Origin of the sequence: Aliarcobacter vitoriensis (assembly GCF_048320235.1) — a bacterium.
Taxonomy (GTDB): Bacteria; Campylobacterota; Campylobacteria; order Campylobacterales; family Arcobacteraceae; genus Aliarcobacter; species Aliarcobacter vitoriensis.
Genome location: NZ_CP182882.1, coordinates 1,095,759 through 1,211,101 on the forward strand (window position 1 = coordinate 1,095,759; position 115,343 = coordinate 1,211,101).

Consider the following 115,343-nt stretch of genomic DNA (forward strand, 5'->3'; position numbering starts at 1 on the left):
AATTCTCTATTATCATTTGTTAAAATTTTAAAAGTACTTCCAGTTTGTATGATAGTTTCAACTTGAGCCATTTCATGTTTTAAACCAAATTTTTGGCATTGCTCTGGCCAAGATGCCATAAGATCCATACCTGTCATAACTTGACCTTGACCAGGATAATTTTCTATTTCTGAAGAGCCTGTTATTTGTCCTCCTGGCATTCCCATTTCAAACATAACAACATTTTTTAATCCACCTCTAGTAGAATATAATCCAGCAGTTAATCCAGCTGGTCCTCCACCAATAATTGCTAAATCCAACATCTTAACTCCTTATTTCGTTAATATAAATTTCATTACAATTTTATAAATGCAATGGTACTAAAATCTTTTGTAAGCTACTATAAAAGCAAACAAAATTTAAGGAAAAATTTTATCATTTAATATTTTATGTCTATCTTAAGTAAATTTACTAATTAAAAAAAGGAAGATGAAAATCACCTTCCTTTTTACTCTATATATAATTTATACAATTATAATAAAGAGTTTATTTTATCTGTTAATGCTTGTTTTGAAGTAGCACCAATTAATTGATCTACAACTTCTCCATTTTTTATAAATATAATTGTAGGAATAGATCTAATTCCATATTTTACTGCTAAATCTTGTTCTTCATCTGTATTTACTTTACAAATATTTGCTTTTCCTTCAAAATCACCAGCTAATTCATCAATAACTGGAGCGATCATTCTACAAGGTCCACACCAAGGAGCCCAGAAATCCACTAAAGATACACCATTATTTGTTACTTCTGAAAAATTTGAAGCCGTTAATTCAATATATTTTCCCATTTTGATTTCCTTTTATTAATTTTTAATAACATAAGTTCTAATTATAATCTGTATGATTAAAACAGAAAGATTATATCTTTACATAACTTAAATTTTGTTTTTTTAGTCTGTTATTTTAGAAATTTTATAAACAAAGCTAAATGATTTTTTAGATACCATAATCGAAAAATATTTAATATGGAAAAATTTTATGGATATTAGAAAAGAGTATTTAGAGTTTTTTAGAAGCAAAGGTCACGAAGTTATATCTTCAATGCCTTTAGTTCCAGATGACCCTACATTAATGTTTACAAATGCTGGAATGGTTCAGTTTAAAGATATTTTTACTGGAAATATCCCTGCCCCACAAAACAGAAGAGCAACATCATGCCAACTTTGTGTAAGAGCTGGTGGAAAACACAATGACTTAGAAAATGTTGGTTACACTGCACGTCATCACACACTTTTTGAAATGTTAGGAAACTTCTCTTTTGGAGATTATTTCAAAGAAGATGCAATATCTTATGCATGGGAATTTGTAACAAAGAATCTGGCTTTACCACCTGAAAAATTATGGGTTACAGTTCATGATAGTGATGACGAAGCTTTTGATATTTGGTCTAAATATATTAATCCTTCAAGAATTATGAGATTTGGAGATAAAGATAACTTTTGGTCTATGGGAGATACAGGAGCATGTGGACCTTGTAGCGAAATTTTTTATGATCAAGGTGAAGAACATTTTAATAGCCCTGAAGATAAAATGGGTGGAGATGGAGATAGATTTTTAGAAATTTGGAATTTAGTTTTTATGCAATATGAAAGAACTGCAAAAGGAGAATTAATTCCTCTTCCAAAACCATCTATTGACACAGGAATGGGACTTGAAAGAGTTATTGCGATAAAAGAAGGTGTTTTAAATAACTTTGATTCTTCAAACTTCAAACCAATTATAGAAAAAATTGAGAATTTAGCAAATAAAAAAGCAACAAAAGAAAATATTGGTTCATATAGAGTTATTGCCGACCATTTAAGAGCAACTTCATTTATGTTATCTCAAGGTATTTTATTTGGGAATGAGGGTCGTCCTTATGTTTTAAGAAGAATTCTTAGACGAGCTATAAGACATGGTTATTTAATAGGATTTAGAAAACCATTTATGGCAAAACTTGTAGATACTTTGATAGAAATTATGGGTGGACACTATATAGAGTTAGTAGAAAATCAAAATTTTATAAAAGAACAACTAACGCTAGAAGAAGAAAGATTTTTCAAAACTATTGATTTAGGAATGAGTCTATTTAGTGAAGAGTTAGCAAATACAAAAGATACATTCAGTGGAGAAGTGGCATTTAAACTATATGATACTTATGGTTTTCCATTAGATTTAACTGAAGACATGCTAAAAGACAAAGGGTTAAAAGTAGATTTAACAAAATTTGATGAGCTTATGGCAAATCAAAAATCTATGGCAAAAGCAGCTTGGAAAGGTAGTGGAGACTCTTCTAATGATGGTGATTTTAAAGAGTTACTGGAAAAATATGGTTTAAATGAGTTTGTAGGATATACAAATGTTACATATAAATCTAAAGTTATAGCTTTACTTGATGAAAATTTTAAAGAGGTTTCTTCTTTACAAAACCAAGATGGTTGGGCAATGTTAGATAAAACTCCATTTTATGCAACAAGTGGTGGGCAAAATGGGGATATTGGAGCATTGGAAGTTCAAAATGGAAATATTATAGTTGAAGATACTTCAAAATTCCATGGATTAAACCTTTCAAAGATAAGTGTAAAAGAAGCTAAAATATCTCAAAATGATATTGTTGATGCTGTTGTTATACACAGATATGAAGTTGCAAAACATCATAGTGCAACACACTTACTTCAAAGTGCTTTAAAAATGGTTTTAGGGGATAGTGTTTCTCAAGCTGGTTCTTATAATGACAATTTAAAACTTAGATTTGACTTTACATATCCAAAAGCTATGACTACTGAACAGATAAATGAAGTTGAAGATTTAGTAAACTCTATGGTAACAAGAGCATTATCTGGAGTTGTAGAAGAGTTACCATTAGAAGAAGCTAAAAATAAAGGTGCTATTGCTATGTTTGGAGAAAAATATGGTGATATGGTACGAGTTGTAAGCTTTGGGAAAGATGTTTCTATTGAATTTTGTGGAGGAACACACGTAAAAAATACAGCTGATATTGGAAGTTTTTATATCGTAAAAGAATCTGGTGTTAGTGCTGGAATAAGAAGAATTGAAGCAGTTGTTGGAGCTAGTGCTATCAAGTATGCAAAGGATATCATAAGTAAATTTGGTGAAGTTCAATCTGAACTTAAATCAAATGATATGATTGCAGGAATTAAAAAGCTTAAAAATGAGATAAAAGATCTTAAAAAAGAGCTACAAAATGTACAAAGTCAAACTTCAAGCCCTATTGAAGAAACAATGATAAATGATACAAAAGTTATAGTTTCAATAGTAGAAAATGGTGATTTGAAAAAAATAGTAGATGATTGTAAAAATGCAAATGAAAAAGTTGCTATTTTACTTCTTCAAGTAAAAGATGACAAAGTTTTATTGGCTGCTGGAAGTAAAAATACAAATATCAAAGCTGGTGATTGGGTAAAAAATATAGCTACAATTGTTGGTGGAAATGGTGGTGGAAGACCAGATTTTGCTACTGCTGGTGGAAAAGATAGTTCAAAAATACAAGAAGCTAAAGAAAAAGCTTTAGAATACGCAAAAGCAAATTTATAATCTAAGAGATAGTTTTAACTATCTCTTTTTTAATCATTCAAATAATATTCAACAGTTGATACAATCCTAACTTTTTTGATATGTTCACTATTTTTATCTCTACTATTTATTTCAAATTGACCTTGAGTAGCTCTTTTTATTTTTCCTAATTTACTTTTTGAATCTTGAGCAAATTTTTGTGCAACTTCTCTAGCATTTGCTGTTGCTTCTTCTATCATTGTTGGTTTTATATCATTTAATTTTGTATATAAATACTCGATTTTTGAATCCCAATCATCAACTCTAAATAAAATACCTTGTTGTGAAAGTTCAAAAAGTTTTCCACTTACTTCTCTTACTTTTTCAACATCTTGCGAATAAACATTGATAGTTCTATTTGCTAAATATCTTAATGTATAATCCTTAGTTGAATATTCATTTGCCATTTTATCAACAATAGATGGAGAATTTACAGTAATATCCTCTTTTTTGATTCCATATTTATTTAAAAATTCTAATATTTTATCTGTATCCCTTTCAACCTTTTTTGACAATTCATCTAAAGTTTCAGTTGTACTACTAAATCTTATAGGCCATAAAACAATATTGGCATTTACTTCTTTTTCAGATAATCCTTTTACAACAACAGTTCTTTCTAACTCTTTTGATTTTATAAAACTAGTTGATAAAAAGTAACCTAAACTTGTCAATCCAATAAATATGAAAAACCCTAAAACAAAGGCTGATTTAAAACTTATTTTTTCCATAATTTTTCCTTTTTATAATTTAAAATATTATATCAAAACAATCTTTTATTTAAAAACACTACTAAAACAACAATAAAAGATATAACTCCAAATAGATAAAGCATAATATCCCAACCAAAACTTTTATAAATAATAGCTGGTATAAAAGAGCCTAAAGCACCACCTAAATAGTAAAATGTTAGATACATTCCAGAAGTCAAGGATTTTTGTGATGATTTCATAGAATTTGCTAATTGTGTACTAACTGTATGAGCAGTAAACATTCCAATACAAAGTAAAAATAGTAGTAAAAATAGGTATATGATATTTTCATTTGTTAAAACAACTGTTACAAGTGTAAAAAAAGTAACTGCTACTAAAATAGTATTTACTTCACCTTTAAAAAATTTGATGATTTTTTTTGCAGTTAAAGATACCAAAATACCCATACCATATCCTAAATAAAGTAAAGATATCTGAAATTCAGAGAAGTTTTCTGATATATCTTTTACTCTAAATGGTAATACATTTAAAACTCCTGCAAAAACAAAAAATACACAAAACATAACAAAATAAACTACCACAAATCTTTTATCTTTTAAAATATTTAAAACATCATTTAATTTTGGTTTTATCATAGTTGCATCACCACTATAATCCAACTTTTTTATGAGAATAATAGACAATAAAATCGCCAAAGACAATGAATAAAATACATACTGATATGCAAAAGTTGTAGCTATAAATCCTGAAAATATACGTCCAACAAGTCCACCAAAAACGGTAGCTGCTACATATATTGACATATTGAATTTTACATTTTCTTTGTCAATATTTGCCAAAATACTCATCAAAGAAGTCAATATTGCAGGTATTACTAAAGCTTCGCAAATTCTAAAAAATAAAAACATCTCATAGCTTGTAGATAATCCCAAACATATGTTTGTTACAAGTAAAATAAAAGAAGCATTTATAAGCATTTTTTTAGCACACATTTTTTCTAAAATATATCCATATATTATTGGAGAAATGGCCATAAAAAGTAATATTACTGCTGTAAACCAAGAAGCTTGAATAACTGTAATATCAAACTCTCTTGCCAAAAGTGGTTGTAATGGTTGAGTAGCATACATAATAGACATCACAACTATAAGACAATAAATAATAATTAAAAGATTAATTTGCAAAAGATTGGCTCTCTTTTACAAAATAATAGTTGATAAAATTCATTCTTACTAAACTTTTAAAATAGTCTGCATCTAATCTAGGCTTATCCAAATATTTATTTACATAAGATGTATCAAATTGTTTAATAAGATTTGTAGAATAAATCCCTTTATAGTCAATGATTAATAAATCTTCATAAACTTTATATTTACTTATAATATTCACATAAGAAGTATCATCTACTAAATATGTACTTACTTCAACATTATCAAACTCTACTCTTTCTACAAGTTTAAAAGAGTTTGATTTTATAGTATCTTTAAACAAATCTACAAAATATCCTCTTGAAAGACCATTCCATCGACACGAACTATCAAGACTTATATATTCACTAAATATCTTTCCATAATTTATATCATCACTTAAACTAATATATGAAAAATTTGTACATCTATCAAAAGTATTTTGTTTTTTGATATTTGTAAATTCACTGTTTTGTAAGTTTAAATTTGTTGTTGAACAGGCTGTAAAAAAAAGAAAAATTAAAAAAATTATTATATTCTTTATATTCATTTCTATCCTTTTTATCTTAATTTGGTATGATAAAGCAATTTAGTTTAAAGAGAAGTTATGACTTATAAAAAGTGGTTTTTGCAACATGCTAAAAAACATCAAGATATTTTAAAAAAGCTAGAAGATAAAACTCCAAGTGATATTTTAGAGTACTTTAAATTTGAAAATATGGTAAAAAATGAACAAGATTTTTGTCTTTTATATAAAGAAAATAAAAAATGCCATAATATAGACGATTTGAATTGCTATTTATGTGCTTGTCCACATTTTAGATTTAATGATTTGGGAATAAAAGAAGAAAACAATAAAACTCTATATTCATTTTGTAGTATAAACTCAAAAAAAGGCTCAATTTTTGAAGCAGAAAATAATATCCATCAAGATTGTTCAAACTGTGTTATACCACATAAAAGAAATTTTATAAAAAAAAATTTTGATAGAGATTGGTTAAATATTATGAGAAATGTTGAAATATAATTTCAAAAAGTTATATATCAATACATTTAAGTATGAGTTCCAAAGTAAAAAGGAAAGTATATTTTTTGTATCGAAATTTTAATCTCAAAATTAAATAAATACTTTGAAACCCATGCCTAAAAGTACAAAGAGAGTTTTTCTCTTTGTATTTCTTAGAATTTATATTTCAAACTCAACATTCCATTAACTGGTTCACCATAAGCATAGGCATTAACTGAATATCCAGAGTAATATGTTTTATCAAACAGATTATTGATATTTAACTGTCCAGTCAAATTTCTAGAAAAATCATATGAAGCCATCAAATCAACAGTTGCATAAGAATCTTGTGATACTTTACGTGCTCCTGAACCTACATAAGTATCACTTTTCCAATTTACTCCTGCACCTACACTAAAATCATTCATACTATATTTTGTAAAAATATTTATATTACTTCTTGGTGCTCTTGTATTAAATTTGTTTCCATTTGCCTCTTCAGCTGAAAAATAAACATATCCTGCACTTAAATCCCAGTTATCAGTAAGCTTTCCAGATATTTCAAGTTCAACTCCTTTTGAAGTTACACCATCTTTTTTTTCAAAAATAGAATTTCCTGCTTGATTTATTAACCCCGTATCTTCAGCAACATTATCTTGTTCTATTCTAAATAAAGTTATTCCTGTATTTAGTTTTTTATCAAAATACTCTCCTTTTACTCCAACTTCATAGTTTTTTCCTAGAATTGGGTCTAGCAATTTATTATCTTTATCTCTTGCATTTTGTGGTTTAAAAATATCTGTATAACTTACATATGCTGAGTGATTTTCATCTATATCATAAACTAATCCAGCGAAAGGTGTAAATTCATTTTTAACATCATATTTTGTACGTTGATTAAATCTAGAACTAATTTCTTCAAAATCATAGCTAGTTAATCTTCCACCAAGAATAAGTTTTAAATCATCAACTATCTCAAATTTTCCATTAATATAAAAAGCTGTTTGTTTAGTTTCACCTATAAAACCTGGAACTGATGTTGAAGTTATTGGTTTAGCAAGTTCACTTCCATTGTGAGTAAATAGATTATCTATACTAAGATCTCCATCTCCTTTCCATGTTTGCTTTGAGTTTTGTTTATTATATTGAAATCCTGCGATGATTTCATGTTCTCTATTAAAAAGTTTAAAAGGAATTGAACTATAAATATCTACATTATCTTCATCAATATCTTGTGGTCCATACATCCAACTATAATCCAATCCAGAACCATCTTTATTTAATCCATTCCAAACAGTTAAATAACCATTAAATCTATCTTTAGTTTTTATATCATTATGAGTGTAAACTGCATTTATTAATATATCATTTGGTAAATACTGTTTAAAATCAACAAAGTATGAATATCTTTCTGTATCCCAAGAACTCCAATCAGGTGAATAGTTTTTTGATCTATCAAATTTTGTTTTTGTTCCATCACTATAAAAAGCTGGTAAATTATTTGAATCACCATTTAAATCTTCCAGCTCATAGCTTGCACCTGCTGAAATTGTAGTAGTATCTGTAATATCAGCATCAACTACTGCATAAACTAAATCATTTTCATTGTGTACTCTATCTTTAAAAGTATCTGTTTCTTTATAACTTGCTACTAATCTTGCTCTTACACTTCCATCACTATTCAATGGTGTAGATATATCGGCTTTTATTTTATATGTATCCCAAGTACCTGCACTTACTTCTATATCTCCTTTAAATACTTTACTATTTGCATGTTTTCGTACCATATTTATAGCACCACCTGGATTTCCTGCACCACTTGTTAGTCCATTTGCACCTTTTACTATTTCAACTCTATCAAACTTATCCATATTGTAGTTATACATAGCAAGATCATTTTTAGCCATTGGAATACCATCCATTTGATAATAATCGAGATTAAAACCTCTTAATGAATAAGATGACCTACTATCTAAAACACCTTTTTCAACTCTTACACCTGTAACATTTTTCATCAATGTATCAAAATCATCTATTTTTTTATCTTCAATCATTTGTTGTGTTATTACTGATACTGATTGTGGTGTTTCCCTAAGTGATAAATCAAGTTTTGTAGCTGTTCTCATACTTCCTGTTGTATATGAGTTAGTCCCTTCTGTTGTACTTCCTAAAGAACTTTTTACAGAAACATCATCCAATATATATGTTCCATTTATAATTTTATATGTTGATACTTCTTTTATAATAATAGTATTATTCTCAATAGTTGCACCAAGTCCACTCCCTTCCAATACTTTATCAAGAGCATTTTTTAGACCTTGTACATTATCTATATTTGGGGCTGTTTTTCCATCTACCAAACTTTCATCTACTATAAAAGAGTGATTTGATTCTTTTGAGATTTTTTCTAAAGCCTTTTTTAGACTCATATTTTTTATAGTATATGCTTCTTGTCCCAATAAAGCACTACAAAGTAAAATTGCACTAGCAGAAGTTATAAACTTTGCCTTTAACTGTTTCATCTTCCATCCTTTTGTTTAATTGTAAGAATAATTCTTAGTACATTAAAACGAAATAGAGTTTAAAAATCGGACACTTTTTTTTGTAAATTTTGAAATTTGTTGAAATTTATCAGAAAAGATAGTAAATTTTGTAAATAATTCTAATTTATAACTATTTTATTTTTATCTTTTAAGACTTTTATAGGATATATTTTTTGGATAGCAAAAATAAATCTATCCACTTCTAAAGTATTAAACTTTCCACTAAAAAGTTTATCTTCAAATTTTTTATTTTTAAAATTAATCTCCAAATCTTGATATCTTGAAAAAGTTTTAAATGCTTCTTTTAGAGTAATTTTGTTAAAAATTATTTCATCATTTTCCCAAGGAGCTATCTCTTCAATAGATGTTTTACCTATATATTCCAAAATTCCAACATCATTTATAACTACCTTATCACCTATTTTTAAAGTAGAAATTTCTTTGTTTGGTTTTATAGGACTTGTATCAAAACTCACTTTTACAATTCCATCTTTTACATTTACAGTAGTAATATTATCCAATTTTCTAACTTCAAATTTTGTTCCAACAACTTCAATTTTAGTTTTTCCAGAATTTATAATAAATGGTTTATTTTCATCTTTTGCAACTTCAAATAAAACTTGTCCATTTTCTAACAAAACTTTTCTTCTATTGTCAAAAAAGCTTATTTCCATTTTAGAATTTGTATCTACTGATATTTTTGTACCATCTGGAAGTAATTCATTTTTTACTGTATTAAATGCTGTATGGTAGCTTTGAGTATAGTTTGGTACAAAAAACTTGTATCCTATAAATAAACAGGATAAAACAGCTACAAAACCTATGAAAGGTTTTACAGTTTTTTCTATAAATTTAGTCCTTTTTGCACCTTTATGTGCTTGTTTACTTAAAATTTCAGATTGTTCTTTTGGAATATTTTTAAATATATTATAAATAAGATTTGCATCTTCAAAAGCTTTTTTATGTAAATCACTTTTTTGTAGCCATAATTCAAGCTCTTTTTCTTGATTTTGAGATAAGCCCTCTTTTTTTAAAGTTGCCCATTTTATAGCTTCATCTTTTATAATTTCTTTCAAAATTCTTCCTGAGTTGTGATTAATTTTTCTTGTAAATTTTTTATAGCTCTATTTATAAGCTTTTCAACCGCACTTTGGCTTATTCCCATTTTTTGTGCAATTTCTTTTCTTTCATAACCATCTATTGAGTGCATTAAAAATGCTTCTTTACATCTTTTTGGTAAAGTATCTACAATTTTCATAATATTTTCATAGTGATTATCTGACAATACAACTTCTTCTGGTTGTTCATCTTTTGGACTTGTAATAATTTCTTCTATAAACTCTACATGATTATCTTTATTTCTTTTTCTAATATAATCAATTACAATATTTTTAGCAGTTTTATACAAAAAAGATCTATTTATATCTTTTTCTTGTTCGGCAGAAATAGCTCTTAAGTATGTTTCTTGAGTAACATCTTTTGCCTTTTCAGTATCTCCAGTAAGTTTTGAAACGTAGTTTAATATCTCTTTATAATATTTTGTCATATCTTTTTTTATATAGTAATTTTGAGTTATGTTATTGAATAAATACTTAATACTTTCTTATTTAAATTATAAAAGATTAAAGGGGAAGCCTAAAAGCTTTCCCACTCATCATCTTTAGTATTCTCTTTTACAACTTCTACTTTTGATTTTATATTTGATGTTGTTTTTATAGTTTTTTCTTTTGAAGTATCTTCTATTTTTCTATTTACTTTATTACTCTCTAAATTTTTACTCTTTACTTCATTTTTCCCAACAAACTCTTTAGCATTTGCATCTTCTACTATTAATTTAGCTATCTCATCTGCTCCCAATGCTATTTCATTTGTTTGACTTGCCACCATTGCATTTTGTTGTGTTTGTCTATCTAGTTCATTTACTGCATCATTTATTTGTTCTATTCCTGATAGTTGCTCTTTACTTGACATCTCTATATCTGATATTAGGTTTATTGTTTGTGAGATACTCTCATTCAACTCTTTATATCCTTCTATCATTGTCGAAGCTATATTTTTACCTTCATTTGCTTTTAATGTTGCAAGTTCAACTATATCTTTTATCTCTTTAGCTGCTTCTGCACTTCTTGAAGCTAAATTTCTTACTTCTTGAGCTACAACAGCAAATCCTTTTCCTGCTTCACCTGCAGTTGCTGCTTCTACTGCTGCATTTAAAGATAATATATTTGTTTGGAACGCTATATTATCTATTACACTTATTGCATCATTTACAAGATTTACTTGTGTATTTATTTCATCCATTGCTATTGTTGTTTTATTTGCCAACACTTCACCATCTTTTGCGCTAGAAGTTACATTAGAAGATATTTTTGACATTTGTGCGATACTATTTGTATTATTTCTTATATTAGAAGTTATCTCTTCTAGTGCTGCTGCTGTTTCTTCTAAAGAAGCTGCTGCTTCATTTGAACTTAGGTTTAGTTTATCTACATTTTCAAGTAGTAATCGTGAACTATTCTCTAAAGTTAATCCATTTGACTTATTCTCTTTTAGCATATCATTTATAATTGTTGAAAGGTTATTTATACCAACTGCTACTTTTCCATTATCATTTTCTATTTTTACTCTAAAGTCTAATTTACTGAAGCTATCTAATACTTCTATTATTTTATTAATATCTACACAGATATTATTCATTGTATTTTCTAGCATTTCATTAAAGTTATTCTTTAATTCTTCTAATCCTTCATTTGCTGTTATTTTTTCTATTCTTTTATTTAATTTTCCTGCTTTTACTTCTTCTACTACTCTTTTTACATCATTTATCAATGCTTCATCTTGCACTATTAAATTTTGTGTCTTTTTTATGTTCTCATTGATTACTTTTGCCATTGTTCCAAATTCATTTTGGCTATCTATTTTTATCTCTGTTGTACTTTTTGATTCTTTATTTAAAAATGCAAAAAATCCCAACAATCCATTTGATATTATTGTTAAGTTCTTACTCAACGTTCGCATATTAAACACAACTATCGCTATAATAAGTCCTAAAACAACCAAAGCAAATATCAAAGAAAAGTTTCTAACTTCATTTGCACTAGCCATATATTCTGATTGAGGAGATGCACTAATCAATACAAAATAATCATTTGTATTTCCAAATTCAAAAGTATGTGTATAAAAGTATGATGTTTTACCAGTTGCTTTTGCAATAGAATAAAATTCATAAGATTTACCCTCTTTTTGATTTTCTAAAATTTTCATTCTATCTACATCACCATTCGTAGTTCCAGCATAGTTTTTACCAACTCTCTTACCATCTGCATGAGAGATTATCGTACCATGTGGTTCTATAAATATTAAGTAACCAGTATCAAATAAAGTTATTGATGATATTTTTTTATTAATAGATTCAAGAGTAAAATCAACTCCAACAACTCCAATAACTTTATCATCAACCATAATAGGTGCTGAAATTGTAGCCATTAAAACTTTTTTTCCATCACTCATTTCATATTCGTAAGGTTCAGTTATCCCTAGTTTTTTATTTTCCAAAGCAGATTTTATGTATACATCATCTTTGTTAAACTCTGGTAAAAACTCTACATCAAATTTTCCACCATTATTTGTAACTAAAGGTTGAAAAACACCTTTTGGAGTATAGTATGGATTTTTATCAGTTCCATCATTTCTACTAAATAAATATGAATCATCTTCAAAACCTATCCAAGTAGTAAATAAGAAATCATTATTTTTCAAAATATTTTTTTGAAATTCTACCATTCCACTTTTTGTGATAAGTTCATCTGTTTTTATAGCAGTTTCTATTCTATTTACCATAGATTCAACAGCAGTTATAGTATTATCAAAAATAGCTTTTTGTTCAGCTGCATGAGCTTCAACAGTAGCTTTTATATAATTTTTAGCTTGTTCTTCCGCACTAGTATACTGAATCTTAGTAGTAAAAAATATCATTGTCCCTAATGATAAAATAACTGTACTTAACAAAATTATCAATAATTTTGTACCAAAATTTAGATTCTTCATATTGTTTCCTTTAACTCTGAATATTCATAATTATACTATTTTTTTACAAAATTTTATTTTCAAAAATATAAGTAATTTCTATATTAAGTTATTTTATCTAATTAGTTAAATTTATATTAAAGTAATTTTTCCCATCTTTATGTTCATAAACAAGAGTAAATTTATGTAAGTTCACAATAGTATTTACAATATAAAGCCCCAAACCAAAACCATTACTTCGTTTTTCTTCTTGGTAAAAAGCATCTGTATAAAACGATAGTTCATTTTTAAGAGGTTCTCCAGTAGAACCAATTTTAATAGAATTTTTATCTGCTTGCACACTTGCTTTTTTATCTTTACTAAATTTTATTGCATTATCTATTAAGTTTTTTAAAGCTATTGACATCATATAAATATCAACATCAAAACTAAAATCTTCAATTCTTGATTCTACATTTTGATTATTTATCATCATCAAATCCATTGTTTTATCAAAAATAGTTGAAAAATCTACTTTTTCCTTATAAATCATCGTATTTTTTGAAGTTAGTTTTTCCACAGTTGCAAGTTCTTTGATAATATCATCCATTCTTTTAAATGCCCTTTGAAGATTATCTCTTGCTTTTTCATCTTCTAAAGTTTCAGCAATAAACATAGCTTTCGTAATGGGTGTTTTGAGTTCGTGCATCATATTTCTCATAAATAAATCTTTTGATTTTGACTGATTATTTATTATATTTATAGCTTCATTAAAATTTCTTGCTATTGTTCCTACCTCATCACGACTTTTATAGTTTAATTTTATATCTTTATTTCCATTTGAGAATTCTATAATCTGCCTATTTAAAATTTTTAGAGGTCTTAATTTACGATTTAAAATTTCATATAAAAGTAAAAAAGTTGATAATGCTACAATAAAACCAGCTACAATAAATGCCATATTATAATTGTGTGATTTTGTATCTCTTAGCATAATATTGTAGCCATATTGTTGTACATAAATATAATAAGATTCATCATATTTATAAACCCTATAAGTTCCTAAATAATTTTGTGTAATTGTAAGTTCTTGAGCATATTTTATAATTTCTAATCTTCTATCTCTATCATCTATTGGTTTTACACTAAATTTCTTATATAGTTCAACCAACCTAGTAGGAGTAGGATGATCTTGAAAAAGTATCAAAAAGTTTTCAGCAATAAGTTCATATCTATTTTGTATATTCAACTCATGTCTTTGCTTGTCATAGCTAATAAAAGTTGCAAATGTTAAAAAAATACCTAAAAAAGCAAAAAAGAATATAATATTTACAAAAGTAGATATAGAGATATTTTTTATCATATTAATTGATAACCAATACCTCTAACTGATTTTATATATTGTCTACTATCATCAATTTTTGTCAGCTTTGTTCTAATCCTAGAAATAATTACATCAATATTTTTAAGTGATGAATCATCTTCAATATTATCACTTGTATATATAAAATCTTCTCTTGAAACAACGCCATGATTTCTTTGAATTAGTAGTTTTAAAATATCATACTCTGCTAAAGTTAAAACAAGAGAAACACCTTTAAACAATATTTGAATATCACTCTCTCTTACTTCAAAAACATTTTCTGATTGATCTTTTTTAGCTTCATTTTGGTTATCAACTCTTTTTAGAATTGTTTTTATTCTTGCTTGAAGCTCTCTTGGATTGTATGGTTTTGGAAGATAATCATCAGCACCTCTTTCTAATCCCATAACTTTATCTAAAATATCATCTCTTGCAGAACTAATAATTATAGGAATTTGAGATTTTTCTCTAATTTTTGGAATTAACTCTAATCCATCTATTTCTGGTAAAGTTAAATCTAAAATAATTAGCTGATAATCTTTACTTAAATTCAACATAGATAGTCCATTATACGGACTATCTGTTGTCGTAACTTCTATATCAAATGATTTTAAATAATCACTGATGATTTGAGCTAACTCTAAATCATCTTCAATCATAAGTATCTTAATAATGGGATATCCTTTTTATTGAATTACAAACATTATAGTTTGTCCATATCTATTTACATATATTCTTTTATGTTCATTATTATACTTTTTTAAAGCTGTTTCAATATTTGAAAAACTTTTTATTTCAGTATCTTCTATTTGAATGATAACATCGCCTGGTTGGAATCCAGATTTTTCAGCTTTTGATTTTGGTTCAACAGAAGTTATTAAAATTCCTGTTGCATCTAATGGTAGTCTATATTGCGTTATAACTTCATTATTAATAGAACTTACTTTTAATCCACCTAAAATTGTTTGATTCTCTGCTTCTGCTCCTAGAATAGAACTTCTATCACCTAAAACTATCTCTAAAGTAATATCTTTTTTATCTCTTTCTAATTCTACTTTTATCTTATCATTTGGTTTAAATGAAGCAATAGCATTCATTAAAGCAGTTCTATCTTTTATATCTTTTCCATTGATTTTATAGATTAAATCCCCTCTTTTTAAACCATATTTAAAAGCTGGTGTATCAGTTGAAATATCTAATACTATTGCCCCATCTTTTCTTTTATAAACTTGTTTTGAATCTTTATCTAAATCAGCTATTACAACACCTAAATAACCTCTTACAACTTTTCCATCACTTACAAGTTTCCCTACAACATCTTTTACCATTTCAACTGGAATTGCAAATCCAATACCATCATTTCCTCCACTTCTTGACAATATTGCAGTATTTATTCCTATTAATGCTCCACGACTATCTACCAATGCTCCTCCTGAATTTCCAGGATTTATGGAAGCATCAGTTTGAATATAGTTTTCGTATTTATTTATACCAACTTTATTTTTATTTAGTGCAGAAACTATACCCATAGTCACAGTATTTCCAACCCCAAAAGGATTCCCTATTGCAAAAGTTACATCACCAATCAAAAGAGCATTTGAATCTCCAAGTTTTATTGGTGTAAGTGCTTTACTAGAATCTATTTTAATAACAGCAATATCACTATCGCTATCCTTTCCTATTAATTTCGCACTATACTCTGTTGGATCATCACCAATAGTCACAGTTATCTCTTCTGCATTTTCAATAACATGATTATTTGTAACTATATATCCATCTTTTGTAACAATCACTCCTGAGCCTAATGATCTTTGAACTCTACTTTGTTTAAACTGATTTGTAAGGTCCTCTCCAAAAAATCTTTTGAAAAATGGATCATCGAACATCTGCAAAGGAAGATTATTCATATTTGTATTTACATTTCTTTTTGCAGAAATATTTACAATCGAATTTATTGAAGATTTAAGACTATTGTTAAAAGACAACACTTGATTTGTAGAATTTGGAACAACTCTCTCTGGATTTTTATCCATTTCTTCAAAATCAATACTCTTAGCAAATATTAAATTTGCACTTAATACAAAAATCAATAAAAGTTTTTTATTCACTTTTAGTCCTTTTTTATGAGTTTTTTATTCCAAAACAATATCTATTTTATGTAAACTATTTTCCAATATAAGGTTAATACAAAGTTAATATTTGCTTAAATTAAAAGCCTTTCTTAATCAAGGCTTTTAATTTTAATATAAATCTGTTTTTAATACAGCTCCACTACTTGCATTTGTTACAAGGCTTCTATATTGACCAAGCCAAGATGATGTAATAGGTTTTTTAATAGGTTTAAAATTTGCTTTTCTATTCTCTATTTCATCATCACTTAAATTTACAGACAAAATATATTTATCAACATCTATATGTATTTCATCTCCATCTTTAAGTAATCCTATCATTCCACCTTCAGCAGCTTCTGGACTTACGTGTCCAATACTAGCTCCTCTTGTAGCTCCACTAAATCTTCCATCAGTTATAAGTGCAACCTTATCCCCAAGTCCCATTCCCATAATAAGTGAAGTAGGAGCAAGCATCTCTTGCATACCTGGACCACCTTTTGGTCCTTCATATCTTATTACAACAACATCTCCAGCTTTTACTTTTCCACCAACTATACCTTTTATAGCTTCAGCTTGTCCATTAAAACAAACAGCTTTTCCTGTTAATGCTCTAGCACCAGTAATACCAGCAGTTTTTATAACTGCTCCCTGCAGTGCTAAATTTCCATATAAAATTGCTAAACCACCAACTTCAGAATATGGATTATCAATAGTATGAATAATATTTGTATCTTTTATAGTAGCATCTTTTATTCTTTCAAGAAGAGTATCTCCAGTAACCGTAAGATTGTCTAACAATATGTCATCACCTCTTTTTGTCATCTCTTTCATAACAGCACTTACACCACCAGCTTTATTTATATCTTCCATATGTACAGTTGTTAAAGATGGAGAAATTTTTGCAATATGAGAAACTCTTTTTGAAATAGCATTTATATCTTTTAATTCAAAATTTACTCCGGCTTCTTTTGCAATTGCTAACATATGTAAAACTGTATTTGAACTTCCACCCATAGCCATATCAACTGCAAAAGCATTTCTTACAGCTTTTTCATTTAAAATATTTCGTAGTTTAAATTTTTCTATTGAAGATTTATCAAGTGCAATTTCACAAATTCTTTTTGCTGCTTTTCTATATAGTTCTTCTCTTTCTTTAGTTAATGCTAAAATTGTTCCATTTCCAGGCAATGCTATTCCCATAGCTTCCATGAGAGTATTCATAGAATTTGCAGTAAACATTCCAGAACATGAACCACCACTTGGACAGGCATTGCACTCAATATCTTTTAACTCTTCTTCAGTTATATCTCCTGTTTCAAACTTTCCTACAGCTTCAAAAGCAGTTGCTAAATCAATAGGTGTTCCATCTTTTGTATAGCCTTTTTGCATCGCTCCTCCACTTACAAAAACTGTTGGAACATTTACTCTTAAAGCTCCCATTATCATACCAGGAACTATTTTATCGCAATTTGGAATAGCTATCATAGCATCAAGTTTATGTGCATTCATAACTGTTTCTATAGAATTTGCAATTAATTCTCTTGATGGAAGAGAAAAAAGCATTCCGTCATGTCCCATCGCAATACCATCATCAACCCCAATAGTATTAAATTCAAAAGGAACACAACCATTTTTTCTAATTTCATCTTTTATAATAGCTGATACTTTATCTAAGAAAAAATGTCCAGGTATTAACTCTATAAATGAATTAGCAACACCAATGAATGGTTTATTAAAATCTTCATCTTTTAATCCTGTTGCTCTTAATAACGATCTATGTGGAGTTCTATCAAACCCCTTTTTTATCTCATCACTTCTCATATTTATCCTTATAAAAATATGCCTTGATTATACAAATATTCCTTTTCAAATTTCATTAAAAATGATATTTTTTTACAAATTATAAAATTTTTTCAAAAAACCCTTGACAAATAAAAAAAAACCTATTATAATTCCAGTCCATTTTAAGTAGAAGCTTAAAATTGAGTTCTAAAATTTTGTGCGAGTGTGGCGGAATAGGTAGACGCGCGGGACTTAAAATCCCGTTCCGGTTTCGGAGTGTGAGTTCGATTCTCACCATTCGCACCATTTTTATTTATAGAGAGTTGACAGAGTTGGTCGAATGTACCGGTTTTGAAAACCGGCGAGGTGCAAGCCTCCGAGGGTTCGAATCCCTCACTCTCTGTTGTTTTTAAATCTATCAACACAAATCATAATATATTTGTTTTTTTATGGAGCTATAGCAAAGTTGGTAATGCCTCGGATTGCAAATCCGACATGCGTTGGTTCGAGTCCGACTAGCTCCTCCACTTCTCAATTTCTTATATATTTCAAAAAAAATTCAAATAAATCTCTTTAATACACAATTATTTCACAGTAATTTTGGTAATATTCCGAAATTTATTAAAAAAAGGATTTAGAATGAAAAAAGTATTATTAGCAACAACTGTAGCATTAGCACTATTTACTGGGTGTAATGAAGATAAAAAACCTGAAACTCAAACAGAGGCTCCAAAAACTGAAGTTACAAAAACTGTTGATGCTGTAAAAGACGAAGTTAAAACAGCTACTGAAGAAACAAAAGATTCAATCAAAGAAACTGCTGAAGAACTACAAGATAAAGCTTCAGAAAAAATTGATGAAGCAAAAGATAGTATAAATGAAACTAAAGAAGAAGTAAAAGATACTATTGAAGATGCTAAAGAAGCAGTAAATAACCACTTAAACCACGAAAAAAAATAATCTTCAAAATGTAAATCCGTAAAATTACGGATTTTACATTTCTTACAAAGTATTCTAAATAAACTTTTAAGTTAATTAATTGTTAAAAATAGATATAATCTCCAATTTACATAAGGAGAGAATATGGCAAATAAAACTCAAATAGATGAATTAAAAATTACTCTTTTAAATAGAAAAGAGACTATTTTAAACAATGTTAGAAATAGCAGGGAAAATATAGACCAACTAAAAGATCAGGACTTGAATGATGAACTTGATTATGCTGATTTTGTAAGTGATTCTTTTACTGAAGGAATGATTGCGAATCATCAATTAGACGAATTAAATCAAATAGAAGAAGCATTAAAAAAAATAAATGCAGGGACATATGGAATTTGTGATATGTGTGGAATAAATATTCCCATTGGAAGACTAAAAGCAAAACCATTTGCAAAATTTTGTACAGAATGTAGAACTGTTTATGAACAAGAACAACTAAAAAGAGTAGCATATTGATAAAAAGAGTTTATCCACTAAATGATAAAACTCTAAATTTTAGATTTTTACAGAACGAAGAAGATTTTATAGTAGAAGAAGAACCTATAAAATTCTCAAATCATGGGAATTTTTTGGTTCTAAAAGTTAAAAAAAGAAATTGTGATACTTGGGAATTAATTGATAGATTATCTAAATTTTTGGGTATCTATTCAAATGAAATAGGTTATGCTGGATTAAAAGATAAACGAGCAACAACAACTCAATATATAACTATCCCAAAAAAATACTCAAAAGAAATTAGTAATTTTAAATCAAAAAAAATAGAAATCTTAAATACTTATTTACACAATAAAAGACTAAATATTGGTGATTTAGAAGCAAATAGATTTAAAATAAATCTACATGAAGTTGAGTTACAAGAACTATTTCATATAGAAAAAATTTTAAAACTTATATCAAGAGATGGTATGCCAAACTATTTTGGCTATCAAAGATTTGGAAAAGAGATAAAAGAAAATCTTTTAAAAGCAAAAGAGTTATTATTTGGTGAATCAAAAATAAAAGATAAAAAACTTACAAAAATGTTAATCTTAGCTTATCAAAGTTCATTTTTTAATGCTTGGTTAGTTGAAAGATTGAAACTCGATAAAAATGGCTTTAAATTATTAGATGGTGATATATTTTTTGAAATAAAAAATCAAAAATACTTTACTTCAAAAACAATAAATGAGAAAATTCTAAGCGATTTTAAACAACAAAACATAACTCCAACTGGTCTTTTACCTGGAAGAGATGTATTTAAAGCAAGAGATAAAGCTCTTAAAATAGAACAAAAATATGATGACAGCGAAATATATGAAAAAGGATATAGAAGAGAAGCTATTGTTTTTCCAAAAGATATTACTTGCAAATACAATAAAGAAACAAAAATTTGTAGCCTAGATTTTGTTTTACCAAAAGGCTCTTATGCTACAGTTTTGATAGAATTTTTAGCTAATAGAAATTTATCTTAATAGAAAGATTTTAATCTCTCTATTAATTACTAAGGTAAAGTTATATAATCTGAGTCAAAATATATTTTATTATCTATTGCGATAAGTCTTTTTTCATTATCAAAGCTAAATTCATATACAGTATCACTCATAAAATCATCAGATATATTTATTAAAAAGCCTTGAGATTCAACTGCATATAAAGAATCACTATATGCTAAAGCATGAAATTTTGCATATTTATATTTTCTTTTTGCAAGTTCTTCCAATTTTGTATTAAGTTTTATAATGTGTCCATCAACTGTTGCTACATACACATACCCATTTTTTACAATAACATCTCTTAACTCATAATCTTTACTTGAAATCTCTCTTGCTGAAACAGAAATCAACTTATTTGGACTAGCAATAATCAAGGTTTCACTATCTTTTTCTACTTCTAAATTTATAACATTATTAAATTCGTTATCTGGATCGACAGCTACATTTCTTACTGCTTCATTTGTAACTAAAGATACAATTATTACTTTTCCATTTAAAGTTGGAAATAAAACTAAACTACCCATAAAAACTGGATTTGCAATTCTTGTATCATTTGCTAATGATATTGTTGAATATTCTTTAAATAAAGTTTTAGAAGAACTTTCATCTATTAATTCAACTGAATTATTAGAATATAATAATGCTAATTTATCACCTTGCTTTGAAGCAGCAACAACAACATCACTAACCACTCTTTCATTTTCACCAATTAAAATTTTATCTATATAGTTTGTAGCAATTACTTCACCACTTTCAGTGAAATTTATAAATTCAAAACCTTCTGGAAGTTTAATTTGAGAAACTCCTTGTTTTGTAATGATTTCATTATCATTTAGTGTAGCACCAACTCTGTTCATAGATTTTATAGAAGATGACATTGATTTTTTATTCAACTCAATATTATTACTAGTTTCTTCTGGCTCATAATATTTTTTACCAGAACAAGCTGTAAAAAGAGCAACTGCAAAAATGGCAAATATAATAGACTTCATTTTTATTCCTTATTTTGTAACTAAATAGTGTTTTAAAAGATTTGCTAACTCAGATGCTCTTGAATCTTTAGATATTTGTTCTAATAGCTCTTTTGCTTCTATATATTTTTGATCATTTACTAAAATCAAGGCTCTATTAAAAATTGCATAATCTTTTAATAAAAAATCACTTTTTTTTGCTAATACATCTAATTCATTTGAATTAGAATTTATAACTGCAACTTGATAATCAAGTATATCTTTAAGATATTTTAATGATATATCACTGTTTTTTTGTTCTTTTTTAGCATCTAAATATAGAGCAATTTCATATAGATTTTTATTTTTATCTTTTAAAATTTCTAGAGCTTGTTTATCATTAGTCTCTAAATATTTATTTAAAGCAACATTTGCATCATATAAATTAGATTTATCAACACCATTTTTTATAAAATACCCAATAGTTCCAATAACAAGCACTAAAACTAAAACAAAAATAATATTTCTGTATTTTTTAAAAAATCTCTCAGTTTTTACAAAGCTCTCTAAAAACTTTTCTTCATTGCTTAATTCATTTTTGATGTAATTTACATCATCTTTTATACTCATATCTCTAACCTTTTTGAAAAGTAGTTGATATATTACAAAATTTTTAATAAAATATTACTTTTATAATCTTTTTTGTATAATTATGACCTATAAATTTTAAGGATTATTATAAGATGAATAAACTATTAATAGCTTCTACTATTGCATTTGTACTATCTCAAAATATATTTGCAAAAGATACAAAACCAAAAGAAAATGAACAAACAAGATTTGAATCTTTATCAAAATTAACAAAGGTAATAGGTACTGTTGAAAAATATTATGTTGATGATATAAAATTACAAGAAATTGTTGATAAAACATTAAAAGGATTGATGCAAGAGCTTGATGCACACTCTAGCTATTTAGATAAAAAAGCAAGTAAAGAGATGAGTATTCAAACTCAAGGAGAGTTTGGTGGACTTGGAATAACTGTAGGTATGAGAGATGGAGCTTTAACTGTTATATCTCCAATAGATGATACTCCAGCATATAAAGCAGGTATTAAATCTCTTGATATTATTTTAAAAATAAATGAAACTTCTACTATTGGAATGACTTTAGACGAAGCAGTAAATATGATGAGAGGTGAACCAAAAACAGACATAGAGATAACTGTTGTAAGGAAAGGTGAATTAAAACCATTAGAGTTTAAACTTCAAAGGGATATCATCAAAGTTCAATCTGTTTTTGCTAAAAAAATAGAAGATGAAGATGTTTTATACCTTAGAATCTCAAGTTTTGATACAAAAGTTTCAACAGAACTAGAAAAAGCTATAAAAGAAAATAAAAATGCAAAAGGAATTATTTTGGATTTAAGAAATAATCCTGGTGGATTATTAAATCAAGCTATCGGTGTTGTTGATATGTTTGTAAAAAGTGGTGTGATTGTTTCACAAAAAGGAAGAGATGCTTCAGATGAAGAGAAATTTGAAGCTACAAAATTTGGTACGAAAACAGATTTACCTTTGGTTGTTCTAGTAAATGAAGGTTCAGCTTCAGCTTCAGAAATTGTTAGTGGTTCTTTACAAGATCACAAAAGAGCAGTTGTTATTGGAGAAAAAACTTTTGGTAAAGGTTCAGTTCAAGCAGTATTACCAATAGATAACGAAAGAACAGAAAATATAAAATTAACTATTGCAAAGTATTACTTACCAAGTGGAAGAACTATTCAAGCGTTAGGAGTAACTCCTGATATTATAGTAAGTGCTGGAAAAGTTGTACAAAATGATGATAACTCTTTGAAAATAAAAGAGGCTGATTTGAAAAAGCATCTTGAAGGTGAACTAGAAAAAGTTGTTGATAAAAAAGATGAAGCACTAAAAAAAGAAGAAAAAGCTATAAAAGATGAAAGTAAAACAACAATATCAAAAGAAGATTTACTTGAAGATAATCAATTAAATACATCACTAGCGATATTAAAAAGTTTAATTATAATGAATAAATAGGAAGTTTTATGAAAATAGAAGAGATTAAAAAACTTGGTCTTTGGCCAGAATCAAAAAAAACTACAAATAAAAAAGGGATAGATGAGCTAGAAAGTATTGGTTACAATCTATTTTATATAGGTAAGAATGCTGATTTATATAGTTGCCCAGGTGATGAGGCAAAAACTCTACTTGTAAGAAGTGATAGAACTTCTGTTTTTGATATTCCTTTAAATTTAGAAATAGAAGGAAAAGGTATAATCCAAACTTCAATTTCAAATTTTGGAGCAGATTTTGCTAAAAAATCTGGGATAAGAACTGCTATATTATCACAAACTGTTGATAAAGCTTTAAAAGTTTATCCAAGATGTCAATTGATGGAACTTTGTAAACCATTGGAAGCAAACATTGATAATGAGGTTGTTCAGTTTGAATTAATTTTTAGGAATTATCTAACTGGCTCTTTATTCGATGCATGTCAAAATGGTATAGATCCTTATGGATTAAATCTTCCTTCAAATTTAAAACAATGGCATCAATTTGAAACTCCACTATTTACACCCACTACAAAAGGAGTTAAAGATATTCCTTTAAATTCACAAAAAGTAAAAGACACTTTTCCTGAAATAATCTCTAGCTTAGAAAAACTATTTAAAGATTTTACTACTTTTGCTTATGAAAGAGGTATTGTTGTAGTTGATACAAAATTTGAGATTTTTGTAAATAGTGATGGTGAATGGGTTTTAGGAGATGAAGTTTTAACTCCAGAAAGTTCAAGATTTATAGCAAGAGAAGATTTTGAAGAAGAAAATTTTACTTCTATGGATAAACAAATTTTAAGAGATTTTGGAAAAGAGAGTAATTGGAAAGAACAAGCTAAATCTTTAAAAACTGGTGAAAAACTTGAAGTTAATGTTCCAAAAGAGATAAAAGATAAAATTTTGAGTGGTTATAGCACAATTTTAGAAAGATTAAGCAAATAAAAAATTGGATATAATCCAAAAAAACAAGTTAAAGGTAATAATAAAATGAAAGCAATAGTGAATGTAGGTTTAAAAAAAGGTGTTTTAGATGATCAAGGGAAAGCAATAAATCATGCTTTAGGAACACTTGGATTTAAAGATTTAATCTCTGATGTTAGAGTTGGAAAACAAATAATAATTGAACTAAATTCAACTGACGAAAATAGTGCAAAAATCGAAGTTACAAAAATGTGTGAAAAACTTTTAGCAAATACTGTGATTGAAGATTACACAATAGAAATAGTAGGTTAATTATGAAAGTAGCAGTTCTACAATTTCCAGGGACAAACTGTGAATTTGATGCAAAATATGCTTTTGAAAAATTAGGTTGTGAAGTTAATGTAATTTGGCATAAAGAAACAAAACTTCCAGAAAATACTGATTTAGTTGTAGTTCCAGGTGGATTTTCTTATGGAGATTATTTAAGAAGTGGTGCTATTGCTAGATTTGCAAATATTATGGATGATGTAAAAAAATTTGCACAAAATGGTGGAAAAGTTTTAGGTATTTGTAATGGTTTTCAAATATTGTTAGAAGCTGGATTATTACCAGGAGCTATGAAAAGAAACGATACTTTACACTTTATTTCTAAACATCATAATTTAAAAGTAGTAAACAATGACAATACATTTTTACAGCTATTAAATGTAAATGATGTTGTAAATATACCTGTTGCTCATCATGATGGAAATTATTTTATAGATGAAAATGGGCTAAAAGATTTAGAAAAAAACAATCAAATACTATTAAAATATTGTGATTCAAATGGAAATTTATCAAATATGAATGGTTCAGTCTCAAATATTGCTGGAATTTGTAATAAAGAGAGAAATGTTTTTGGACTTATGCCTCATCCAGAACGAGCGATAGAAGATATTTTAGGTTCAACAGATGGTGTAAATATGTTGAAAGGTTTTTTAAAATAGGGAGAATCTCTATTTTAATTACTTATGAAAAAGATATTTTTAATTTTAACTTTTCTTTCTATATTTGCAATAAATTTATTTGGGGCAAAAAATCTATATCTATCATCTACTAAAGTCCCAACAAATATTCACAAAAATCAAAAATTTGAAATTAAAATCGAAGCATTAGTTACTACAAATAATTTTACTGACTTGAAAACAAGTTTTTCTAATTCTTCAAATATTGAGATTTTAAATCCTGATTCAAAGTGGAAAGCAATTTCAAATGATACATATACAAATAGCTACTATTTTAAAGTAAAATCGTCTAAATTTTCATTGCCTACATTTGATATAAGCCTAGTAAATGCAAATAATATTATAGATACTAGTACACTTGAAATTCCAAATATTAAATTTGCAAATATTGGTAAAAGTGATGAAAGATATGCAAATATAATTGCTGAAAATGTTATTGTGAAAGCATACAAGACAAGACAATACAATAATAATGACGCTCTTACAATAATAGATATTGATGCAATAAATTCAAACTTGTCTGATTTTTCTCTAAAAGAAATCGAAGAACAAGGAGTTTCGAGTTTAAAAGAGTGGGAAAATATTGAAAATCTTGTTTATTATTTTGTAACTCCTATTTATCAAAAGAACCTTGTTTTTACATATTTTAACTCAAATTCAAATAGTTTTAAAGAGATAAAAATACCTCTTATTCTACAAAATGAATTAGTAAGTACACAAACTGATTTAAATCCAAATGATTCAACTTTTGAGAAATATAAAAAAATAGCAGCAATTGTTGTTTTTGTTTTATTTTTAATTTTATTTATATGGAAAAGATGGAAAGTTTTATTAGTTTTAACACTTATTTCATTGATTGTTGCTGTTATTTATAATTTACCTCATCAAGAAGGAATAATAAAACAAGATTCTTTAGTATATATTTTGCCTACAAAAAATTCAACTGTTTTTTTTAAAGCAGAAAATGATATGAAAGTAGAAATTTTAGAAAAAAAAGAGCATTTTATAAAAGTTTTATGTACTGAAAATGGCTTTATTGGTTGGATAAAGGAGGAAAGTTTTGAGAAAAATTAGAGGCTTGATAGTATTTATTCAATTTTCAATAAGTGTTGCTATTGTTGTATTTTTTATGTATCTATTTAGAAATCATGCTCATAAAGTTATAAAAATATGGATGAGTGTTCAAATGTATTTCTTAGGAATAAAACTAGAACAAGAAGGAAAATTAGATGAAAGTTGTGATTTAATAATCATCAATCATCAATCGATGTTAGATATTATTGTAATGGAACATATTCATAGTAGGCATATTGCGTGGGTTGCAAAAAAAGAGATTACAGACCTTTTCTTTTTCGGACATATTATAAAAGCTCCAAAAATGATAAGTGTAGATAGAGAGAATAAAGCTGGGCTTATTAATCTTTTAAGTGAAGTAAAAGATAGATTGGATAAAGGTCGTCCTATTGCTATGTTTCCAGAAGGTACAAGAAGTGATGGAACTTTTATTGGAGAATTTAAAGCTGGAGCTAAAATGGTTGGAAATAAATACAATTTAAAAGTTCAACCAGTTGTGATGTTTAATACAAGAAATATTATAAATTCACAAAAAATGGAAGCTTCTCCTGGAGTTGTAAAAGTTGTATACCTAGAACCAGTTCAAGCATGTAAAGATACTTCTTGGTATGAAGATACTCAAAAACATATGAAAGAGGTATTTGAAAAAGAGTATAAAAACTATGTTTCCTAATTACCAAGTAATTCTTGCTGTTGGAGTTGGTGGAGCTTTAGGTTCAATTTTAAGATATTTTACAGTTTTTTTTCAGCAAAAATACTATCCAGTTGATTTTCCTTTAGGAATTCTAGTTGTGAATTTAATTGGTTCATTAATGATTGGTTTTTTGTATATATACTTTCAATCTTATATTATTTCAGATAATATAAGATTTCTTTTAATAACTGGCTTTTTAGGTGGATTAACTACATTTTCTACATTTGCTTTAGATAATTATTTACTATATCAGACTTCATTTAGCCTTACAATATTAAATATTTTAAGTAACTTATTTGGTTCAGTTTTTGCTGTTTTAATAGGTGTTAAATTAGCACAAATTATCTTCAAATAGAAAAAATTTTAAGCAATATCAAGTTATAATATTTGTTATATCAAAAAAAAGGATAATTTATGGGTATGCCAAGTGGAATGCAATTATTGGTAATTGTTTTAATCGTATTAATTTTATTTGGTGGTAAAAAAATACCAGAACTAGCTAAAGGTTTAGGTAGTGGAATAAAAAACTTTAAAAAAGCTGTAAAAGAAGATGAAGAAGAAGTTGCTACAGCTACAAAAGTAGAAGAAGTAGAAAAAAAGGCTGAAGCAAAAACAACTTCAACTCAATCTACAACAGAACCAAAAAAAGAAGCATAAGAGTAAAACATTGCAAAATTTAGTTAAAGAGTATATAGAAAATATTTTACAAACAAATATTGTTTTAGAAAAACCAAAAGATATTTCTTTGGGACACTATGCAACTCCTGTTGCATTTGGTTTAGCAAAAGAGTTAAAAAAATCTCCTATGCAAATTGCTGATGAATTAGTTGTAAAACTTGAAAACAAAGATTTATTTGAAAAAATTGAATCTATTAAAGGATTTATTAACTTTACTTTATCGAGAAAGTTTTTACAATCTTTAGTTGATACTGCACTAAAAAATGGTAATTCTTTTGCTAAAGAAGATAAAAAAAATGAAAAAATCTTACTTGAATATGTTTCAGCAAATCCAACAGGACCTTTACATATAGGACATGCAAGAGGAGCTATTTTTGGTGATAGTTTAGCTAGAGTTGGAAAATATTTAGGATATGATATAACAACAGAGTATTATATAAATGATGCTGGTGCACAGATGGACTTACTTGGAATTTCAGTAAGTTTAGCTGCAAGAGATTTTATATTTAATGAAGTTGTAGAATACCCTGAAAGCTACTATCGCGGAGAATATTTAATTGATATTGCACAACAAATTATTGAAAAATTTGGAAAAGATATCATCTATGATGAAAATAGATTTAAAGAATTAGCCCTATTTGCTAAAGATATTGTAATGCAAATCATTGTTAAAGATTTAAAAGATTTAGGTGTTGAATTTGAAAATTTTGTATCTGAAAAATCTTTATATAGTTCTTGGAATAGTACAAAAAATGTTTTAGAAAAAAATGGCTCACTTTATGCAAAAGATAAAAAAGTATATCTTCAATCAACAAAATATGGTGATGATAGTGATAGAGTTGTTGTAAGAGAAAATGGAATTCCTACATATCTTGCAGGAGATATAATCTACCATAAAAATAAATTTGATAGAAATTTTGATAAATATATCAATATTTGGGGTGCTGATCACCACGGATATATAACAAGAGTAAAAGCTGCTATTGAATTTTTAGGAAATGACTCTTCAAAACTAGAAGTTATTTTATCTCAAATGGTACAACTTTTAAAAAGTGGTGAACCTTATAAAATGAGTAAAAGAGCAGGAAATGTGATTCTTATGTCAGATGTACTTGAAGAAATTGGTAGTGACGCTTTAAGATTTGTATTTTTAACTAAAAAAAGTGATACTCACTTAGAGTTTGATATTGATATGTTAAAAAATCAAGACTCTTCAAATCCAATTTTTTATATAAACTATGCACATGCTAGAATAAATCAAGTTTTTGTAAAATCTGGTATCTCAAGTGATGATATAAAAAATATAAATTTTGAAAACTTAAACAATGACGCTTTAAATTTAGTATATGAAGCCCTACTTTTAAAATCAGTTTTAGTTGAAAGTTTTAATAAAAGAGATATGCAAAAAATCACTGAATATTTATACAACTTAGCTTCAAGTGTACATAAATTTTACAATGAACACAAAATCATAGGAAGTGATGATGAAAAAGCATACTTAAAAGTTTTAAGTATGGCAAAACTAAGCCTAAATGTAGGATTAGAACTACTTGGAATAAAAGCAAAAGAGATTATGTAATCTTAGGAAACAAAACTTTAGTATAATCATAAATTATGATTTGCTAAAGTCTAATTTCCAAAGCTTTTAGTTTTTAGGTCTTTGAAAATCTTTCAAAAAATCTTCTATGTTATATTTTTCTCTATATTTTTCACTCATTAGATGTATAAAAATATCACCTAAATCTATAACAGTCCAATTTTCATCTTCATCAACTCTTAAAAACTCTTCACCTTTTGGTTTTAGTTCTATTTTGAGATTGTCTAAAAGTGCAGCACCATGTCTTGGATTTAGCGTTGTTGCAATAACAACATAATCAACCAAATATTCTTTGTCAGTTAAATCAAAAACATCTATATCTACTGCTTTTTTATCATCTAAAATATTTTTAATATTTTCTACTCTACTACTCAATTTTTCTACCTTTTTGTAAATTTAATATATCTTTTTGTATTGCTTTTGGAACAAAATTTAAATCAATTTGCTCTCTTAAATTTGTTGAACTAATATCAATATTTATATCTAAGATTTTAAAATCTTCAATATTTTGATTAAATCCAACTCTTGTTGCAACAACAAACTCAACTTCTCTTTTTAACTCTTCTATTTTATACCATCTATGAAGATTTCTTACATTATCTTCACCAATTATAAAATATACTTTAGAAGGCTTATACAAAGATTTTATGTAGCTAACAGTTTTATACGTATAACTTACTTTATCATTTTTTATTTCATAATCACAAATTTCTACATTTGGATATGGTGAAAAAACTTTCTTTAATAGTTCAAATCTAAATTTAGGTTCTAAATAAAAACTATTTTTAAATGGATTTAAATACGTTGGAACAACTATTAATTTATCAATATCTAAATTTTTTAAAGCAACCTCAACGATAGTTTCATGTGCTATATGTACTGGGTCAAAACTACCACCAAAAATTGCAATTTTCAATTATTTAAAACCTTCTAATTTGTAATTAAATAATATTATAGCAATTTTTGGATAAAATATCTATCGTTTAGATTTTTAACAAAGGGTAAAAATGGCTATTAAAGTTGCAATAAATGGTTTTGGAAGAATAGGAAGATGTGTAGCTAGAATCATAGCTAACAGAAATGATATTGAATTAGTTGCTATAAACGACACAGCAACACCTGATATGCTAGAATATATTACAAAATATGATACAGTTCACGGAACTTTTGATGGTGATGTAAAAATTGAAAATGGTTACCTAAGAATGGGAAAAATCAATGCAAAGCTTTATTCAACAAGAGATGCAAGTGAATTAACTTTTACAAAAGAGTGCGGTGCAGAAGTTGTTTTAGAGTGTACTGGAGCTTATTTAACAAAAGAAAAATGCCAAGTGCATATAGATAATGGGGCTAAAAAAGTTGTTATGAGTGCTCCTGCTAAAGATGATACAAAAACTTATGTAATAGGTGTAAATGAATCAACTTATGATGGAGAGAAAATAGTATCAAATGCTTCTTGTACAACAAACTGCTTAGGTCCAATAGCTAAAATTATTGATGACGCTTTTGGAATAGAAAAAGGTTTGATGACAACTATTCACTCATATACAAACGATCAAAATATCTTAGATGTAAAACATAAATCAGACAAAAGAAGAGCAAGAGCAGGTGCACAAAATATGATTCCTACAAGTACAGGAGCAGCTAAGGCTATGAAGCTTATTATGCCTCAGCTTGAAGGAAAACTTCACGGTCAAAGTGTAAGAGTTCCAACTCCAAATGTCTCAATGGTTGATGTAAACTTCTTAGTAAAAAAAGATACAACAAAAGAAGAAATAAATGCTTTATTTACTCAAAAATCAAAAGAATTAGCTGGAGTGGTAAGTGTTGATAATGATATGTTAGTATCTAGTGATATTATTGGAAATACTAATTCAACAATTATTGCGTCTGATTTAACTCAAGTAATTGGTGGAAATATGATAAAAGTTATGAGTTGGTATGACAATGAGTGGGGATATTCAGCTAGACTTGTGGATTTAGCTGTTTATGTAGCAAATAAATAAGGGAAAAGATGAAACTACAAGAGATTAAAAATATAGATATTAGTGGTAAAAAAGTATTTATAAGATGTGATTTTAATGTTCCTGTTGATGAAGACAACAATATCACAGATGATAGAAGAATAAGAAGTGCTTTAAATACAATTAGATACTGCATTGACAATGATTGTTCAGTTATTTTAGCTTCACATTTTGGAAGACCAAAAGGTGGATTTGAAGAAAAATATTCTCTTGCTCCAATAGCAAAAAGACTTCATATTTTACTAAAACAAGAGATTAAATTATCTCCAAATGTGGTTTGTGATGAAACTTTAAAAATGGCAAAAGAGTTAAAAACAGGTGAAATATTACTGTTAGAAAATATGAGATTTGAAGCTGGTGAAACAAAAAATGATGAAGAACTTTCAAAAAAATTGGCTTCTATGGCTGAAATTTATATAAATGATGCTTTTGGAGTTTCTCATAGAGCTCACTCTTCTGTTGAAGGAATTGCAAAGTATTTTGATATGAATAGTAAAGCAGCTGGTTTTTTACTAGCAAAAGAGATTAAGTTTTTTCATCATATTGTTGAAAATCCAAAAAGACCATTTGTATCTATCGTTGGTGGTTCAAAAGTTTCTGGAAAACTTGAAGCATTATATAATCTTGTTCCAAAAGTTGATAAAATAATTATTGGTGGAGGAATGGCATTTACATTCTTAAAAGCCTTAGGATATGAGATTGGAAAATCTTTGGTTGAAGAAGATTTAATTCCTGAAGCTCTAAAAATTATGGATTTAGCAAAAAAAGAGGACACAAAACTATATTTACCAGTTGATATAGTTGCAGCTGAAGCCTTTGATGCTGAAGCAATAGCAAAAATTGTAACTATTCAAGAGATGCCAAAATCTTGGATGGGGTTAGATATTGGTCCTGCAACAGCACTTTTATTTAATGAAGCATTAGCAGATGCAAATACTATTTTATGGAATGGACCAATGGGTGTTTATGAAATGGAGAAATTTGCAAAAGGTAGTACAAAAATATCTCATGCAGTAGCAAGTTCATATGCAACTACAGTTGTAGGTGGAGGAGATACTGCTGATTTAGTAAGAATTACTGGAGATGAAGATGATATGACTTTTATCTCTACTGGTGGTGGAGCTTCTTTAGAGTTAATTGAAGGGAAAATTCTACCAGGAGTTAAAGCATTAGTTATCGAGGAAGATAACTAATGCCAATAATTGCTAGTAATTTTAAAACAAACCATACTAGAAAATCAACTGCTTTATTTATTGAAAAATTAAATAACTATCTTTTACAAAACAATATAAAAAATGAAGTATTTGTATTTCCTACTTCAACTTCACTAGATAAATTTAATACCATTTCAAATCTACAAATTGGTGTTCAAAATGCTTATGCCACTTCGAGTGGTTCATTTACAGGAGAAATAGGAACTTTTCAATTAAATGAATTTGAGATTAAAACTATTTTAATAGGACATAGTGAAAGAAGACATATTTTAAGTGAAACACAAAGCCAAATAGCTAAAAAATATGAGTTTTATAAAAGTTTAGGTTATAAGATAATTTACTGTATTGGTGAACCTTTAGAGGTAAAAAAACAAGGTTTAGAAAAAACTTTAGAGTATATTTATGAACAATTTGATGGAATTGACACAAATTATGAAAATTTAATCCTTGCTTACGAACCAGTTTGGGCTATTGGAACAGGAGTTACTGCTACAAATGATGATATCAAAAATGTTCATACAGCAATAAAAAAGAAGATAAACAAACCTCTTTTATATGGTGGAAGTGTTAAAGTAGAAAATGTAAAAGAGATTTGCGAAATTGAAAATGTTGATGGAGCATTGATAGGTACTGCTTCATGGGTTATTGAAGATTTTATACAAATAATAGAAAATACAAAGGATTTATAAGATGTTAATGAAGGGTAAAAAAGGTGTAATTTTAGGTGTTGCAAATGATAAATCTATTGCTTATGGTATAGCAAAAGCATGTGCTGCTCAAGGAGCTAAAATAGCTTTTACATACTTAAACGACTCTTTGAAAAAAAGAGTTGAACCAATCGCAGCTGAATTTGTAAGCGAAGCTTTAGTTTATCCTTGCGATGTTTCAAATCCACAAGAAATAAAAGATTTAAAAATTGCTTTAGAAAAAGATTTAGGAGAGATAGATTTCATTGTTCACTCTATTGCTTTTGCACCAAAAGAAGGACTTAGTGGAAGATTTCATAATATTACAAAAGAAGCATTTGATATAGCAATGGACATATCAGTATTCTCTTTAATAGAAGTTACAAGAGAGTTAAAACCACTTTTATCAAACAACTCTTCAATTTTAACTTTAACATATTATGGTGGAGCAAAATATATTCCAAACTATAATCTTATGGGAGTTGCAAAGGCAGCTTTAGAAATGACTACAAAATATTTAGCTGAAGATTTAGGAAAAGATGGAATAAGAGTAAATGCTATTAGTGCAGGACCTATTAGAACTCTTGCGGCTGCAGGTATTGGTGATTTTAGATTTATGCTTAAATGGAATGAAGCACATTCACCTTTAAAGAAAAATGTTTCTATTGATGAAGTTGGAAACTCTGGAATGTACTTATTAAGTGATTTAAGTAGTGCAGTTACAGGTGAAATACATTATGTTGATAGTGGATTTAATATTATGGGAATGCCTGCAGTTGAGTTTGAAGAAGGTGGGAAACCAAGAATAGCTTGGAATGGTACAGACAAATAGATTAAATCTTTTAAAAAATATAGTTTTTAAAAGATTTAAATTTTAATAATTTTATAAAGGAATAAAGATGAATATAGATTTTAAGACATTGGCAGAAAAATATCAAACACCATACTATGTATATGATTTTGATCATATTACAAAACAGTATGAAGAATTAAAAAGTTCATTTAGAGCTAGAAAATCATTAATCGCTTATGCAGTAAAAGCTAATTCAAATTTAAGTGTAATAAAACACTTAGCAGACCTTGGAGCTGGAGCAGATTGTGTAAGTATTGGCGAAGTAAAAAGAGCTTTAAAGGTTGGTATTCCTTCATATAAAATTATTTTTTCTGGTGTTGGGAAAAGTGATGATGAGATAACACAAGCATTAGAACTTGATATTTTAATGATAAATGTTGAAAGTGCAGCAGAGTTAAACAGAGTTGAAGATATAGCAAAAAGTTTAGGAAAAATTGCAAGAATTTCAATAAGAGTAAATCCAAATATAGACCCAAAAACTCACCCTTATATTTCAACTGGACTTCATGAAAATAAATTTGGAGTTGATATAGATACAGCAAAAAGAATGTATATTCAGTGTAAAAATAGCGAATTTTTAGAACCAACTGGAATTCATTGTCATATTGGTTCACAATTAACTCAACTGCAACCAATAAAAGATGCAGTAAAAATAGTGGCTGAATTGGTAAAAAATCTAAAAGCTATAAAAATTGATTTATCATTTATGGATGTTGGTGGAGGATTGGGAATTATCTATGATAATGAAAAACTAATTGACACTTACGAATATTCTCAATCTATTTTAGATGCTATGTTTGGACTTGATGTAACAGTTGTTTGCGAACCAGGTAGATTCATAGTAGGAAATTCTGGAGTTTTTGTAACAAAAGTTTTATACGAAAAAGTAAATGGAAATAAAAGATTTGTTATTGTTGATGGAGCTATGAATGACTTGATAAGACCTGCTTTATACAATGCTTATCATAAAATTGAAGTTCTAAATGATAATAAAGAACTTAGTGATTGTAATCTTGTTGGACCAGTTTGTGAAAGTGGAGATTTCTTTGCAAAAAATATTCAACTACCACAAACAAATCATAACGATTTAGTAGCTATTTATAGTGCTGGAGCTTATGGATTTACAATGGCAAGTAACTACAATACAAGAGGAAGAGTAGCAGAGATAGCTGTTCTTAATGGTCAAGATAGATTAATTAGAAAAAGAGAAACTTTTGAAGATTTAATAGCTTTAGAAGAAGAGTTCATAAAATAAAGGCAATTTATGACAAATGAAGATGGATTATTGGAACTTAGAAACCAACTTGACAATATAGATAATAAACTTCTTGAGTTATTAAATGAAAGGATGAATCTAGTTCATAAAGTTGGCTCTTTAAAAGCAAAAAGTGGTGGAGCAATATATCGTCCTGATAGAGAAAAAGCTATTATTGATAGACTAGATAAAATAAATCAAGCACAATCTGGACTTTTAAATAGAAGTGCAATAGAAGCATTGTTTTTAGAAATTTTTGCAATATCAAGAAATATTGAATTACCTGAAAACATAGGTTATCTTGGACCTCAAGGAAGCTTTACTCACCAAGCTGCAGAGAGTAGATTTGGAGCTATGAGTTCATATATTTCAATAAGTTCTATAAAAGGGATCTTTAAAGAATTAGCATCTAAAAAAATAAAATTTGGCGTAGTTCCAATAGAAAACTCTTCAAATGGAATAGTAAATGATACAATTAATGGTTTTACAAACTATGATTCAAAAATTGTTGCTGAAGTTTTACTAAATATCCATCATACACTAGCAACAACTTGTGATAAGATATCTGATATAAAAAAGATTTATTCAAAAGATATAGCTTTTGACCAATGTAGAAGATTTTTAACAAATTTTGGGCTTGATGAAGTAGATTTAATACCAGTTGAATCAACAACAAAAGCAGCAAAATTGGCTGCAAATGAACCAAATAGTGCTGCTATTTGTGCTCATGTTGCTGCAAAACTTTATAATCTTCCTATTTTATTTGAAAATATTGAAGATAAAGACAATAACAAAACAAGATTTTTTATACTAAGTGATTTTGAAAATGCACAAAGTGGAAATGACAAAACATCAATTTTAGTAAATCTTCCTGACGAACAAGGAGTTTTAGTAAGATTTTTGAATGATTTTAATAATTCTGGAATAAACTTAACAAAAATAAAATCACATATTGTAGAAGGAAATTCTATATTTTTTATAGATTTTGATGGACATAAAGATGATGATAATGTTAAAAAAGTTCTTGAAAAACATAAAAGTAGCATTAAAGTTTTAGGATCTTATGTAAAAGAAATAAGTGATATTTAAAAGGAAAAATAAAAATGCAATTTAATAAATTATTAGACAATGTTTCAACATATGAAGCTGGAAAACCAATAGAATTAGTTGTAAGAGAGTATGGAATAGACCCAAAAGAGGTAGTAAAGCTAGCTTCAAATGAGAATCCTTATGGTACAAGTCCAAAAGTCGTTGCTAAAATTGAAGAATTAGCTAAAAATATGTATTTATATCCAGATGATTCTATGTTTGAATTAAAAGATGCTTTGGCAAAAAAGTATAATTTAGATAGTTCAAATATCATCATAGGGTCTGGAAGTGACCAAATTTTAGAGTTTTGTATCCATGCAAAATGTAAATCAAACTCAAATGTTATTATGGCAAAAACAACATTTGCTATGTATGAAATTTATGCAAAGCATGTTGGAGCAAATATCTTAAAAACTCAAAGTAGCCAACATAATTTAGAAGAATTTAGCAAATTGTATAAAGAAAATGGAGCCGATGTAATCTTTTTATGTATCCCAAACAATCCTTTAGGAGAGTGTTTAAATAAAGATGAAGTTTATGAATTTTTAAAAACAATAGATCAAGATACTCTAGTTGTAGTTGATGGAGCATACCAAGAATATGCTGCTTTCAAAGATGAGAAAAAAAGAATTTGTCCAAAAGATTTGATAAATACTTTTCCAAATTGTGTATATTTAGGAACTTTTTCAAAGGCTTATGCACTTGGTGGAATGAGAGTTGGTTATGGATTAGCAAAAGAGAATATCATATCAACTTTTTACAAAATTAGAGCACCTTTTAATATCACAACTTTAAGTTTGGCAGCAGCTATTGAAGCTTTAAAAGATGAAAAATTTGTAAATGATTGTATAGAAAAAAACTTTATTGAGATGAAAAGATATGAAGAGTATATAACAAGCAAAAACTTTGAATATATTCCTTCATATACAAACTTTATTACTATAAAACTTGGTGATAAATTTATATCTAAAGTTGTTGCTCAAAAACTACTAGAACTTGGAATGATTGTAAGAGATTTAACAGGTTATGGTTTGAATGCAATAAGAGTTACAATAGGAACAAATGAACAAAATACTAAACTATTCAAACTATTAGATAAAGTTTTAGAAGAGTTAAAATAGAGTTTAATTATGGAAATAAAAGGTAAATCACTAAAAGAATTAGAACAAATATCCCAAGATATTAGAGATAGAATCATTGATGTTGTATCACGAAAAGGTGGACATTTTTCATCAACTCTTGGTGCAGTTGAATTAACTATTGGTATGCATTATATTTTTGACTCAAATAGTGAGCCTTTTATTTTTGATGTTTCTCATCAGTGTTATCCACATAAACTTATCACTGATCGTTGGGAAGAATTTGAGACAATTCGACAGTTTGGTGGACTTTGTGGTTTTACAAAACCAAATGAGCATAAAGCTGACTATTTTGTTGCTGGACATAGTTCTACTTCTATTTCTCTAGCTGTTGGAGCAGCAAAGGCTATTAAGCTAAAAGGTGAAAAAAAAGTTCCAGTTGTTATGATAGGAGATGGTTCTATGAGTGCTGGAATGGTATATGAAGCATTAAATGAACTTGGAGATTTAAAACTTCCTGTTGTAATAATACTAAATGACAATGAAATGAGTATAGCAAAACCAATCGGTGCAATATCAAAATATCTTTCAAAACTTTTAGCTGGAAAATTTTATCAAGGTTTTAAATCAAAAGTTGATAAATTTATAAAAAACAATATGCCAGAAGGTACAACATATTTAGCTAAAAGAGTTGAAGGTTCTTTAAAGCTTATAACTCCTGGAATATTATTTGAAGAAATGGGAATAGATTATATAGGTCCAATAGATGGGCATGATATAGAAGAGATTATAGAAACTTTACAAATTGCTAAAGATATGGGTAAACCAGTTATCGTTCACGCAAGAACAATAAAAGGTAAAGGATACAAAATAGCTGAAGGGCATCACGAACATTGGCATGGAGTAGGACCTTTTAATGTAGAAGATGGTGAATTCATCAAAAAATCTTCACAAAAAAGTGCCACTGCTGTTTTTTCAGATGCTTTACTAAACCTTGCAAAAAAACACGAAAATGTTGTTGGAATAACTGCTGCAATGCCAAGTGGAACAGGAATGGATAAACTAATATCCGAATTCCCAAATAGATTTTGGGATGTTGCAATAGCTGAACAGCACGCCGTTACTTCAATGGCAGCTATGGCAAAAGAAGGCTTTAAACCATTTGTTACTATTTATTCTACTTTTTTACAAAGAGGATTTGACCAAATAATTCACGATGTCTGTATTATGGCTCTACCAGTAGTTTTTACTATGGATAGAGCTGGAATTGTAGGAAATGATGGCGAAACTCATCAAGGAGCTTTTGATATAAATTTCCTAAGATTTATACCAAATATGATTTTATTTGCTCCAAGAGATAATGAAACTTTAGAATTAGCTCTTGATTTTGCATATACTTTAGATAAACCATGTGCTATTAGGTATCCAAGAGGTTCTTTTAAAGAGTTAGAATATCAAGCTTCACCTTTTGAATTAGGTAAAGCGGAACTTTTAAAATCTGGTACTTCAAATAAACTTTTTGTAGCTTATGGAAATGGAGTTTCAAAAGCTATAGATGTAGAAAAACTACACAATGAAGATATAGCAATCTTAGATTTAAGATTTGTAAAACCTTTAGATATTGATACTTTGATTAATTTATCTACAAAATACAATAGTTGGTATATTTTTAGTGATTCTCAAAAACAAGCTGGAGTTGCTAGTGCTATTTTAGAAATATTGAATCAAGAGAATATTAAAAATATTAGTATTAAATCTTTTGAATATGAAGATAGTTTTATAGAGCATGGTGATACAAATAAAGTTGAAGAGTCTTTGGGGCTTTTACCATCACAATTAGTAAAACAAGTGATTAAATAGGACAAAAAGTATCTTGTATTATAAGTTAAATTTATAATTTTATTCCAAAAAATATATAATTTTAACTTTCATTTAATAAAATTTATCCTATGATTTATTAAATCATTTAGGAGGATTTTAACTATGAAACTAAAAATTTCTTTGGCATTACTTTTAGGTGCAAGTACATTATTTGCAAATCAAGCTTTAATTCAAAAAGCAAAAAATAGTGGTTTAGAAGCTATTCCAACTGATAAAAAAGAATGGATGAAGTTGGTTGATACTGATAAAAACAACCCAATAACAGATGCAAAAATTGAACTTGGTAAAAAACTATATTTTGATCCAAGACTTTCAAGAAGTAATTTAATATCATGTAATACATGTCATAACTTGGCTTTAGGCGGAGCAGATGGAGTTCCAGCAGCTATTGGTCATGGTTGGACAGCAAACCCTCACCATTTAAACTCTCCAACAGTTTATAACTCTGTATTCTTTAAAGCACAATTTTGGGATGGAAGAAGTCCACACTTAGCCGATCAAGCTCAAGGTCCAATTCAAGCAGGTCCAGAAATGGCTGCACCTCCAGCACTTGTAGAAGAGAGAATTAACTCTATTCCAGCTTATGTGCAAGAATTCAAAACTGCCTATGGTAAGGATGTAAAAGTTGATTTTGAAACTATTACTTCAACTATTGCATTATTTGAAAAAGTTCTTGTAACTCCATCAAGATTTGATGAATTTTTAGAAGGAAATGACAAAGCCCTTACAAAAGATGAACAAGAAGGATTAAATATATTCTTAAATAAAGGCTGTACAGCATGTCATACAGGGATTGCTCTTGGTGGAACTATGCAACCATTCCAAATTGCAAAACAATATACATTTATAAATGTAGGTGATTTTTCAGGGGATGAAAATGGTATGGTAAAAACTCCATCTTTAAGAAATATCACTGAAACAGCTCCATATTTTCATAATGGTCAAATTTGGTCATTAAATGAAGCAGTAAAAGAAATGGGTTCTGTTCAATTAGGAATCAATATTAGCGATGCTGAAGCTTCAAAAATAGTAACTTTCCTAAAATCTTTAGAAGGTAAAAAACCAGATATTACGTATCCAAAATTACCAGCTTCTACTGATAAAACTCCAAAACCAACTTTTGATTAATAAACTTTATTTCCAAGCCTACGCTTGGAAATAATACCCCTAAATAAATCTTGAGATTTTAAATTTTTAGAATTTTAGTACATATTTAGCAAAGATTACATTGCTTGAAAATTTACTTCCTTGTGCTTTGTAATCGTATGAGATATTTATATCATTTATTTTATTTATATCCTATTCCTGCTTCATAAGACCATCTTCCGTTATCTTGAAATATCCTCTAAAAAGTAGACAAAAACTTTCGCTATTTTTTCAAAATTAAATTTTAATAACAAAAATTTAGCGACAAAAATATATTATAATATTTATATGAATTTAGAAAACTTGAAACACTTATCTATTTTATATGTTGATGATGAAATTCTTAGAAATTCTACACAAAATATATTATCAACTCTTTTTGAAAAGGTTTTTGTCGCTAAAGATGGTGAAGAAGCAATAGAAATTTACAATAAAAGCCATATACATATTTTAATGTTAGATATAAAGATGAAAAATATGAGCGGAATAGATGTAGCTAAATATATTCGTACTGTAGATAGTAAAATTCCTATTTTTTTGGTATCAAGCTATACAGATGTAGAAGATGTACTTGAAGCAATCAAACTTGATTTGGTTGATTATCTAAAAAAACCTTTTAGTTTTGAAGAGTTGCTAAATGCTCTTCTTAGATGTTTATCAAAAATAGATAGTAAATACTTAATAAAAAATAATTTAGGAGCAAATGCCTTTTATGATTTTTTATCAAAACAGTTAATTTCAAATGGAGAATATATTACTTTAACAAAGTCTGAAATAGATGTGATAGAAATATTTTTACAAAGAAGAAATAAACTCATAAGCTATGTAGAATTTGCTCATATTTTAGGAGAGAATATTTCAGAAGTTGCTTTAAAAAATATAATATACAAGCTTAGAAAAAAAATCGGCAACAACTCTATACAAAACCTATCTAAAATAGGTTATATGTTAAACTAAATGAAACATATATTTTTACTTCTAATCTATTTATTATCTCTTGAAGCAAATGATATATTTATAATAGATTTTAGTAAAAATGACGAATTAAATCTATCTCAAAAAATGGTGCAGATTTACAAATATAAAACTTATTTTAGAACCAAACTCTTTATATGAGATTGTTACAAAAATAGATAACAATAAAAATAGCACTCAAATAGAGTGGATTGCTATGAGTGAAGAAGGTTTCAATAAGTTTTTATTTTTAGATTATTTTATTTGGGGAGTTATTTTAGGTGGTATGTTTTTACTGCTTATTTTACATATATTATTCTTTTTTACTATAAAAAACAAAAGTTTTATAAGCTATATTATCTATATTTTTATAGTTTGGGTTTATTTTTTTGTAAATAATGGCTATTTAGCTTTACTACTTGAAAATGGTATATATAACTCGATTTTATCACATTTAAGTGCTTATGCTATTTTTTTAGTTTATATGACATTTTTAGATGAATATATGAAATTTAGACAAAAAAGAATTTATTCTTATATATTAAAACCTATGTATGCTTACTATATTTTTATTGCTTTTAGCAGTTGGGTGATAATATTTTCTCCTGCCATATATAAATATGACTCTATTTATTTTATCCTTACCTTTGTTTCTATGGTAATTTTGATTGTTTTAACTTCTATTGAGATTTATAAAACTAGGACTATACAAACTTTTTATATTTTATTGGGGGGGCAAATAAGTATTTTTGTAGGTTATATTTTAATATTTTTATCTGCTTTTCAAAAAATCCCTGTTACAACAGATACTCAAAGAATTATTGGTTTTTTCTTATTTTTAGAGATGATTTTATTTACATTTGCAATTTTTATTCGATTAAAATATATAGTTGATATGAAGCAAAAAGGAGAGAAACTCATACTTAGTCAATCTCATTTTAGTTCTATTGGTCAAATGTTAAAAAATATAGCTCACCAGTGGAAAGTTCCTACTGTACGACTTGGAACTTTAATTACTGAAATAGAATCAATTTTATTTAACAATAAAATATTTGACCAAAAAATCAATAACATCATAAAATCTATGAGAAATAATATTAATTTTATGGAAAGCACTATTGTCGAGTTTACTCAATTTTACTCTAAAGATGAAAAAAGAACTATTTTTAATCCAATAGAAGAAATTTTCAACATAAAAACTATGCTAACTGAAAAGATAAATTTACAAAATTTAGAAATAAAATATAATATTGATTTAATCAACCTTCAATTAAATGGAAATCCAAAATCTTTTGCACATATTGTTTTGATTTTGATTGAAAATATTTTAGATATTTCAAAAAGAGACAATATTTCTTCACCAACATTATCAATTTTTTATGAAGAAAATTCATATCATACATTTATTCATTTTCGAGATAATTGCGGTGGAATTAAACAAAAACCAATAGAATCTATTTTTGAACTTGAAGTGAGTTCATATCAAGATAAAAATAGAGGTATAGGTTTATCGATAGCTAAAATTTTAACAGAAGAGAAACTCCAAGGAAAATTATCTGTTTTAAATGTAGAAAATGGAGCCATATTTACTCTTCAAATAGAAAAATTGAGTAAATAATCTATAAAAAAGCCAAAAGCTTTTCTATGCTCAATCCCATAGCAGTACTTTCATATCCTTTAACACTTTTTATATAAGGTTTACAAAATCCTTCAACCATTATAGCTCCTGCTTTTCCAAAGCATTCACCACTATCAAGATAGTCTTTCATATTAGTTTTATCAAATTTAGTAAATTCGTAAGTAGTAATTGACATATCAATAAGTTCTATATTTTTTGATTTATAAATCATACAAGATATTACACTTGTTTTATTTCCACTTTGAAGCTCTAGCATATATTTTGCATCGTCATAATCTTTTGCTTTTCGTAAGAGTTTTCCATCACAAGTAACTACACTATCAGCAACCAACAAAGGCATATCATCAACTCCATATTGTTTAAAAAGTTCATCAAATTTTCCTTTTGTAGCAATATAACAAAACTCTTTGGGATTTTGTGTAGCTATACTATCTTCATCAAAACTTCCTCCATTTTGTACAAAATCTATTCCAAAATCTTTTAATATTTTTGCTCGAGTAGGAGAGTTTGAACCAAGTCTTATCAAAATTTATCCTTTTTTATCGCAATTATACTAAGTTTTTATATAATACGATTTTAATATTTTATTAGGATTTATAATGCAAGTCGTCCAAAGAGTTTCGGGAGTTTTGATATTTTTGTCATTTATATTTACAATTTATGCATATTTTTTTCAAGAAAATATTTTATTATTTGCCATCATATTTATTTGGATAGCTTCAACTATACTTTTTTTTACTCTAAAAAAAAGAAAACTTATATATATACTTTTATCTCTTAGCTTAATATCTTTTTTATATAGTTATTTAAATGGCTTTTATATCGACTTTTACAAAGCTTTTAGTGTAAATCAATATCTTCTAACTTTACTTATTGCTGTTGGGTTTTTAAAGCTTATAGCAACTCCAAGAAAAGAGAAAAATAGTGATTTACCAAGAGGAAAAAGCTCTTTTTTAAAAACATATTTGAGTGTTCATCTTTTTGGTTCAGTTATAAATCTATCATCTTTACTTTTAGTTGCAGATAAAATGTATAAAAAAGCTCCTTTGAGTTCTTCTCAAATAGTTTTATTAACTCGTTCTTTTGCTAGTGATGCTTACTGGTCACCATTTTTTGTAGCCTTTGCAGCTGCTATTACTTATGCACCAAATCTACAAACATATACCATAATATCTTTTGGATTATTTCTAGCATTTTTTGCATTTTTAATAACATATTTTGAAGTAAGTGATAAAAAGAAGTTTGATTTAGATAATTTTTATGGCTATCCATTATCTCTACAAACTCTGTATTTACCACTTATATTAGCATTTTTTGTACTTTTAACTCACTATTTTTATGAAGATTTAAAAATCATAGTTTTAATATCTAGTTTTGCCTTTTTTATGACTCTTCTCATACTTCCACTAAAAAAAGGTTTTTTTGAAAGTATAAAAATCTTAAAATTTTACATAATAGATGAATTGCCAAAAATGAAAAGTGAAATATCTTTGTTTCTAGTTGCTGGATTATTTGGAATATCTGTTGGTTCAATATTAATAGGTTTGAATTTTACTCTACCTTTTGAAATTTTTGATTATAAAGTAGCTTCAATACTGCTTTTTATATTTATAGCCCTATCATTTATAGGAATTCACCCTATTATTTCTATATCAATTTTAGGAGATTTCTTTGTTGATGCAAATCATACTTTATTGGCTATGACTTTTTTGATGTCTTGGGCAACAACAGTTTCAACTTCTCCAATATCAGGATTAAACCTTACTATGAGTTCAAGATATTCTTGTAGTGCAAAAGAGATTTTTAAACTAAATATCTTCTATGCTTTAAAAATGTATGTTGTTTGTGTGATTTTTCTTTTTGTATTGTCTAAATTTTTGGGGATTTAAGAGTTAAAAGAGTTTATTTTAAAACTCTTTTTGCTGTCCAATATCTATTTTTAAAATAAACATTATCCAATTCAGAAATAGTTACTCCAATTTTTGTAGAAGAGTGCATAAACTTACCATCTTCAATATATATTCCTACGTGCTTTGTCTTTCCAGTATGAAAAAATACCAAATCACCCATCTGTAAATCACTTTTTTTAACAGTTTTTCCTACTTGAACTTGTGATCTTGTATCTCTTGGTAGTTGTAAATTAAACTTCTCTGCTAATGCTTTTTGTACAAAACCAGAGCAATCAATCCCTTTTTTGCTATATCCACCTATTCTATATTTTGTGCCTTTCCACTCATCATAAAAGCTAAATAATTTATCATTTATTTTTTTGTCTTTAGACATATAGTTTGAATATGTAACATCTTCTAAAAATGTATGTTTTTTAAGATGTGTTTGTTGTTCTTGGTTTGAGTTATATGTGTTATTTTGGAAATTTGAAGCATCTACAGTTTTTTGACTTGAAGTTGTGGCACACCCTGTAAATACGGAAGAAAATATTACAATAGATAAAAAACTTTTCCTTATATTCATACATTTCCCTTTTATTTTTAGTAAAGTTGTTGAGTATATAAAAAAACTACCTATTTTGTCAAGTAAAATTTATAAAATTTTTATATAAAATAATCAAAGATAAGCTAAATAGATTTTAAAGTATAATCAAAATAAAAACATATAAATAAGAGGTATTTCATGGCTGATAAAATATTTGTTGCTTTAGCTTCATATTGTGATGATATGCTTGAATTTACAATAAAAAGTGCATACAATAGTGCTAAAAATAAAGAAAATATTATTTTTGGTGTTGTAGAACAAAATTATGAAAATAATAGAGAGAGTATCAAATCTTTCGAATTCTCTCAACAGATAAGATATTGTCATATTTTTCCAAATGACTCATTGGGTGTATCTTGGGCTAGACACTTATGTTTCTCATTATATGATAACGAAGAGTATTTCTTACAAGTTGATTCTCACACATATTTTGAAGAAAATTGGGATGAAAATTTAATATATCAATACAATGAACTATTAAATAAATCAAATAAACCTATAATTTCAACCTATCCTTATGGTTTCACTATTGACGAAAATAGTGAAATAAATTACAATAAACCATCTGGAAAAACTATTTTAGTATTAAGACCAAAAAGTGAACTAGTTTTAACTAAAGACAATCTTGTTCTACAATTTCGGGCAGAACATATACATTCATCTGAAGCTATTTTAGGCTGTCATATTGCAGCAGGATTTTTATTTGCAAAGGGAAATTTTATAGAAGAAATTCCTTATGACCCATATTTATACTTTCATGGGGAGGAACAAAGCTTAGCTATACGTTCTTTTACAAAAGGATGGGATATTTATCATCCAAAATGGATACCTTTATATCATCTATACAAAAAAGTAAATACCAAATATGATACACATCATTGGAGTGGTGATACTTCTAAACAAAGAGATTTTGAATGGACATATTTACAAACAAGAGCTAAAAAAAGACTAGAAAAGCTTATATTTGGGGAGTTAAATGACAGTATTTATGGTCTAGGAAATATTAGAACTCTTCAACAATATATTGAATTTAGTAAGATTGATTATTTTAATTTATCTTTTAAATAATAAAGGTAAAGCTAAAAGCTCTACCTTTTTATAACAAATTAATTTGTTATACCATCTGAGATTGGTTGTTCAACTTTTACTTGAACAGTTTGATCCCCAACACTTCCACTATAAACATCAAATGTTTTATCACCTTCAGTTAAACTATTTTCAGATTTTGTCCAATCATTTTCACCTTTTAATGCAACCTTATCGAAAGCATCTCCAGAAATTTTGATAGTATTGTCATCTCCACTCATTTTTAAAACATCATCTAAAGTTAAACTTAGTTTATTTTCTTTTCCATTATCTAAATTTATCTCTTTGATATTTTTTAAATTTGATAAATCAATATCTCCACTAAATATATTAGTACCATCTTTAGTTGCAGTTGTTGTAATACTATCTGTAACTTCTCCATCTTTTACTTCAGTTGAAGTTGCACTTGCTTTGATACTATTTAAATCTTTATCTGAAAGATCTTTTTCGTTTGTTAAAGAAAGTTTTGCTTCACCATTTTCATCTACTTTTACAGTATAACTTCCATCATCATTTGCACTTATTTCTTTTCCATCTGCTCCAAATAATTTTGAATCTTTTGGAATATCTTTTATAGTAACATCAGATAATTGTTCACTTCCATCTGTATCTGTAAGTTTTGCATTTACTGTAATATCATATTTATATACTGTTGTTGTATCAACTTTTTCACCAAATGTTTTATCATCGAATGATATAGATTCAAAGTTCTTAATTTTTAATGCCCTATTTGTATCTTCAGTATGATTTTGCATAATATAGAACTCTTTTTGTGCAAACCCTTCCTTGTGTTCATTTACTTTCACAAAATTTTCAAAATTTATTATATACAATGGTTTCCCATTCACATATTTTGTATGACCTGCACTATCTTTAAATGGTTCTGTTAATCCATTGATTTTTTCATATGTGTATATTTTATAATCTGTTGAGTTTCCTTTTAGATATAAAGTATCAAATCCTTTTCCACCATCTATAGCTTCTTTATTACCCGCATTCCAATTTCTTGGCTCATATCTAAATCCATCATCTCCTTCTCCAAGGTCTACTTTTGCAAATTGATTATTAATTTCTCCATGAATTTGCACAAAATCATTTCCAGCACCAGTATTAATTTTAGAATCTTTATTATTAACATTTCCACCAATAATTATAGTATCATCTCCATCTTCAGAAGTTATAGTTCCACCATAATTACCTTTAATACTAACTACATTATTTCCGCTACCTAAACTAATATTTGTATTATCTGCTGAACCATCTATTACGAGTTTGTCAGAGCCATCTCCAAATTTAATTTCTCCATTATTTCCATTAGATATATTTTTTATATAAAGCTTGTTATCTCCTGCTCCTAAATCAATATCTGCTTTATTTATACTTTGGTTAATTCTAATTTCATCATCTCCAGAACCTGCTTTAATACTTCCACTCATTCCAGCATTAAAATGTGCTTCATTATTTCCATCACCAAGATCTAAATTTACACTTGATTGCTGTGAAAAATAAACCTTATCATCCCCTTTCCCAGTATTTACTATTTTGCTATTATTTAAATTATTATTAAATATTAAAGTATCTGAACTATCCTTAGCATCTTTATATTCTTTATCTCCTTTTATTTGAGTTCCAATTGAAGATTGCTCTGCATATTTGTATGTTTCAAAATCTAATTTTGTAATTTTTTCACTGCTTCCACTATTTCCATTGCCATTGCTTCCAGTTGAAGTTGAATTATCTGAACTTGGTGTGATATTTATACTTACAGTTGGTGCATCAGCAACTGCTTCAACATTTATAGTTGTTGTGTAATCTCCACTAAAGTTTCCTTTTCCATTACTTACACTAAATTTAAAGCTTCCATCTATATCAGAGTTTTCTTTTGGTACAAAGATTACATTCCCGTTATCTATTTGTGAAATATCTACGACACTTCCTGCTTTTATCTCAATAAATTTATCTTTTGTTGATTCTGAATATACAGCTTTATCATTCATAGAACCAGTATATTCAGTTTTTAAAATATATAGTTTTCCAGTTTCTTCTTTTGGTAATTCAGTAAATTTGATTTTTGCAACATTTTGGTTGTTATCCCCAAAGTCTGTAGATTTTAAAGTATATTGAGTATCTTCAAGTGTACTTATATTATCATTACTTGCTTTTGGCACTAAATGCCCTTCTATTGTTGTTGATGCCTTTGTATAATCAACTGCCTCAAAATTACCTTTTACATTTGAAACTTCAGCTTTTAAATCTACTGTTCCATCTGTTCTTACAGATACTATGGCTTTTCCATCTTTATCTAAATTTACCGTTTTTTCAAATACTATTGTTCCATTATTATCAACAATTTTTACATCTGCTGTCGGGAAAGTATTTTTAAAATCAAATTTTGATGGATCAGGTTTAACTGAAGTTTCTATATTAAATGCTACTTCGTTGCTCCCTACAATAGTTGTGCTATCACCATCAATTACTTCTTTATATTTAATAGAGTGTATTAAATAATCACTTCCTTTACCTTCTGCACTAAATACAGCTTTTGTAAATGTTACATCACCTGCTGGTTTAAATGTATAAACCAAATCAACTTTGTCTGTTCCACCTTGAGCTTGTACACTATCTTTAAGGCTTCCATTTTTATCATAATATTCAATAGTTGCCTGAGTATCACTTCCACCGCCTTTTACTACTGCATATCCTACTTTTTCATTTCCATTATAAAAATCTACTTTAGCTGCCTCACCATTGTGTCTCCAAGCAAATGCAACATCAAGTGTTTGAATAGGATTTTTAAACTCTACTTCTATACTTTCACTTAAATATTTTCCTGTTTTTGGATCTTTTACAACTCCAATTTCACTTGTATGTCCACTATATACTTTATCAGTTTGACCTAATTTACCTGAATTTGTTTCAGCTATACTTTCTACACCAAATCCTGATGGATTACCATGTGTAGAAATCTTTGCATCCTTACCATAAGGATCCTTTGCTTTAACAGTAAATCCTAAATTATTTATAAAATTATCTTTTGTAATCTCTTTTTCCGTTGTTTCAGCTGCTGTAATTGTTACTGTTATAGGGTCAATATCATCATTTATTGTAATAATTGCTGTCTTATTTGCTATATCTATATTTTCATTTGACGTAGATTGTATTGATATAGTTTCTGTTGTTGTACCCTGATAATATGCATCATCTACTCTTGATGTTTCAACATCAACATTTATGCTTATTTCTCCTTTTGGAATAATAACTTCTTGCCCATTACTTAATTTGATAGACAAATCTTCATTTTGTACTTTATCTATACTTATAGTAATTTGTCCAATTACTTTATCTCCAGTAGCTTCCCCTGTAATAGCCTCTGTTACAGTACTTCCAATCATTGAAATAATTGGAGCTTCTGTTGGAGCTTCTGTTGGAGCTTCTGTTGGAGCTTCTGTTGGAGCTTCTGTTGGAGCTTCTGTTGGAGCTTCTGTTGGAGCTTCTGTTGGAGCTTCTGTTGGAGCTTCTGTTGGAGCTTCTGTTGGAGCTTCTGTTGGAGCTTCTGTGGAGCTTCTGTTGGAGCTTCTGTTGGAGCTTCTGTTGGAGCTTCTGTTGGAGCTTCTGTTGGAGCTTCTGTTGGAGCTTCTGTTGGAGCTTCTGTTGGAGCTTCTGTTGGAGCTTCTGTTGGAGCTTCTGTTGGAGCTTCTGTTGGAGCTTCTGTTGGAGCTTCTGTTGGAGCTTCTGTTGGAGCTTCTGTTGGAGCTTCTGTTGGAGCTTCTGTTGGAGCTTCTGTTGGAGCTTCTGTTGGAGCTTCTGTTGGAGCTTCTGTTGGAGCTTCTGTTGGAGCTTCTGTTGGAGCTTCTGTTGGAGCTTCTGTTGGAGCTTCTGTTGGAGCTTCTGTTGGAGCTTCTGTTGGAGCTTCTGTTGGAGCTTCTGTTGGAGCTTCTGTTGGAGCTTCTGTTGGAGCTTCTGTTGGAGCTTCTGTTGGAGCTTCTGTTGGAGCTTCTGTTGGAGCTTCTGTTGGAGCTTCTGTTGGAGCTTCTGTTGGAGCTTCTGTTGGAGCTTCTGTTGGAGCTTCTGTTGGAGCTTCTGTTGGAGCTTCTGTTGGAGCTTCTGTTGGAGCTTCTGTTGGAGCTTCTGTTGGAGCTTCTGTTGGAGCTTCTGTTGGAGCTTCTGTTGGAGCTTCTGTTGGAGCTTCTGTTGGAGCTTCTGTTGGAGCTTCTGTTGGAGCTTCTGTTGGAGCTTCTGTTGGAGCTTCTGTTGGAGCTTCTGTTGGAGCTTCTGTTGGAGCTTCTGTTGGAGCTTCTGTTGGAGCTTCTGTTGGAGCTTCTGTTGGAGCTTCTGTTGGAGCTTCTGTTGGAGCTTCTGTTGGAGCTTCTGTTGGAGCTTCTGTTGGAGCTTCTGTTGGAGCTTCTGTTGGAGCTTCTGTTGGAGCTTCTGTTGGAGCTTCTGTTGGAGCTTCTGTTGGAGCTTCTGTTGGAGCTTCTGTTGGAGCTTCTGTTGGAGCTTCTGTTGGAGCTTCTGTTGGAGCTTCTGTTGGAGCTTCTGTTGGAGCTTCTGTTGGAGCTTCTGTTGGAGCTTCTGTTGGAGCTTCTGTTGGAGCTTCTGTTGGAGCTTCTGTTGGAGCTTCTGTTGGAGCTTCTGTTGGAGCTTCTGTTGGAGCTTCTGTTGGAGCTTCTGTTGGAGCTTCTGTTGGAGCTTCTGTTGGAGCTTCTGTTGGAGCTTCTGTTGGAGCTTCTGTTGGAGCTTCTGTTGGAGCTTCTGTTGGAGCTTCTGTTGGAGCTTCTGTTGGAGCTTCTGTTGGAGCTTCTGTTGGAGCTTCTGTTGGAGCTTCTGTTGGCTCTACACCAGGTGATGTTCCATTATCAGGAACAACAGGAGCTTCTCCTGTTACTGGTGTATTCAAAAGATCAGCAAGTAGTTCACTATTCTCAATTTCCTGAGCATTACCATCTAAAGGTTCTAATTCTCTAAGATTACTTATAACATCAGCAGAATCACCATCTCTTGAGCTAAATTTGCTTCTTAAAGCTCCACCATCTTGATTCTCTTCATTTCCAGCATTTGTAGCCTGTTCTGTTACATCTCCAGCAGCTGTTTCCATATCTTCAATATTTTCTTGTGCTGTATTCCAAGCACTCAAAGTTTCATTTACTACTTCAGCATCAAAAGTTAATTCTTCATCTCCAAAATTATTCTCAAACAAAGTTGAATCCAGATTCAATTCTCCTTGATTGAAAGTAATAACTTGATTATTATCAAATACAATTTCCAATTTTGATAAATCACTATTCGAATTTGAAGCAAAGATAATATCATTTTGATTTACTACATCGCCTACTTTTAATTCAACAAGATTCCCTAAAGCATCTTTAACATAAAACTTTCTATCTTGAATAGATTGAATTTTTCCTAAATTTGCCATTGTTTTCCCTTTTGTAAAAATATAATTGATTATATCAAATTTAAAAATTTTGTGTATCACCCATTGGGGTGATATTTTAGTTATTTTTTGTAAATTATTTTATTTATTTTGTAGTTATTTTTTTAAGTTCATTTGACCAAAGTATATAAGATTTTCCATTTAAATGTAAATCATCATAAGTAAATTCTTTTAAAAGAGTCTTATTTTTTGTAAAAATTGGATTCAAATCAATAAAAATTATTTGATTATTTTTAGCAAACTCTTGTAAATCTTTATTTAATTTTTCAATTTTTGGATTAAAGTTTTGTTTTCTACTTTCACCTATATATAAAGTAGATTGAATAACAATTTTTATATCTTTTTCTTGCAAATATTTTATAATTTTTTTGTAGTTTTCAAATACATATTCTGCACTTTTACCACGCATAATATCATTTACACCTATCATTATAAATACTTTTTTTACATTTGAACCAACGGTATTAAGTCTGTCTAAAACTCCATCCGTTGTATCTCCACTAATTCCTCTATTATGAACTTTAAATCCTAAAAGTTCACTCCATTCACCTTCATCTGTAATAGAATCTCCTAACATCATTGTCGTTATATCACTATTTTTATCCATTAAAACCTCAAATTGACTAACTTTGTGTTTATAATAAGGATCATTTTGTATTTTCCATTCTCCTGCGAATAATCCAACAACAAGTATCGAAGAAATCAATAATATTCTCATATATAACTCCTAATTTTTTGCAGAATTATATCAGATATATTATGAATAATTATTTTTAATCTTTACTTATATTTCTTTTGTAACTAAAATATATTATAATTTTATAATTTTTATAAGAAAGGGGACATTATGTCAAAAAAAAGTATAGGTTTACTGATACCTGTATTGGTCGCATTAGTTTTATGGTTTATTCCAGCACCTGAAGGCTTATCACAAGAAGCATGGAGATTTTTTGGAATATTTTTAGCTGTAATCATAGGGCTTATTATTGAACCTATTCCAGCAGCACTAATTGGTTTTGTTGGTATTTCAATTGTTGCTATATTGGGATTAATGGGGAACTCAGGGGATAGTATCAAGTGGGCTTTATCAGGATTTTCAAATACTACAATTTGGTTAATCTTTGCAGCATTTATGTTTGCAGAAGGTTATAAAAAAACTGGTCTTGGAAGAAGAATTTCACTACTTATGGTTAAATATATGGGAAAAAGCACTTTAGGATTGGGTTATGCTGTTGCATTTTCTGATTTAGTTTTAGCTCCTTTTATGCCATCAAATACTGCAAGAAGTGGTGGAACGATCTATCCTGTTGCTATTAATATACCTCAATTATTTGGATCATTACCTGATAATGAGCCAAGAAAAATAGGTTCTTATATATCTTGGGTTGCTATTGCTTCTACTTGTGTTACAAGTTCAATGTTCATAACAGCACTTGCACCAAATGTTTTAGCCGTTGGTTTAGTAGAAAAAAATAATATTTTTGTTGCATGGATTGAATGGGCAAAAATAATGCTACCACTGATGGTACCACTATTTTTATTAACTCCATGGCTTACATATGTAGTTTACCCTCCAACACAAAAGAAATCTCCAGAAGCTCCAGCTTGGGCTGCGGAAGAACTTAAAAAAATAGGTTCTGTAACATTTAAAGAGTTTTTAATGCTAGGTCTTGCAATTCTTGCTTTAGTTTTATGGATATTTGGTAAAGAGCTAGGAGTAAATGGTACAACAGCAGCAATTTGTGTTGTTTCAATTATGATTTTAACAAATATTATATCTTGGGATGATTTACTTTCAGATAAAGCAGCATTCAATGTATTTATCTGGTTTGCTACTTTAGTTGCATTAGCAGATGGATTGAAAAAAGTTGGTCTTATTCAATATTTAAATGATAATGTATCTAGTATATTTACTGATATGAGCTTAACTTCTGCTATGCTTATTTTGATAGTTTTATTTTATATATTGCACTATTTCTTTGCTAGTACAACAGCACATGTTACTGCTTTAGTTCCAGTATTTATTGCAGTTGCGGCACAAATTGTACCTAGTGAACAACTACTACCATTTACTATTTTATTATTAGGAAGTTTAGGAGTTATGGGGATTCTTACTCCTTATGGAACAGGACCTTCGCCAATCTGGTATGGTGCTGGTTATATAACTCAAGCAAGATGGTGGGGATTAGGTGCATTATTTGGTTTTATTTATCTAATTCCAATTATTATTGGGGTATTTATATTTCTTTAAAATTTAAAAGAGAGAAAACTCTCTTTTAAATCAGTGTTTGGTAAATCAAAGCAAGTGCCATAATAAATAAAAATCCTTTTATAACTTTATTGTAATTATCTTCTTTTATCTTATTTCTTAACTTTAATCCAATTACAATGCAAATTAGAACTATTAGTAAATTATATAAAGACAGTTCCAAAATCTCTTGCGTAAAAGAGCCATGATATGTAAAAAGTATAATTTGAATAATTTTTCCAAACATAAAACATAAATTTGAAGATTGAAATATCTCTCTTTTTGTGTGTTTTGACTCTAAAGAGTAGATTATTAAAACTAAAGCCATAACATTTGTCAATCCACCAATAATTCCTGCACTTAATCCAAAAATCACTGTTGATAATATTTTCTTTTTTTCAACCCAAGGCATAGAAAAAGATAATTTCTGGCTAAAAAGATAAAAAAGAATTGATATTGCTAAAAGAAGTTTAAATATTTCAGAGTTACTATAAATAAGTATTTGCGTACCTATAGCACTTCCTATCATTGCAAATATAGCTAAAAGATAAAATTTTTTTACTATTTGAAAAAAGTTCTTTTCAACAATTAACGCACTTATATTTAATAAAAGAGTTGGAATGGCAACATATATAACAGCTGTCTTCATATCAGTAACCATAGCTAAAACTGGGGTTGCAATCATAGGAAAACCAAACCCAATAGTTGCTTGAACTAAAGCAGAAAAAAATATAACAATAGAAGCAAAAATTAAAAATTCAGTAGTAAATTCAATAAAACAACTCCCTAAAAAAGGAGTTATTATACATCAATTTATCTAATTTTGAAAATTTCTATTTACTACTTCTAAAAAATCTTTTGGATTCTTATAACCAACTATTTTGGCACTTTTCACTTCATTCTTATCTTTATCCCAAAATATAATTGCAGGTGGTCCAACAACTCCAAATCTTTTCTGAATTGCTTTATCATAATTACTGTTTGCTGTAACATCAACTTTTAAAAGAGTAAATTGTTTAAGCTTTTCTATAACTTCGCTATCTTTAAAAGTAATTTCATCTAACTCTTTGCAAGATACACACCAAGAAGCCCAAAAATCTAACATTATTGGTTTAGAAGATTTTTTTATAGCATCTTCAAGTTCAGAAATATTTTTTATATATGTAAATTTTAATTCATCTTGTGCTGATAAAATGCTACTTGTAAATTTATCAAGCGGTTTTAATGGATTTGTAGCACCACTTACTGCTCCTACAAATAATATAACTCCAATTAAAGTTATAACTTTAGAAATAAGCTTTGAAATAATATGAGTATAAATTTTTAGATATATACCTGTTCCTAAAAACAATATAGCCCATAAATACATAGTTATAGTTGGATTTATAACTCTATCAAGAAGCCAAATAGCAACTCCTAGCATAATTATTCCAAATATTTTTGTTACACTCTCCATCCAACCACCTGGTTTTGGCATAAATTTACCAGCTCCAAGTCCAATTAATAAAAGTGGAACTCCCATACCTAAACTCATAAAAAATAGTGCCATTCCACCTAAAACTGCATCACCTGTTTGTCCTATATAAACCAAAGCTCCTGCAAGTGGTGGTGCTACACAAGGTCCAACAATAAGTGCTGATAAGAATCCCATAATGGCAATACCTAAAACACCTTGCTTTTCTTTTCCATCAGTTGTTTGATTTATTTTATTTTGTAGTGCTGTTGGCAATCTTAACTCAAAATATCCAAACATTGAAAAAGCCAATACAATAAAAATAGCTGAAAAAGATATTAAAACATAAGGATTTTGTAAACTAGCTTGTAAATTTGCTCCAAAGATTCCAGCAATAACTCCAGCAATTGTATAAGCTAAACTCATAGCAAGAACATAAATAAGTGACATAAAAAAGCCTTTTTTAGCACTCATAGTCTCATTTTGTGAAGCTTTAACTATAATTGATGAAAGAATAGGAATCATAGGGAAAACACAAGGAGTAAAAGACAATAAAAGACCAAATCCAAAAAAAGTTGCAATAACTATGATAGTACTTGAATTTTTAAAACTGTTTGCAATACCATCTGTTTCACTTATATTTTCATTTTGTGCTATTTCATTTTTTACTTCACTTTGAATTATAACTTCATCTTGTGCTGATGCTTCAAAGAAAATAACTTTTTTCTCACTCATAGGTGCATAACAAAGTCCAGCTTTTGAGCAACCTTGAAATTTAAACTCTATTTCATACTTATTTGAATCAATTTTTTCTTTTAGTAAGCTATATGGAATATTTAAATCTAAATTATCAAAATGAACTATAAAACCATCATATTCTACTGGTTTTGGAAGATTTAATTCTGGTAAAAGTTCTACCTTTTTTGGTTTTGAAATATTCACTTGTAGTTTATCATCATACAAATATATATCTTGTCCTAATTCTAGTTTGATATTCAAACTATCATTATTTTGTACAAATTTTACTTGAAATGCTTCTTCTGGTTCTAAAACTTTATTTCCCAATTCTGCAGAAAATGAGTATGCAAAAAAAGCTAAGAATATTAGAAATTTTTTCATTTTTTATCCTTATTTAAAATCTACTTTTGAACTTTCCAAAAGTTCTTCAGTAGTTTTAACTCCAACATATTTTTTGATTGGTTCTCCATTTTTAAAATATATCATTGTTGGAAGTTGTTTCACTCTATACATTTTTGCTAAAACTAAATCATTATCTATATTTACTTTAAAAATCTCAACATCATCAGGTTTTTGTACCTCAAAATCTTCTAAATTATTTGCTAAAATTTTACAAGGAGGACACCAAGGAGCATAAAAATCCACAATTACATTTTTACCTTTTATCTTTTCACTAAAATTACCTTCTGTTAGCTCTTCATAGGAAAATAAAGAAGTTATTGTAATTAAAGTTAATAAAAATATTTTTCTCATTTTTTTCCTTAATTTGTATTCTCCTGTATTATATTTAAGATTAGTAAACAATTTGTTTAAAATAATCTAAGAATATTTATATATTATAATTATTTCTTATCTATGCACCTATACTATCTTTTTTTATTTTCCTTTTTTGAGGATTTACAGGACAATTTGGTTTGATATTTTTTTCAACATAATCCATAATTTTTAAAGCTACATTTATACCTGTTGATTTTTCTATTCCCTCTAAACCTGGACTTGAATTTACTTCCATAACCAAAGGTCCTCTTTTTGAACTTATCATATCAACTCCACAAACACCAAGTCCCATAGCACGAGCTGCTGCTAATGCTGTTGATTTCTCTTTTCTGTTTAATTTATATATAGATGCATTTCCACCTTGATGAAGATTTGATCTAAAATCTCCTTCTGCTCCTTGTCTTTTCATAGCAGCAACAACTTCTCCATCCACAACAAAAACTCTGATATCACTACCATTTGCTTCTTCAATATACTCTTGAACAAGTAAATTTACATCCATTCCATAAAAAGCATCAAGTACAGATTTTGCAGCTTTTTTACTATCTACAAGTACAACTCCTACTCCTTGAGTTCCTTCTAAGATTTTTAATATCAATGGAGTTCCACCACTCAAAGCTATAACGTCTTTTGCATTTGATTTATTTGATGCAAAAACTGTTCGTGGTAAATCTACTCCATTTTTCGATAATACTTGCAAACTTCTAAGTTTATCTCTACTTCTTGTAAGTGCTAGATTTCCAGTTGTAGAAAAAACATCTTGCATCTCAAAGTGCCGTACCATCGCTGCACCAAAAAATGTTCTACTAGCTCCTATTCTTGGGATGATTGCATCTGGAACTTTTAAAACTTTACCTTCATAATTTACAACTAATTCATTTTTCATAATCTCTATAGTACATTTCAAATAATCTAAAACTCTAACTTCCCAACCTTTATTAAAAGCCTCTTCATATAATCTTTTTGTTGAATACAAATTTTCATTTCTTGATAAAATATATACTAACATTATTTATTCCTTAAATATTTTTACTTGCTAAATTTTCTTTTGAAACATCTACTAAAAACCTATTTGACAAAAATTTTCTTCCTATAAGCATTGGATATTTCATATCTTTTCTATTTGTCAAAGATACAACTGTTTTATATTTTTTACCATAAAAAAGGATTGAAACTTGAATAAAAACTCTTAATTGTGAAGCTCCATTTGAACTTTTTACAAGCTTTTGTTTATAAATTGGAAGTTTGATTTTTTTACCATGATAAGATGGATGAATTTTATCAAGCAGTTTAAAGTTTACAAAACCATCATCAAGAGAAATATCATCGCAATGTAGAGAATTTGAGTCAGCTCCCGTGTCTATTTTAGCATCTAGTCCAAAGAGTTCTAAATCCAAAATATCAACAAGTTCTTTTCGTCCTATAATTTTGAGTTGTGACATAATTACCCCTTTGAATTATGGATAATTATATCACAGAAAAGTAGTTTATTATTACTTTTTAGATGCTTTTGCTTCTTGCAAAGCTGAAATTAACTCATCTATATTTTCATATGGAATATGTGCTTTCCATTGTACATCTTCACCATTCAAAGCTATTCCAATACTTAATATATCGGCTGTATCTTTTCCATAAGGTTCAGTTACATTCGAAACTGTTATTTTACCTTTTTTTGTTCCTGCTAAATCGAACTCTTTTAACTTTGTAACTATTGTCATCTTAAATCTCCTTAAAAGTGATATACAAATTTTACACTAAATTGCTTTTTTTTAGATTAATCTATTCAAAAATAATTTGTGGTTTTCCCAAATAGTAACCTTGAAACTCATCTACATCTAACTCTATCAAAAGATTAAAAATCTCTTCACTATGTACAAATTCAGCAATAGTTTTTATATTCAAAGTTTTGCAAAAAGCTATGATTGATTTTACAATTTCATAAGAGTTTATATCTGCATCTATATTTTTAATTAAACTTCCATCTATCTTTATATAATCGGGTTTTATTCTAAGAATTCGTAAAAAGTTTGAATATCCACTTCCAAAATCATCAATAGCTATTTTAATGCCATGCTTTTTATACTTCATAACAAACTCTTCTAAGAAATCATAATCACTTAAGCTTTCACTTTCCAAAATCTCAAATATAATTCTACTTTTATCTTCAAAACTTAGCATTTGCATAATATCATCTAAATAATCTATAAAATCATAGTTAAGAATATCTTTAAAACTCAGATTTATACTTATTTGTTTGTCAGTTTTTAAAAGATTTTCAAAACTTTTTGAAACAATTATCTTTGATAATTCTAAATACTGTTTTGTTTTAAATGATATTCCCAAAAATTTATCTGGAGTTACAAAAATAGCTTCATTATTATCATTAATCTCTTCAATCCTCATAAGAGTTTCATATTTTATAACATTCTTATTTTTATCAGTTATTGCTTGATAAAAAGGTATTACTCTCTTTTCTTCAACAGCTTTTTTTATCTTTTCCCGCCAATACAAAGTTTGGATAATTAACTCTTTTGAATCTAGTTCATTGTTATAAACAAAATAACTTTGATTTAGTGATTTTGCTTTTTTTAAAGCCATTGCAGAAGTTATCAATGGTTCTTCTTGAAATAATGATATTCCCATAGTCATTGAAATAACAATATCTGATTTCAATTCATCTATATAAATCTTTTTATTTGAAAAAGTTTGATTTAGTTTTTCTATTAAAAGAAAAATTTCATCAAATGGCATATTATTAACATTTACAAGAGAAAAAATATCTCCACTCAATCTATATGCAGTTACATCATAACTTTTTTCAAACCCCTTTAGTATTTTTGCAACTTCAACTAAAACTAACTCTGCATTTATAAATCCATAAAGCTCATTCAAATCTTCAAATGAATCCAAATCAAGTAAAATAGTAACTACACTATCTTTATTTTTTATATAATCTTCTAAAGCTTTTCGATTTTTTAGATTTGTAAGTTCATCATTGTAGAGTCTATTCTCTACCTCTTTTTTTACATTTTCTACTACCTTTTTACAATTAGCTTTCGCATTTTTTATGCTTAATAAATATAGTAGAAATAAAATAACAGAAATTATTAATAGTAATAATTCTAAATCATTTATATGTTGCAATTTTCTGACCAAACTTAACATTTTGGCTTAAAAGATTCTCAAGTTCAACGAAATCTTTTTCCCAAACCATAACAACAGTTGATCCCATTTTAAAATACCCTAAACATTCACCTTTTGTAATTTCAATATTATCATAAGTGTACACTTTTATCTCTTTTGTATCCTTATTTGTTTCAACTTGTGGTTCAAAAGTAAATACCATCTGTCCAACATTTAAAGCCCCAACAAACACCATAAAGAAAATCTTTCCTTGGCTTTCACACTCTAAAATTACTCTTTCATTCTGAACAAAAAGTTCAAACTCTTTATTTAGATATTTTAAATTAACTGGATATAGTTTACCAGGAACATGAATAAGTTTTTTTAGTTTAAAATCTACTGGTGCATGGTATCTATGATAATCTTTTGGTGATAGATAAAAATTCATAAAATCTCCATCTAAAACTTTTTCAAAACTATCTGTACAATAATAAGTCAAAAGCTCTTCAACACTATACTCCATCCCTTTGATTTGTAAAGCTGTATCATTCTCTATTTTTCCACACTCAGTAATTAAACTATCTGTTGGTGATATAAATATATTTTTACTCTCATCAATTTGTCTATCAATTATAAACTCTCTTGTAAAAAGTTCATTTAAAGATTTGTAATGTTTTGCATTTTTAAACTCTGTCATATCCATTTTCATAAGCTTTGCATAACTTTTGTTTATTACTTTTTGTATAGGTTTTGAAAACTCTTTTTTTGCAAATTTTCCAAAATATTGAGATATAAGATTCGTTATGTGCATTGTATTCCTTTGTGAAGTTGTGATTGAATATTTTAACTTTTTTTTGCTAGACTTTTGCTTTTAAAAGGATATTTATGTTTAAAATAGTTGTTCAAGATAGATGTGGATGTTTTATAAAAAGTGATTTAGAAAATAATCTTGAATTTGATTCAAAAGATGATGCAATGCTTAAAGCCATAGAGATGAAAAATATTATGAATAGAACTTTTTGCAAAAAACACACTTTTGAACTTCAAGAAATGTTTAATAATCTGATCATAAAATTTTATAAAGAAGAGCAAAAAACTTATTGTTGTGGAAATGGTTGTTGTATGTAAATTAACTACATTTTAATATAATTTAGAAAATAAAGAGAGTAAAAACTCTCTTTATTATACTTTCTTAAAACTCCATTTTCATAGAAAATGCAACAGCTCTTGGATCACCTACTTCTGAAATACTATTCCAATAAACTTCATCAGTTAGATTTTGTACAGTTAGATTAAAAGTGGTTGGATATTTGTCCAATTTAGTTTTATATCTTAAACCTGCATCATAAAGTGTATAACTTGATAAAATATCTGTATTTGCTTCATCTGCATATCTCTTACCTGTATAATAAGCTCCTGCATTTATAGATAAACCATTTATATAAGGTATTTGATACTCAGCAAATAGTTTTGCCATTTTAGTAGCTGTATTTGTTGGTTTTTTGCCTTCAAGTTTTGGATCTGTTGCTTTTTCTAAACTTAAATCCATAAATGTTACACCTCCTATTAAAGTTAAACTATCAGTTACTTTTCCAGTGATTCCAACTTCAATACCTTGATGTATTTGCTCTCCATCTTGAGTTAATGTTGATTTTGGTGTTGTTGTATTGTCTATATACTGATTTGCTTTTTCTATTCTAAATAATGCACTTGTTAATAATAGTTTATCATCTAAAATACTATATTTTGTACCAATTTCATATTGTTTGCTAATATATGGGTCTAAAATTTCACCTGAATTTTTATATGTAGTACTAACAATAGTTCCAGCTTCTAAACTCTCAATATAAGTTGCATAAGTTGTTAAATCGTCAAAAGGTTTATATATAAGTGATAATGTTGGAGTTAATTCTGATTTATCATATTTTGTATTGTTAGAATAGCTTTTATTTATAGCTGTTGCATAGTTTACACCAAATAAAGCACTCCATTGTTCATTAAATACTATATCATCACCTATTAAAATATTTTTATATTGAGTTTTAGAATTTGGTTTAAGTGGTTGTTCTCCAATTGTATTATATCCAGTATAACTATATCCATCACCAAGCCAATCAGGTTCAGAAAGATTTTTAAAATCATTTAAACTATTATTTCCATTTGGTAATGTATAAAATATTCCTCCATCAGCATGAGTATATCTTTTACTTGAACTTAAAGAATAACCCATAGTCAATATATGATTTATACTTGCTGTATCAAATTTTGAGTCAATAAATAGATTTGCTCCATAGTTTTCTGTTTCTTGTTTAGCACCTTTCCAATATTCTGAAAAACTTGGTATTACTATACCTCCATTACCTACAAAAACACTAGAATCATCTGCTCTATGTTTTATTTTCTCATAAAAAGTATTTGTTCGTAAAGTAAAAATATCATTAATATCATATATGATATTATTTTCAACTCTATTTGATTTTATTTCGTTTTGTATCCAATCAGGACTATAACTTTTATTCTTTTTAATACTATCTCTATCTAAATTTGGCATCCATGATGTAAAATAAGAATATGCACCTTTTTCTAAACTATCTTTATATGAATATTTTAGATCAGTATAAAAATTATCTGTTGGTTTCCAATCAAAAACTAAACTAACGGTTTTTTGTTCTTTATTAGTTTCATTTGGAAGTTCACCATTTTGATATAAAGCATTTATTCTATATCCAAAAGTATTATTTTCATCGAACTGTCCACCTAAATCAATATGTCCATAATATGATTCATTTCCATAACTTCCAATAGTAATATTTCTTAAATCTTTTGTTGTTGGTTTTTTAGTGATATAGTTTACTGCTCCACCAACTCTTCCACCACCATATAAAAAGCCAGTTGCTCCACTGATAATTTCAACTCTCTCTATATCTTGCATCATTGGTGTACTTGAAATTCCACTAGAATATGAAATACCGTTTACTATTGGATTTCTTACATTAAAACCTCGAATATATGTAGATTGAACATCTCCTGTGTTTGTTGAATCTCCTTTGGTTTCTTGAGTAGTTGGATTCATTTTAAATATTTGATTCATATCTTTTGCTTGAACATTTTCGATTAAATCTTTTGAGATTATACTCATTGAGTATGGAGTATCTTGTAGTTTTCTTTCATTCCAAATACCAACACCTTTTGTTTCTTCTACAAGGTAGCCTGATTCTGCAGAACCATTTTTATAATTAGAACTAGAAACAGATATTTCATCTAAAACAGTAGTATTACCAAAGTTTTGATATTTTGGTTTTTCTATTATATATATTACACCATCTTCTTGAATAGCTTTAAGATTATGTTCTTCTAGTACACTATTTAAACTATCTAATACCGTACCCCCCCCCCGAAACTTAACTTTTCTGAATCTACTATTTTATTCTTCAAATCTTTTGATTTTGAAATATATGTTACATTATATTTCTTTACTATATTCTCTACTGCTTCTTGTAAACTTATCTCTTTTGCATTTGCAAAAGAACTACCTAACATCAATGATGTTACAACTGAAATGAAAACTTTGTTTTTCATCCTAAATCCTTTGTATTAATTTTGAGAATTTGTTTCTCTATATAGTAAGACGATTTAAATGAAAAAAATGGACAATTTTTGCAAAAGAATTTTGAAATTTGTTAGCTAGAGTTACCTTTGGTAACAAAAACCACTATTTGTAAATTAAAACTTTTTAATTGTTGTATTGTATTTTATAATTTATTTGTTTGATTTTGATATATCTAAATTTAGAAGTTTAAGTTTTAATTAATATTTTAGTGTAACTTTTAATTAAACATATTAGAAAAATTAAAGATTTTATATTATAAAGTAAGATTTGAATATGATTTAAAATAAGTGGTGCGGATGGAGAGACTCGAACTCTCACACCGTGAGGCACCAGATCCTAAGTCTGGCGTGTATACCAATTTCACCACATCCGCAAAGTGGTACTCCCAGTACGATTCGAACGTACGGCCTACGCCTTAGAAGGGCGTTGCTCTATCCAGCTGAGCTATGGAAGCATAGTAAAAATAAATGGGGTAGATAATGGGGCTCGAACCCACGACCCTCGGAACCACAACCCGATGCTCTAACCAACTGAGCTATACCTACCATGAAATAAATGGTCGGGGCGAGAGGATTCGAACCTCCGGCCCCCTGGTCCCAAACCAGGTGCGCTAACCAGACTGCGCTACGCCCCGAAAAACACCTTTTAATTACAAAAAGTGGACGGAATTATATTATATATTTTATCATTTGTCAATAGAAATCAAAGTAAATTTGTAATTTTCTTTAATTTCTATCAAAATTCTTAAAATTGAATCAATCCATCAAGTGGAGAACTAGCACTTGCGTAAGGCTTTTTAGCTATTCTTCCAGCTTTATATCCCATTCTTCCAGATATTACTGCATATTTCATAGCTTGAGCCATCATAATTGGATCTTGAGCACAAGCAATAGCAGTATTTGTCAAAACTCCATCTGCTCCAAGTTCCATACAAATAGCAGCATCACTTGCACAACCAACTCCAGCATCAACAATAACTGGAACATTTACTGCATCTTTTATAAAAGCAACATTATATCTATTTTGAACACCTAAACCACTTCCAATAGGAGCAGCTAAAGGCATAATAGCATCTGCTCCAGCATCTTCAAGTCTTTTAGCAACAATTAAATCATCACTTGTATATGCCATAACTGTAAAACCATCTTTTTTTAATATTTCACAAGCTTTGATAGTTTCAATTACATCTGGATATAAAGTTTTACTAAAATCTCCAATAATTTCAAGTTTTATCAAATCTATTCCCGTTGCTTCTCTCATCAATCTAAAAGTAGTAACAGCTTCATCTGAATTTTTACATCCCGCACTATTTGGTAAAAATTTGATATTTGTATCTTTGAAATAATCCAATAAGTTTTCTTCATTTGGATTTGTAATATTTACTCTTCTTATGGCAACAGTTATAAGTTCACTTCCACTTGCAAGTGTTGCTTCTCTTGTTGTGGCAAAATCTTTGTATTTTCCACTACCAACTATCAACCTACTATTTAATTCATATTTTCCAATTTTTAATATATCGCTCATATTGTATTTTCCTTTATAAATTTTAAATAATCTTCACTAATATTTGAAATATCTATCTCGATAATTTCTGGCACATCATAACTATGAAGTTCTAAGATTTTGCTTTTAATTTTAGAAAAATTTACTTTTTTTGTCTTTATATTTAAAAGTGTTTCATTCTGGCAACATAATTTATCTTCCCAATTATATATCGACTCTATTTCAAAAAGTTGAACACAAGCAACAAGTTTAGATTCTACCAAAGCTTTAGCTATATTTTTTGCTTCATCTTTTGAAGAACAAGTTGTTTGTATAACTACACAATTCATAATTTCTTTATCTCTTCTATTAATTCTTGAGGACTTAGCGAATAATTATTTTTTGAATAGTTATTTGAAGCCGTTGTATGAGCTAAACTTGCAGTTATACAAGCTTCTAATCTATCATATCCTTGTGCTAAAAGTGAAGCTATTAATCCACTTAAGACATCTCCACTTCCACCTTTACTTAAAACTGCTCTTCCAAAGTTATTTATAAATATTTCTTCATTTTGTGCGATTATTACATTTGCACCTTTTAGTAAAAGTACAACTTTTGGATATTTCTTACAAAACTTTTCTACATATAAAAATCTATTATTTTGTAATTCTTCAATAGAAACATCAGCAATATTTGTAAGTTTTAAAAGTGAGATAAACTCCTTTGGATGTGGAGTTAAAACTATCTTTTCATCTAAATATTTTAAAAGTAATTTTTCATAGAACAAATCAGCATCAATAACTTTTAAAATATCTGTTTTTAAAATCTTTTCAATTTCATCTTTTTCATACTCTCCCAATCCCATTCCAATTGAAATAGATGTACAATTTTTACTAATTTTTCTATCTTGCATAATATGATATGGTAAATCTAAATCTTCTTTTGATATTGCAGTTACTAATCCACAACCAAAAGCAAAAGCTGAATCGCAAGAGATAATTCCTGCACCAGTTTTTGAACCAATTATTATATTTGTATGTCCAAATGTTCCTTTATGAGAATTATTTTTATCGCGAAATGGAAGATTCATATCACTTAATTCAAGTAAAAATTTATTTGTTTGTATTTCATAAATTTCTCTTTGAATTCCTAAATTAGAAACTTGAATTTCTCCTATAAAATCTTTTACTACATCACTAAAAAGTGAAAGTTTCAAAGCTCCCATAGTTATAGTAACATCTGCTTTAAAAGCAATATTTTCTATTTGTCCTACATTATTAATTCCGCTTGGAATATCACAAGCAATTTTAAAAGAATTGAAACTATTTAGTTTTGAAATTAAAGTTTTACTATTTTCATCTAAAGATCTATTTAATCCCGTTCCAAATAAACAATCAATCAAAATATCTGCTTCAAAAAGATTTTCAGATATTGTGATATCTAAACTTTTTATTCTTTCATATTGAATTTTTGCCATAGAAGATTTTGGCTCATTTGCTAAGTATATTTTTATATCGAATTTTTTATATAAAAGCCTAGCTAATGCTAAACCATCTGCTCCATTATTTCCACTTCCACAAACAATTAAAATAGTACTATTTTTTTTAAAGTTATTTTCTATATAAGTATAAATAGAGAAAGCTGCATGTTCCATCAAAATATCTTCAGTTAAAAAAAACTTTTCATAAGATCTTTTATCTAAACTATTTACCTCATCAAATATTTTTTGCATGAGCCTTCTCCTATTAATTTTTAGTTTTTAAATTTCCATCCATTATCAACTAAAATTATTCTGATTTTATCTTTTAAATCACCTTGTATTTCTATGCTCTCATCTTTTATCGAACCACCACATGCAAGTTGAGTTTTAAGCAATTTTAAAATCTCTTTTCTCTTTTCATCTTCAATTTGAAATTTTCCAATTGTTGTAACTGGTTTTCCATTTCTCTTTTCAAAACCAAAAACTAATTGGTGTTGATTTTTTGGTAAAAGAGTTTTTTCATCCTTTTTAGGCTTTTTTTTATCTTCTTTTTTTGTATCAAAATGTTCACCATCAAGTTTTGCACCAAGCCCTAAAGCCAATTTACTTGCTAAACTCATCTATATCTCCTTTACTCTCGTTTTTATATCTATTTCGTTTACTTTTACAAAATCTTTTATTTTATATTGTTCAACTGCAACTCTTCCTATCATAGCTGCATTGTCTGAACAATATTTTAATTCGCTTAAATATAATTTTACACCAAAATCAAAACAAAGTTTTTCAATTTGGCTTCTTAAATATATATTCGCACTTGCTCCTCCAACTATTGCAAAATTTTTAGGAGCTTTTTGTTTAAAAAGTTTTTTTAATTTTTGCAAGATATGAGCTGAAGCAGTTTTTTGAAAACTTGCACAAATATCATATTTATCTTGCTCTTCTAAATTGGTGCGTTCTAAATCCTCAACTTTCAATCTAACTGCATTTTTAAGTCCAGAATAACTAAACTCTATTTTTGGACTTTGAGAAAGTGGAACTGGTAAATCAAACCTGTTACTATCTCCTTTTTGTGCATATTTTTCTACTATTGGACCACCAGGGTATCCGAGACTTAGCATTTTAGAAACTTTATCAAAGCTCTCTCCAAAACTATCATCTATCGTAGTTGCTAATACTTTCATATCATTTAAACTATTTGCCTGAATTATTTGTGTGTGTCCACCAGATACAAGTAAAACAGTTATTGGCAATATTTCCTTTTTTTCAATAAAAAGAGAATAAATATGCCCTTTTAGATGATTTACAGCAATAAGTGGAAGATTCAAAGAGATACTCAATGCTTTTGCCATAGCTACACCTTCAGTTAAAGTTACACTAAGTCCTGGTGAATTCGTAACAGCAATAGCTTTTAATTGTGAAAAATATTCTTTACACTCTTCCAAAATTTTAGGCAATGCTTCAATATGTAATCTAGCTGCAAGTTCTGGAACAACTCCACCATAGATGCTATGTTGTAGTTCTTGAGATATTTTTTTATGAAAAATCAGTTCTAAAGTATCTATTTTTGTAATAGAAATAGAGCTATCATCACATGAACTCTCAATCGCTAGTATCATATATTATCCTTGTTTTTCACAAACTTCTTCTCTTTTTATCCAATCAAGAGCACAATCAAGTTTTCCAAATCCAGCACTTGGATTTATATGTCCAGCATTTTCCATAATTTTCATACCAATATTTAGTTTACTTTGCAAAGATATTGCCTCTTCCAAACTCATATATGGATCATTTGTAGAACAAGCCATTATAATCTCTTTTGCTCTTAAATTTTTTGACTCAGGATAAGGAAAAAATGTTTTTGCCTCTTTTAATTCTTCATTTCTTACAGGAGCAACTAACATAAGTTTATCAAGTTCTATATCAAGTTCATCGCAAATATGAAACCATAAAATATTTGCTAAAGAGTGACAAACAATAATATCTGGTTTAAAATGATCTAGCTCTTTTTTTACAAAAGTTTTCCACTCTTGTAAATTAGGACTATTTTTATTTGGAAGTTCAGGAAAAGATACTATATAGTTCTCTTTAATTAAATCTGAAGCTAAATGGCTTTGCCAATGTGGATATGCACTTCCACTAAGTCCATGAAGAATTAATACTCTTTTACTCATATTTTATTCCTTACAAATAATATCAAACTTTCCTCTTTTAAGTCTATCTTCTATACTATTATCAATTATTTCTATACTTATTTTGTAATCTTCTTTAAAAACTAATCCTACAAAATCTTTATGCGGTTTTGTTTCATTTGAAGTTGGATTTTGTTCTTTCCACTCTTCAAATTTTTTCTCATACAAATTCAACATATCTTTTTCAAATTTTGTTCTAGTATAAATTAAATATATAACTAGTAATATTAAAATTCCAAAAGGTATAAGTAAATCAAGCCCCACAATAATTTCTCACTTCTTTATCTATTTGAAAAATATCATCTATTGAATTTGCTTTTATATTGTAAAATTTTTCTAAAGCTTTTATTGTTATTTTTGAAATATCTAAAAACCCTATTTTTCCATTTAAAAATTTTTCAACTGCAACTTCATTTGAAGCATTTAAAATAACTCCTAAATCAAGATTATTCAATATCTCATTTTTATATTCCCAAATGGGATATCTTTCTTGTTCAATTTTTTGAAACTCAAAAGAACCAACTTCTACTAAATCAACTGGTTTTAAAATCTCCTCATCAACTTTTCCTAAAATTGCATAAGCTATTGGAAGTTGCATAGAAGCATTAGCTATATGAGCTGTTGTACTTCCATCTTTAAAATTTACCAAAGCATGAATAAGTGATTTTCTTTCAATTATTGCATCAATCTTATTTGTATTAAAAAGCCATGCTGCTTCTATCAACTCAAATATTTTATTTGTCATTGTTGCACTATCTATTGTTATTTTGTTTCCCATTTTCCAATTTGGATGATTCAAAGCCTCTTTGATAGAAACATTTTTTAAATTTTCTAGTGGATAATCTCTAAAAGAACCACCACTTGCAGTTATTGTCATAGATTCTATTTTTTTATCTTGTAATAAATACCAAAGCCCAAAATGTTCACTATCTATCGGACTTAACTTTTCTTGATTTATAAATTTTCCAGCAACAACTAAAGACTCTTTATTTGCTAAAGCTACTTTTTTACCACATTCTATTGCTTTTAAAGTTGGTTTAAGACCTAAAAATCCAACCAAAGCATTTACAACAGTTTGGGATGAACTGTTTTCAATAGCTTCCAAAATTGCTTTTTCTCCAAAAGTTACATTTGTGTGATTTACAAATTTTATATCACTTTCAAAACCAACTACAACTTTTTTTGGATTGAACTCTTTTATTTGTTGGTTTAGTAGCTCTATATTTTTTCCAGCTACTAAAACTTCAACATTGAGATTGTATTTTTTTGCTATTGCTAAAGTATTAACTCCTATAGAGCCTGTACTTCCAAGCAATATCAAATAATTATCCTTAATAACACAAGCATAACTATGGCCCCAAATAAATATCCATCAACTCTATCTAAGACTCCACCATGACCTGGTAAGATACTTCCACTATCTTTCACTCCAGCTTCTCTTTTTAAATAACTTTCATACAAATCACCAAAAACTGATGATAAAGAAACAATAGCAGAAACTATAATAGCGCCTAGAATTCCTATATCATTTATAGAAGTTAATGTTCCTAAAATAACTGCAAGCACCATACCACCGATAACACCTTCTAAAGTTTTATTTGGACTTGTTTCACAAAATTGAGTTTTACCAAAAGCTTTTCCTGCAAAATATGCTCCTGTATCAGTAGCAGCAACTATCATTAAAAGCCAAAATAGTACCATAACTCCAAATTCGCTATAAAGTGCCATTAAAAATACAAACGAAGCTGTCGGATAAAACAATGGTAAAAACATTTTTTTATCAAGCTTTCTTTTATATGCAAGTTGAGAGGCATATCCTAAAGCAACGATAAATATAAGATCAACAGGCATTGGATAAAAATATACAGCTATCCAAAGTAAAGCAACATAAATGTATATGCTATTTCCTTCTAACTTATACAAATCTTTTGCTTCAGAGATTGCTACCATAAGCACAATTCCAAATACTAACCAAAATAGAAAATATGAATCTATATAACCTATCAATAACATTACTATTATCAAAACAATCCCTGTTTTAACTCTTGTTGATAATCCACCCAAAATTTCTAGCATATCTAATAAACCTTAAATTGAAAATTATGTTATTCTACTAAAAATTGGCTTTTAATTATATTTATTGATAATTTTTATTTGTTGAGTAATAAGGTAAGACTCAAAATACAATATTTCGAGTCTTATAATTTTAAAATAATCCAGAAATTTGATTTGAAATTTGTTGTTCTAAAATTGGAGTAGCTTCTTCTAAAGTTAATTTCATTTTTGTAGCTTCTGCAAACATCATTGTTTTGTGTTCTATATAGTCAGCTTCAAAACTTTGTGTTTGTGCATTTGCCATATTTGAATTTAACTTTCCAGTTGAATTTGCATCTTTTACACTTCCACCAAAACTATTCATAAATCCTGCTTTTTTACTATCATTTACACTAGATTGTCCAGCAACATTTGAATTTGAAGCATAAACAGGACCTTTAGCCTTTTCTCTTATAACAATATCAACTTGCATTTGAAAAATTGTATCTTCAGTTGCTTTTGCTATTAATCCTCCAATCAAAGCAGCTCCTAAACCAGCAGCTATTGAACCACCAGCTCCACCATGATTATATCCAGCAACTCCAGCTCCAACTGCTCCAGCTCCTAAAGCTCCTGCTCCTGCATTGTTTTCTTGTTTCTTATCACAATATAAAACATTTGTTAATAAAACATATGTTGCAGCATCTGGATCATCTACAACTTTGTACCCTTTAGCTTGAAGTTCAGATATTATTGTGCTTTCAAGATTTATTTTTTGCCCACTTGTATTTCTTGTAGAAACAAATACAGTTTTTAACTCTTTTTTTACTGGATTTATAAAAACACTTTGTGTCATTTTAGCATTAGTTTGCAATTCAGTTGTAGCACAACCACTAAAAAATAGAGTTGCTACAGCAACACTCAAACCTAAACTCTTAAATTTGTTCATAATAAAAAGTCTCCTAAATGAAAATTTGATTTTGATTCTACAATTTAAATCCTAAATTATATTTGAAATCATTGCAAAAAATATTTGTTATAAAGATTTTATAATTTAACTACAATTGTTTCATAAGGATTATATAAAACATTTGCACCTTTTTGTATTTTAACATTTCTTCTTTGTGTAAAATCTACTTCATAGCTTCCGCCAAAATCAACACTAAACTTTGCACACAATATTGCAGCCTTTTCTATAATAGATTTTGGTATATCTTTTTTACTATTTTGAACTATTACATGACAAGATGGTCTATCTTTTAGATGAAACCAAAAATCACTTGCCTTTGAATTTTCAAGTAAATATATATTTTCTCGTTCATTTGAGCCTAAAAGTATTTTGTATCCTTCAAAAAAGAAACTTTCATAATTTTTCTCTTTCTTTGTTTTTGTTTGATTTTTATCTTTTTTTGGATATAAAAATTCACACTCTTCAATAGAATTTGCATTTTGAATATTTAATTTCAACTTCTTTAAATACTCTAATTTCTCTTTTATATTATCTTCTTCTATACAGATATTTTGTGCTTTTTGTTTTACTCTTCTTGCTTTTTTAAATAAATCATTTGTATATTTTGCAGGATTTTGCATATTTTGTAAATCTATTTTAATACTTTTCCCATCATAATCTTCAATTTCTAAATATTTTTGATATGAAACAATATTATGTAAATTTGCCAAAATAAGATTTGATTTTATATAAAGTTCATTTGATTCTATTTCTAACTCCTCTTTTTTCGGTAAATCTTTTAAAATATTTTCTAACTTTTTTATATTTTTATCTATTATTTGAATTTTTTGCTTTTTAACAACTTGTAAATTATCTTTTTCTTTTTCTTCATAAATTTTATGTAAATACTCTTCAATATCTTCAATCTTTTCAATTTTAGGTATAAAATCTTTTTTAGGTATCTCGTCAAGTTTTACACCTACTTTTACAACTCTAAATGATGAATATTCATCAATATGCCTTAAAGCTTCCAAAATGAATCTATTTTCATCTAAAATGATAATATTAGTATATTTTCCAGTAAATTCAAGTTGTAAGATTGTAAATTGCTTTTTATATGAAGATGAAGATGAAACTTTAATACTTATGATTTTATCATCATTGTGTAGTTTAATCTCTTCTATTTTTGCATTGGTAAATCGTTTTTGTAAAACTACATCAAAAGGAGCATTAAAATCTTTTTTAGATGAAATAATATTTTTCGATTTAAAAATTGTTGCATTCGACTTGGATAAATCAAAATATATAATATTTTTATTATTAAATTCTATTATGATAATATTATTATCAATTCGTCTTATATGCTTTACAAGTTGGGCTTTATCTTGTAAGTATTCAATTAAGCTTTTAAGTATAAAATATTTCATTTTTTCTCTTTATTTTTTATTTTTTACTATATTATTTCAGATAATTTTTATATCTAGTAGTTATAATTGTATCGAAAATAAATTTAGGAGTACAATATGAAATTATTGAAAGTATTAGTAGCAAGTAGTTTATTGTTAGGGATATCTACAACTTCATTATTTGCAGATGCTGCAAAAGGACAAAAGGCTTTTATAAAATTTTTAAAAGAACCTTGTGGAATGGATGGAGCAAAATTTGCAGTAAAACATACTCAAGAAGAGTGGAGACAAATAAAATCTGATGGTAAATTTGAAGATGAAATCAAACGAATATGTCCAAAATATGAAATTGGAAGTATAAAAACAAATTTATTAGAGAACATTATAGACTTTTCTATAGAATTTGCAAAAGATTCAGGAAATGTACCTTCTTGTTAATTTATAAAAGGTCAAATGACCTTTTATAAAGATATTTTTTCATACTTATATATTATTTTTTCAGCTAAATCTATCATTTTTATATTTATACTTCTATACTCTATATCTTTTAATTTTATTAAAAATTTATCATATATTTTTGAATACGGATATAACGTAAAATATATATACTCTTTACTATTACTCTCTTTATTTAGTTCTTTAAACCAAAGTGCTAGAAATGAAAAATAGAGCATAGAAGGATTAAATTCTTCATTTTCTTTTAAATTTTTACTTAATTCTTTACTCAAAAAATTATAGCATTTCAAAATAGCTCTTATTTTAAAATTTTTTTGATTATTTATATAATATTGTGCTTCACATGTAAGATTTGATAATTGTGTAAACATATCTTCATTTATTTTTTTAAACTCTTCATATAGTATTTTATCAACATTTAAAGCTGATTCAATACCTTTATAAGAGTTTATTAAATCTTTACAAAACAGTAATAAAGCTTCTGTTTTTATTTTTGAAATATTTAAAATCATTCCAAATTGTAACTTATTTTTACTAAATTAGAGTAATATTTTAAATAAATTAAGTGATTTTGAGATAGAATATTCGCAACTTTAAACAAAATTTAAAAAAGGAAATTATTGGAACCTATTGGAGTATTAAAAGATGGTCAAATATATGACCTTCAAACTGCAGAGGCTTTAAATATTAGTGGAAATACAATTAAAGCCGATGATTCAAAAGAATCTTTAGAGATATTAAGACACTCAACAGCTCACTTGATGGCACAAGCTATAAAAGAACTTTACCCTGAAGCAAAATTTTTTGTTGGTCCTGTTGTAACTGAAGGATTTTATTACGATTTCAAAGTAAATAGCAAAATTTCAGATGAAGATTTAAGTAAAATTGAAAAGAAGATGAAAGAACTTGCGGATAGAAAACTTCCTATAACTAGACATGAAACATCAAGAGAAGAGTTTTATGAAGAGTTTAAAAATGATGAACTAAAACAAGCTGTTTTAAAAAACATTAAAGATGAAGTTATAACAGTTTATAAGCAAGGTGATTTTAAAGATTTATGCCGTGGTCCTCACTTACCAAATACAAGAATGATTAGAAGTTTTAAACTTACAAGAGTAGCAGGAGCTTATCTTGGTGGTGATGAAAAAAATGAGATGATAACTAGAATTTATGGAATTTCATTTTTTGATAAAAAAGCTTTAAATGATTATGTAACAATGATTGAAGAAGCGAAAAAAAGAGACCATAGAAAACTAGGAACAGAACTAGAACTATTTACATTTAATGACGATGTAGGAGCAGGTCTTCCTATGTGGTTACCAAATGGGGCTAGACTAAGAAGTAAATTAGAACATATTTTATATAAGGCACATAGAATAAGAGGTTATGAGCCTGTTCGCGGTCCCGAGATTTTAAAATCAGAAATGTGGAAAATATCTGGTCACTACGCAAACTATAAAGAAAATATGTATTTTACAACTATTGATGAACAAGAATATGGTATAAAACCTATGAACTGTGTTGGGCATATTCAGATATTTAAAAATAGTCTTGTTTCATATAAAGAGTTACCAAAAAAACTTTTTGAATACGGTGTTGTTCACAGACACGAAATGAGTGGAGCAATGCATGGATTATTTAGAGTAAGAGAGTTTACTCAAGATGATTCACATATTTTTTGTACACAAAATCAAATAAAAGAAGTTATTTTTGAAGTTTTAGAATTTGTTGATAGTTTATTAAAATTATTTGATTTTAAATATGAGATTGAAGTATCTACAAAGCCAGAAAAAGCTATTGGAGATGATACATTTTGGGAAAAATCAACAAAAGGTATTATGGATGCACTTGATGAAAAAAATATCCAATATGGTATAGATGAGGGTGGTGGAGCTTTTTATGGACCAAAAATAGATATAAAAATTCTTGATGCTATTGGAAGAAAGTGGCAATGTGGAACAGTTCAAGTTGATATGAATTTACCATCAAGATTTAATGTCGAATTCATAAATGATAAAGGTGAAAAAGAGCAACCTGTTATGATTCATAGAGCTATACTTGGTTCTTTTGAAAGATTTATAGGTATTTTAACAGAGCACTGTGCTGGAGAGTTTCCATTTGCTATTGCTCCAACACAAGTTATTTTTGTTCCTATTGCTGAACCACATGTGGCTTATGCAAAAGAGTTACAAAAAGAACTTTTAGAAAATAGTATAGATTCTGAAATCTTTGATATGAATGAGAGTTTAAATAAAAGAATTAGAATGGCGGAAAAACAAAGAGTTCCAATGATAGTTGTAATTGGAGATGATGAAGTAGCAAACCAAACTATTGCTTTAAGAGATAGAAGAAAAAGAGAGCAATCTAATTTAAGCAAAGTGGAGTTTATAGAACTTTTAAATGAAATAATAAAGGGGAGTAGAATTTGAGTAAAGACAAAAGAAAAGATGATGTAATTATGAATGAAATGATTACAGCTAAAGAAGTTAGGTGTACAAGTGATGATGGAACAAATCATGGAATAATATCAACACATGAAGCATTAGCAATAGCTGAAGAAGCTGGACTTGATTTAGTTTTAATAGCTCCAGATGGAAAACCACCAGTTGCTAAAATCATGGATTATGGTAAATTTAGATACCAACAAGAAAAAAAGAAAAAAGAAGCAAAGAAAAATCAGAAAGTTATTGTTATAAAAGAGATAAAACTATCTGTTAAAATTGCTGAAAATGATGTTAGTTATAAAGTTAAACACGCAAGAGAATTCTTAGAAGAAGGAAACCATGTGAAGTTTAGAGTTTTCCTAAAAGGAAGAGAAATGGCAAATCCTGAAGCTGGTGTTGAAGTTTTAAATAAAATTTGGACTATGGTTGAAGATATTGCAATTATGGATAAAGAACCAAAACTTGAAGGAAGATATGTAAATCTTCTTGTTACACCTAAAAAAGATTAATCTACTCAAAAGAAGGGATTTACTTCTCTTCTTCCAAAAATAAAAGACTATTTAATTCATTACTAAACTTTTTTTCAGTATAATCCAAAACTTTTTCATAAAATTAATGAAAATGCAAATTTATTTGAAAGGATTTCTTTATGCCAAAAATGAAAAGCATTAAAGGTGCGGTTAAAAGATTTAAAGTAAAGAAAAATGGAACTATCAAAAGAGGTTCTGCTTTTAGAAGCCACATTTTAACTAAAAAAACGCAAAAAAGAAAAAGAAACTTGAGAGGACCACAAACTGTACATAGTACAAATGTAAATGGTATTCTTTCATCATTGTGTAAAGCGTAATTACTTAAAAAATTAATAAGTAATTTTGTCCCTCCATTTTAAAATGGAAAAGTTCAGCAAAGCTGACACCTTATTAAAAATAACGGTAAAGAAAGGAAAAATATGCCTAGAGTAAAAACTGGTGTTGTAAGAAGAAGAAGACACAAAAAACTATTAAAATTAGCAAGAGGTTTTTATAGCGGAAGAAGAAAACACTTCAGAAAAGCTAAAGAACAATTAGAAAGAAGCCTTGTTTATGCTTACAGAGATAGAAGACAGAAAAAAAGAGATATCAGAAAACTATGGATCATAAGAATCAATGCAGCTTGTAGATTAAATGATATTAACTATTCAAGATTTATAAATGGATTAAGACTAGCTAATATTGAACTTGATAGAAAAATCTTAGCTGATTTAGCTATGAATGATTCGGCTGCATTTGCATCTTTAGTAGTTACTGCTAAAGCAGCACTTAAATAATAAATTTGCGAATAATAAAAAAGGGAAGAGTTAAATCTTCCCTTTTTTTATAGATTTTTTTTATTACTCTCTATTGTTTTACTCTTAACTTCATCTTTTCCAATAAACTCTTTCTCATTAGTATCACTTACTATTAATTTTGCAATTTCATCTGTTACTATTGCAATATCATGTGTTTGACTTGCTACCATTGCATTTTGTTGTGTTTGTTGATCTAGCTGATTTACTGCATCATTTATTTGTTCTATTCCAAGTAGTTGTTCATTTGAAGCATTTTGTATATCTGAAATAAGATTCATAGTTTGTGATATATTTGAATTTAAATCTTTATATCCTTCTATCATATTATTTGCTATATCTTTACCTTCATTTGCTTTTAATGTTGCTAATTCAACTATATCTTTTATCTCTTTTGCCGCTTCTGCACTTCTTGAAGCTAAATTTCTTACTTCTTGTGCAACTACAGCGAACCCTTTTCCAGCTTCTCCTGCTGTTGCTGCTTCAACTGCTGCATTTAATGAAAGAATATTTGTCTGGAATGCTATTTGATCTATTACACTAATTGCTTCATTTATTGCTGTAACTTGAGCATTTATTTCATCCATTGATACATTTGTTTGATTTGCTAGATTTTCACCTTGTGAAGCTGATTGTGTTACATTCTTTGAAAAACTTGCCATTTGAGCTATACTATTTGTATTATTTCTTATATTTGAAGTTATCTCTTCAAGTGCTGCTGCTGTCTCTTCCAAAGAAGCTGCTGCTTCATTTGAACTTAGGTTTAATTTATCTACATTTCCTAATAGTACATTTGAACTTTTATCTAATGTTAATCCATTTGATTTATTTTCAACTAACATTTGAGTTATTGAATCTCCAAGATGATTTACTCCACTTGCAAGTTTTAATAAATGTTCTTTTAAACCTTTTTCATTAATTTTATTTAAATAATTATAGTTTGAATATTGTTCTAATACTTTTAATACATTATCTATATTATTCTCTAAATTATAAGCCATATTATTCAAAACTTCTTTTAATTGCATCAAAGCTGGATTTGAAACTTCTATATTTAATCTTTGACATAAATCACCTTGTTCAAATTCACTTAAAACAGATATAGTTTCATCTATTAGTTTTCTATCTTCTTCTATTCCTGCTTTTGTTTTTATAATATTCTCATTTACTACTTTTGCCATCTGTCCAAATTCATCTTTTGAACTATCTTCTAAAAGTTCTGTTGTATTTGATTCTCTATTTAAGTATGCAAAAAATCCTAGTAATCCTAATTTAAAACTGTCTAAAGACTTAGAAATCTGTTTTATTATAACAACACTAACAGTAAATCCAATCAACACTCCAATTACTAGTAAAACTATTCCTTCAAACAAAGAATCTTTCGACAACGCTATTATTTCATTTACATTTGATTTTAAATTATTTTCTACTTTCTGTATTTCTTTTTCTATCTCATTTTCAAAATGATGTAAATGCTCTGAATAAGCTTCAATTGATTGCTCTAGTATTATATTTTTATTTTCAGTAACTATAAATTTGTTTGCTATATTCTCACCTTCAGTAAATAAATTTTTAGCCAATAATTCTAGATTTTTTATATTTTTTAATTCATTACTATTATTTTTAAATAGTTCTTGTATAACACTCATTTCTATAGAAGCTTTATTAAAATACTCTTTTGCTTCACCTATTTTATCGAAGTTATTTTCAATAATTGCATTTGATATTGATAGTTGCATATCTAAAATATATTTTTCAAATTTAGATAAATGAATTATTTCTGGAACAACAGTATTCTCAATATATTCACTATCATTAATTATCAATGAAAATGATTTACCAGAAATAAATCCATATATCATAAATAATATCATTATACTAGATGACAACCCAATAATTTTTTGCTTTGTATTTAAATTTTTTAACATTCTTCACTCCTTGGTTGATTTCTTTCAATTATTATTCTTATTTTATTTAGCTGGTTTAAGATATCTTTTAATACTTGTTTTTTAGATATATCTTTACAATCATATTTTTGTAATGAATACTCGTCTTCAACGTAACTCAATAACTGGTAAATTAAAAAATTAAGTTCAATATCTTTTTCTTTTGTCATATTTAATCCTTAAAAAAGATAATCTTATCTTATCTTATCTTGCAATTAAAAACCCATTTAATTTTGATTAAATTTATAAAGTAATAGTTTGATATTTATTTGAAATTGTAGATTTTAATAAATCTTCCTCTTTGATATTTTAAAATACAAAGAGAAAGATATATAAGAAGTGGATTAGTTTATTTTATTCTAAAGGCTCATTTACATCAATTTTGCATTTATTACCTTCACAAATAATATTTGCATCAAAGTAAAAAATTTCTGATAAATCAACTTTATCTTTTTGTAATTTCATATATGCTTCCAATGATCTAGCACCAGCACTACAATGAAAAATAATAGTTTTATCTTTTGGTAACTTTTCAAGTATCTCTTTTGCACTCAATTTATCAGTTTCAATATTTATACTACCTTCAATATTTCCTTTTTCAAAATCCTTTTTAGAAAGTACATTTACAATTTGAATATAAGAAGGAACTTTATTTTCTAAAATTAATGATTTCAACCACTCTCCATCAACAGTTCCTTCATCACTTCCTAATTTTGCACCATTTTTACTAAACTCTTTTTTGGCTTCTTTTGGTTTATCTTCTGATTTTTTGCCACCTATTGTTGTAGGAAGTCCAGCTTTTTTCCACTCTGGAACTCCCCCAGCATATACAGAAACATTTTTATAACCTAATTCAAGAAGTTTATTTGCTACAATATTTGATTTTTCACAAGAATAACCAGAACAAAAAGTTACGATTTTTTCATCTTTGTTTATAGGAAATCTACCTATTAACTTATCAAGTTCAGTATCAGGGATAGAAATACTTCCTAAAATAGTTTCTTGCATAAATTTTGCATTTGGTCTTGCATCTACAAGTAAAGCACTATTGTTTTCTTGATAAGATTTAATAACTACTGTACCAACTTCTAAATAGCTTTTTGTTGCCCACTGCGGTTCTCCAGCACTATAAACTTTTACTTTTTTATGACCTTTTTTCTTTAAAAGATTTGCAACAATTGGACTTTTTTCACATCCATATCCGCCACAATAAACAATTAATTCTTTATCTTTAGATACATCTATAAGTTGTTTATATCCATCTTCAAAAGTTCCATCTGTAATGTTTAAACTAGAAGGAATCGTACCTCTTACATATTTTGTCTCTGGTCTTGCATCAATTAAAATAGCTTCTGTTGAACCTCTATGTCCAATACCAATTTTTTTCTTAACATATTCAAAATCAACTTGTTCTAATTTGTATTTATTTATCAATTCCAAAACTGCTGGAGTTGGTTTTGTTAAATTTGGTATCTCACTTGCAAATAATCCACCAAAACCTAAAATTGATACTACAACTAAACTACTAACTATTTTTTTCATTTTGTTCTCCCTATATTTTAAGCTCTACCGCTTAGCATTCCATACATTGTCATTGGTTTTAATATATAAACTTTTAATATCCACCAAATCCATCTCTCTTGTGTAGGATCAAGTGGTATAATAGGAGTTGGTTTTGATGTCCAATCAAACTCTGCAAGCATAACTTTTCCAATATCAGTTAAAACTGGGCAAACTGTGTAGCCATCAAATCTAGCTGTTAACTCTTTACCTTCCATAACTGATATTAGATTTTCAACTAAAACTTTATATTGTTTTCTTACCGTTCCCCCTGTTTTCCCTAGTGGTACAGCTGCAATATCCCCTAATGCAAAAATATTTTTATATTTTACATGTTGCAATGTTTCTTTATGAACAGGAATCCAACCTTTTTCTGAACCAATTTCAGATTTTCCTATTTCATCTGGAGCTTTTTGTGGAGGAGTAATATGTAAGAAATCAAAAGGAACTTCAATATTTTGGCTTTTTTTAACAATATCATACTCTTCTAAATCTTTATCATAAGCACCTTGTTCTTCCCAAAATTTATTAAAAACAGCAACTTTTTTTGCAATATCAACCTCAACTAAATTATGTTGAAAATTCCACTTCATATCTCTTGCAATAAACTGCTTTTCAATAGCATCAGCAAATTCCTTAACACTAAATAGCTTATCATTATTATCATACAATGTTAATTCAGCATTCGCTCTTGCTTTTGCTTCATTTAATCTTGCATTTGTAAGATACATAACTTTTTTAGGAGCTCCTCCACATTTTATAGGAGTATTTGGTGCAGTAAATACACCTTTTACCTTTTGCCCATCTTTTGCTTTTTGAATAAACTTTTGAGTTTGCTCCCACATATGTGCTGAACTATCAATATTATAAACAGATGTTACTCCACTATCACCAAAAACTTTTAAAATTTTTGAAGCATCTCCAGCACTATAAGCATCTCCTATCTCTTCTAATCCTTTAATTGCAGCAAAATCAAGAGTAACTCCTGCTGCTACAATTAAAAAATCATAAGATAATACATCCCCAGATGCCAATGTTACTTTATTTGCTTCAGGATTAAAATCAACAGCTTTATCTTTTATGAAAGTAACACCATTTGGTAAATAATCTTTTGTTTCAAAAAGTAATTCATCTTTTGATTTATAAATTCCAGATGCTACAAGAGTAGTCCCTGGTTGGTAAGATACTGATTTAGGATTTGGTTCAACAATTGTAATGTCAGGATCTGATAATGTATTAACCAATCTCGCAGCTGTTGAAATACCAGCTAATCCACCACCAATAATAAGGATTTTCCCTTTTGCTTCACTAGCTTTTGCAGCTGTTGATGCACTAGCTTTAGTTCCACCAGTTAAAAGTGCTGCACTTCCAAGACCTGCTAATTTAAAAGCTTCTCTTCTTGAGATTCCAGATTTTTTTAATTCACTATCTATAATCTCAAATGCTTTTCTTAACTCATCTTTATTCATTATTTTTTCCTTAAAATAAATATATAATATACTAGCAAAATAATTATAATAATACACTTACTTTATATAAGTTTGTATTCTCAAATATATATCATTTTATCTTATAATTTGTAGTGATTTATAATAATCTTCTTGTGAGTTTATATTTAAGAATTCATCTTCATGTTGAAAGTCTAAAATACTATGTTTAGAATTTTTAACTAAATAATTTATTTTATGAATATCATCTTTTATCATATTTTTAATTCTATTTAAAATATTTTTTGAAAATACTCCACATAAATTATGTGTTTTTAAAGGTGTTTGAGCAATGGTTATATCAAAATCTAAACTCTTACTTATTAGTTCTTTTATTGTTTCAATTTTTACAAAAGGTGTGTCCACTGCGATAATAAAAACTTTTTCATCTTCTATTGTTTCTAAAATAGTTTGTAAAGCTAAAATTGGCGAGAAAATCTCTTTATTTTTATCTAGGATCAGATTATTAGAATTTAGAAAATTAAATTTATTGCTTTTTGAAGAGATATAAATATCTTTAAAATAAGGTTTTAATCTTTCAAATTGATATTCTATCAAAGAGTTTGAAGAGCTAAAGGGAAGAAGAGATTTATCTTCTCCCATTCGTGAACTTTTACCTCCACTTAAAATAACACAAGGTATTTCAAATGGAATCAAAGACATTATAAACTTCTTGGGTCTGTAATATATCCACTAATAGCACTTGCAGCTGCAACAGCACTATTTGCTAAATAGATTTTTGAACTTCTACTTCCCATTCTTCCAACAAAGTTTCTATTTGTTGTAGAGATACATACTTCGTTATCTCCTAAAATCCCCATATATCCACCAAGACATGCTCCACATGTAGGATTTGATACAACCGCTCCTGCATCAACTAAAGTATCAATATATCCTAGTTTTGTAGCTTCTCTTAATATTTTTTGAGTTCCTGGAGTTAAAATAAGTCTCACGTGCCTTGCTACTTTTTTATCTTTTAAAATTTCAGCTGCAACTTTAAAATCACTTAATCTTCCATTTGTACATGAACCTATAAATACTTGATCAACTTTGATATCATCTTTAACAGCTTGAGATACACTATGTCCATTTGATGGTAAATATGGATATGCAATAACTGGTTCTAGTTTTTCTACATCGATAACAATCTCTTGACAATAAACAGCATCTTCATCACTATAATGAATTTTAGGCTCTGCTCTTAAACTATCCCTACTATCTAAAAACTCTTTTGTAATCTCATCATAAGCAACAATTCCATTTTTAGCACCTGCTTCAATAGCCATATTACATAAACTAAATCTATCATCCATTGATAAATATTTTATTGTATCTCCTGTAAATTCTAAAGCTTTATATAAAGCTCCATCAACTCCAAGTATTCTAATAATTTCTAAAATTAAATCTTTTCCAGTTACATATTTAGATGGACGACCATTAAATACTACTTTTATAGATTCTGGAACTTTAAACCAATTCCCACCAGTAATCATTCCAAAAGAGATATCTGTTGAACCCATACCAGTTGAAAATGCTCCTAAAGCTCCGTGTGTACATGTATGACTATCTGCACCAATAATAACATCACCAGGAATCACTAAACCTTTTTCAGGTAAAAGTGCATGTTCTATTCCCATATCTTTTTCATCAAAAAAGTTTTTTAAATTGTGTTTTAATGCAAAATCTCTACTAATTTTTGCTTGATTTGCTGAAGCTATATCTTTTGCTGGAATAAAGTGGTCTAAAACTATTGCAAAACCATCTGGATTTGCTAGTTTTTCAAAACCACCCTCTTCAAATGCACGAATAGAAATAGGAGTTGTAATATCATTTCCAATTACCATATCAATTGGACTTCTTACAATTTCTCCTGCATAAACTTTTTTTCCAACATGTTCACTAAAAATTTTTTCTGTAATTGTTTGACCCATATTTTTTCCTAAACTGTTTAATTTTGAGAATTTTGGCAAAATTATAACCAAAAAACTCTTTTAAGCTACAAAGAGCTTTTCTCTTTTAAATTTTTTTCTCTTCTATTGTTTCGTATTTGAATAAAGATTATAATAGCAACTGAAACATTTATCATAACATCTGCAAAGTTGAAAATTGCAAACTCAAATCCATAATGCCAATAAAAATAATCGACAACTGCACCATAAGTAAATCTATCCAAAATATTTGACAATCCACCAGCATATAAAAGCCCTATTGCAATATAATATTCTTTAAATAAATATATATTTTTATATAAATATATACTTCCTAAAACTACTATAAAAAGCTGGATATATTTTAAATACTCATCTAAAAAAGAGAACATTGAAAAAGCAACTCCATAGTTGTAAGCAAGTTTCAAGCTCATAACACTTCCATTTGCATCCCAACCAAGATTTGCAAAACCAAACTTTACAACTTGGTCTATGATAAAAATAGCTATAAAAATAGCAACTGCTAATTTAAACTCTCTTTTCATAAAGCTTTTTTAAAAAAAGAGATTAAAGTTTCCATTCCAGTTTCTACATCTTTTTTGTTTTTTCCTTCAAGTAGAAGTCTGATTTTATTCTCTGTTCCAGAATATCTTATCAAATCTCTCATTCCTTTTTCTCTTAAAGGTTTTAAAATTTCATCTAAACCCTTTATATCTTTTAATGGTATTTTTTCATTAACTTTCATATTATGTAAAATCTGTGGATACAGAGTAAAAGGATTTAAAACTTCACTTGCTTTTTTCTTACTTCTAATCATCATCGCCAACACTTGCAATGCCGAAGCTAAACCATCTCCAGTTTTTGCAGCATCAGAAAAAATAATATGTCCACTTTGTTCTCCACCAAAATTTATACCTTGTTCTTTCATGAGTTCAAGAACGTATTTATCTCCAACATCACTTCTTAAAAGTTTAATTTGATGATTCGCTAGATAGTCTTCTAAGGCTTTATTTGACATAACTGTAGCTACACAAGCATCACCTTTTAATAGATTTTCTTGTTTTAAGTATATTGTCAATGCTCCTAAAAGTTTATCCCCATCAACTATCTCACCTTTTTCATCAATAACAACCAATCTATCTGCATCACCATCAAGAGCCAATCCAATATCTGCTCGATACTCTCTTACAAGTTTTGCTACATTTTCTGGGTGCATTGCTCCACAATTATCGTTTATATTAAATCCATTTGGCTTATTGTTTATAGTTATAACATCTGCACCCAATTCTTCTAAAATTGTAGGAGCAACTTTATACGCAGCACCATTTGCACAATCAAGAATTATTCTTAAACCTTTTAGAGTTAAATCTTTTGGAAACGATGACTTAATAACAACAATATATCTTCCAATAACATCATCTATTCTTTTTGATGAACCAATATCCATACCAGTTACTTGTTCACTTTGGAGTAAATCATGATTGAAAAATATTTTTTCAATCTCTTTTTCATCTTCAACACTTAGTTTATTTCCATGATTATCAAAAAACTTTATTCCATTATCTTCAAAAGGATTGTGTGAAGCACTTATCATAATTCCAGCATCACATCTCATACTTTCTGTTAAATATGCTATTGCAGGAGTTGGCATAGGTCCTATTTGGATAACATCATATCCAACAGATGTAAGACCACTAACAAGTGCATTTTCTATCATATATCCACTTCTTCTTGTATCTTTTCCAACTAAAATTTTATTTGTTGTTGAGTGTTTTCTAAAATGAACACCAGCAGCTTGTGCAAGTTTTATTACAGTAAAAGCATCTAAAAATGCTCCAGCCTTTCCTCTAACTCCATCTGTTCCAAATAGTTTCATTAAATCTTCCTAAAATTAAACTCTGTTTAAGTTATTTTGGATAGTATTCTATCCTTTAAAATTTTATAAAGAGGTTAAAAAAATGGCAAATCACAAATCTTCTGAAAAGAGAGCTAGACAAACTTTAGTTAAGACTGAAAGAAATAGATTCTATAAAACTAGAATTAAAAATATAACTAAAGATGTAGTTGCTGCAGTTGAATCTGGAGACAAAACAAAAGCTACTGAAGCAATGAAAGTTGCAAACAAATATTTCCACCACTGCGTTTCTAAAGGTATTTTACCGAAAGGTACAGCAGCTAGAAAAGTAAGTAGATTACAATTAAAAGTAAATGCTATATAAGTAATTTATGTTAAAAAATAGACTCCAACCATTTATTACTAGATATGAGGAAATCACTCAATTATTGATGAGTCCTGATATCACAAGTGATATAAAAAGAATGACATCCTTGTCAAAAGAACAATCAAGTATAGAAGCAATAGTAAATAAAGCTAAAGAGTATATAAAAGTTCTTGATGATATTGAAGAAAACAAACTTATCCTTGATGATGCTGAACTTGGCGAATTAGCAAAAGAAGAATTAAAAGAATTAGAAACTTCAAAACCAATTTTGGAAGAAGAGATAAAAGTTTTGATGATTCCAAAAGATCCAAATGATGATAGAAATATTTACTTGGAGCTAAGAGCTGGAACAGGCGGAGATGAAGCTGCACTATTTGTAGGTGATTTATTCCGTGGTTATTTAAGATATGCTGAAAATAATGGTTGGAAAGTAGAGATTATGAGTTCAAGTGATAGTGAAGCAGGTGGTTACAAAGAGATAGTAATCTTGGTAAAAGGTGACCATGTGTATTCTAAACTAAAATTTGAAGGTGGAACTCATAGAGTTCAAAGAGTTCCAGCAACAGAATCTCAAGGTAGAGTTCATACATCAGCTATTACAGTTGCAGTTATGCCTGAAGTTGATGATGTTGAAGTCGAAATAAACGAAAATGATTTAAAAATTGATGTTATGAGAGCTAGTGGGAATGGTGGTCAATCTGTAAATACTACAGACTCGGCTGTAAGAATCACACATATTCCTTCTGGTATTGTTGTAACAAATCAAGATCAAAAATCTCAACATAAAAACAAAGAGCGAGCTATGAAAGTTCTAAAAGCGAAACTTTTTGAGATTGAGATGGAAAAAAAGATGGAAGCTGAGGGTGCAAACCGAAAAGAGCAAGTAGGTACTGGTGATAGAAGTGGAAGAATAAGAACTTATAACTTCCCACAAAATCGTATCAGTGATCATAGAATAAATTTGACTCTTTACAGACTTGAAAACATCTTAAATGATGGGTTGTTTGATGAAGTAATTGATCCTCTTATTGCTGATCATCAATCTCGACTTATCGAAGCAAATGGGCTATAAAAAGCCTTTTTTGTTTTTCTTTTTTAAATACTAATAACAAAATAAAAATACTTTTATAATTTTTAAAAATCAATCTTATCTTTACCAATATTTTTATTCTTACTTAGATTTATTGTTTTTGTTTTAAATAAAATAATACAAATCATACCAAGTTTTCGTTACAGTTTTATATTAAAATGATAATTGATTTATTATAATACATAAACACACAAGGAAAAAATATGGAAATAAATCAAACTACAAATATATATCAAACACAAAGTGTAAAAAATTTAAGTACAGCTTATTATAAGGAACTTGAAAAAATAGATTATAGTAACTATTCAGCAAATGATTTACTAAATATTTCTTTTGAAGAGGCAAAAACTCATCAAGAAGAGTTTGATAAAAGATATAAAGAACTATCAGATAATGGAGATATAAAAGCTTCCCAATATAGTAAGTTTTTACACTTAAAAGGTGCATTAAATTATAGTGAAAATAGTAGTATCAATAAAGCATATTATGAAACTTTACAAAATACAGATCCAGAAAAAACTGGACTTTTATCTTTTGAATTTCAAATGAATTTACAAGAGTTTTCTAACAATGAAGATATAAATGCAAGTTTTATGAAAAATGGCAGATCTTCAAATGATAATTATGTGATAAATCATAAAAATGAGTTAAATAATATAGATTTTGTTGCTTTTATAGATAAAGCCATAGCTAATTTTGAAAAAGCTTTAATAAATTCAAAATCTTCAAATGCAGATAAAAAAGTACAAGAGCAATATCAAAATATATCTGATTTTTATAAAAATTTTCAAGAGAACTTTAATAAAGCGACTAAAGAACCATATTATGCATAATATTAAATGTCCTTATTGGAGATACATATAAATAAGTATCTCTAAAGTAGTTATTATAAAAAACTATCCTTTTCAAGTTTAAATTTATACAAAAGTAACCAAACTGTAATCAAGGCTTATTAGAATTCTTCCGTAAATAAAATTTATCGGAGAAAAAATGAATTTAAAAAAATCATCTGTGGCATTGATAGCAAGTGCCTTATTAGTATCAAGTTTAAGTGCAAGAGACCAGATTAAAATTGTTGGTTCATCAACAGTTTATCCTTTTTCATCTTCAGTTGCTGAAGAATTTGGAGCAACAACATCTTATCCAACTCCTGTTGTTGAATCAACTGGAACAGGTGGAGGAATAAAACTATTTTGTGCTAGTGCTGATATAAATACACCAGATATTGCAAATGCTTCAAGAAAAATAAAAGCAAATGAATTAAAAATGTGTCAAGACAATGGTGTTACTGATGTAACTGAAGCTTTAATTGGATTTGATGGTATTGCAATAGCACAAAGTTCAAAAGTACAAAGTTTTAATGTAACAAAAGAACAATTAGCTTTAGCAGTTGCAAAAGAAGTTCCTTCAAAAGATGGTAAATCTTTAATAGCAAATCCATACAAAAAATGGTCAGATATTAGTAGTAACTTACCAAATAGAGAAATTATAGTTTATGGTCCACCAAAATCATCTGGAACGAGAGATTCTTTTGAAGAGTTAGTATTACAAAGTATATTTGAAAAACAATCAGTTTATACAGATTTATTTAAAGCTGATGAAAAAGCAAATAAAAAATATAAAGCTTATTCAGAAATCAGAACAGATGGGGCTTATGTAGAGTCTGGTGAAAATGATAACTTAATAGTTCAAAGACTTACAAAAAATGAAGCAGCAATTGGTATTTTTGGTTACTCTTTCTTAGCTGAAAATAAAGATAAAGTTATTGGTCTTAGTATAGACAATGTTGCACCAACAGTTGATACTATTGCAAATGCTTCTTATCCTGTTGCTCGTTCAATGTATTTTTATATCAAAAATCAACACTCAAAAGATGTTCCATCTTTAAAAGAGTTTACAAAACTTTTCGTATCTGAAAAAATGATTGGAAAAGATGGAATTTTAACTGAAATTGGACTTATTCCATTGACTGATGATGTTAGAACAAAAGCTAGAGCAAAAGTTCTAAATAGTGAAAAACTAACAGAAGCTGATTTAAAACACTAATAAGAAGTAGATAAACTCTACTTCTTAACCTCTTTTTAAAATATCATATAGGAAAACTATGCCAAATTGGACTGAAATAATATCAAAGCTTGATTATGCTTTTCAACCAATAATCTACTCTCACAGTGGGAAAATTTATGCAGTTGAGGCACTTTTAAGAAATGTTCAAGATATACCAAATCTCACAAATATTGATGACTTATTTGATTTAGCTTTCAACAATGACTATTTATATGAACTCGATTTAGAATTAAGAGAAAAAGCTATAAGTAAATTTGCAAAAATAAATTATTCAAATTTAAAACTATTTTACAATTTAGATAATAGGATTATTTACAATAAAAGCTATTCATCAGGAAATACAGAAAAGATATTAAAAAAATACAACCTAAACAAAGAAAGAATATGTTTTGAACTAAGTGAAAAAGGTACAGCAATAGAGCAAAATGCTTTATCTTCAATGCTTGAAAAATATAAACAAAGTGGTTACTCAATTGCAATAGATGATTTTGGAATAGGTGTTTCGGGATTAAAACTTTTATATTTTAGTGAAGCAAATATCATAAAACTTGATAGATTTTTTATTTCAAATATAGACCAAGATTCAAAGAAAAAACTATTTTGTTCCTCTATTATTGATATGGCACATATTATGGGGATACAAGTAATTGCCGAAGGAGTAGAAACTATCAAAGAATTTTATACTTGTAAAGATATAGGAGCAGATTTTATACAAGGGTATTTAGTTCAAAAACCTACAAAAAATATAAATGAAATTGAAATTTTATATAACAATATAGTAGATTTAATAGCAAAAGATAAAAGAAATGATACAAATAGGACTATTGATAGTAAATTTATAGAAGAGATTACTCCATTAGATGTTAATACCTCTTTGTATGATTTGTTTTTACACTTCAAAAAAAACACTCAACATAACTTTGTTCCTATTGTAGATGAGTTTGGATATTTGTTAGGAATAATTTATGAAAGTGATATTAAAAAAATATCTTACTCTCAGTATGGTCTATCATTAGCACAAAATAAAACATTTTCATCTACTTTATTAAAATATATCAAACCTGCATTAAGTGTAGAAATATCATGGGGAATTGATAAAATTCTTGAAATGTATAATCTAAACTTCAATGATTCTTTAGGTATATTTATCACTAGTTCGGATAAATACAAAGGTTTTATAAATCTGAACTCTCTTTTAACTTTATCGTATAAAAGAAATATAGAAATAGCAACAAATCAAAACCCACTTACAAAACTTCCAGGAAATAGTCAAATAGAAAAATATATTGATACATCATTTAAAAATTCTCAATTCAATACTACTTATATCATATATTTTGATTTCAATGATTTTAAACCATTTAATGATATTTATGGTTTTAGACAAGGTGACCGTGCTATTTTAATATTTTCTGAACTACTACAAAAAAGATATCAAAAAAATAGTTTTATAGCTCATATTGGTGGTGATGATTTTTTTGTAGGATTAATAGACTACAACTACAAAGATGTTTTTGAACTAACTTCAAATATACAAGATGAATTTAAAAATAGTGTAAAAAACTTATACTCAAAAGAGGATAAACAAAACAATTTTATAGTAGGAAAAGATAGATTTGGTACTACTAGAAAGTTTGATTTACTATCTGTTTCTTGTGCTATTTTGGAGATAAATTCTCAATCAGATATTTTGAACTTTGACAACACTTTAAATATTGTAAAAAAAGCCTCTAAAAACTCAAAAGAACCTATTTTTAAAATTATATAAATGTAACTCAATTGTAATCAAGTTCTTCTAAAATTCCATAAATTCAATACAAAGGTCGATTTTGTTGAGTAATTTTCAATCACAAAAAAAACGAAGAGAACTAAATGAGAAGCTTATAAAATATGCACTTATTTTTGCAGCTGGTATCTCTATTTTAACAACTTTTGGTATTTTATTCTCAATTTTATTTGAAGCAATAGAGTTCTTTAAGTTAAGAAGCTTTTGGTACTTTTTAACAGGTACCCAATGGACTCCAGGAACTGCAAATAGCCAATTTGGTGCTTTACCTATTTTTGCAGGAACATTTGTAATTACAGTTATAGCTTTGCTTGTTGCCATTCCTATTGGACTTGGAAGTGCTATATATATGAGTGAATACGCAAGTCCAAAATTAAGAGATTATCTAAAACCTATTTTGGAAGTTCTTGCAGGTATTCCAACTGTTGTTTATGGTTTCTTTGCAGCTATTACAGTTGCTCCTTTTGTTGTAAAAGCAGCAAACTTTTTTGGGCTTGAAGCAACATTTAATAGTGCTTTAGCATCTGGAGTTGTTATGGGAATTATGATAATTCCTTTGGTTTCTTCACTTTCAGATGATGTTATAAGAGCTGTTCCAGATAGTCAAAGAAAAGCAGCATTTGGTTTGGGTATGACACATGGAGAAACTATCAAAAACATAGTTTTACCATCGGCTATGCCAGGTATTATTTCAGCATGTCTTTTAGCTTTATCAAGAGCTTTAGGTGAAACAATGATTGTTGTTATGGCAGCAGGTTTACGACCAAATTTATCTATAAATCCTCTTGAAGATATGACAACAGTTACAGTTACAATTGTAAACTCTTTAGTTGGAGATTTTGAGTTTAATTCACCAGAAACACTTTCAGCCTTTGCTTTAGGTTTAGTACTGTTTATCGTAACTTTGGTTTTAAATATGATTTCATTGTCATTGATAAGAAAATTTAAAGAAAAATATAAAGTGAATACATTATGATAAAAAGAAATAAGAAAAATAAACAAAACAATCCATTTTATGACCCAACTTTGAAAAAAAGACATGCTAGTGCAGCAAGATTTAAAAAGTTTACTATAACTTCTTTGGTATTTTCAGTAGCATTTTTAGCTTTCTTTCTTTTTGATATGATTGGAAAAGGTATTCCAGCTTTTAATATAGCTTATGTAAAAGTTGATGTAACTTTCAACGAAAAAACATTGGATGATACAAGATTGGCAGTTCCAAGTGAATTTAGAAATATAGTTTCAAGAGCAGCTTTAAGAGATTTACCAAAACTATTAGAAGAAAATCCAGAGTATAAAGATTCAACACAAAATCTTTGGATTTTAACAAATCACCAAGTTGATCAATACATAAAAAATCACCATCACAATTTGAAAGATAAAGAAATAGCAATAGTTGATGAACTATATTCAAATGGTTTGATAGAAAAAAGATTTAACTCTTTATTCTTTTTAAATGGTGACTCAAAAATACCTGAATATGCTGGTATCTTCTCATCAGTTGTTGGTTCAATTTTAACTTTAATCATAACAATGCTTGTTGCATTCCCAATTGGAGTTATGACAGCAATTTACCTTGAAGAGTTTGCAGGTGATAATAAATTTACAAGATTTATAGAGATAAATATCAACAACCTTGCAGCTATTCCATCTATTTTATTTGGTCTTTTAGGTCTTGCAATATTTATAAATCTTTTTGGTATGCCAAGAAGTTCACCTTTAGTTGGAGGATTAACTCTTGCTCTTATGACACTACCAATTATAATTGTAAGTTCAAGAGCAGCTTTAAGAGCAGTTCCAGATAGTATTAGACAAGCTGGATATGGTTTAGGATTAAATAAAATTCAAGTAACACGAGATCATGTTTTACCTTTAGCATTTCCAGGAATTTTAACAGGTTCAATCATCGGTTTAGCACAAGCTATGGGAGAAACTGCTCCTTTAATCATCATAGGTATGATTGCATTTATTCCAGATGCTCCAACTATGGTTACTGGTGCAGCAACTGTTATGCCAGCACAACTTTTCACTTGGGCTGGAATGCCAGAAGGTATGTATATAGAAAAAACAGCTGCAGGAATTTTGGTATTATTGACAATACTAATTTCACTAAATGCAATCGCAATTTATCTTAGAAAAAAACTTGAAGTAAAATGGTAAAAGGAAAAAAATGAGTACAGAAATCAAATCAAAAATAGATGTAAAAAATTTAAATCTATTTTATGGAACAAATCAAGCTTTATTTGATATAGATGTAAATTTATACCAAAATAAAATCACAGCATTGATTGGACCATCAGGTTGTGGAAAATCAACATTTTTAAGATGTATAAATAGAATGAATGATTTAATCCCAATAGTTAAAATAGATGGACAAATTATCATAGATAAGAAAAATATATATGATAAAGATGTAGATGAAGTAAGTGTTAGAAAAAAAGTAGGAATGGTTTTTCAACAACCAAACCCTTTTCCAAAATCTATTTATGACAATGTTGCTTATGCACCTTTAAAACATGGGCTTGTAAGAAAAGGAAAAGAGTGTGACGAGTTAGTTGAAACTTCTTTAATTAAATCTGGACTTTGGAATGAAGTAAAAGATAAATTAACACAACCAGGAACTTCACTTTCAGGTGGTCAGCAACAAAGACTTTGTATAGCTAGAACAATCGCTATTAAACCAGAAATTATTCTAATGGACGAGCCAACATCTGCACTTGATCCAATAAGTACAGAAAAAATTGAGGCTCTTATGCTTGAGTTGAAACAAGATTATACGATTATAACTGTAACTCACAATATGCAACAAGCTGCAAGGGTTGCTGATTATACAGCATTTTTTCACTTAGGGAAATTGATAGAGTACGATATAACAGAAACTATTTTTGTTAATCCACACAATAAAAAAACAGAAGATTACATAACAGGGAGATTTGGATAATGTTAAAACCATACGAAATAAAACTAGCAACAGTAAAAGAAGAAGTAAAACAAATAGGATTTTCAGTAATTGAAGCTTTAGAGATTTGCTTAAAAGCTCTAAATGATAGAAAAATTGAAGATTTAAGTAATGTTGAAATAAGTGAGAAAAAAACTCTTCATAAATCAAACGAAATAGATAATATTATCGTTGGAACAATGGCTTTATATGCACCTGAAGCAAAAGATTTAAGAAGATTAGTATCTTTTCTAAAAATTACAAATGAATTAGCAAGAACAGCTGCAAACACAAAAGATTTTGCAAAAATGTTTAAAAAATCATATTCAAGTGATTTAGATACAAATGTTATTTTAGAATATGCAATTCCTCTTTTAAAATCAGCATTATTGTCTTTACAAACTGCAACTTCTATTATTGATGAAAAAGATGAAAAACATATAGAAGAGAAATATCATAGAGTTATAGTTGAAGAGAGTAAAACAGATGATTTATACCTTATGATAGAGAAAAATATTTTAAAGCTAATTTCAAAAAAATTAGATTTATCAAAAGAGTATTTTGATATTTTAAGTAGTTTAAGAAGATTAGAAAAAATTGCTGATAGAGCAGTATCTATTGCAAGATTATTACAATTTGCACAAGTTGGTGGAGATATTGAACAATCATAATAGCGAAATCTTTTATATTAGACATTTTAAAAAAGCTATAAGAAAAATTTCAAAATATTTTAGTTCACATTTTGAAGTTTTAGTTGCAATAATTATCTTTTTAACGATACTTATTGCTGGTCACGACTTTTATAAAGCAATCATCTTAATGTTAGAATTTATTGTTATTATGGAAGTTGTGAAGATGATTTCAGAATTTATAACAAAAGAGACTTTAAGACTTAGATATGTACTTGATATTTTTATTATATTTTTAATAAGAGAAGTTATAATTCTAGCTACGAATAAAAATAGAGAGTATTTTGATATTGTTTTTCTACTTTTAGTTATATTTATATTCTTTATTTTTAGAATATTAGCTATAAAATTCTCTCCACAAAATGATAAAAAACAAGATGTGATACAAAATGAACAATAAACTAATTTTAATAATAGAAGATGAAGAAGATATCTTGGAACTTCTTGAATATACCTTACAAAAAGAAGGATATGAAACAATAGGGTTTTTATCTATAAATGACAATGTAAAAAAAGTTTTAGAAGAAGAAACTATTGATTTAATATTGATGGATAGAAATTTAAGTGGTATAGAAGGTACCACTTTTATTTCTAGTATTAAAAAAGATGGTTACTCTACACCAGTTATTTATGTAACAGCAAAAGATAAAGATGAAGATATCATAGAAGGATTTGAGTATTATGCTGATGATTATATAACAAAACCTTTCAACATAAAAGAACTAAGTGCTAGAGTAAAAGCTGTACTCAAAAGAACATCAAAAGATGTAGAAATATTAAAAGTAAAAGATATTTTATATAACTCTTCAAATAAAAAATTTTATATTGAAAATATTGAAGTAGAATTAACACAACTTGAATCAAACCTACTTTTAGAATTCATAAAAAATAAAGATATTCTACTCTCAAGAGAATATTTATTGGAAAAAGTATGGGAAGACTCTTTAGATAAAAAAGAAAAAACTGTAAATGTGGCTATAAAAAGACTAAAATCAAAAATAGACCCAAAAAACAAAAAAAATTATATAAAATCTGTTAGAGGTGAAGGTTACATATTTTGCTAAAAATTCACCAACTATTTTTACGAACATATCTTACAATATTTGTTGCAATATTATTGACTGTAACACTCACTACTTATTTTTGGGCAAAAAATCTATATATAAATCAAATAGAGAAAAACCTTTTACAAAATATTGATACTTTAATAGTTGTTTTAGAAAATTCAAAAGATATAAATAGCTTAAAAAGTATTGTTCAAAATCTTAGTTCAAAACTATCTTTAAGAATATCGTTAATCAATGCTCAAGGTGATGTGATAGCTGAAAGCCACAAAAATTTAGATGGAATAAATAACCATAAAAATAGAGTTGAAATAATAGAAGCAGAGAATATTGGTCTTGGAAAAGATATAAGAAAATCTGAAACTTTGGATAAAGAACTTTTATATGTAGCTAAAAAAACTATCATTAATGAAGAAATATTTTATATAAGAATGTCTGATTATACAAATAAAATCACTGATAATTTTATGAAATTAACTTTAGAAATATTTGCATATATATCTATTTTCTTATTTATTGCATTTTTGGCAACCTATTTTATAAGTTTAAAAATAAAAAAAGAGACTGATTTCATACTTCATTTTTTAAAAGAATTGACAAAAAAAAGAAAACCAATGTTATTAAAATCAAATTATACTTTTGAATTTTATAAAATAGCAAAACTACTAAATAAAGTAGCTATAAAATTGGCTAAAAAAGATAAAGCCAAAGCCAAACACACAGCAAAACTGACTATTGCGAATAGACAAAAAGATGACATTATATCAGCTATTTCTCATGAGTTTAAAAATCCAATAGCTATAATTTCTGGGTATAGTCAGACTTTACTGGATGATAAAGATATGCCAAAAGATATGAAAATCAAATTTTTAAATAAAATATTTTCAAACTCAAATAAAATGGCACAAATAATAGATAAATTAAGATTAACTTTAAAATTACAAGAACAAAAACAAGAGCTTATTTTAAGTTCAATATCTATAAAAAAGATTTTAGAAAACTCAATAAGTGACTTAAAATTTAAATATAAAAATAGAGAAATAAAAGTTGTTGGTGATGATATTTATCTTAAAGTTGATGAAACTTTAATTTCAATAGCAATATCAAATCTAATAGAAAATGCTCTTAAATACTCAAAAGAAGAAATAGTAGTTGAAATCACAAAAAATTCTATTGCAATTATAGATAAAGGCATAGGAATAAGTAAAGAAGAACTTGAAAAAATAAAAAAGAAGTTTTATAGAGTTTCAAATAATGAATGGAATAACTCTTTAGGATTAGGATTATTTATAGTTCAATCTATATTAAAATTACACAATTTTAGACTTGAAATAGAGTCTCAAATCGATGTTGGTTCAAAATTTATAATTTATCATTAAAATCTACTTAATTTAAGCAAAACAAAAGCAATACTTAACTATTATTCCAACTTATTATTGAAAGGGAGTTAATAAATGAAATTTACTCAAATGGCAAAAGCCAACGAAATCGAAAGATCTTGGGTTGTAGTAGATGCAGAAGGTAAAGTATTCGGAAGAATTATTACTGAAGTTGCTACAATATTAAGAGGAAAAAATAAACCTTGTTTTACACCTAACGTTGATTGCGGAGATTATGTAGTAATTATCAATGCAAGTAAAGCTAAATTTACTGGTGCTAAATTAGAAGAGAAAAACTACTATACACACTCAGGTTATTTTGGAAGTACAAAAACTCACAAAATGTCAGATATGATTGAAAAAAACCCTGAAAAATTGTATAAATTAGCTACTAGAGGTATGCTTCCAAAAACTACTCTTGGTAAAGCTATGTTAAAAAAATTAAAAGTATATGCAGGAAGTGAACATCCTCATACGGCTCAAATTAAAGGATAATAGTAATGGCAAAAGTATATGCAACTGGAAGAAGAAAAACTGCGATAGCAAAAGTATGGTTAGAGTCTGGAAATGGACAATTAACAGTTAATGGTCAAACTTTAGATGCTTGGCTAGGTGGTCATGAGTCTATCAAAAAAAGAGTTTTACAACCATTACAAGTAGCAAAACAAGAAGCATCTGTAAATGTTGTTGTTAAAACATTGGGTGGTGGATATTCTGCTCAAGCAGACGCTGCAAGACATGGAATTTCAAGAGCTTTAGTTGCTTTTGATGAGCAATTTAGAACAATTTTAAAACCTCATGGTTTATTAACTAGAGATGCTAGAAGTGTTGAAAGAAAAAAATACGGAAAGAAAAAAGCAAGAAAATCTTCTCAATTCTCAAAAAGATAATTGGTATTTTTCTTTATTTTTCCAAAGGAGTGGTTTTATCACTCCTTTTTTTATGCCCTATTTACTAAGGTTATATGACATCTCTTTTTTATATGCCATATCCCAAAACATATATTCAAATTCAACACTAGATATAAAAATTTCTTCAATTTTTTCCTTCTCTTTTTGTGTTTTATTCTCAACCAATTTATCAACTGCATCATAAAACCATTCAAATGATTGTTCAAAAGCTTCTCCAGAATACATCTCTATCCAAGATTTATAAAAATTATCTTCTAAATTATCTTTATATTGTTCTTTTAACCTTTTCCCATAATCGCAATAAGTCCATGCACAAGGAAATACAGTAGCTAAAATCTCTACTAAATCACCTTTTTGTGCAACTGCTAACATATTTGAAGTGTATGCTCTGCTAAATAATGAAGCTTTTACATTTTCTACTTCTTCTTTTTTAATTCCAAACTCTTTCATATATTCTCGATGAACTTGCATTTCATCTACAAGAGTACTATGCAATATTGAACTAAGCCTTGCTAACATCTCTTCATCTTCAGCTTTTAGTATTGCAACAGCAAAAACTTTTGAATACTCCAAAAGATATAAATAATCTTGTAATAAATAGAATTTAAATTTTTCTTTATCTAATGTACCTTTTCCTAACTCTTGTACAAAAGGGTGATTGTATCCATCTTCCCAAACTTTTTGGGCTTTATTTTTTAAACTTTTTGAAAATGACATTTTTATCCTTTATTATTTTTTGATATATTCTATCATAATTAAAAAGTTAAAGCCAATTTATGGGATTTTTTGTAAAAAAACTATAAAATATCCTATGAAATTTTTAATAATCAACCTAATTTCTTTTATATCGCTAAGTGCTTCAACTATTACTTTAAGTATGAGTTCAAGCCCAAGTAGATTAAATCCTGTTTTAGCCAATGATACTGCAAGTTCTGAAATATCTGATTGGCTTTTTAATGGACTTTTCAAATATGATAAAAATGGAGATATAACAACTGATTTAGCTTCATCATATAAATTTGAAACACCAACCAAACTGATTGTAAAACTAAAAGATAATTCCTTTTGGCATGATAAACAAAAAGTTACTTCAAAAGATATAGTTTTTACTTACGAGCAAATCATAAATCCAAAAGTTTTTAACTCCATAAAATCAAATTTTAATGAAGTTGAGAATGTAAAAATAATAGATGATTTAACAGTTGAGATAAACTATAAAAAACCATATTTCAAAGCACTTGAAACTTGGATGGTTGGACTTTTACCATATCATATTTTAAAAGATGAAGAAAATCTAATGACAAGCTCTTTTAACAAAAATCCAATAGGTACTGGTTCATATATGTTAAAAGAGTTTAAAGTTGGTCAAGATATAGAACTTATCGCCAATCCTGATTATTTTGAAGGAAAGCCAAAAATTGATAGTATTTTATATAAATTTTTACCAGACTTAAATACATCTTTTTTATATCTAAAACAGAAAAAACTCGATATTGGAACACTTGACCCAATACAACTAAATAGACAAATAGATGATAATTTTAAAAAAGATTATACAATCATACAAAAACCAGCTTTTACATATAGTTATTTGGGATTTAATTTAAAAGATGAAAAATTTAAAGATAAAAAAATCAGAGAAGCTATATCTTTAGCGATAAATAGACAAGAGTTAGTTGATATTTTGTTTTTTGGATATGGACAAGTTTGTAATGGTCCATTTATGCCACACTCTTATGCTTACAATGAAGAAGTTAAACCCATAGTTCAAGATATAAAAAGAGCAAAAGAGTTACTAAAAGAAGCTGGATATGATGAAAAAAATCCTTTTACATTTGAAGTTATTACAAATACTGGAAATGATATAAGAGTAAATGCTGCTCAAATACTTCAATACCAACTTCAAAAAATTGGTGTTAATATGAAAATAAGAGTTATGGAGTGGCAAGCTTTTTTAAATACAATTGTACATCCACGGAAATTTGAAGCCATACTTTTAGGTTGGTCTATGCCTTTAACTCCTGATGCTTATCCTCTTTGGCATAGTTCTAGTGATAAATTAGGTGGATTTAATCTAGCTGGATATAAAAATGATAGAGTTGATGAACTCATAGAAAAAGGTATAAACACTATAAATAAAGATGAATTATCACTGATTTATAAAGAGATTTTTAAAACTATTACTGATGATTTACCATATCTTTTTTTATATATTCCAGATGGAATTACTGCTGTTAATAAAAAAATAAAAAATATTGAACCAACTTTTACAGGGATTTTACATAATCAAAAAGATTGGGAAATAAAGGAATAAATTTGAAAAACAAAATAATACTTTTTGATTTAGATGGAACTTTGATAGACTCAACAGATGCGATAATATCTACATTTAGATTTGCTTTTAAAGAACAAAACTTTGATTTTACTGGAACTGATGAAAATATAAAAGATTTGATAGGGTATCCACTTGATATTATGTTTGAAAATCTAGGAGTTGAAAAAGTCAAGGTTTGGGATTTTGTAGATAGCTATAAAAATAGATACAAAGATATTTCAGTTGCACAAACACTCCTACTTGAAAAGGCTTTTGAAGCTGTAAATCTAGCTTCAAGTTTTGCAAGACTTGGAGTAGTTACAACAAAAACTAGGATTTACTCAACTCCTATTTTAGAGAACTTTGATATTTTGAAACACTTTGAAGTAATCATTGGAAGAGAAGATGTGCAAAATCCAAAACCACACGAAGAACCTATTTTAAAAGCTTTACAAGGTTTGAATTATGACGATACAAAACATCAAGCTTTTATGATAGGAGATACAAAACTTGATTTAATCTCTGCTTCAAATGCTTCCATAAAATCTATTGGAGTATTATGTGGTTACTCAAATGAAGAAGAACTTCTAAAATATACGGATATTGTAAAAAAAGACTCTTTTGAAGCTGTAAAATATCTAGCAAATATATGAATATAAACTCTATTTTTCAAATGCTACTAGCTTTGCTAGTTGCTTTTTGTGGTTCAATTTTATTTATATTTTTGCATCTTCCTTTGCCTTGGCTTTTAGGAAGTATTTTTGCTACAAGTTTACTCATAAGATTTGATAAAATTCCAATACAAAGCCCAAAACTATTTTCAGCACCAGCTAGAATTTTGATAGGGCTTACTATTGGAAGTACTTTTACACCGCAAATTTTAGAGTTTATTCCACACTATGCAATAAGCCTTTTATTGGTAATTCCTTTTACAATTTTAGTTATATTTTTTGGAACATTTTACTACTACAAAGTTTTAAAATATGATTTAAAAACCTCATATTTAGGCTCAATGCCTGGTGGTGTAATAGAAATGGTGATAATCGGACAAGAGTTAAAAGCTGATACTTCAAAAATAACTTTGATGCAAAGTTCAAGGCTTTTTTTTGTTGTAGTATCTTTACCTTTTATAATTCAATATATTTTCCAAATAGACATTCGTGGTAACCAACTTTTAACAACGCCTATAAAAGATATAAATATGTTTGATTTTTCATATATCTATATTTTTTGTATATTTGGTGCTTTGTTGGCAAAAAAGTTAAAACTAACCGCTGCTTATTTAATAGGTCCTATGATAGTAAGTATAGTTTTGTACTCTACTGGTTTTGTAAATACTCATATTCCAGATGAATTACTGAAATTTATACAAATTGTTTTTGGTTCAATCATAGGATTTACTTTTAGAAATGTTAGCCTAAAAACAATCCTTAAAACTTTGGTGGCTACTTTGGGACATTTTGCTATTTTGATTCTTTTGTGTGCTATTTTTATAGCAATTATATTTTATAGTTTAGATTTTAAGGCGTTGGATATATTACTTGCCTTTGGTCCTGGTGGTCAAACAGAGATAAACTTGATAGCTATTTTGGTTGGTGCAAATTTACCTTATATAACTTTGCACCATATTGTAAGACTTTTTATTGTGATGAATATTGCACCAATTATTGCTAAAAGGTTGAAGTAATTATAGTTTAATTTAATTTTTCTATTTTTTCTTCAAAATCTTCATAATAACTTAAAAACAAATCAATATTTATCTGATTTATAAACTCATTTATATAAGATTTTAGTTTATCTATATTTGTAAAACTTTCTGCAAATTCTTGTTCAAGCTTTATATAAATAACAGTTCCTGAATATTCCTCATTTACGCAAGAGTTTACAGATATTTCACCATTTTGTATTTTACATTTATATGCAGTATCTTCACCAATTTTTTTAGATATTATTGAAATATTTTTTGATACTAAAAAAACTGCTAAAATATCAGATATTTTAGTAAGTTCAATAAGTTGATCTTTACTAAATCCTATATATTGATTGATCAGATGGCTCAAAATATACTTCAATACGACCTTTATATTCTTTTAACTCATTGATAAATCTTTTTTCTTTTTTTAGTTCTTCTAGTTTTATTACTGATTTATTAGCATTTAAAATCAATTCTCTTAAAAATAACTTTTTATCAATAAAACTATCTTTTTTCAGACTATCTAATATTTCATTATTAAAAATTTGTTTCACATCAATTCCTTTATAATTTAAATAAGAATTATATGATAAAACAATTAATTATGTATTAATTATTCTAATACTTATATTAAATTAATAGTAAGCTATCCAACAAACTATTTACAACCTCATCAAAGCCACTATTTACAGCTTTTACAAAACCATAAGCATCATTTGTTTCGCATAATATCTCTTTATCAAAATTGTATGATTTCAGAATTTTATTATCTGTTATCAAATCAAATTTTATTTTCAAAATAGCATAAGATTTATCAGCTTTAAATGTTTGATATATTTTTATAACTTCAGTTTTTAAAGCATATTTATACTCTATTTTTTTATCTCTTAAAACTATATTTTCAAAAATATTACTTGATATAAAAGAGTCTGTGAGTTGATTATATATCATATTACTTGGAAGATTTACCCATCTATTTTTTACATACTCTTCAAACAAATATGGTTTTGTATTGTAAAAAATTGATGTTAGATTAAAACTTCTATTTACATTTACATCTTCTATAAAAATTGAGTTAAATTTTGCTTTATCCACTTTTGCACTTGATTTAAAATCAATTGAGTAGTGATTTATATCTACTCTTTGTTGTTTAAAACTACACCCTGCAAATACCAAAATCAATAACAGTGCTAAAATCTTACTTCTCATTTTGCTCTCCTGGACCATATTTTATATTTTTTTGTTTAAACAATAAATCACTTGGGCTTTCATTTAAATTTTTTATTAAATCTTGAGTTTGATTTAGATTCTTTTCTAAACTTTTTAAAACTACATTTATATTATCAATACTATCTTGAGTTAGCCCTTTTATATCAAAAGTTCCATTGTCAAAATCCTCTTTCATCTTTGTTGTAAGTGCTTTAAAGTTATCAGCAGAAGATTTTACACTAACAAAAGATGAGCTTCCTATAACTGTAAAATCTTTGATTTTATTTAATAATTCATCAATTTTATTCTCATTTGTTACTAAATAAGAAGTTAGCTTTTCAATATTTTGCATACTACTATTACTTTTTGAAATAAGAGAAGATATATTTTCCAAATTCTCATCATTTAAAACTTTTTTAATTTGACTTAGAACTATCATAAACTCTTTTGTAATATCTTCAGTTGAATCTACAAGATTACTTAAAGCTGATTTCTTTGAATGAATTACTTTCATTCCATATTCATTTTCTTTTAAAAGTTTTGCTTGATTGCTACCACCTTTTAACTCTACATATTTAAGCCCTGTAATACCCAAATTTCCTAAAATCCCATAATTATCCTCTTTTATAGGAGTTCCTTTTTGGATTTGAAGTTCTATTTCTATTTGTTCAGAATTATATGGATTTATTTTTATATTTTTTACAACTCCAACATCAAAACCTTTATATTTTATAGATGAACCGATATTTAATCCTGAAATAGACTCTTCAAAATGTATAAAATAATCATCATATTTTTTATCTTCTAAACCATATTTGCCAAGCCAAAATATAGCAATCACAAGTAAAAAAGATATTACACTTACAAATAAACCTATCCTAAAAAAATTGATTTTTGTATTCATCAGTCTGCCTTTTTATGTGTTAAAAAATCTTGTATAAACTCATCTTTTGAGTTTAAAGCTTCATTTATATTTCCATCAAAAATTTTCTCTTTTTTTATGATTATAAATCTATCTAAAACCGTTTTGATTGTTTCTAAATCGTGAGTTATTATAACTATTGTGATATTTAGATTTTTCTTTAAATAAAGTAAGAGTTCATTTACTTGTTGTGTACTTGCTGGGTCTAGCCCACTTGTAGGTTCATCTAAAAATAAAAGCTTTGGTTGCATAGCAAGACTTCGTGCAAGAGCAACTCTTTTTTTCATACCACCACTAAGTTCACTAGGATATAGTTTTGCTGTATGTTTGGGAAGTCCTACAATATCCAAATTTGTATAAGCTATTTTTTCTATCAAAGATGATGGCAAATTTGTGTACTCTTTTAACATCACACTTATATTTTCAATCACATTTAAAAATGAATACAATGCACCAAATTGAAAAAGATATGAAAAATCCAGTTTTACTTTTTCTATATCTTGCATAGATAGTTTTGAAATATCTTTATCAAAGATTTTTATAGTTCCCTTTTGAATTTTATTTAACATAACTATCTGTTTTACCAATACACTTTTTCCACTACCACTTCCACCTAAAACTCCAAATATTTCACCCTCTTTTACACTAAAAGATATATCAGAATGAACTATATTTTTTCCAAAAGCTGTATGAAGATTTGAAACTTTTATAATATCCATCTTATATTCCCATTTGAGTGAATATTACAGAGAAAACTGCATCTAGTAAAATAACTACAAATATAGCATTTACAACACTAATTGTTGTATATTTTCCTATACTTGTAGTGTTGTTTTCTACTTGAAAACCTCTAAAACAACCAATAATTGCTATAAAAAATCCAAAAAATATGGCTTTAAATACTCCTAACAATAAGTGTTTTACTGGAACTTCATTGTGCAGTCTATTTACAAACTCTACAAATGTAACATCTAAACTTGTATATGCTATCACCATTCCACCCATTACCCCAATAATATCTGCAAAAAAAACCAATAAAGGTAAAGATATACTCAAAGCAAAAATTCTAGGTAGTGTTAAAAAAAGTATTGGATCAAAATTCATAGTTCGCATAGCATCTATCTCTTCTGTTATCTTCATAGCACCTATTTCTGCTGTGTAAGAACTTGCACTTCTTCCAGCAATTACAATAGCAGTTACAAGAGGAGCTATTTCTCTAAACATAGTTATACTTATCATCTCAACAACAAAGATATTTGCTCCAAATTTTTCAAGTTGAACCGCACCTTGATAAGCAATAACAACTCCAACTAAAAAAGAAGTAACAGCAACTATCAAAAGTGCATTTACTGCTGAAGTTTCGATATATTTTAGTGTAGCTTGAAATCTTATTTTTTTGGGATTTAAAAGTGAGTATATAAAAAAATAGAAAACTTCTCCAACAAAATTTATAAATAATTTTGTTGAACTATATATCTCATAAGTTTTTTTACCAATGCTTTCAAAAAATTGATTTATTTTTTTTTTGCCTTTAAAAGCTTCATCTTGATAATGTTTTTTATAAAATTCATAAGAGTTTTTGTATTTATCAAGATTTACCAAAGTGATATTTTCTTCTTTAAAATTCTTTAAAAATGATAATAAATAGATGATAGCAAGGCTATCTAACTCTTTTAAGTTTTGAAAATCTATCGTTAATTTTCTAATTTTTGAAATATTTAACTCTTTAATTTTCTCTATGATAAAAGGGATAGTTTGTTTATCCCAAATATCTAATAATATAAGTTTATAGTTATTTTCTACTATTTCTAAAGCAAAATATTTAAAATTTTTCATATGTTCTTTCATCAAAAATAAAATGCTTTATAGTATCTAATTTTTGTAAAAATAATCTTTTTTAAACCTAAATAAAATCTAACTCTTCACTCTATGTCTTTTCATTATTAAATACATAAGCAAATATATTGTCTCTTACTTTTCTTTGGATATAATCTTTTTTATATTTAAACATATTTCAAAGGATTTTTTATGCCATTATTAGATAGTTTTAGAGTTGATCATACTATTATGCCAGCACCTGCTGTACGGGTTGCAAAAGTTATGCAAACTCCAAAAGGTGATGATATCACAGTTTTTGATTTAAGATTTTGTGTACCAAATAAAAAAATGATGAGCGAAAAAGGAACTCATACTTTAGAGCATCTTTTTGCTGGATTTATAAGAAACCACTTAAATTCACCAACAGTTGAAATCATTGATGTTTCTCCTATGGGTTGTAGAACTGGATTTTATATGAGTTTGATTGGAACTCCAAATGAGCAAGAAGTAGCCACTGCTTGGAAAAAAGCTATGGAAGATGTTTTAAAAGTAGAAAAACAAAGCGATATTCCAGAACTAAATATTTTTCAGTGTGGAACATGTGCTATGCACTCACTTGATGAAGCAAAAGATATAGCTCGTGATATTTTATCTTCACAAATTGGTGTGATGTCAAATGACAAACTATTTTTAAGTGAAGAAAAACTTATCGGTTTAGGAAACTAAACTTGGAAAAAAAGCTAGAACTTTTCAAAGGTTTATTTAGTAACTATATAAATATCTCTATTTTGCATATTGACAATAATCTTGGCTTAGTAAACAGCACTTTAGAAGAGATAAAAAACAAAAATCAAGGAAAAGTAAAATATATATCTTTTATTGATGAAAATAGTGCAAAACTATCAAATGCAAGAGTTTTTGAATATATAGTTTTGAGTAATATTTTATCTTACTGCACAAATAAAGAAAAGATTTTAAAATCTCACTACAAAGCCTTAGAAAACTCTGGAAATATCATAATCTTAGAAAAAATATCAAATGACAATAGATATGAAATTTTAGATATGTTAGAAAATCTTGGATTTCAAGCACCAAATACAATAGAACTTTTTGATGATGTTTTGATTTTTACTGCAAAAAAGATGCACCATTGGGGATATGGTTTATAGATGAAAGAAGATATTTTAGTAACCACAGATGACGGTTCAAATACACTTTTTTCTTTAAAATACAATCAACACTTTCACAATACTCAAGATGGTGCTATAAATGAAGCACTAAATAAACATATAATTCCAGCTTTTACATATCATAAAGACAAAAAAGAGCTAAATATTTTAGATATTTGCTATGGTATTGGTTACAATACACTGGTTACTATTTATTATGTTTATAAAAATAATTTAGATATAAAACTCAATATTTATTCTGTTGAATTGGATTTTGATTTGATAAAATCTTTAAAAAATTTTACTTATCCAAAAGAGTTTGAAAAATTCAAAAATATAATCAATGAAATATCTAAAAATCAAAAATATGAAGATCAAAATATCAAAATAGAAGTTGCTATTTTAGATGCAAGAAAATATATACGACAATTACCAAAAGATTTCTTTGACATAGTTTATCAAGATGCTTTTTCAAGTGATGTAAATAAAGAACTTTGGACAAAAGAGTATTTTGATGATATTTATAAAATATGTAAAAAAAGTGCCATTTTAACAAGCTATGCAATAGCAACTTCCATAAGATTATCGATGTATGAAGCTGGATTTTTTATATATGAAGCAAAACCAAAACTAAAAATAACATTAGCACTAAAAACAAAACAAAATATATCTGCAAAATATATTGATATGGAATTAAAAAAAATTCGTAACCCAAATGCAAAATCTTTATATGATATTTAATATGTTTTGATTATAATTTTGCAAATTTTTCGCACAAGGAACAAAATGCGACTATCAAAAATCATTCTTATCTTACTCTTTGCCCCTATTTTAGCCTTTTCTTATAGTGATAAACAAGTTTTTCAACAAATCCAAAAAGATTTAGATTCAATAATTGTAAAAGATTTAAATAAAAAACAGCTAATTTTTCAAAAAGATGCAAATCAAAAATTAAGCCCTGCAAGTCTTACAAAAATTATGACTTCTATTATTGCAATAGAAAGTGGAAAGATGGATAAAGTTGTAACTATTACAAAAGAGATGAAAAATGTTGAACCAACTATTATGAATTTTAAAGTTGGAGAAAAATTTTATTTAAGAGATTTAGTAAATGCAGCTATGATAAAATCAGCAAATGATGCAGCAAATGCAATAGCCATATATTTAGGAAATGGAAATAAACAAAAATTTGTAAATATGATGAATGCCAAAGCAAAAAAATTAGGAATGCTCAACACAAACTTCCAAAACCCTTGTGGATTTGATGCTCCAACACATAAAAGTACAGCTAGTGATTTATTAAAACTTACAGAATATGCAATAAAAAATAAAACTTTCAATACTATTGTAAAAAAAGAGAATTACACTTTTCAAGCTATAAATACAAAACGAACTTACAAAATGCACACTAGCAATAAACTTCTTCCAAAAGAGAAATATATGGTTGGTGTAAAAACTGGATATACAAGTAAGGCTGGACCTTGTTTAATAGCTCGTGCAAAAGATGGGAAAAAAGATATTTTATTGGTTATGTTAAACTCTCAAAATAGATGGGAAAATACAAAATTAGCTTTAGATACAGTTTTAAAAAATAGATAAACTTCTACTATAAAGTAGAAACTTTATCTAAAATATACTTTTGTAAATCCCTTTTTGGAATCTCTTCTCTCATAGCTTCTTCAAAAATCTGATTTACTTTTTTACTATACTCTTCATAAGCAAAAAATGGGAAATGAACTCTCCAAGCCTTTTTTATAACCTCTTGTGTCATCATCTCTTTTATCTTATCTCTAAAGAAGTTAAATCCTATAAAAATCAATGCTGTTACTACCATTCCTCCAACTATTGAAATATGTGGATCAATAATTGCTAAAGTTTTATGTGTCAATAAAGATATTGGTATAAGTATTGCTAAAATTAAAACTATATATACAAAATATGCTCTTGCTAATTTCAATCTAAAGCCCAATCTTCCAGCATCAACTTCCATTCCATTGTTAAACTGTCTTGAAGCAACTAATAAATCTTTTAAAAGTATTGGTTGCTTTGAAGTGTTATAAACAAAATTTAATACTTTGCTTATCATATTTTTTTCTTGTAACATTTTTCTCCCCAATTTTTTGATAATAATTCTATCTTAAACATTATAATAATTTGCTTCTTTATTATGTACAACAATAGCACAAGTTGTTTGTTCAGGATGCATTTGGAAAGTTTCACTAAGTTCTATTCCATATTGTTCTGGATTTATCAAATCAAAAATATCTCTATTTTGACTTAATTCTGGACAAGCAGCATAACCTGGAGAATATCTACAACCAACATATTGTTTCATCTGAACATCACTTAATTTATGTCCTTCATTTGGCACAATATTCCAATCAAGTCTTATTTGCTTATGTAAAACCTCAGCTAAAGCTTCTGCAAGTTCAACACCAAGTCCGTGAATCTGATAATATTTTGTAAATTCACCTTTGTCGTAAAACTCTCTTTCATAATCACTTATTTTTAACCCAGCACTTGCAAGTGTAAATCCTACAACATCCAATCTATCATTTGCAAAAAAATCAGCTATACATCTAAATGGTTTTCTTCTTTGTCTTGGAAACTCTAAAACTTTTATAGCTTCACTCAAAGCTGGTACTTTTTTTGCTTCTTCAAGATTATTAAAAATATATTTTTTATCAAAAATATAAAGTTTATTATCATGAGATATGCAAGGAAAATACTCTATAATTGAAATTGGGTCAAAAATATTTTTAGCTATCAATTCAGCTTTTAAATCTTCATATAAAGGTTCAACTACATCTTTTTCATACTTTTGAAAAGCTTCTGGAGTTTGTTTTCCTCTTTTATATCCCCATCTTTGTCTAAATAAAACTCTATGATTTATCCATTTGAAAATCAAATCTTTATCCAATTCATCACCAGTTTTTGCAACTCTTTCCCAATATGGTGGACAAATAAACTCTCTTTTTGGCATAGAAATCTCTTCATAAGGTGGTATTTCGATAACCTCTTTTTCAACTCTATCACTTGTATCAATTCGCTCGATTAAATCAGCTGCAAGTGCAGTGTTATTTATATCTCCTTTTTCAATTCTTTGCATAGAAATAACTCCATCAAAAGCATCTCTACAATAAAAAATTGGTCCATCATAAAATGGTCTACAATAATCATCAACAAAGTTTTTTGTTAAAGCTGCCCCACCTAAAAGAATAGGGATTTTTATACCCATTTTTTGTAACTCTTCAAGATTTTCTTTCATAACAGCTGTACTTTTTACAAGCAATCCACTCATTCCCAGAGCATGAGCATTGTGTTCTTTTAATTTTTCAACAAACTGTGATAAATCAGCTTTTATTCCTATATTTACAACTTTAAAACCATTATTACTTAATATAATATCAACTAGATTTTTACCAACATCGTGAACATCACCTTTTACTGTTCCAATAATAAGTGTAGTTTCACTAGCTTTTTCTTGTTTTGGTAAATATGGATTTAGTGTATCAACAGTTGCTTTCATAGTTTCAGCACTTTGAAGTACAAAAGGAAGTTGCATTTGACCGCTTCCAAAAAGTTCTCCTATGATTTTCATTCCATCAATTAGCCACTCATTTACAATAAGTTCTGGAGCAACTGTATCTTTTAACTCCATCACAAGTGGTAACATTCGTTCTTTATCACCATCAAGTAAAAGTTTTTGAACTTTTTGTATTGGTTCAAGTTTTTGATACTCTTCATCACTTTGTTCTTCTTGTCCAACTGCATTTGAAAAATGTTCAATAAATTTAAATAGTGGGTCACCATTTTCTTGATTGTTGAAAATCAAATCATCACAAGCTTTTTTATCTTCTTGGCTTATTTTATTTAATGGAATTATATGCTTCACATTTACAATAGCACTCGTAAGCCCTGCTTTTACACAATGATCAAGATATATAGAGTTTAAGTAAACTCTTGCATTTACACTAAGCCCAAAAGAGATATTTGATAAACCTAAAGTTGTTCCAACTTCTGGATGACGAATTTGAAACTCTCGAATTGCTTCCATAGTTTCAATTCCAGCTGTTCTATACTCATCATCACCACTTCCAATAGTAAATGTAAGCATATCAAATACCAAATCACTTCCATCAAAGCCATGTCTATTTACACATAAATCATAAATTCTCTCTGCAACTTCAAGTTTTCGTTTCTTATCTTTTGCCATTCCAACTTCATCAATAACCAAACAAACAAGAGCTGCACCAAATTTTTTAGCTAAGCTACAAACTGCATCAAACTTCTCTTCTCCATCTTCTAAATTTACAGAATTTATGATACATCTTCCACCAATTTGTTTTAAAGCAACTTCTAAAGCTTTTATTTGTGTAGAATCTGGCATAAGAGGAAGTGATATTTTTTGAGAATATAAAGCCACAACTTTATCCATATCATGTGTTTCATCTCTCCCTGCAAATCCTACACTTACATCTATTACATGAGCCCCTGCACGAACTTGCTGTTGCCCTACACTCAAAGTTCCCTCATAATCATTGGCTTTTAAAAGTTCTCTAAAAGCTTTACTACCAGTTGCATTGCTTCGTTCACCTATTAAAAGTGGAGCTGGTTCTTGTTTTAATGGAACTACATTAAATAGTGATGCCAAAGAAGCCTTTAAAAACCCACAAGGTTTTAATGGAACAATATCTTTTACTGCATTTGCTAAAGCCTCAATATGTTGTGGTGTTGTTCCACAACAACCACCTAAAAATGAAACTCCATTTATGTTCAAAAACTCCTTTTGAAGTTCAGTAAATTCAGCTGGTTGCATAGGATAATAAGTTTTCCCACCTCTATTTTGTGGTAAACCTGCATTTGCATGAACTGAAATTGGGAATTTACAAACTTCACTTAGAGTTTTTACATGTTTTTGAACTTGCACTGGTCCTGTTCCACAGTTAAATCCAAGTGATAAAATATTAAATGGTGATAAGATAGCTGCTATTGTCATAGCATCTGTTCCAATTAACATAGTTCCACTTAATTCAATTGTTACTGATACCATAATTGGGATATGTGGAGCAACATCATTTAGTGCATGAAGTGCAGCTTTTATTTGAAGAGGATCTTGACAAGTTTCAAGTAAAAATATATCTGTTCCTCCATCAGCCAAACCTTGTGCCATAATTTTATAGCCTTCATACATATCATCATATTTTATATGCCCTAAACTTGGCAATTTTGTACCAGGTCCAATAGATGCTAAAACAAATTTTGGTTTATCTTTTGTAGCATATTTATCGCAAGATTTTTTTACAAGTTGAGCACCTAATTTTGATAACTCATAACTTAAATGTCCTATTCCATACTCATCTAAAACCCAAGGCATAGAACCAAAAGTATTTGTACTTATCAAATCCGCACCAGCTTGTGCATACTCATCATGTATTTTTTCAAGTATATGAGGAGCAGTTAAATTTAGAAGTTCATTACAACCTTCTAAGTTTTCATTTTCAAAAATCCACTCTTGATCTTTTATATCTGCTAATTGAAGCTGTGTTCCCATAGCCCCATCTATAATTAAAACTCTTTGTTTTATCAAATTTTCTATTATTTGTTTCATCTTTTTTCTTCTATTATCATATCTTTATTTTTAAATAAGTATATATTATATTTTAACTTTACTAAAAACTATTCAAGTTCTAAATTAGAACAATCAGTTTTTACCCCATCAATCAAAGTAATATAATATTTATCATCAATTTTCGTCAAATAAAATATTGTGTTGTATGTAATGATAACCTCTATACTATTTTCTAAAACTTCTTTTATAAAATCTTTTCTTTGAATATTTTGTTCATTTAAATAATCTTCCAAATATTTTTCAGTATTTAAAGATATAAAAACTCCATCTTGATTCCAACCATATAAAGCATCATTATATGGACTACAATAAAAATTTACATCTTCATTTTTTATTTCAAAAGAACCTACATAATTATCAATTTCTTCTAATTTTTGTTTATTTGTAATTAAAATCTTTCCATCTTCAATATTAACTTCATAAAATCCAAATTCACTATTTATATAACTCTTATTTAAGGTTTGTAAATCATTTTTTCCTATGAGATATAAAATATATTTTATATGGCTTAAAAGATTTTCATTCATTTGTATCTTTTCTGGTTCTTTTAGATGTTTTTGGTTTAAAGAACATCCACTAAAAAGGGCAATCATTAATATAATAAAGAGATTTTTAAACATATATTTATCCATTTTTTTAACTTCTTCTATATTACATTTTTTATTCTTAGAACTTATTTTAATTATCTTTTGGATAATATTATTGATTAAAAAATTCAATTTTAGGATACTAAATACAATGACTGAAGCAAAATATATTTGGATGGATGGAGAATTTACTCCTTGGAATGATGCAAAAGTTCATGTTCTTTCTCACACTTTACACTATGGAAATGGTGCTATTGAAGGAACAAAAGCTTATAAAACAGTTGATGGAAGATGTGCAATATTTAAATTAAAAGAACATACTCAAAGACTTCTAAATTCATCAAAAATGACTTTAATGAATGTACCATTTTCACTTGAAGAGTTAAATAAAGCTCAAGTTGAATTATTACAAAAAAACGACCTTACAAATGGTGCTTATTTAAGACCTTTAGTTTATTTAGGTTACGGGGTAATGGGACTTTATCATAAAGATGCTCCAGTACAAGTATCTATTTCTGCTTGGGAATGGGGAGCTTATTTAGGAGAAGAAGGTCTAAAAAAAGGTGTAAGAGTTAAAATTTCTTCATTTACAAGAACTCCAAATACTTCTGGTATGGGAA

Annotated in this window: 118 protein-coding genes and 7 tRNA genes (2 of these 125 cut by a window edge); 59 read left to right on the forward strand and 66 right to left on the reverse strand. The window is 27.8% G+C overall.

Translation table 11 applies throughout. The features are described from left to right. Both trxB and trxA read right to left on the reverse strand, forming a co-directional pair. On the reverse strand, positions 1-302 hold the 5' portion of the coding sequence (gene trxB, locus ACNSOS_RS05495; protein ID WP_113894452.1) for a thioredoxin-disulfide reductase. It extends 628 nt beyond the left edge of the window; the window shows 302 of its 930 coding nt (coding positions 1-302); it begins with the start codon at positions 300-302; its stop codon lies beyond the left edge, outside the window. A 209-nt stretch (positions 303-511) separates the two neighbouring features. After that, positions 512-829 carry a thioredoxin gene (gene trxA / locus ACNSOS_RS05500; RefSeq protein WP_113894451.1) on the reverse strand — a complete coding sequence of 106 codons (318 nt, stop codon included), beginning with the start codon at positions 827-829 and terminating at the stop codon, positions 512-514. 190 nt (positions 830-1,019) lie between these two features. On the opposite strand from trxA, the gene alaS reads away from it, so the two are divergent. Beyond that, complete coding sequence (gene alaS, locus ACNSOS_RS05505; protein WP_418186239.1) at positions 1,020-3,575, forward strand: alanine--tRNA ligase; 2,556 nt, start codon at positions 1,020-1,022, stop codon at positions 3,573-3,575. A 29-nt stretch (positions 3,576-3,604) separates the two neighbouring features. On the opposite strand, the gene ACNSOS_RS05510 is transcribed toward alaS, so the two are convergent. From ACNSOS_RS05510 to ACNSOS_RS05520, 3 genes are read right to left on the reverse strand one after another with little or no spacing between them, the layout of a single operon-like run. After that, a complete protein-coding gene (locus ACNSOS_RS05510; protein ID WP_418186240.1) occupies positions 3,605-4,321 on the reverse strand; it encodes an SIMPL domain-containing protein in 717 nt (238 codons plus the stop codon). 32 nt (positions 4,322-4,353) lie between these two features. Further along, positions 4,354-5,487 carry an MFS transporter gene (locus tag ACNSOS_RS05515; protein WP_418186241.1) on the reverse strand — a complete coding sequence of 378 codons (1,134 nt, stop codon included), beginning with the start codon at positions 5,485-5,487 and terminating at the stop codon, positions 4,354-4,356. Further along, on the reverse strand, positions 5,477-6,040 hold the full coding sequence (locus tag ACNSOS_RS05520; protein WP_418186242.1) for a hypothetical protein: 564 nt from the start codon (positions 6,038-6,040) through the stop codon (positions 5,477-5,479). Before ACNSOS_RS05520 ends, ACNSOS_RS05515 begins: the two co-directional genes overlap by 11 nt. A gap of 57 nt (positions 6,041-6,097) precedes the next feature. Here ACNSOS_RS05520 and ACNSOS_RS05525 point away from each other — a divergent pair, with 57 nt between their 5' ends. Then, positions 6,098-6,517 (forward strand): hypothetical protein, encoded by a 420-nt coding sequence (locus tag ACNSOS_RS05525; RefSeq protein ID WP_418186243.1) that lies wholly within the window; start codon positions 6,098-6,100, stop codon positions 6,515-6,517. Between the two features lie 152 nt (positions 6,518-6,669). Here the strand turns inward: ACNSOS_RS05525 and ACNSOS_RS05530 are convergent, their stop codons facing one another. The 8 genes from ACNSOS_RS05530 to ilvD all read right to left on the reverse strand — a co-directional run bounded on the left by ACNSOS_RS05530 (position 6,670) and on the right by ilvD (position 18,339). Beyond that, positions 6,670-9,018, reverse strand: a complete 2,349-nt coding sequence (locus ACNSOS_RS05530) for a TonB-dependent siderophore receptor (RefSeq protein ID WP_418186244.1) — start codon at positions 9,016-9,018, stop codon at positions 6,670-6,672. Between the two features lie 140 nt (positions 9,019-9,158). Beyond that, on the reverse strand, positions 9,159-10,115 hold the full coding sequence (locus ACNSOS_RS05535; protein WP_418186245.1) for a FecR family protein: 957 nt from the start codon (positions 10,113-10,115) through the stop codon (positions 9,159-9,161). Further along, positions 10,112-10,585, reverse strand: a complete 474-nt coding sequence (locus ACNSOS_RS05540) for an RNA polymerase sigma factor (RefSeq protein WP_418186246.1) — start codon at positions 10,583-10,585, stop codon at positions 10,112-10,114. The genes ACNSOS_RS05535 and ACNSOS_RS05540 overlap by 4 nt, the downstream gene beginning before the upstream one ends. 89 nt (positions 10,586-10,674) lie before the next feature. Further along, on the reverse strand, positions 10,675-13,086 hold the full coding sequence (locus ACNSOS_RS05545; RefSeq protein ID WP_418186247.1) for a methyl-accepting chemotaxis protein: 2,412 nt from the start codon (positions 13,084-13,086) through the stop codon (positions 10,675-10,677). Positions 13,087-13,183: 97 nt separating this feature from the next. Beyond that, positions 13,184-14,407: an ArsS family sensor histidine kinase gene (locus ACNSOS_RS05550; protein ID WP_418186248.1), complete on the reverse strand. Its 1,224-nt coding sequence runs from the start codon at positions 14,405-14,407 to the stop codon at positions 13,184-13,186. Next, positions 14,404-15,081 carry a response regulator transcription factor gene (locus tag ACNSOS_RS05555; RefSeq protein WP_258238169.1) on the reverse strand — a complete coding sequence of 226 codons (678 nt, stop codon included), beginning with the start codon at positions 15,079-15,081 and terminating at the stop codon, positions 14,404-14,406. The genes ACNSOS_RS05550 and ACNSOS_RS05555 overlap by 4 nt, the downstream gene beginning before the upstream one ends. Positions 15,082-15,093: 12 nt before the next feature. Beyond that, a complete protein-coding gene (locus tag ACNSOS_RS05560; RefSeq protein ID WP_418186249.1) occupies positions 15,094-16,515 on the reverse strand; it encodes a Do family serine endopeptidase in 1,422 nt (473 codons plus the stop codon). 132 nt (positions 16,516-16,647) lie between these two features. Then, positions 16,648-18,339: a dihydroxy-acid dehydratase gene (gene ilvD, locus ACNSOS_RS05565; protein ID WP_418186250.1), complete on the reverse strand. Its 1,692-nt coding sequence runs from the start codon at positions 18,337-18,339 to the stop codon at positions 16,648-16,650. 180 nt (positions 18,340-18,519) lie between these two features. Here ilvD and ACNSOS_RS05570 point away from each other — a divergent pair. The 6 genes from ACNSOS_RS05570 (at position 18,520) to ACNSOS_RS05595 (ending at position 20,750) form a co-directional block, all read left to right on the forward strand. Next, a tRNA-Leu gene (locus ACNSOS_RS05570) sits at positions 18,520-18,606 on the forward strand. A gap of 11 nt (positions 18,607-18,617) precedes the next feature. After that, positions 18,618-18,703 (forward strand) — tRNA-Ser (locus ACNSOS_RS05575). Positions 18,704-18,751: 48 nt separating this feature from the next. After that, a tRNA-Cys gene (locus ACNSOS_RS05580) sits at positions 18,752-18,827 on the forward strand. Between the two features lie 112 nt (positions 18,828-18,939). Next, a complete protein-coding gene (locus ACNSOS_RS05585) occupies positions 18,940-19,260 on the forward strand; it encodes a YtxH domain-containing protein (protein ID WP_113895203.1) in 321 nt (106 codons plus the stop codon). Positions 19,261-19,383: 123 nt separating this feature from the next. After that, positions 19,384-19,755 (forward strand): RNA polymerase-binding protein DksA, encoded by a 372-nt coding sequence (gene dksA / locus ACNSOS_RS05590; RefSeq protein WP_113895202.1) that lies wholly within the window; start codon positions 19,384-19,386, stop codon positions 19,753-19,755. Next, a complete protein-coding gene (locus ACNSOS_RS05595) occupies positions 19,752-20,750 on the forward strand; it encodes a tRNA pseudouridine(13) synthase TruD (protein WP_418186251.1) in 999 nt (332 codons plus the stop codon). Before dksA ends, ACNSOS_RS05595 begins: the two co-directional genes overlap by 4 nt. A 29-nt stretch (positions 20,751-20,779) precedes the next feature. Here ACNSOS_RS05595 and ACNSOS_RS05600 read toward each other — a convergent pair whose 3' ends face one another. Together ACNSOS_RS05600 and ACNSOS_RS05605 are read right to left on the reverse strand one after the other, a co-directional pair. Beyond that, complete coding sequence (locus ACNSOS_RS05600; protein ID WP_113910031.1) at positions 20,780-21,763, reverse strand: hypothetical protein; 984 nt, start codon at positions 21,761-21,763, stop codon at positions 20,780-20,782. 9 nt (positions 21,764-21,772) lie between these two features. After that, positions 21,773-22,351, reverse strand: a complete 579-nt coding sequence (locus ACNSOS_RS05605; protein ID WP_418186252.1) for a hypothetical protein — start codon at positions 22,349-22,351, stop codon at positions 21,773-21,775. A gap of 113 nt (positions 22,352-22,464) precedes the next feature. Between ACNSOS_RS05605 and ACNSOS_RS05610 the strand changes: the two genes are divergently transcribed. Genes ACNSOS_RS05610 through argS form a run of 9 tightly spaced genes read left to right on the forward strand, consistent with a single transcriptional unit; the run spans position 22,465 to position 29,748 of the window. After that, on the forward strand, positions 22,465-23,778 hold the full coding sequence (locus ACNSOS_RS05610; RefSeq protein ID WP_418186253.1) for a S41 family peptidase: 1,314 nt from the start codon (positions 22,465-22,467) through the stop codon (positions 23,776-23,778). Positions 23,779-23,786: 8 nt separating this feature from the next. Next, on the forward strand, positions 23,787-24,740 hold the full coding sequence (locus ACNSOS_RS05615; protein ID WP_418186254.1) for a phosphoribosylaminoimidazolesuccinocarboxamide synthase: 954 nt from the start codon (positions 23,787-23,789) through the stop codon (positions 24,738-24,740). Positions 24,741-24,785: 45 nt separating this feature from the next. After that, positions 24,786-25,031: a phosphoribosylformylglycinamidine synthase subunit PurS gene (gene purS / locus ACNSOS_RS05620; protein ID WP_113910028.1), complete on the forward strand. Its 246-nt coding sequence runs from the start codon at positions 24,786-24,788 to the stop codon at positions 25,029-25,031. A gap of 2 nt (positions 25,032-25,033) precedes the next feature. Continuing rightward, positions 25,034-25,705, forward strand: a complete 672-nt coding sequence (gene purQ, locus ACNSOS_RS05625) for a phosphoribosylformylglycinamidine synthase subunit PurQ (protein ID WP_418186255.1) — start codon at positions 25,034-25,036, stop codon at positions 25,703-25,705. Positions 25,706-25,729: 24 nt separating this feature from the next. Beyond that, a complete protein-coding gene (locus tag ACNSOS_RS05630) occupies positions 25,730-26,797 on the forward strand; it encodes a hypothetical protein (protein ID WP_418186256.1) in 1,068 nt (355 codons plus the stop codon). Next, the gene (locus tag ACNSOS_RS05635; protein ID WP_418186257.1) at positions 26,784-27,470 is read left to right on the forward strand and encodes a lysophospholipid acyltransferase family protein; all 687 of its coding nucleotides are present in this window, start codon (positions 26,784-26,786) and stop codon (positions 27,468-27,470) included. Before ACNSOS_RS05630 ends, ACNSOS_RS05635 begins: the two co-directional genes overlap by 14 nt. Continuing rightward, positions 27,439-27,846: a fluoride efflux transporter CrcB gene (gene crcB, locus ACNSOS_RS05640; protein WP_418186258.1), complete on the forward strand. Its 408-nt coding sequence runs from the start codon at positions 27,439-27,441 to the stop codon at positions 27,844-27,846. The genes ACNSOS_RS05635 and crcB overlap by 32 nt, the downstream gene beginning before the upstream one ends. Before the next feature lie 59 nt (positions 27,847-27,905). Next, positions 27,906-28,148, forward strand: coding sequence for a twin-arginine translocase TatA/TatE family subunit (locus tag ACNSOS_RS05645; RefSeq protein WP_113895192.1), 243 nt, complete (start codon positions 27,906-27,908; stop codon positions 28,146-28,148). Between the two features lie 10 nt (positions 28,149-28,158). After that, positions 28,159-29,748, forward strand: coding sequence for an arginine--tRNA ligase (argS, locus tag ACNSOS_RS05650; protein WP_418186259.1), 1,590 nt, complete (start codon positions 28,159-28,161; stop codon positions 29,746-29,748). 66 nt (positions 29,749-29,814) lie between these two features. On the opposite strand, the gene rsfS is transcribed toward argS, so the two are convergent. Both rsfS and nadD read right to left on the reverse strand, forming a co-directional pair. Further along, complete coding sequence (gene rsfS / locus ACNSOS_RS05655) at positions 29,815-30,141, reverse strand: ribosome silencing factor (protein WP_113895190.1); 327 nt, start codon at positions 30,139-30,141, stop codon at positions 29,815-29,817. Beyond that, the gene (gene nadD, locus ACNSOS_RS05660) at positions 30,134-30,682 is read right to left on the reverse strand and encodes a nicotinate (nicotinamide) nucleotide adenylyltransferase (RefSeq protein WP_418186260.1); all 549 of its coding nucleotides are present in this window, start codon (positions 30,680-30,682) and stop codon (positions 30,134-30,136) included. The genes rsfS and nadD overlap by 8 nt, the downstream gene beginning before the upstream one ends. A 91-nt stretch (positions 30,683-30,773) precedes the next feature. Here nadD and gap point away from each other — a divergent pair, with 91 nt between their 5' ends. The 11 genes from gap (at position 30,774) to ACNSOS_RS05715 (ending at position 43,565) form a co-directional block, all read left to right on the forward strand. Beyond that, on the forward strand, positions 30,774-31,772 hold the full coding sequence (gene gap / locus ACNSOS_RS05665; RefSeq protein ID WP_418186261.1) for a type I glyceraldehyde-3-phosphate dehydrogenase: 999 nt from the start codon (positions 30,774-30,776) through the stop codon (positions 31,770-31,772). 8 nt (positions 31,773-31,780) lie between these two features. Then, a complete protein-coding gene (locus tag ACNSOS_RS05670) occupies positions 31,781-32,983 on the forward strand; it encodes a phosphoglycerate kinase (protein ID WP_418186262.1) in 1,203 nt (400 codons plus the stop codon). Continuing rightward, positions 32,983-33,693: a triose-phosphate isomerase gene (locus ACNSOS_RS05675; protein ID WP_418186263.1), complete on the forward strand. Its 711-nt coding sequence runs from the start codon at positions 32,983-32,985 to the stop codon at positions 33,691-33,693. Before ACNSOS_RS05670 ends, ACNSOS_RS05675 begins: the two co-directional genes overlap by 1 nt. 1 nt (position 33,694) lies before the next feature. Then, on the forward strand, positions 33,695-34,522 hold the full coding sequence (fabI, locus tag ACNSOS_RS05680) for an enoyl-ACP reductase FabI (protein WP_418186264.1): 828 nt from the start codon (positions 33,695-33,697) through the stop codon (positions 34,520-34,522). 67 nt (positions 34,523-34,589) lie between these two features. Beyond that, the gene (gene lysA, locus ACNSOS_RS05685; RefSeq protein WP_418186265.1) at positions 34,590-35,798 is read left to right on the forward strand and encodes a diaminopimelate decarboxylase; all 1,209 of its coding nucleotides are present in this window, start codon (positions 34,590-34,592) and stop codon (positions 35,796-35,798) included. Between the two features lie 9 nt (positions 35,799-35,807). Continuing rightward, the gene (gene pheA, locus ACNSOS_RS05690) at positions 35,808-36,887 is read left to right on the forward strand and encodes a chorismate mutase (protein WP_113910015.1); all 1,080 of its coding nucleotides are present in this window, start codon (positions 35,808-35,810) and stop codon (positions 36,885-36,887) included. Positions 36,888-36,901: 14 nt separating this feature from the next. Then, positions 36,902-38,008 carry a histidinol-phosphate transaminase gene (hisC, locus tag ACNSOS_RS05695; RefSeq protein WP_418186266.1) on the forward strand — a complete coding sequence of 369 codons (1,107 nt, stop codon included), beginning with the start codon at positions 36,902-36,904 and terminating at the stop codon, positions 38,006-38,008. Positions 38,009-38,017: 9 nt separating this feature from the next. Continuing rightward, positions 38,018-39,826 (forward strand): 1-deoxy-D-xylulose-5-phosphate synthase, encoded by a 1,809-nt coding sequence (gene dxs, locus ACNSOS_RS05700; protein WP_418186267.1) that lies wholly within the window; start codon positions 38,018-38,020, stop codon positions 39,824-39,826. A 123-nt stretch (positions 39,827-39,949) separates the two neighbouring features. After that, positions 39,950-40,975: a cytochrome-c peroxidase gene (locus tag ACNSOS_RS05705; RefSeq protein ID WP_113895180.1), complete on the forward strand. Its 1,026-nt coding sequence runs from the start codon at positions 39,950-39,952 to the stop codon at positions 40,973-40,975. 306 nt (positions 40,976-41,281) lie between these two features. Further along, entirely contained in the window at positions 41,282-41,950 is a 669-nt protein-coding gene (locus ACNSOS_RS05710; RefSeq protein WP_418186268.1) for a response regulator transcription factor, read from the forward strand. Positions 41,951-42,164: 214 nt separating this feature from the next. Next, positions 42,165-43,565, forward strand: coding sequence for a 7TM diverse intracellular signaling domain-containing protein (locus ACNSOS_RS05715; protein WP_418186269.1), 1,401 nt, complete (start codon positions 42,165-42,167; stop codon positions 43,563-43,565). 1 nt (position 43,566) lies between these two features. Here ACNSOS_RS05715 and maf read toward each other — a convergent pair whose 3' ends face one another. After that, positions 43,567-44,112, reverse strand: coding sequence for a septum formation inhibitor Maf (gene maf / locus ACNSOS_RS05720; protein ID WP_418186270.1), 546 nt, complete (start codon positions 44,110-44,112; stop codon positions 43,567-43,569). A gap of 73 nt (positions 44,113-44,185) precedes the next feature. On the opposite strand from maf, the gene ACNSOS_RS05725 reads away from it, so the two are divergent. Further along, complete coding sequence (locus ACNSOS_RS05725) at positions 44,186-45,475, forward strand: tellurium resistance protein TerC (protein WP_418186271.1); 1,290 nt, start codon at positions 44,186-44,188, stop codon at positions 45,473-45,475. A gap of 13 nt (positions 45,476-45,488) precedes the next feature. Here the strand turns inward: ACNSOS_RS05725 and ACNSOS_RS05730 are convergent, their stop codons facing one another. Further along, positions 45,489-46,058, reverse strand: a complete 570-nt coding sequence (locus ACNSOS_RS05730) for an NlpC/P60 family protein (protein ID WP_418186272.1) — start codon at positions 46,056-46,058, stop codon at positions 45,489-45,491. A 159-nt stretch (positions 46,059-46,217) separates the two neighbouring features. Between ACNSOS_RS05730 and ACNSOS_RS05735 the strand changes: the two genes are divergently transcribed. Continuing rightward, positions 46,218-47,147 (forward strand): GlcNAc-transferase family protein, encoded by a 930-nt coding sequence (locus tag ACNSOS_RS05735; protein ID WP_418186273.1) that lies wholly within the window; start codon positions 46,218-46,220, stop codon positions 47,145-47,147. Positions 47,148-47,185: 38 nt separating this feature from the next. Here the strand turns inward: ACNSOS_RS05735 and ACNSOS_RS05740 are convergent, their stop codons facing one another. From ACNSOS_RS05740 to ACNSOS_RS05750, 3 genes are all read right to left on the reverse strand, one after another. After that, the gene (locus tag ACNSOS_RS05740; protein WP_418186274.1) at positions 47,186-50,557 is read right to left on the reverse strand and encodes a hypothetical protein; all 3,372 of its coding nucleotides are present in this window, start codon (positions 50,555-50,557) and stop codon (positions 47,186-47,188) included. Next, positions 50,554-52,581 (reverse strand): hypothetical protein, encoded by a 2,028-nt coding sequence (locus ACNSOS_RS05745; RefSeq protein WP_418186275.1) that lies wholly within the window; start codon positions 52,579-52,581, stop codon positions 50,554-50,556. Before ACNSOS_RS05745 ends, ACNSOS_RS05740 begins: the two co-directional genes overlap by 4 nt. Positions 52,582-52,684: 103 nt before the next feature. Continuing rightward, complete coding sequence (locus tag ACNSOS_RS05750; protein ID WP_418186276.1) at positions 52,685-53,317, reverse strand: GDSL-type esterase/lipase family protein; 633 nt, start codon at positions 53,315-53,317, stop codon at positions 52,685-52,687. A 129-nt stretch (positions 53,318-53,446) separates the two neighbouring features. Here ACNSOS_RS05750 and ACNSOS_RS05755 point away from each other — a divergent pair, with 129 nt between their 5' ends. Then, positions 53,447-54,850, forward strand: coding sequence for an anion permease (locus ACNSOS_RS05755; protein WP_418186277.1), 1,404 nt, complete (start codon positions 53,447-53,449; stop codon positions 54,848-54,850). Positions 54,851-54,875: 25 nt separating this feature from the next. On the opposite strand, the gene ACNSOS_RS05760 is transcribed toward ACNSOS_RS05755, so the two are convergent. The 8 genes from ACNSOS_RS05760 to ACNSOS_RS05795 form a co-directional block, all read right to left on the reverse strand. Continuing rightward, on the reverse strand, positions 54,876-55,532 hold the full coding sequence (locus ACNSOS_RS05760; protein WP_418186278.1) for a TSUP family transporter: 657 nt from the start codon (positions 55,530-55,532) through the stop codon (positions 54,876-54,878). A 132-nt stretch (positions 55,533-55,664) separates the two neighbouring features. Beyond that, entirely contained in the window at positions 55,665-57,419 is a 1,755-nt protein-coding gene (gene dsbD / locus ACNSOS_RS05765; RefSeq protein WP_418186279.1) for a protein-disulfide reductase DsbD, read from the reverse strand. A gap of 9 nt (positions 57,420-57,428) precedes the next feature. After that, the gene (locus ACNSOS_RS05770) at positions 57,429-57,791 is read right to left on the reverse strand and encodes a thioredoxin family protein (RefSeq protein ID WP_418186280.1); all 363 of its coding nucleotides are present in this window, start codon (positions 57,789-57,791) and stop codon (positions 57,429-57,431) included. A 100-nt stretch (positions 57,792-57,891) separates the two neighbouring features. Next, positions 57,892-58,824 carry a 30S ribosomal protein S6--L-glutamate ligase gene (gene rimK / locus ACNSOS_RS05775; RefSeq protein WP_113895405.1) on the reverse strand — a complete coding sequence of 311 codons (933 nt, stop codon included), beginning with the start codon at positions 58,822-58,824 and terminating at the stop codon, positions 57,892-57,894. A gap of 10 nt (positions 58,825-58,834) precedes the next feature. Continuing rightward, entirely contained in the window at positions 58,835-59,257 is a 423-nt protein-coding gene (locus tag ACNSOS_RS05780) for an ATP-dependent zinc protease (protein ID WP_113909999.1), read from the reverse strand. 51 nt (positions 59,258-59,308) lie between these two features. After that, positions 59,309-59,533, reverse strand: a complete 225-nt coding sequence (locus ACNSOS_RS05785; RefSeq protein ID WP_113895407.1) for a hypothetical protein — start codon at positions 59,531-59,533, stop codon at positions 59,309-59,311. A 61-nt stretch (positions 59,534-59,594) separates the two neighbouring features. Further along, entirely contained in the window at positions 59,595-60,959 is a 1,365-nt protein-coding gene (locus ACNSOS_RS05790) for an EAL domain-containing protein (RefSeq protein WP_418186281.1), read from the reverse strand. Beyond that, the gene (locus ACNSOS_RS05795; protein WP_418186282.1) at positions 60,943-61,749 is read right to left on the reverse strand and encodes a phosphatidylserine decarboxylase; all 807 of its coding nucleotides are present in this window, start codon (positions 61,747-61,749) and stop codon (positions 60,943-60,945) included. Before ACNSOS_RS05795 ends, ACNSOS_RS05790 begins: the two co-directional genes overlap by 17 nt. Positions 61,750-61,823: 74 nt before the next feature. Here ACNSOS_RS05795 and ACNSOS_RS05800 point away from each other — a divergent pair, with 74 nt between their 5' ends. Next, a complete protein-coding gene (locus tag ACNSOS_RS05800) occupies positions 61,824-62,066 on the forward strand; it encodes a hypothetical protein (RefSeq protein ID WP_113895410.1) in 243 nt (80 codons plus the stop codon). Positions 62,067-62,130: 64 nt separating this feature from the next. On the opposite strand, the gene ACNSOS_RS05805 is transcribed toward ACNSOS_RS05800, so the two are convergent. The 17 genes from ACNSOS_RS05805 to ACNSOS_RS05885 all read right to left on the reverse strand — a co-directional run bounded on the left by ACNSOS_RS05805 (position 62,131) and on the right by ACNSOS_RS05885 (position 74,109). Then, entirely contained in the window at positions 62,131-64,077 is a 1,947-nt protein-coding gene (locus tag ACNSOS_RS05805; protein WP_418186283.1) for a TonB-dependent receptor, read from the reverse strand. A 236-nt stretch (positions 64,078-64,313) separates the two neighbouring features. Then, positions 64,314-64,517, reverse strand: coding sequence for a hypothetical protein (locus ACNSOS_RS05810; RefSeq protein WP_418186284.1), 204 nt, complete (start codon positions 64,515-64,517; stop codon positions 64,314-64,316). 319 nt (positions 64,518-64,836) lie between these two features. Then, positions 64,837-64,921, reverse strand: a tRNA-Leu gene (locus tag ACNSOS_RS05815). Between the two features lie 4 nt (positions 64,922-64,925). Beyond that, positions 64,926-65,002: transfer RNA gene (locus tag ACNSOS_RS05820), tRNA-Arg, on the reverse strand. A 14-nt stretch (positions 65,003-65,016) separates the two neighbouring features. After that, positions 65,017-65,093: transfer RNA gene (locus ACNSOS_RS05825), tRNA-His, on the reverse strand. 11 nt (positions 65,094-65,104) lie between these two features. Then, positions 65,105-65,182, reverse strand: a tRNA-Pro gene (locus tag ACNSOS_RS05830). A 110-nt stretch (positions 65,183-65,292) separates the two neighbouring features. Next, positions 65,293-66,072, reverse strand: coding sequence for a thiazole synthase (locus ACNSOS_RS05835; protein ID WP_418186285.1), 780 nt, complete (start codon positions 66,070-66,072; stop codon positions 65,293-65,295). After that, positions 66,069-66,380: a divalent-cation tolerance protein CutA gene (gene cutA / locus ACNSOS_RS05840; RefSeq protein ID WP_113909993.1), complete on the reverse strand. Its 312-nt coding sequence runs from the start codon at positions 66,378-66,380 to the stop codon at positions 66,069-66,071. The genes ACNSOS_RS05835 and cutA overlap by 4 nt, the downstream gene beginning before the upstream one ends. After that, positions 66,377-67,762 carry an NAD(P)H-hydrate dehydratase gene (locus ACNSOS_RS05845; RefSeq protein WP_418186286.1) on the reverse strand — a complete coding sequence of 462 codons (1,386 nt, stop codon included), beginning with the start codon at positions 67,760-67,762 and terminating at the stop codon, positions 66,377-66,379. Before ACNSOS_RS05845 ends, cutA begins: the two co-directional genes overlap by 4 nt. A 20-nt stretch (positions 67,763-67,782) precedes the next feature. After that, positions 67,783-68,130, reverse strand: a complete 348-nt coding sequence (locus ACNSOS_RS05850; protein WP_418186287.1) for a translation initiation factor SUI1 — start codon at positions 68,128-68,130, stop codon at positions 67,783-67,785. Continuing rightward, positions 68,131-69,126 carry a tRNA (adenosine(37)-N6)-threonylcarbamoyltransferase complex transferase subunit TsaD gene (tsaD, locus tag ACNSOS_RS05855; protein WP_418186288.1) on the reverse strand — a complete coding sequence of 332 codons (996 nt, stop codon included), beginning with the start codon at positions 69,124-69,126 and terminating at the stop codon, positions 68,131-68,133. It abuts the gene before it with no gap. 3 nt (positions 69,127-69,129) lie between these two features. Next, positions 69,130-69,681 carry an RBBP9/YdeN family alpha/beta hydrolase gene (locus tag ACNSOS_RS05860; RefSeq protein WP_418186289.1) on the reverse strand — a complete coding sequence of 184 codons (552 nt, stop codon included), beginning with the start codon at positions 69,679-69,681 and terminating at the stop codon, positions 69,130-69,132. Between the two features lie 3 nt (positions 69,682-69,684). Continuing rightward, positions 69,685-69,963, reverse strand: coding sequence for a hypothetical protein (locus ACNSOS_RS05865; protein WP_418186290.1), 279 nt, complete (start codon positions 69,961-69,963; stop codon positions 69,685-69,687). Further along, a complete protein-coding gene (gene dxr, locus ACNSOS_RS05870) occupies positions 69,953-71,020 on the reverse strand; it encodes a 1-deoxy-D-xylulose-5-phosphate reductoisomerase (RefSeq protein ID WP_418186291.1) in 1,068 nt (355 codons plus the stop codon). Before dxr ends, ACNSOS_RS05865 begins: the two co-directional genes overlap by 11 nt. Beyond that, positions 71,017-71,775, reverse strand: coding sequence for a phosphatidate cytidylyltransferase (locus tag ACNSOS_RS05875; protein WP_418186292.1), 759 nt, complete (start codon positions 71,773-71,775; stop codon positions 71,017-71,019). The genes dxr and ACNSOS_RS05875 overlap by 4 nt, the downstream gene beginning before the upstream one ends. A 130-nt stretch (positions 71,776-71,905) precedes the next feature. After that, positions 71,906-72,682 (reverse strand): complement resistance protein TraT, encoded by a 777-nt coding sequence (locus ACNSOS_RS05880; protein WP_418186293.1) that lies wholly within the window; start codon positions 72,680-72,682, stop codon positions 71,906-71,908. Between the two features lie 98 nt (positions 72,683-72,780). Then, entirely contained in the window at positions 72,781-74,109 is a 1,329-nt protein-coding gene (locus ACNSOS_RS05885) for an NFACT RNA binding domain-containing protein (RefSeq protein WP_418186294.1), read from the reverse strand. A 96-nt stretch (positions 74,110-74,205) separates the two neighbouring features. Here ACNSOS_RS05885 and ACNSOS_RS05890 point away from each other — a divergent pair, with 96 nt between their 5' ends. Beyond that, a complete protein-coding gene (locus ACNSOS_RS05890) occupies positions 74,206-74,526 on the forward strand; it encodes a cytochrome C (RefSeq protein WP_418186295.1) in 321 nt (106 codons plus the stop codon). Between the two features lie 23 nt (positions 74,527-74,549). On the opposite strand, the gene ACNSOS_RS05895 is transcribed toward ACNSOS_RS05890, so the two are convergent. Beyond that, the gene (locus ACNSOS_RS05895) at positions 74,550-75,056 is read right to left on the reverse strand and encodes a hypothetical protein (protein WP_418186296.1); all 507 of its coding nucleotides are present in this window, start codon (positions 75,054-75,056) and stop codon (positions 74,550-74,552) included. A 108-nt stretch (positions 75,057-75,164) separates the two neighbouring features. On the opposite strand from ACNSOS_RS05895, the gene thrS reads away from it, so the two are divergent. The 4 genes from thrS (at position 75,165) to rplT (ending at position 78,294) form a co-directional block, all read left to right on the forward strand. Beyond that, complete coding sequence (gene thrS, locus ACNSOS_RS05900) at positions 75,165-76,973, forward strand: threonine--tRNA ligase (protein WP_418186297.1); 1,809 nt, start codon at positions 75,165-75,167, stop codon at positions 76,971-76,973. Positions 76,974-77,002: 29 nt separating this feature from the next. Continuing rightward, on the forward strand, positions 77,003-77,497 hold the full coding sequence (infC, locus tag ACNSOS_RS05905; RefSeq protein WP_222718469.1) for a translation initiation factor IF-3: 495 nt from the start codon (positions 77,003-77,005) through the stop codon (positions 77,495-77,497). Between the two features lie 140 nt (positions 77,498-77,637). After that, a complete protein-coding gene (gene rpmI / locus ACNSOS_RS05910) occupies positions 77,638-77,835 on the forward strand; it encodes a 50S ribosomal protein L35 (RefSeq protein ID WP_026802990.1) in 198 nt (65 codons plus the stop codon). A 102-nt stretch (positions 77,836-77,937) separates the two neighbouring features. Then, the gene (gene rplT, locus ACNSOS_RS05915) at positions 77,938-78,294 is read left to right on the forward strand and encodes a 50S ribosomal protein L20 (RefSeq protein WP_113895365.1); all 357 of its coding nucleotides are present in this window, start codon (positions 77,938-77,940) and stop codon (positions 78,292-78,294) included. A 47-nt stretch (positions 78,295-78,341) separates the two neighbouring features. Here the strand turns inward: rplT and ACNSOS_RS05920 are convergent, their stop codons facing one another. From ACNSOS_RS05920 to glmM, 8 genes are all read right to left on the reverse strand, one after another. Next, entirely contained in the window at positions 78,342-80,240 is a 1,899-nt protein-coding gene (locus tag ACNSOS_RS05920; RefSeq protein ID WP_418186298.1) for a methyl-accepting chemotaxis protein, read from the reverse strand. After that, the gene (locus ACNSOS_RS05925; protein ID WP_418186299.1) at positions 80,234-80,428 is read right to left on the reverse strand and encodes a hypothetical protein; all 195 of its coding nucleotides are present in this window, start codon (positions 80,426-80,428) and stop codon (positions 80,234-80,236) included. The genes ACNSOS_RS05920 and ACNSOS_RS05925 overlap by 7 nt, the downstream gene beginning before the upstream one ends. Before the next feature lie 184 nt (positions 80,429-80,612). Further along, positions 80,613-81,800: a rhodanese-like domain-containing protein gene (locus ACNSOS_RS05930; RefSeq protein ID WP_418186300.1), complete on the reverse strand. Its 1,188-nt coding sequence runs from the start codon at positions 81,798-81,800 to the stop codon at positions 80,613-80,615. Positions 81,801-81,817: 17 nt separating this feature from the next. Next, complete coding sequence (locus ACNSOS_RS05935) at positions 81,818-83,287, reverse strand: NAD(P)/FAD-dependent oxidoreductase (RefSeq protein WP_418184562.1); 1,470 nt, start codon at positions 83,285-83,287, stop codon at positions 81,818-81,820. A 96-nt stretch (positions 83,288-83,383) separates the two neighbouring features. After that, entirely contained in the window at positions 83,384-83,968 is a 585-nt protein-coding gene (gene mobA, locus ACNSOS_RS05940; protein WP_418184563.1) for a molybdenum cofactor guanylyltransferase MobA, read from the reverse strand. Continuing rightward, positions 83,968-85,236, reverse strand: a complete 1,269-nt coding sequence (leuC, locus tag ACNSOS_RS05945) for a 3-isopropylmalate dehydratase large subunit (RefSeq protein ID WP_113909387.1) — start codon at positions 85,234-85,236, stop codon at positions 83,968-83,970. The genes mobA and leuC overlap by 1 nt, the downstream gene beginning before the upstream one ends. Before the next feature lie 65 nt (positions 85,237-85,301). After that, on the reverse strand, positions 85,302-85,778 hold the full coding sequence (lspA, locus tag ACNSOS_RS05950; protein ID WP_113894782.1) for a signal peptidase II: 477 nt from the start codon (positions 85,776-85,778) through the stop codon (positions 85,302-85,304). Continuing rightward, positions 85,775-87,109, reverse strand: a complete 1,335-nt coding sequence (glmM, locus tag ACNSOS_RS05955; RefSeq protein WP_113894783.1) for a phosphoglucosamine mutase — start codon at positions 87,107-87,109, stop codon at positions 85,775-85,777. The genes lspA and glmM overlap by 4 nt, the downstream gene beginning before the upstream one ends. 82 nt (positions 87,110-87,191) lie before the next feature. Here glmM and rpsT point away from each other — a divergent pair, with 82 nt between their 5' ends. The 14 genes from rpsT (at position 87,192) to rpsI (ending at position 99,358) form a co-directional block, all read left to right on the forward strand. Then, positions 87,192-87,452, forward strand: coding sequence for a 30S ribosomal protein S20 (gene rpsT / locus ACNSOS_RS05960; protein WP_113894784.1), 261 nt, complete (start codon positions 87,192-87,194; stop codon positions 87,450-87,452). A gap of 7 nt (positions 87,453-87,459) precedes the next feature. Then, complete coding sequence (prfA, locus tag ACNSOS_RS05965) at positions 87,460-88,527, forward strand: peptide chain release factor 1 (protein ID WP_113894785.1); 1,068 nt, start codon at positions 87,460-87,462, stop codon at positions 88,525-88,527. Between the two features lie 221 nt (positions 88,528-88,748). Beyond that, positions 88,749-89,378, forward strand: coding sequence for a hypothetical protein (locus ACNSOS_RS05970; RefSeq protein ID WP_418184564.1), 630 nt, complete (start codon positions 88,749-88,751; stop codon positions 89,376-89,378). Positions 89,379-89,535: 157 nt separating this feature from the next. Then, positions 89,536-90,591, forward strand: coding sequence for a substrate-binding domain-containing protein (locus ACNSOS_RS05975; RefSeq protein WP_113894787.1), 1,056 nt, complete (start codon positions 89,536-89,538; stop codon positions 90,589-90,591). 58 nt (positions 90,592-90,649) lie between these two features. Continuing rightward, the gene (locus ACNSOS_RS05980; RefSeq protein WP_418184565.1) at positions 90,650-92,380 is read left to right on the forward strand and encodes a GGDEF domain-containing protein; all 1,731 of its coding nucleotides are present in this window, start codon (positions 90,650-90,652) and stop codon (positions 92,378-92,380) included. A gap of 64 nt (positions 92,381-92,444) precedes the next feature. Then, a complete protein-coding gene (gene pstC, locus ACNSOS_RS05985; RefSeq protein WP_418184566.1) occupies positions 92,445-93,374 on the forward strand; it encodes a phosphate ABC transporter permease subunit PstC in 930 nt (309 codons plus the stop codon). Further along, positions 93,371-94,558, forward strand: coding sequence for a phosphate ABC transporter permease PstA (gene pstA / locus ACNSOS_RS05990; protein WP_418184567.1), 1,188 nt, complete (start codon positions 93,371-93,373; stop codon positions 94,556-94,558). Before pstC ends, pstA begins: the two co-directional genes overlap by 4 nt. Positions 94,559-94,568: 10 nt before the next feature. Further along, positions 94,569-95,339 carry a phosphate ABC transporter ATP-binding protein PstB gene (pstB, locus tag ACNSOS_RS05995; protein ID WP_113894789.1) on the forward strand — a complete coding sequence of 257 codons (771 nt, stop codon included), beginning with the start codon at positions 94,569-94,571 and terminating at the stop codon, positions 95,337-95,339. After that, a complete protein-coding gene (locus ACNSOS_RS06000) occupies positions 95,339-96,007 on the forward strand; it encodes a phosphate signaling complex PhoU family protein (RefSeq protein ID WP_113894790.1) in 669 nt (222 codons plus the stop codon). Before pstB ends, ACNSOS_RS06000 begins: the two co-directional genes overlap by 1 nt. Further along, positions 95,994-96,425 (forward strand): hypothetical protein, encoded by a 432-nt coding sequence (locus tag ACNSOS_RS06005; RefSeq protein ID WP_235826981.1) that lies wholly within the window; start codon positions 95,994-95,996, stop codon positions 96,423-96,425. Before ACNSOS_RS06000 ends, ACNSOS_RS06005 begins: the two co-directional genes overlap by 14 nt. Next, a complete protein-coding gene (locus tag ACNSOS_RS06010) occupies positions 96,415-97,089 on the forward strand; it encodes a response regulator transcription factor (protein WP_418184568.1) in 675 nt (224 codons plus the stop codon). Before ACNSOS_RS06005 ends, ACNSOS_RS06010 begins: the two co-directional genes overlap by 11 nt. Next, a complete protein-coding gene (locus ACNSOS_RS06015) occupies positions 97,083-98,468 on the forward strand; it encodes a sensor histidine kinase (RefSeq protein ID WP_418184569.1) in 1,386 nt (461 codons plus the stop codon). Before ACNSOS_RS06010 ends, ACNSOS_RS06015 begins: the two co-directional genes overlap by 7 nt. 75 nt (positions 98,469-98,543) lie before the next feature. Beyond that, positions 98,544-98,963: a 50S ribosomal protein L13 gene (rplM, locus tag ACNSOS_RS06020; protein ID WP_113894793.1), complete on the forward strand. Its 420-nt coding sequence runs from the start codon at positions 98,544-98,546 to the stop codon at positions 98,961-98,963. Positions 98,964-98,968: 5 nt separating this feature from the next. Beyond that, positions 98,969-99,358 carry a 30S ribosomal protein S9 gene (gene rpsI, locus ACNSOS_RS06025; RefSeq protein WP_113894794.1) on the forward strand — a complete coding sequence of 130 codons (390 nt, stop codon included), beginning with the start codon at positions 98,969-98,971 and terminating at the stop codon, positions 99,356-99,358. A 57-nt stretch (positions 99,359-99,415) separates the two neighbouring features. Here rpsI and tenA read toward each other — a convergent pair whose 3' ends face one another. Then, positions 99,416-100,096, reverse strand: a complete 681-nt coding sequence (gene tenA / locus ACNSOS_RS06030; RefSeq protein WP_418184570.1) for a thiaminase II — start codon at positions 100,094-100,096, stop codon at positions 99,416-99,418. A gap of 94 nt (positions 100,097-100,190) precedes the next feature. On the opposite strand from tenA, the gene ACNSOS_RS06035 reads away from it, so the two are divergent. From ACNSOS_RS06035 to ACNSOS_RS06045, 3 genes are read left to right on the forward strand one after another with little or no spacing between them, the layout of a single operon-like run. Next, the gene (locus ACNSOS_RS06035) at positions 100,191-101,693 is read left to right on the forward strand and encodes a peptide-binding protein (RefSeq protein WP_418184571.1); all 1,503 of its coding nucleotides are present in this window, start codon (positions 100,191-100,193) and stop codon (positions 101,691-101,693) included. A gap of 2 nt (positions 101,694-101,695) precedes the next feature. After that, positions 101,696-102,346, forward strand: a complete 651-nt coding sequence (locus tag ACNSOS_RS06040) for an HAD family hydrolase (protein WP_418184572.1) — start codon at positions 101,696-101,698, stop codon at positions 102,344-102,346. Next, positions 102,343-103,380: an AbrB family transcriptional regulator gene (locus ACNSOS_RS06045; RefSeq protein ID WP_418184573.1), complete on the forward strand. Its 1,038-nt coding sequence runs from the start codon at positions 102,343-102,345 to the stop codon at positions 103,378-103,380. Before ACNSOS_RS06040 ends, ACNSOS_RS06045 begins: the two co-directional genes overlap by 4 nt. Before the next feature lie 7 nt (positions 103,381-103,387). Here ACNSOS_RS06045 and ACNSOS_RS06050 read toward each other — a convergent pair whose 3' ends face one another. The 6 genes from ACNSOS_RS06050 to ACNSOS_RS06075 form a co-directional block, all read right to left on the reverse strand. Next, positions 103,388-103,753, reverse strand: coding sequence for a hypothetical protein (locus ACNSOS_RS06050; protein WP_418184574.1), 366 nt, complete (start codon positions 103,751-103,753; stop codon positions 103,388-103,390). Continuing rightward, the gene (locus ACNSOS_RS06055) at positions 103,719-103,940 is read right to left on the reverse strand and encodes a hypothetical protein (RefSeq protein WP_418184575.1); all 222 of its coding nucleotides are present in this window, start codon (positions 103,938-103,940) and stop codon (positions 103,719-103,721) included. The genes ACNSOS_RS06050 and ACNSOS_RS06055 overlap by 35 nt, the downstream gene beginning before the upstream one ends. A gap of 76 nt (positions 103,941-104,016) precedes the next feature. Then, positions 104,017-104,595, reverse strand: coding sequence for an ABC-type transport auxiliary lipoprotein family protein (locus ACNSOS_RS06060; protein WP_418184576.1), 579 nt, complete (start codon positions 104,593-104,595; stop codon positions 104,017-104,019). Then, complete coding sequence (locus ACNSOS_RS06065; protein ID WP_418184577.1) at positions 104,585-105,499, reverse strand: MlaD family protein; 915 nt, start codon at positions 105,497-105,499, stop codon at positions 104,585-104,587. Before ACNSOS_RS06065 ends, ACNSOS_RS06060 begins: the two co-directional genes overlap by 11 nt. Beyond that, positions 105,499-106,236 (reverse strand): ABC transporter ATP-binding protein, encoded by a 738-nt coding sequence (locus tag ACNSOS_RS06070; RefSeq protein ID WP_418184578.1) that lies wholly within the window; start codon positions 106,234-106,236, stop codon positions 105,499-105,501. Before ACNSOS_RS06070 ends, ACNSOS_RS06065 begins: the two co-directional genes overlap by 1 nt. A gap of 1 nt (position 106,237) precedes the next feature. Continuing rightward, positions 106,238-107,365: an MlaE family ABC transporter permease gene (locus ACNSOS_RS06075; protein ID WP_418184579.1), complete on the reverse strand. Its 1,128-nt coding sequence runs from the start codon at positions 107,363-107,365 to the stop codon at positions 106,238-106,240. Positions 107,366-107,545: 180 nt separating this feature from the next. On the opposite strand from ACNSOS_RS06075, the gene luxS reads away from it, so the two are divergent. The 4 genes from luxS to ACNSOS_RS06095 are packed head-to-tail and all read left to right on the forward strand — an operon-like array spanning position 107,546 to position 110,103. Then, positions 107,546-108,061 carry an S-ribosylhomocysteine lyase gene (luxS, locus tag ACNSOS_RS06080; protein ID WP_418184580.1) on the forward strand — a complete coding sequence of 172 codons (516 nt, stop codon included), beginning with the start codon at positions 107,546-107,548 and terminating at the stop codon, positions 108,059-108,061. Between the two features lie 2 nt (positions 108,062-108,063). Then, complete coding sequence (locus ACNSOS_RS06085; RefSeq protein WP_418184581.1) at positions 108,064-108,504, forward strand: hypothetical protein; 441 nt, start codon at positions 108,064-108,066, stop codon at positions 108,502-108,504. After that, a complete protein-coding gene (locus ACNSOS_RS06090) occupies positions 108,505-109,245 on the forward strand; it encodes a tRNA (5-methylaminomethyl-2-thiouridine)(34)-methyltransferase MnmD (RefSeq protein ID WP_418184582.1) in 741 nt (246 codons plus the stop codon). It abuts the gene before it with no gap. A 45-nt stretch (positions 109,246-109,290) separates the two neighbouring features. Beyond that, the gene (locus tag ACNSOS_RS06095) at positions 109,291-110,103 is read left to right on the forward strand and encodes a D-alanyl-D-alanine carboxypeptidase family protein (protein ID WP_418184583.1); all 813 of its coding nucleotides are present in this window, start codon (positions 109,291-109,293) and stop codon (positions 110,101-110,103) included. A 7-nt stretch (positions 110,104-110,110) separates the two neighbouring features. Here ACNSOS_RS06095 and ACNSOS_RS06100 read toward each other — a convergent pair whose 3' ends face one another. The 3 genes from ACNSOS_RS06100 to ACNSOS_RS06110 all read right to left on the reverse strand — a co-directional run bounded on the left by ACNSOS_RS06100 (position 110,111) and on the right by ACNSOS_RS06110 (position 114,756). Further along, positions 110,111-110,608: a hypothetical protein gene (locus ACNSOS_RS06100; protein ID WP_113894808.1), complete on the reverse strand. Its 498-nt coding sequence runs from the start codon at positions 110,606-110,608 to the stop codon at positions 110,111-110,113. Between the two features lie 33 nt (positions 110,609-110,641). After that, complete coding sequence (gene metH, locus ACNSOS_RS06105) at positions 110,642-114,115, reverse strand: methionine synthase (RefSeq protein WP_418184584.1); 3,474 nt, start codon at positions 114,113-114,115, stop codon at positions 110,642-110,644. Between the two features lie 68 nt (positions 114,116-114,183). Next, the gene (locus ACNSOS_RS06110; protein ID WP_418184585.1) at positions 114,184-114,756 is read right to left on the reverse strand and encodes a hypothetical protein; all 573 of its coding nucleotides are present in this window, start codon (positions 114,754-114,756) and stop codon (positions 114,184-114,186) included. 118 nt (positions 114,757-114,874) lie between these two features. Here ACNSOS_RS06110 and ACNSOS_RS06115 point away from each other — a divergent pair, with 118 nt between their 5' ends. Continuing rightward, on the forward strand, positions 114,875-115,343 hold the 5' portion of the coding sequence (locus ACNSOS_RS06115; protein WP_418184586.1) for a branched-chain amino acid transaminase. The gene runs 452 nt beyond the window's last position; 469 of the gene's 921 nt are visible here — the first part of the coding sequence; the start codon lies at positions 114,875-114,877; the stop codon falls past the right edge of the window.

Excerpts from the sequence above, each read along its gene's own strand:
- luxS (WP_418184580.1), top strand. The coding sequence starts at position 107,546 with ATGCCATTATTAGATAGTTTTAGAGTTGATCATACTATTATGCCAGCA.
- ACNSOS_RS05710 (WP_418186268.1), top strand. The coding sequence starts at position 41,282 with ATGAATTTAGAAAACTTGAAACACTTATCTATTTTATATGTTGATGAT.
- rpsT (WP_113894784.1), top strand. The coding sequence starts at position 87,192 with ATGGCAAATCACAAATCTTCTGAAAAGAGAGCTAGACAAACTTTAGTT.
- ACNSOS_RS05895 (WP_418186296.1), bottom strand. The coding sequence starts at position 75,056 with ATGATTTTAAATATTTCAAAAATAAAAACAGAAGCTTTATTACTGTTT.
- ACNSOS_RS06035 (WP_418184571.1), top strand. The coding sequence starts at position 100,191 with ATGAAATTTTTAATAATCAACCTAATTTCTTTTATATCGCTAAGTGCT.
- ACNSOS_RS05730 (WP_418186272.1), bottom strand. The coding sequence starts at position 46,058 with ATGAATATAAGGAAAAGTTTTTTATCTATTGTAATATTTTCTTCCGTA.
- pheA (WP_113910015.1), top strand. The coding sequence starts at position 35,808 with ATGACAAATGAAGATGGATTATTGGAACTTAGAAACCAACTTGACAAT.
- ACNSOS_RS06110 (WP_418184585.1), bottom strand. The coding sequence starts at position 114,756 with ATGTTTAAAAATCTCTTTATTATATTAATGATTGCCCTTTTTAGTGGA.
- ACNSOS_RS06000 (WP_113894790.1), top strand. The coding sequence starts at position 95,339 with ATGTTAAAACCATACGAAATAAAACTAGCAACAGTAAAAGAAGAAGTA.
- ACNSOS_RS06060 (WP_418184576.1), bottom strand. The coding sequence starts at position 104,595 with ATGAGAAGTAAGATTTTAGCACTGTTATTGATTTTGGTATTTGCAGGG.
- ACNSOS_RS05975 (WP_113894787.1), top strand. The coding sequence starts at position 89,536 with ATGAATTTAAAAAAATCATCTGTGGCATTGATAGCAAGTGCCTTATTA.
- dsbD (WP_418186279.1), bottom strand. The coding sequence starts at position 57,419 with ATGAAAAAATTTCTAATATTCTTAGCTTTTTTTGCATACTCATTTTCT.
- ACNSOS_RS06065 (WP_418184577.1), bottom strand. The coding sequence starts at position 105,499 with ATGAATACAAAAATCAATTTTTTTAGGATAGGTTTATTTGTAAGTGTA.
- ACNSOS_RS05935 (WP_418184562.1), bottom strand. The coding sequence starts at position 83,287 with ATGAATAAAGATGAGTTAAGAAAAGCATTTGAGATTATAGATAGTGAA.
- mobA (WP_418184563.1), bottom strand. The coding sequence starts at position 83,968 with ATGTCTTTGATTCCATTTGAAATACCTTGTGTTATTTTAAGTGGAGGT.
- ACNSOS_RS05610 (WP_418186253.1), top strand. The coding sequence starts at position 22,465 with ATGAATAAACTATTAATAGCTTCTACTATTGCATTTGTACTATCTCAA.
- alaS (WP_418186239.1), top strand. The coding sequence starts at position 1,020 with ATGGATATTAGAAAAGAGTATTTAGAGTTTTTTAGAAGCAAAGGTCAC.
- ACNSOS_RS05735 (WP_418186273.1), top strand. The coding sequence starts at position 46,218 with ATGGCTGATAAAATATTTGTTGCTTTAGCTTCATATTGTGATGATATG.
- ACNSOS_RS05930 (WP_418186300.1), bottom strand. The coding sequence starts at position 81,800 with ATGAAAAAAATAGTTAGTAGTTTAGTTGTAGTATCAATTTTAGGTTTT.
- ACNSOS_RS05645 (WP_113895192.1), top strand. The coding sequence starts at position 27,906 with ATGGGTATGCCAAGTGGAATGCAATTATTGGTAATTGTTTTAATCGTA.
- ACNSOS_RS05785 (WP_113895407.1), bottom strand. The coding sequence starts at position 59,533 with ATGACAATAGTTACAAAGTTAAAAGAGTTCGATTTAGCAGGAACAAAA.
- ACNSOS_RS05780 (WP_113909999.1), bottom strand. The coding sequence starts at position 59,257 with ATGTCACAACTCAAAATTATAGGACGAAAAGAACTTGTTGATATTTTG.
- purS (WP_113910028.1), top strand. The coding sequence starts at position 24,786 with ATGAAAGCAATAGTGAATGTAGGTTTAAAAAAAGGTGTTTTAGATGAT.
- lysA (WP_418186265.1), top strand. The coding sequence starts at position 34,590 with ATGAATATAGATTTTAAGACATTGGCAGAAAAATATCAAACACCATAC.
- metH (WP_418184584.1), bottom strand. The coding sequence starts at position 114,115 with ATGAAACAAATAATAGAAAATTTGATAAAACAAAGAGTTTTAATTATA.
- purQ (WP_418186255.1), top strand. The coding sequence starts at position 25,034 with ATGAAAGTAGCAGTTCTACAATTTCCAGGGACAAACTGTGAATTTGAT.
- ACNSOS_RS05890 (WP_418186295.1), top strand. The coding sequence starts at position 74,206 with ATGAAATTATTGAAAGTATTAGTAGCAAGTAGTTTATTGTTAGGGATA.
- ACNSOS_RS06100 (WP_113894808.1), bottom strand. The coding sequence starts at position 110,608 with ATGTTACAAGAAAAAAATATGATAAGCAAAGTATTAAATTTTGTTTAT.
- fabI (WP_418186264.1), top strand. The coding sequence starts at position 33,695 with ATGTTAATGAAGGGTAAAAAAGGTGTAATTTTAGGTGTTGCAAATGAT.
- ACNSOS_RS05740 (WP_418186274.1), bottom strand. The coding sequence starts at position 50,557 with ATGATTGGAAGTACTGTAACAGAGGCTATTACAGGGGAAGCTACTGGA.
- tsaD (WP_418186288.1), bottom strand. The coding sequence starts at position 69,126 with ATGATACTAGCGATTGAGAGTTCATGTGATGATAGCTCTATTTCTATT.
- pstB (WP_113894789.1), top strand. The coding sequence starts at position 94,569 with ATGAGTACAGAAATCAAATCAAAAATAGATGTAAAAAATTTAAATCTA.
- ACNSOS_RS05550 (WP_418186248.1), bottom strand. The coding sequence starts at position 14,407 with ATGATAAAAAATATCTCTATATCTACTTTTGTAAATATTATATTCTTT.
- infC (WP_222718469.1), top strand. The coding sequence starts at position 77,003 with ATGAATGAAATGATTACAGCTAAAGAAGTTAGGTGTACAAGTGATGAT.
- ACNSOS_RS06010 (WP_418184568.1), top strand. The coding sequence starts at position 96,415 with ATGAACAATAAACTAATTTTAATAATAGAAGATGAAGAAGATATCTTG.
- ACNSOS_RS05810 (WP_418186284.1), bottom strand. The coding sequence starts at position 64,517 with ATGAAAAACAAAGTTTTCATTTCAGTTGTAACATCATTGATGTTAGGT.
- ACNSOS_RS05725 (WP_418186271.1), top strand. The coding sequence starts at position 44,186 with ATGCAAGTCGTCCAAAGAGTTTCGGGAGTTTTGATATTTTTGTCATTT.
- ACNSOS_RS05530 (WP_418186244.1), bottom strand. The coding sequence starts at position 9,018 with ATGAAACAGTTAAAGGCAAAGTTTATAACTTCTGCTAGTGCAATTTTA.
- ACNSOS_RS05920 (WP_418186298.1), bottom strand. The coding sequence starts at position 80,240 with ATGTTAAAAAATTTAAATACAAAGCAAAAAATTATTGGGTTGTCATCT.
- ACNSOS_RS05525 (WP_418186243.1), top strand. The coding sequence starts at position 6,098 with ATGACTTATAAAAAGTGGTTTTTGCAACATGCTAAAAAACATCAAGAT.
- ACNSOS_RS05520 (WP_418186242.1), bottom strand. The coding sequence starts at position 6,040 with ATGAATATAAAGAATATAATAATTTTTTTAATTTTTCTTTTTTTTACA.
- rpmI (WP_026802990.1), top strand. The coding sequence starts at position 77,638 with ATGCCAAAAATGAAAAGCATTAAAGGTGCGGTTAAAAGATTTAAAGTA.
- pstA (WP_418184567.1), top strand. The coding sequence starts at position 93,371 with ATGATAAAAAGAAATAAGAAAAATAAACAAAACAATCCATTTTATGAC.
- ACNSOS_RS05845 (WP_418186286.1), bottom strand. The coding sequence starts at position 67,762 with ATGCAAAAAATATTTGATGAGGTAAATAGTTTAGATAAAAGATCTTAT.
- rplT (WP_113895365.1), top strand. The coding sequence starts at position 77,938 with ATGCCTAGAGTAAAAACTGGTGTTGTAAGAAGAAGAAGACACAAAAAA.
- ACNSOS_RS05850 (WP_418186287.1), bottom strand. The coding sequence starts at position 68,130 with ATGAGTTTAGCAAGTAAATTGGCTTTAGGGCTTGGTGCAAAACTTGAT.
- ilvD (WP_418186250.1), bottom strand. The coding sequence starts at position 18,339 with ATGAGAAGTGATGAGATAAAAAAGGGGTTTGATAGAACTCCACATAGA.
- ACNSOS_RS05600 (WP_113910031.1), bottom strand. The coding sequence starts at position 21,763 with ATGAAGTCTATTATATTTGCCATTTTTGCAGTTGCTCTTTTTACAGCT.
- ACNSOS_RS06090 (WP_418184582.1), top strand. The coding sequence starts at position 108,505 with ATGAAAGAAGATATTTTAGTAACCACAGATGACGGTTCAAATACACTT.
- ACNSOS_RS05675 (WP_418186263.1), top strand. The coding sequence starts at position 32,983 with ATGCCAATAATTGCTAGTAATTTTAAAACAAACCATACTAGAAAATCA.
- lspA (WP_113894782.1), bottom strand. The coding sequence starts at position 85,778 with ATGAAAAGAGAGTTTAAATTAGCAGTTGCTATTTTTATAGCTATTTTT.
- ACNSOS_RS05630 (WP_418186256.1), top strand. The coding sequence starts at position 25,730 with ATGAAAAAGATATTTTTAATTTTAACTTTTCTTTCTATATTTGCAATA.
- glmM (WP_113894783.1), bottom strand. The coding sequence starts at position 87,109 with ATGAAACTATTTGGAACAGATGGAGTTAGAGGAAAGGCTGGAGCATTT.
- rimK (WP_113895405.1), bottom strand. The coding sequence starts at position 58,824 with ATGTTAGTATATATTTTATCAAGAAATGAAAATTTGTATTCAACAAAA.
- ACNSOS_RS06045 (WP_418184573.1), top strand. The coding sequence starts at position 102,343 with ATGAATATAAACTCTATTTTTCAAATGCTACTAGCTTTGCTAGTTGCT.
- hisC (WP_418186266.1), top strand. The coding sequence starts at position 36,902 with ATGCAATTTAATAAATTATTAGACAATGTTTCAACATATGAAGCTGGA.
- rpsI (WP_113894794.1), top strand. The coding sequence starts at position 98,969 with ATGGCAAAAGTATATGCAACTGGAAGAAGAAAAACTGCGATAGCAAAA.
- ACNSOS_RS06095 (WP_418184583.1), top strand. The coding sequence starts at position 109,291 with ATGCGACTATCAAAAATCATTCTTATCTTACTCTTTGCCCCTATTTTA.
- ACNSOS_RS05760 (WP_418186278.1), bottom strand. The coding sequence starts at position 55,532 with ATGATTGCAACCCCAGTTTTAGCTATGGTTACTGATATGAAGACAGCT.
- ACNSOS_RS05755 (WP_418186277.1), top strand. The coding sequence starts at position 53,447 with ATGTCAAAAAAAAGTATAGGTTTACTGATACCTGTATTGGTCGCATTA.
- dxs (WP_418186267.1), top strand. The coding sequence starts at position 38,018 with ATGGAAATAAAAGGTAAATCACTAAAAGAATTAGAACAAATATCCCAA.
- tenA (WP_418184570.1), bottom strand. The coding sequence starts at position 100,096 with ATGTCATTTTCAAAAAGTTTAAAAAATAAAGCCCAAAAAGTTTGGGAA.
- ACNSOS_RS05885 (WP_418186294.1), bottom strand. The coding sequence starts at position 74,109 with ATGAAATATTTTATACTTAAAAGCTTAATTGAATACTTACAAGATAAA.
- dksA (WP_113895202.1), top strand. The coding sequence starts at position 19,384 with ATGGCAAATAAAACTCAAATAGATGAATTAAAAATTACTCTTTTAAAT.
- ACNSOS_RS05925 (WP_418186299.1), bottom strand. The coding sequence starts at position 80,428 with ATGACAAAAGAAAAAGATATTGAACTTAATTTTTTAATTTACCAGTTA.
- ACNSOS_RS05715 (WP_418186269.1), top strand. The coding sequence starts at position 42,165 with ATGAGTGAAGAAGGTTTCAATAAGTTTTTATTTTTAGATTATTTTATT.
- ACNSOS_RS05750 (WP_418186276.1), bottom strand. The coding sequence starts at position 53,317 with ATGAGAATATTATTGATTTCTTCGATACTTGTTGTTGGATTATTCGCA.
- ACNSOS_RS05970 (WP_418184564.1), top strand. The coding sequence starts at position 88,749 with ATGGAAATAAATCAAACTACAAATATATATCAAACACAAAGTGTAAAA.
- leuC (WP_113909387.1), bottom strand. The coding sequence starts at position 85,236 with ATGGGTCAAACAATTACAGAAAAAATTTTTAGTGAACATGTTGGAAAA.
- ACNSOS_RS05545 (WP_418186247.1), bottom strand. The coding sequence starts at position 13,086 with ATGAAGAATCTAAATTTTGGTACAAAATTATTGATAATTTTGTTAAGT.
- trxA (WP_113894451.1), bottom strand. The coding sequence starts at position 829 with ATGGGAAAATATATTGAATTAACGGCTTCAAATTTTTCAGAAGTAACA.
- ACNSOS_RS05510 (WP_418186240.1), bottom strand. The coding sequence starts at position 4,321 with ATGGAAAAAATAAGTTTTAAATCAGCCTTTGTTTTAGGGTTTTTCATA.
- ACNSOS_RS05875 (WP_418186292.1), bottom strand. The coding sequence starts at position 71,775 with ATGCTAGAAATTTTGGGTGGATTATCAACAAGAGTTAAAACAGGGATT.
- ACNSOS_RS05745 (WP_418186275.1), bottom strand. The coding sequence starts at position 52,581 with ATGGCAAATTTAGGAAAAATTCAATCTATTCAAGATAGAAAGTTTTAT.
- ACNSOS_RS05615 (WP_418186254.1), top strand. The coding sequence starts at position 23,787 with ATGAAAATAGAAGAGATTAAAAAACTTGGTCTTTGGCCAGAATCAAAA.
- cutA (WP_113909993.1), bottom strand. The coding sequence starts at position 66,380 with ATGAATTGTGTAGTTATACAAACAACTTGTTCTTCAAAAGATGAAGCA.
- ACNSOS_RS05770 (WP_418186280.1), bottom strand. The coding sequence starts at position 57,791 with ATGAGAAAAATATTTTTATTAACTTTAATTACAATAACTTCTTTATTT.
- ACNSOS_RS05540 (WP_418186246.1), bottom strand. The coding sequence starts at position 10,585 with ATGACAAAATATTATAAAGAGATATTAAACTACGTTTCAAAACTTACT.
- ACNSOS_RS05835 (WP_418186285.1), bottom strand. The coding sequence starts at position 66,072 with ATGAGCGATATATTAAAAATTGGAAAATATGAATTAAATAGTAGGTTG.
- ACNSOS_RS05800 (WP_113895410.1), top strand. The coding sequence starts at position 61,824 with ATGTTTAAAATAGTTGTTCAAGATAGATGTGGATGTTTTATAAAAAGT.
- ACNSOS_RS05805 (WP_418186283.1), bottom strand. The coding sequence starts at position 64,077 with ATGAGTATAATCTCAAAAGATTTAATCGAAAATGTTCAAGCAAAAGAT.
- ACNSOS_RS05860 (WP_418186289.1), bottom strand. The coding sequence starts at position 69,681 with ATGAGTAAAAGAGTATTAATTCTTCATGGACTTAGTGGAAGTGCATAT.
- rplM (WP_113894793.1), top strand. The coding sequence starts at position 98,544 with ATGAAATTTACTCAAATGGCAAAAGCCAACGAAATCGAAAGATCTTGG.
- ACNSOS_RS05980 (WP_418184565.1), top strand. The coding sequence starts at position 90,650 with ATGCCAAATTGGACTGAAATAATATCAAAGCTTGATTATGCTTTTCAA.
- prfA (WP_113894785.1), top strand. The coding sequence starts at position 87,460 with ATGTTAAAAAATAGACTCCAACCATTTATTACTAGATATGAGGAAATC.
- ACNSOS_RS05795 (WP_418186282.1), bottom strand. The coding sequence starts at position 61,749 with ATGCACATAACGAATCTTATATCTCAATATTTTGGAAAATTTGCAAAA.
- ACNSOS_RS05670 (WP_418186262.1), top strand. The coding sequence starts at position 31,781 with ATGAAACTACAAGAGATTAAAAATATAGATATTAGTGGTAAAAAAGTA.
- ACNSOS_RS05705 (WP_113895180.1), top strand. The coding sequence starts at position 39,950 with ATGAAACTAAAAATTTCTTTGGCATTACTTTTAGGTGCAAGTACATTA.
- ACNSOS_RS06070 (WP_418184578.1), bottom strand. The coding sequence starts at position 106,236 with ATGGATATTATAAAAGTTTCAAATCTTCATACAGCTTTTGGAAAAAAT.
- ACNSOS_RS05880 (WP_418186293.1), bottom strand. The coding sequence starts at position 72,682 with ATGAACAAATTTAAGAGTTTAGGTTTGAGTGTTGCTGTAGCAACTCTA.
- ACNSOS_RS05585 (WP_113895203.1), top strand. The coding sequence starts at position 18,940 with ATGAAAAAAGTATTATTAGCAACAACTGTAGCATTAGCACTATTTACT.
- gap (WP_418186261.1), top strand. The coding sequence starts at position 30,774 with ATGGCTATTAAAGTTGCAATAAATGGTTTTGGAAGAATAGGAAGATGT.
- ACNSOS_RS05605 (WP_418186252.1), bottom strand. The coding sequence starts at position 22,351 with ATGAGTATAAAAGATGATGTAAATTACATCAAAAATGAATTAAGCAAT.
- ACNSOS_RS06075 (WP_418184579.1), bottom strand. The coding sequence starts at position 107,365 with ATGAAAGAACATATGAAAAATTTTAAATATTTTGCTTTAGAAATAGTA.